The sequence below is a fragment of the uncultured Psychromonas sp. genome, from assembly GCF_947489755.1.
Classification (GTDB): Bacteria; Pseudomonadota; Gammaproteobacteria; order Enterobacterales; family Psychromonadaceae; genus Psychromonas.
The window spans coordinates 1-115,343 of sequence record NZ_CANLFB010000005.1 but is presented as its reverse complement, the minus strand read 5'-3'; the positions used below and the strand labels follow the sequence as shown (position 1 = coordinate 115,343).

At 36.4% G+C, this 115,343-nt stretch carries 109 protein-coding genes and 1 pseudogene (1 of these 110 running past the window's edge); 64 read left to right on the top strand and 46 right to left on the bottom strand.

Going from position 1 to position 115,343, the window contains the following annotated elements:
• Nucleotides 1–98 carry the end of a YacL family protein gene (locus tag Q0794_RS04465; protein WP_298940481.1) on the top strand. It extends 265 nt beyond the left edge of the window, so the window shows 98 of its 363 coding nt (coding positions 266–363); its start codon lies beyond the left edge, outside the window; the stop codon is at nt 96–98.
• A 65-nt stretch (nt 99–163) separates the two neighbouring features.
• Here Q0794_RS04465 and mgtE read toward each other — a convergent pair whose 3' ends face one another.
• From mgtE to kdsC, 9 genes are all read right to left on the bottom strand, one after another.
• On the bottom strand, nt 164–1,525 hold the full coding sequence (mgtE, locus tag Q0794_RS04460) for a magnesium transporter (RefSeq protein ID WP_298940479.1): 1,362 nt from the start codon (nt 1,523–1,525) through the stop codon (nt 164–166).
• Between the two features lie 14 nt (nt 1,526–1,539).
• The gene (locus tag Q0794_RS04455; RefSeq protein ID WP_298940477.1) at nt 1,540–1,815 is read right to left on the bottom strand and encodes an HPr family phosphocarrier protein; all 276 of its coding nucleotides are present in this window, start codon (nt 1,813–1,815) and stop codon (nt 1,540–1,542) included.
• Nucleotides 1,816–1,821: 6 nt separating this feature from the next.
• The gene (gene rapZ / locus Q0794_RS04450; RefSeq protein ID WP_025565166.1) at nt 1,822–2,664 is read right to left on the bottom strand and encodes an RNase adapter RapZ; all 843 of its coding nucleotides are present in this window, start codon (nt 2,662–2,664) and stop codon (nt 1,822–1,824) included.
• 15 nt (nt 2,665–2,679) lie between these two features.
• Nucleotides 2,680–3,123, bottom strand: coding sequence for a PTS IIA-like nitrogen regulatory protein PtsN (gene ptsN / locus Q0794_RS04445; RefSeq protein WP_298940472.1), 444 nt, complete (start codon nt 3,121–3,123; stop codon nt 2,680–2,682).
• Nucleotides 3,124–3,220: 97 nt separating this feature from the next.
• Nucleotides 3,221–4,666: an RNA polymerase factor sigma-54 gene (locus tag Q0794_RS04440; protein ID WP_298940470.1), complete on the bottom strand. Its 1,446-nt coding sequence runs from the start codon at nt 4,664–4,666 to the stop codon at nt 3,221–3,223.
• A gap of 33 nt (nt 4,667–4,699) precedes the next feature.
• Entirely contained in the window at nt 4,700–5,425 is a 726-nt protein-coding gene (gene lptB, locus Q0794_RS04435) for an LPS export ABC transporter ATP-binding protein (RefSeq protein WP_298940468.1), read from the bottom strand.
• A gap of 2 nt (nt 5,426–5,427) precedes the next feature.
• On the bottom strand, nt 5,428–5,982 hold the full coding sequence (gene lptA, locus Q0794_RS04430; RefSeq protein WP_298940466.1) for a lipopolysaccharide transport periplasmic protein LptA: 555 nt from the start codon (nt 5,980–5,982) through the stop codon (nt 5,428–5,430).
• Nucleotides 5,969–6,532: an LPS export ABC transporter periplasmic protein LptC gene (gene lptC / locus Q0794_RS04425; protein ID WP_298940464.1), complete on the bottom strand. Its 564-nt coding sequence runs from the start codon at nt 6,530–6,532 to the stop codon at nt 5,969–5,971. The genes lptA and lptC overlap by 14 nt, the downstream gene beginning before the upstream one ends.
• On the bottom strand, nt 6,533–7,081 hold the full coding sequence (kdsC, locus tag Q0794_RS04420) for a 3-deoxy-manno-octulosonate-8-phosphatase KdsC (RefSeq protein ID WP_298940462.1): 549 nt from the start codon (nt 7,079–7,081) through the stop codon (nt 6,533–6,535).
• A gap of 366 nt (nt 7,082–7,447) precedes the next feature.
• Between kdsC and Q0794_RS04415 the strand changes: the two genes are divergently transcribed.
• From Q0794_RS04415 to murA, 7 genes are read left to right on the top strand one after another with little or no spacing between them, the layout of a single operon-like run.
• The gene (locus Q0794_RS04415) at nt 7,448–8,254 is read left to right on the top strand and encodes an ATP-binding cassette domain-containing protein (protein WP_298940460.1); all 807 of its coding nucleotides are present in this window, start codon (nt 7,448–7,450) and stop codon (nt 8,252–8,254) included.
• On the top strand, nt 8,254–9,042 hold the full coding sequence (gene mlaE, locus Q0794_RS04410) for a lipid asymmetry maintenance ABC transporter permease subunit MlaE (protein WP_298940458.1): 789 nt from the start codon (nt 8,254–8,256) through the stop codon (nt 9,040–9,042). The genes Q0794_RS04415 and mlaE overlap by 1 nt, the downstream gene beginning before the upstream one ends.
• Before the next feature lies 1 nt (nt 9,043).
• Nucleotides 9,044–9,514, top strand: a complete 471-nt coding sequence (gene mlaD, locus Q0794_RS04405) for an outer membrane lipid asymmetry maintenance protein MlaD (protein WP_298940456.1) — start codon at nt 9,044–9,046, stop codon at nt 9,512–9,514.
• Nucleotides 9,514–10,134 (top strand): ABC transporter substrate-binding protein, encoded by a 621-nt coding sequence (locus Q0794_RS04400; protein WP_298940454.1) that lies wholly within the window; start codon nt 9,514–9,516, stop codon nt 10,132–10,134. The genes mlaD and Q0794_RS04400 overlap by 1 nt, the downstream gene beginning before the upstream one ends.
• Complete coding sequence (locus Q0794_RS04395) at nt 10,131–10,382, top strand: hypothetical protein (protein WP_298940453.1); 252 nt, start codon at nt 10,131–10,133, stop codon at nt 10,380–10,382. The genes Q0794_RS04400 and Q0794_RS04395 overlap by 4 nt, the downstream gene beginning before the upstream one ends.
• A 9-nt stretch (nt 10,383–10,391) precedes the next feature.
• Nucleotides 10,392–10,640, top strand: a complete 249-nt coding sequence (locus Q0794_RS04390) for a BolA/IbaG family iron-sulfur metabolism protein (protein ID WP_298940451.1) — start codon at nt 10,392–10,394, stop codon at nt 10,638–10,640.
• A gap of 19 nt (nt 10,641–10,659) precedes the next feature.
• Nucleotides 10,660–11,919 (top strand): UDP-N-acetylglucosamine 1-carboxyvinyltransferase, encoded by a 1,260-nt coding sequence (murA, locus tag Q0794_RS04385; RefSeq protein WP_298940449.1) that lies wholly within the window; start codon nt 10,660–10,662, stop codon nt 11,917–11,919.
• A gap of 272 nt (nt 11,920–12,191) precedes the next feature.
• Here the strand turns inward: murA and degS are convergent, their stop codons facing one another.
• The 3 genes from degS to Q0794_RS04370 form a co-directional block, all read right to left on the bottom strand.
• Nucleotides 12,192–13,256 carry an outer membrane-stress sensor serine endopeptidase DegS gene (gene degS / locus Q0794_RS04380; protein ID WP_298940447.1) on the bottom strand — a complete coding sequence of 355 codons (1,065 nt, stop codon included), beginning with the start codon at nt 13,254–13,256 and terminating at the stop codon, nt 12,192–12,194.
• Nucleotides 13,257–13,454: 198 nt separating this feature from the next.
• Nucleotides 13,455–14,864 carry a pyruvate kinase PykF gene (gene pykF / locus Q0794_RS04375; RefSeq protein WP_298940445.1) on the bottom strand — a complete coding sequence of 470 codons (1,410 nt, stop codon included), beginning with the start codon at nt 14,862–14,864 and terminating at the stop codon, nt 13,455–13,457.
• Nucleotides 14,865–15,048: 184 nt separating this feature from the next.
• Nucleotides 15,049–16,413, bottom strand: coding sequence for a Do family serine endopeptidase (locus tag Q0794_RS04370; RefSeq protein ID WP_298940442.1), 1,365 nt, complete (start codon nt 16,411–16,413; stop codon nt 15,049–15,051).
• Nucleotides 16,414–16,638: 225 nt separating this feature from the next.
• Between Q0794_RS04370 and zapE the strand changes: the two genes are divergently transcribed.
• The 9 genes from zapE to Q0794_RS04325 all read left to right on the top strand — a co-directional run bounded on the left by zapE (nt 16,639) and on the right by Q0794_RS04325 (nt 23,581).
• Nucleotides 16,639–17,748 (top strand): cell division protein ZapE, encoded by a 1,110-nt coding sequence (gene zapE, locus Q0794_RS04365; protein WP_298940440.1) that lies wholly within the window; start codon nt 16,639–16,641, stop codon nt 17,746–17,748.
• Nucleotides 17,749–18,069: 321 nt separating this feature from the next.
• Entirely contained in the window at nt 18,070–18,498 is a 429-nt protein-coding gene (gene rplM / locus Q0794_RS04360; RefSeq protein ID WP_025565146.1) for a 50S ribosomal protein L13, read from the top strand.
• Between the two features lie 15 nt (nt 18,499–18,513).
• Nucleotides 18,514–18,903, top strand: coding sequence for a 30S ribosomal protein S9 (gene rpsI, locus Q0794_RS04355; RefSeq protein WP_025565144.1), 390 nt, complete (start codon nt 18,514–18,516; stop codon nt 18,901–18,903).
• Nucleotides 18,904–19,014: 111 nt separating this feature from the next.
• Nucleotides 19,015–19,539 (top strand): non-heme ferritin, encoded by a 525-nt coding sequence (gene ftnA / locus Q0794_RS04350; protein WP_298940432.1) that lies wholly within the window; start codon nt 19,015–19,017, stop codon nt 19,537–19,539.
• A 248-nt stretch (nt 19,540–19,787) separates the two neighbouring features.
• Entirely contained in the window at nt 19,788–20,378 is a 591-nt protein-coding gene (gene petA, locus Q0794_RS04345) for a ubiquinol-cytochrome c reductase iron-sulfur subunit (protein ID WP_298940430.1), read from the top strand.
• The gene (locus Q0794_RS04340; protein WP_298940429.1) at nt 20,378–21,655 is read left to right on the top strand and encodes a cytochrome bc complex cytochrome b subunit; all 1,278 of its coding nucleotides are present in this window, start codon (nt 20,378–20,380) and stop codon (nt 21,653–21,655) included. Before petA ends, Q0794_RS04340 begins: the two co-directional genes overlap by 1 nt.
• Nucleotides 21,655–22,392, top strand: a complete 738-nt coding sequence (locus Q0794_RS04335) for a cytochrome c1 (RefSeq protein WP_298940427.1) — start codon at nt 21,655–21,657, stop codon at nt 22,390–22,392. The genes Q0794_RS04340 and Q0794_RS04335 overlap by 1 nt, the downstream gene beginning before the upstream one ends.
• A gap of 102 nt (nt 22,393–22,494) precedes the next feature.
• Nucleotides 22,495–23,130 carry a stringent starvation protein SspA gene (gene sspA / locus Q0794_RS04330; protein WP_298940426.1) on the top strand — a complete coding sequence of 212 codons (636 nt, stop codon included), beginning with the start codon at nt 22,495–22,497 and terminating at the stop codon, nt 23,128–23,130.
• Between the two features lie 34 nt (nt 23,131–23,164).
• A complete protein-coding gene (locus tag Q0794_RS04325; RefSeq protein ID WP_298940557.1) occupies nt 23,165–23,581 on the top strand; it encodes a ClpXP protease specificity-enhancing factor in 417 nt (138 codons plus the stop codon).
• A 658-nt stretch (nt 23,582–24,239) separates the two neighbouring features.
• Here the strand turns inward: Q0794_RS04325 and Q0794_RS04320 are convergent.
• The 9 genes from Q0794_RS04320 to miaB all read right to left on the bottom strand — a co-directional run bounded on the left by Q0794_RS04320 (nt 24,240) and on the right by miaB (nt 34,548).
• Nucleotides 24,240–25,211 (bottom strand): alpha-L-glutamate ligase-like protein, encoded by a 972-nt coding sequence (locus Q0794_RS04320; protein ID WP_298940425.1) that lies wholly within the window; start codon nt 25,209–25,211, stop codon nt 24,240–24,242.
• A gap of 3 nt (nt 25,212–25,214) precedes the next feature.
• A complete protein-coding gene (locus Q0794_RS04315) occupies nt 25,215–26,753 on the bottom strand; it encodes an inactive transglutaminase family protein (protein WP_298940424.1) in 1,539 nt (512 codons plus the stop codon).
• A 9-nt stretch (nt 26,754–26,762) separates the two neighbouring features.
• Nucleotides 26,763–27,539 carry an ATP-dependent zinc protease gene (locus Q0794_RS04310; RefSeq protein ID WP_298940422.1) on the bottom strand — a complete coding sequence of 259 codons (777 nt, stop codon included), beginning with the start codon at nt 27,537–27,539 and terminating at the stop codon, nt 26,763–26,765.
• Between the two features lie 113 nt (nt 27,540–27,652).
• Complete coding sequence (locus tag Q0794_RS04305) at nt 27,653–29,023, bottom strand: MATE family efflux transporter (RefSeq protein ID WP_298940420.1); 1,371 nt, start codon at nt 29,021–29,023, stop codon at nt 27,653–27,655.
• 66 nt (nt 29,024–29,089) lie between these two features.
• Nucleotides 29,090–30,691 (bottom strand): apolipoprotein N-acyltransferase, encoded by a 1,602-nt coding sequence (gene lnt / locus Q0794_RS04300; RefSeq protein ID WP_298940418.1) that lies wholly within the window; start codon nt 30,689–30,691, stop codon nt 29,090–29,092.
• Nucleotides 30,688–31,560 carry a CNNM family magnesium/cobalt transport protein CorC gene (gene corC, locus Q0794_RS04295; RefSeq protein ID WP_298940416.1) on the bottom strand — a complete coding sequence of 291 codons (873 nt, stop codon included), beginning with the start codon at nt 31,558–31,560 and terminating at the stop codon, nt 30,688–30,690. Before corC ends, lnt begins: the two co-directional genes overlap by 4 nt.
• A 9-nt stretch (nt 31,561–31,569) precedes the next feature.
• Nucleotides 31,570–32,046 (bottom strand): rRNA maturation RNase YbeY, encoded by a 477-nt coding sequence (gene ybeY / locus Q0794_RS04290; protein WP_298940415.1) that lies wholly within the window; start codon nt 32,044–32,046, stop codon nt 31,570–31,572.
• Complete coding sequence (locus tag Q0794_RS04285; protein ID WP_160060552.1) at nt 32,046–33,080, bottom strand: PhoH family protein; 1,035 nt, start codon at nt 33,078–33,080, stop codon at nt 32,046–32,048. Before Q0794_RS04285 ends, ybeY begins: the two co-directional genes overlap by 1 nt.
• Before the next feature lie 46 nt (nt 33,081–33,126).
• Nucleotides 33,127–34,548 carry a tRNA (N6-isopentenyl adenosine(37)-C2)-methylthiotransferase MiaB gene (miaB, locus tag Q0794_RS04280; protein WP_298940414.1) on the bottom strand — a complete coding sequence of 474 codons (1,422 nt, stop codon included), beginning with the start codon at nt 34,546–34,548 and terminating at the stop codon, nt 33,127–33,129.
• A gap of 238 nt (nt 34,549–34,786) precedes the next feature.
• On the opposite strand from miaB, the gene Q0794_RS04275 reads away from it, so the two are divergent.
• The gene (locus tag Q0794_RS04275) at nt 34,787–35,947 is read left to right on the top strand and encodes an FAD-dependent monooxygenase (RefSeq protein ID WP_298940412.1); all 1,161 of its coding nucleotides are present in this window, start codon (nt 34,787–34,789) and stop codon (nt 35,945–35,947) included.
• Nucleotides 35,948–36,068: 121 nt separating this feature from the next.
• Here Q0794_RS04275 and Q0794_RS04270 read toward each other — a convergent pair whose 3' ends face one another.
• A complete protein-coding gene (locus Q0794_RS04270) occupies nt 36,069–37,754 on the bottom strand; it encodes an NAD-dependent malic enzyme (RefSeq protein ID WP_298940556.1) in 1,686 nt (561 codons plus the stop codon).
• A 206-nt stretch (nt 37,755–37,960) separates the two neighbouring features.
• Nucleotides 37,961–38,869, bottom strand: a complete 909-nt coding sequence (locus tag Q0794_RS04265; RefSeq protein ID WP_298940410.1) for a LysR family transcriptional regulator — start codon at nt 38,867–38,869, stop codon at nt 37,961–37,963.
• 226 nt (nt 38,870–39,095) lie between these two features.
• Here Q0794_RS04265 and Q0794_RS04260 point away from each other — a divergent pair, with 226 nt between their 5' ends.
• Nucleotides 39,096–39,782 carry a type 1 glutamine amidotransferase domain-containing protein gene (locus tag Q0794_RS04260; protein WP_298940408.1) on the top strand — a complete coding sequence of 229 codons (687 nt, stop codon included), beginning with the start codon at nt 39,096–39,098 and terminating at the stop codon, nt 39,780–39,782.
• 162 nt (nt 39,783–39,944) lie between these two features.
• Here Q0794_RS04260 and Q0794_RS04255 read toward each other — a convergent pair whose 3' ends face one another.
• The gene (locus tag Q0794_RS04255) at nt 39,945–40,133 is read right to left on the bottom strand and encodes a CPXCG motif-containing cysteine-rich protein (RefSeq protein WP_298940406.1); all 189 of its coding nucleotides are present in this window, start codon (nt 40,131–40,133) and stop codon (nt 39,945–39,947) included.
• Between the two features lie 478 nt (nt 40,134–40,611).
• On the opposite strand from Q0794_RS04255, the gene Q0794_RS04250 reads away from it, so the two are divergent.
• From Q0794_RS04250 to Q0794_RS04240, 3 genes are all read left to right on the top strand, one after another.
• Complete coding sequence (locus Q0794_RS04250) at nt 40,612–41,199, top strand: DJ-1/PfpI family protein (protein WP_298940404.1); 588 nt, start codon at nt 40,612–40,614, stop codon at nt 41,197–41,199.
• A gap of 48 nt (nt 41,200–41,247) precedes the next feature.
• Nucleotides 41,248–41,883: a LysE family transporter gene (locus tag Q0794_RS04245; RefSeq protein ID WP_298940402.1), complete on the top strand. Its 636-nt coding sequence runs from the start codon at nt 41,248–41,250 to the stop codon at nt 41,881–41,883.
• A 766-nt stretch (nt 41,884–42,649) separates the two neighbouring features.
• Nucleotides 42,650–43,966 (top strand): cellulase family glycosylhydrolase, encoded by a 1,317-nt coding sequence (locus Q0794_RS04240; RefSeq protein ID WP_298940400.1) that lies wholly within the window; start codon nt 42,650–42,652, stop codon nt 43,964–43,966.
• Nucleotides 43,967–44,115: 149 nt separating this feature from the next.
• Here Q0794_RS04240 and Q0794_RS04235 read toward each other — a convergent pair whose 3' ends face one another.
• Nucleotides 44,116–44,748 (bottom strand): antibiotic biosynthesis monooxygenase, encoded by a 633-nt coding sequence (locus Q0794_RS04235; RefSeq protein ID WP_298940398.1) that lies wholly within the window; start codon nt 44,746–44,748, stop codon nt 44,116–44,118.
• Between the two features lie 548 nt (nt 44,749–45,296).
• On the opposite strand from Q0794_RS04235, the gene Q0794_RS04230 reads away from it, so the two are divergent.
• From Q0794_RS04230 to Q0794_RS04170, 13 genes are all read left to right on the top strand, one after another.
• On the top strand, nt 45,297–45,659 hold the full coding sequence (locus tag Q0794_RS04230) for a DUF1304 domain-containing protein (protein WP_298940396.1): 363 nt from the start codon (nt 45,297–45,299) through the stop codon (nt 45,657–45,659).
• Nucleotides 45,660–46,032: 373 nt separating this feature from the next.
• Nucleotides 46,033–46,146, top strand: a complete 114-nt coding sequence (locus Q0794_RS04225; protein WP_298940394.1) for a DUF3465 domain-containing protein — start codon at nt 46,033–46,035, stop codon at nt 46,144–46,146.
• Nucleotides 46,112–46,252, top strand: a complete 141-nt coding sequence (locus tag Q0794_RS18270; RefSeq protein WP_366522502.1) for a DUF3465 domain-containing protein — start codon at nt 46,112–46,114, stop codon at nt 46,250–46,252. The genes Q0794_RS04225 and Q0794_RS18270 overlap by 35 nt, the downstream gene beginning before the upstream one ends.
• A 106-nt stretch (nt 46,253–46,358) precedes the next feature.
• Nucleotides 46,359–46,751 carry a VOC family protein gene (locus Q0794_RS04215; protein WP_298940392.1) on the top strand — a complete coding sequence of 131 codons (393 nt, stop codon included), beginning with the start codon at nt 46,359–46,361 and terminating at the stop codon, nt 46,749–46,751.
• 29 nt (nt 46,752–46,780) lie between these two features.
• Nucleotides 46,781–47,185: a GFA family protein gene (locus Q0794_RS04210; RefSeq protein ID WP_298940388.1), complete on the top strand. Its 405-nt coding sequence runs from the start codon at nt 46,781–46,783 to the stop codon at nt 47,183–47,185.
• Nucleotides 47,186–47,621: 436 nt separating this feature from the next.
• Entirely contained in the window at nt 47,622–48,071 is a 450-nt protein-coding gene (locus Q0794_RS04205; protein ID WP_298940386.1) for a hypothetical protein, read from the top strand.
• Between the two features lie 99 nt (nt 48,072–48,170).
• Nucleotides 48,171–48,389 carry a hypothetical protein gene (locus Q0794_RS04200; protein WP_298940385.1) on the top strand — a complete coding sequence of 73 codons (219 nt, stop codon included), beginning with the start codon at nt 48,171–48,173 and terminating at the stop codon, nt 48,387–48,389.
• 2 nt (nt 48,390–48,391) lie between these two features.
• The gene (gene sodN, locus Q0794_RS04195; protein WP_298940384.1) at nt 48,392–48,895 is read left to right on the top strand and encodes a superoxide dismutase, Ni; all 504 of its coding nucleotides are present in this window, start codon (nt 48,392–48,394) and stop codon (nt 48,893–48,895) included.
• 68 nt (nt 48,896–48,963) lie between these two features.
• Entirely contained in the window at nt 48,964–49,314 is a 351-nt protein-coding gene (gene sodX / locus Q0794_RS04190) for a nickel-type superoxide dismutase maturation protease (RefSeq protein ID WP_298940383.1), read from the top strand.
• Nucleotides 49,315–49,752: 438 nt separating this feature from the next.
• Nucleotides 49,753–50,757 (top strand): thiamine ABC transporter substrate binding subunit, encoded by a 1,005-nt coding sequence (gene thiB / locus Q0794_RS04185; RefSeq protein WP_298940382.1) that lies wholly within the window; start codon nt 49,753–49,755, stop codon nt 50,755–50,757.
• A 30-nt stretch (nt 50,758–50,787) separates the two neighbouring features.
• Nucleotides 50,788–52,398, top strand: coding sequence for a thiamine/thiamine pyrophosphate ABC transporter permease (thiP, locus tag Q0794_RS04180; RefSeq protein ID WP_298940381.1), 1,611 nt, complete (start codon nt 50,788–50,790; stop codon nt 52,396–52,398).
• Nucleotides 52,399–52,401: 3 nt separating this feature from the next.
• A complete protein-coding gene (thiQ, locus tag Q0794_RS04175; RefSeq protein WP_298940379.1) occupies nt 52,402–53,127 on the top strand; it encodes a thiamine ABC transporter ATP-binding protein in 726 nt (241 codons plus the stop codon).
• A gap of 259 nt (nt 53,128–53,386) precedes the next feature.
• The gene (locus Q0794_RS04170; protein ID WP_298940377.1) at nt 53,387–53,998 is read left to right on the top strand and encodes a PEP-CTERM sorting domain-containing protein; all 612 of its coding nucleotides are present in this window, start codon (nt 53,387–53,389) and stop codon (nt 53,996–53,998) included.
• A gap of 103 nt (nt 53,999–54,101) precedes the next feature.
• On the opposite strand, the gene cra is transcribed toward Q0794_RS04170, so the two are convergent.
• Nucleotides 54,102–55,082: a catabolite repressor/activator gene (gene cra / locus Q0794_RS04165; RefSeq protein WP_298940375.1), complete on the bottom strand. Its 981-nt coding sequence runs from the start codon at nt 55,080–55,082 to the stop codon at nt 54,102–54,104.
• A gap of 273 nt (nt 55,083–55,355) precedes the next feature.
• On the opposite strand from cra, the gene fruB reads away from it, so the two are divergent.
• From fruB to fruA, 3 genes are read left to right on the top strand one after another with little or no spacing between them, the layout of a single operon-like run.
• On the top strand, nt 55,356–56,486 hold the full coding sequence (gene fruB / locus Q0794_RS04160; RefSeq protein WP_298940373.1) for a fused PTS fructose transporter subunit IIA/HPr protein: 1,131 nt from the start codon (nt 55,356–55,358) through the stop codon (nt 56,484–56,486).
• Entirely contained in the window at nt 56,487–57,476 is a 990-nt protein-coding gene (gene pfkB, locus Q0794_RS04155; protein ID WP_298940371.1) for a 1-phosphofructokinase, read from the top strand.
• 22 nt (nt 57,477–57,498) lie between these two features.
• Nucleotides 57,499–59,256 (top strand): PTS fructose transporter subunit IIBC, encoded by a 1,758-nt coding sequence (gene fruA, locus Q0794_RS04150; protein ID WP_298940368.1) that lies wholly within the window; start codon nt 57,499–57,501, stop codon nt 59,254–59,256.
• 123 nt (nt 59,257–59,379) lie between these two features.
• Here the strand turns inward: fruA and proB are convergent, their stop codons facing one another.
• Nucleotides 59,380–60,492: a glutamate 5-kinase gene (gene proB, locus Q0794_RS04145; RefSeq protein ID WP_298940366.1), complete on the bottom strand. Its 1,113-nt coding sequence runs from the start codon at nt 60,490–60,492 to the stop codon at nt 59,380–59,382.
• Nucleotides 60,493–61,281: 789 nt separating this feature from the next.
• Here proB and ahpC point away from each other — a divergent pair.
• From ahpC to Q0794_RS04105, 8 genes are all read left to right on the top strand, one after another.
• Nucleotides 61,282–61,839: an alkyl hydroperoxide reductase subunit C gene (ahpC, locus tag Q0794_RS04140; RefSeq protein ID WP_298940364.1), complete on the top strand. Its 558-nt coding sequence runs from the start codon at nt 61,282–61,284 to the stop codon at nt 61,837–61,839.
• Nucleotides 61,840–62,079: 240 nt separating this feature from the next.
• Nucleotides 62,080–63,675: an alkyl hydroperoxide reductase subunit F gene (ahpF, locus tag Q0794_RS04135; RefSeq protein ID WP_298940362.1), complete on the top strand. Its 1,596-nt coding sequence runs from the start codon at nt 62,080–62,082 to the stop codon at nt 63,673–63,675.
• Between the two features lie 195 nt (nt 63,676–63,870).
• Nucleotides 63,871–64,239, top strand: a complete 369-nt coding sequence (locus Q0794_RS04130) for a hypothetical protein (RefSeq protein ID WP_298940360.1) — start codon at nt 63,871–63,873, stop codon at nt 64,237–64,239.
• Nucleotides 64,240–64,277: 38 nt separating this feature from the next.
• Complete coding sequence (locus Q0794_RS04125) at nt 64,278–64,655, top strand: hypothetical protein (RefSeq protein ID WP_298940358.1); 378 nt, start codon at nt 64,278–64,280, stop codon at nt 64,653–64,655.
• 34 nt (nt 64,656–64,689) lie between these two features.
• Complete coding sequence (locus Q0794_RS04120) at nt 64,690–71,706, top strand: RHS repeat-associated core domain-containing protein (RefSeq protein WP_298940356.1); 7,017 nt, start codon at nt 64,690–64,692, stop codon at nt 71,704–71,706.
• Between the two features lies 1 nt (nt 71,707).
• Nucleotides 71,708–72,115, top strand: coding sequence for a hypothetical protein (locus tag Q0794_RS04115; RefSeq protein ID WP_298940354.1), 408 nt, complete (start codon nt 71,708–71,710; stop codon nt 72,113–72,115).
• 36 nt (nt 72,116–72,151) lie between these two features.
• The gene (locus Q0794_RS04110; RefSeq protein WP_298940352.1) at nt 72,152–72,403 is read left to right on the top strand and encodes a hypothetical protein; all 252 of its coding nucleotides are present in this window, start codon (nt 72,152–72,154) and stop codon (nt 72,401–72,403) included.
• A 710-nt stretch (nt 72,404–73,113) separates the two neighbouring features.
• Nucleotides 73,114–73,272, top strand: coding sequence for a YqaE/Pmp3 family membrane protein (locus Q0794_RS04105; protein ID WP_298940350.1), 159 nt, complete (start codon nt 73,114–73,116; stop codon nt 73,270–73,272).
• A 170-nt stretch (nt 73,273–73,442) separates the two neighbouring features.
• Here Q0794_RS04105 and Q0794_RS04100 read toward each other — a convergent pair whose 3' ends face one another.
• The 3 genes from Q0794_RS04100 to Q0794_RS04090 all read right to left on the bottom strand — a co-directional run bounded on the left by Q0794_RS04100 (nt 73,443) and on the right by Q0794_RS04090 (nt 75,908).
• The gene (locus Q0794_RS04100; RefSeq protein ID WP_298940348.1) at nt 73,443–74,666 is read right to left on the bottom strand and encodes an alginate lyase family protein; all 1,224 of its coding nucleotides are present in this window, start codon (nt 74,664–74,666) and stop codon (nt 73,443–73,445) included.
• A 319-nt stretch (nt 74,667–74,985) separates the two neighbouring features.
• Complete coding sequence (locus tag Q0794_RS04095) at nt 74,986–75,399, bottom strand: hypothetical protein (RefSeq protein ID WP_025565830.1); 414 nt, start codon at nt 75,397–75,399, stop codon at nt 74,986–74,988.
• Nucleotides 75,400–75,497: 98 nt separating this feature from the next.
• The gene (locus Q0794_RS04090; RefSeq protein ID WP_298940341.1) at nt 75,498–75,908 is read right to left on the bottom strand and encodes a hypothetical protein; all 411 of its coding nucleotides are present in this window, start codon (nt 75,906–75,908) and stop codon (nt 75,498–75,500) included.
• A gap of 589 nt (nt 75,909–76,497) precedes the next feature.
• On the opposite strand from Q0794_RS04090, the pseudogene Q0794_RS04085 reads away from it, so the two are divergent.
• Nucleotides 76,498–76,641: pseudogene (locus tag Q0794_RS04085) on the top strand (excalibur calcium-binding domain-containing protein); the annotation flags it as partial.
• Between the two features lie 153 nt (nt 76,642–76,794).
• On the opposite strand, the gene Q0794_RS04080 reads toward Q0794_RS04085, so the two are convergent.
• On the bottom strand, nt 76,795–78,006 hold the full coding sequence (locus Q0794_RS04080; RefSeq protein ID WP_298940339.1) for a DEAD/DEAH box helicase: 1,212 nt from the start codon (nt 78,004–78,006) through the stop codon (nt 76,795–76,797).
• Here Q0794_RS04080 and Q0794_RS04075 point away from each other — a divergent pair.
• Nucleotides 78,000–78,158: a hypothetical protein gene (locus Q0794_RS04075; RefSeq protein ID WP_298940338.1), complete on the top strand. Its 159-nt coding sequence runs from the start codon at nt 78,000–78,002 to the stop codon at nt 78,156–78,158. The genes Q0794_RS04080 and Q0794_RS04075 overlap by 7 nt on opposite strands.
• A 142-nt stretch (nt 78,159–78,300) precedes the next feature.
• Here the strand turns inward: Q0794_RS04075 and Q0794_RS04070 are convergent, their stop codons facing one another.
• A complete protein-coding gene (locus Q0794_RS04070) occupies nt 78,301–79,905 on the bottom strand; it encodes an ABC-F family ATPase (RefSeq protein ID WP_298940336.1) in 1,605 nt (534 codons plus the stop codon).
• Between the two features lie 590 nt (nt 79,906–80,495).
• Between Q0794_RS04070 and Q0794_RS04065 the strand changes: the two genes are divergently transcribed.
• Entirely contained in the window at nt 80,496–81,212 is a 717-nt protein-coding gene (locus Q0794_RS04065) for a hypothetical protein (protein WP_298940334.1), read from the top strand.
• A gap of 647 nt (nt 81,213–81,859) precedes the next feature.
• On the opposite strand, the gene Q0794_RS04060 is transcribed toward Q0794_RS04065, so the two are convergent.
• The gene (locus tag Q0794_RS04060; RefSeq protein ID WP_298940332.1) at nt 81,860–84,103 is read right to left on the bottom strand and encodes a peptidase U32 family protein; all 2,244 of its coding nucleotides are present in this window, start codon (nt 84,101–84,103) and stop codon (nt 81,860–81,862) included.
• A gap of 316 nt (nt 84,104–84,419) precedes the next feature.
• Between Q0794_RS04060 and Q0794_RS04055 the strand changes: the two genes are divergently transcribed.
• Entirely contained in the window at nt 84,420–84,893 is a 474-nt protein-coding gene (locus Q0794_RS04055) for a peroxiredoxin (RefSeq protein ID WP_298940329.1), read from the top strand.
• Between the two features lie 295 nt (nt 84,894–85,188).
• Here Q0794_RS04055 and sfsA read toward each other — a convergent pair whose 3' ends face one another.
• Nucleotides 85,189–85,884: a DNA/RNA nuclease SfsA gene (sfsA, locus tag Q0794_RS04050; protein ID WP_298940327.1), complete on the bottom strand. Its 696-nt coding sequence runs from the start codon at nt 85,882–85,884 to the stop codon at nt 85,189–85,191.
• A gap of 243 nt (nt 85,885–86,127) precedes the next feature.
• On the opposite strand from sfsA, the gene Q0794_RS04045 reads away from it, so the two are divergent.
• Both Q0794_RS04045 and Q0794_RS04040 read left to right on the top strand, forming a co-directional pair.
• Nucleotides 86,128–86,325, top strand: a complete 198-nt coding sequence (locus Q0794_RS04045) for a hypothetical protein (RefSeq protein WP_298940325.1) — start codon at nt 86,128–86,130, stop codon at nt 86,323–86,325.
• Nucleotides 86,326–86,607: 282 nt separating this feature from the next.
• Nucleotides 86,608–88,236: an NAD(P)/FAD-dependent oxidoreductase gene (locus tag Q0794_RS04040; protein ID WP_298940323.1), complete on the top strand. Its 1,629-nt coding sequence runs from the start codon at nt 86,608–86,610 to the stop codon at nt 88,234–88,236.
• Nucleotides 88,237–88,343: 107 nt separating this feature from the next.
• Here the strand turns inward: Q0794_RS04040 and Q0794_RS04035 are convergent, their stop codons facing one another.
• Nucleotides 88,344–88,886, bottom strand: a complete 543-nt coding sequence (locus Q0794_RS04035) for a hypothetical protein (protein WP_298940321.1) — start codon at nt 88,884–88,886, stop codon at nt 88,344–88,346.
• A 404-nt stretch (nt 88,887–89,290) separates the two neighbouring features.
• On the opposite strand from Q0794_RS04035, the gene Q0794_RS04030 reads away from it, so the two are divergent.
• Nucleotides 89,291–90,223, top strand: a complete 933-nt coding sequence (locus tag Q0794_RS04030) for a D-2-hydroxyacid dehydrogenase (RefSeq protein ID WP_298940319.1) — start codon at nt 89,291–89,293, stop codon at nt 90,221–90,223.
• Between the two features lie 248 nt (nt 90,224–90,471).
• Here Q0794_RS04030 and Q0794_RS04025 read toward each other — a convergent pair whose 3' ends face one another.
• The 7 genes from Q0794_RS04025 to queF form a co-directional block, all read right to left on the bottom strand.
• Nucleotides 90,472–91,767, bottom strand: coding sequence for an NCS2 family permease (locus Q0794_RS04025; RefSeq protein ID WP_298940317.1), 1,296 nt, complete (start codon nt 91,765–91,767; stop codon nt 90,472–90,474).
• 231 nt (nt 91,768–91,998) lie between these two features.
• Nucleotides 91,999–93,717, bottom strand: coding sequence for a hypothetical protein (locus tag Q0794_RS04020; protein WP_298940315.1), 1,719 nt, complete (start codon nt 93,715–93,717; stop codon nt 91,999–92,001).
• A gap of 422 nt (nt 93,718–94,139) precedes the next feature.
• Nucleotides 94,140–94,925: a flap endonuclease Xni gene (xni, locus tag Q0794_RS04015; RefSeq protein ID WP_298940313.1), complete on the bottom strand. Its 786-nt coding sequence runs from the start codon at nt 94,923–94,925 to the stop codon at nt 94,140–94,142.
• Between the two features lies 1 nt (nt 94,926).
• Nucleotides 94,927–96,279, bottom strand: coding sequence for a nucleotide 5'-monophosphate nucleosidase PpnN (gene ppnN, locus Q0794_RS04010; protein ID WP_298940311.1), 1,353 nt, complete (start codon nt 96,277–96,279; stop codon nt 94,927–94,929).
• Between the two features lie 128 nt (nt 96,280–96,407).
• Nucleotides 96,408–97,871, bottom strand: coding sequence for a diguanylate cyclase (locus tag Q0794_RS04005; RefSeq protein ID WP_298940309.1), 1,464 nt, complete (start codon nt 97,869–97,871; stop codon nt 96,408–96,410).
• Between the two features lie 91 nt (nt 97,872–97,962).
• Entirely contained in the window at nt 97,963–100,164 is a 2,202-nt protein-coding gene (locus Q0794_RS04000; RefSeq protein WP_298940307.1) for a GGDEF domain-containing protein, read from the bottom strand.
• A gap of 85 nt (nt 100,165–100,249) precedes the next feature.
• Nucleotides 100,250–101,107 (bottom strand): NADPH-dependent 7-cyano-7-deazaguanine reductase QueF, encoded by an 858-nt coding sequence (gene queF, locus Q0794_RS03995; RefSeq protein ID WP_298940305.1) that lies wholly within the window; start codon nt 101,105–101,107, stop codon nt 100,250–100,252.
• 106 nt (nt 101,108–101,213) lie between these two features.
• On the opposite strand from queF, the gene syd reads away from it, so the two are divergent.
• Entirely contained in the window at nt 101,214–101,771 is a 558-nt protein-coding gene (syd, locus tag Q0794_RS03990; RefSeq protein ID WP_298940303.1) for a SecY-interacting protein, read from the top strand.
• A gap of 133 nt (nt 101,772–101,904) precedes the next feature.
• Here the strand turns inward: syd and Q0794_RS03985 are convergent, their stop codons facing one another.
• The gene (locus Q0794_RS03985; protein ID WP_298940301.1) at nt 101,905–102,759 is read right to left on the bottom strand and encodes a delta-class carbonic anhydrase; all 855 of its coding nucleotides are present in this window, start codon (nt 102,757–102,759) and stop codon (nt 101,905–101,907) included.
• 216 nt (nt 102,760–102,975) lie between these two features.
• Here Q0794_RS03985 and Q0794_RS03980 point away from each other — a divergent pair, with 216 nt between their 5' ends.
• From Q0794_RS03980 to Q0794_RS03960, 5 genes are all read left to right on the top strand, one after another.
• Nucleotides 102,976–103,857, top strand: coding sequence for a DMT family transporter (locus Q0794_RS03980; protein ID WP_298940299.1), 882 nt, complete (start codon nt 102,976–102,978; stop codon nt 103,855–103,857).
• A 287-nt stretch (nt 103,858–104,144) separates the two neighbouring features.
• Nucleotides 104,145–104,993 (top strand): PA4780 family RIO1-like protein kinase, encoded by an 849-nt coding sequence (locus Q0794_RS03975; protein WP_298940297.1) that lies wholly within the window; start codon nt 104,145–104,147, stop codon nt 104,991–104,993.
• Between the two features lie 63 nt (nt 104,994–105,056).
• Nucleotides 105,057–106,151: a GGDEF domain-containing protein gene (locus Q0794_RS03970; protein ID WP_298940295.1), complete on the top strand. Its 1,095-nt coding sequence runs from the start codon at nt 105,057–105,059 to the stop codon at nt 106,149–106,151.
• Nucleotides 106,152–106,278: 127 nt separating this feature from the next.
• Nucleotides 106,279–106,713, top strand: coding sequence for a TerB family tellurite resistance protein (locus Q0794_RS03965; RefSeq protein WP_298940292.1), 435 nt, complete (start codon nt 106,279–106,281; stop codon nt 106,711–106,713).
• A 185-nt stretch (nt 106,714–106,898) separates the two neighbouring features.
• Nucleotides 106,899–107,261, top strand: a complete 363-nt coding sequence (locus Q0794_RS03960; RefSeq protein ID WP_298940290.1) for a 4a-hydroxytetrahydrobiopterin dehydratase — start codon at nt 106,899–106,901, stop codon at nt 107,259–107,261.
• 52 nt (nt 107,262–107,313) lie between these two features.
• On the opposite strand, the gene Q0794_RS03955 is transcribed toward Q0794_RS03960, so the two are convergent.
• Nucleotides 107,314–107,901 carry a GNAT family N-acetyltransferase gene (locus Q0794_RS03955; RefSeq protein WP_298940287.1) on the bottom strand — a complete coding sequence of 196 codons (588 nt, stop codon included), beginning with the start codon at nt 107,899–107,901 and terminating at the stop codon, nt 107,314–107,316.
• 134 nt (nt 107,902–108,035) lie between these two features.
• Between Q0794_RS03955 and Q0794_RS03950 the strand changes: the two genes are divergently transcribed.
• The gene (locus Q0794_RS03950) at nt 108,036–108,671 is read left to right on the top strand and encodes an alpha/beta family hydrolase (RefSeq protein ID WP_298940285.1); all 636 of its coding nucleotides are present in this window, start codon (nt 108,036–108,038) and stop codon (nt 108,669–108,671) included.
• 203 nt (nt 108,672–108,874) lie between these two features.
• Nucleotides 108,875–109,942 (top strand): branched-chain amino acid aminotransferase, encoded by a 1,068-nt coding sequence (locus Q0794_RS03945; RefSeq protein WP_298940283.1) that lies wholly within the window; start codon nt 108,875–108,877, stop codon nt 109,940–109,942.
• 77 nt (nt 109,943–110,019) lie between these two features.
• Here Q0794_RS03945 and Q0794_RS03940 read toward each other — a convergent pair whose 3' ends face one another.
• Nucleotides 110,020–110,979 carry a LysR family transcriptional regulator gene (locus tag Q0794_RS03940; RefSeq protein WP_298940281.1) on the bottom strand — a complete coding sequence of 320 codons (960 nt, stop codon included), beginning with the start codon at nt 110,977–110,979 and terminating at the stop codon, nt 110,020–110,022.
• A 227-nt stretch (nt 110,980–111,206) separates the two neighbouring features.
• Here Q0794_RS03940 and Q0794_RS03935 point away from each other — a divergent pair, with 227 nt between their 5' ends.
• On the top strand, nt 111,207–112,412 hold the full coding sequence (locus tag Q0794_RS03935) for a multidrug effflux MFS transporter (RefSeq protein ID WP_298940279.1): 1,206 nt from the start codon (nt 111,207–111,209) through the stop codon (nt 112,410–112,412).
• An 89-nt stretch (nt 112,413–112,501) separates the two neighbouring features.
• Complete coding sequence (locus tag Q0794_RS03930) at nt 112,502–113,290, top strand: M48 family metallopeptidase (protein WP_298940277.1); 789 nt, start codon at nt 112,502–112,504, stop codon at nt 113,288–113,290.
• Nucleotides 113,291–113,435: 145 nt separating this feature from the next.
• Here the strand turns inward: Q0794_RS03930 and Q0794_RS03925 are convergent, their stop codons facing one another.
• Complete coding sequence (locus Q0794_RS03925; RefSeq protein WP_298940275.1) at nt 113,436–114,401, bottom strand: nucleoside recognition domain-containing protein; 966 nt, start codon at nt 114,399–114,401, stop codon at nt 113,436–113,438.
• Nucleotides 114,402–114,622: 221 nt separating this feature from the next.
• Between Q0794_RS03925 and Q0794_RS03920 the strand changes: the two genes are divergently transcribed.
• Nucleotides 114,623–115,081, top strand: coding sequence for an Lrp/AsnC family transcriptional regulator (locus Q0794_RS03920; RefSeq protein WP_298940273.1), 459 nt, complete (start codon nt 114,623–114,625; stop codon nt 115,079–115,081).
• Nucleotides 115,082–115,343: the final 262 nt, after the last annotated feature.

Here is a 115,343-nt window from a genome sequence, read left to right as displayed (position 1 = left end):
ATGCGAATGACTTAAATTTTTATGACCAAGAGATTCAAGCTGAATGTGGGTTAGAAGACTTTCTTAATTTAATTGAATCATGGTTAGAATTTATTTAATCATAATGACTAACCCCCTAAATAGTATGAAATAGAAGGTTAGTCATGATGATAATATTAAAGCATTAATGACGTAAGACTAATGTTGCCATTCCTAAGAATGAAAATAAGCCAATAACATCAGTAACGGTTGTTAATGCCATACCGCCCGCTAATGCAGGGTCTATCTTATACTTATGCATTAATAGCGGAATACAAACCCCAGCGATCCCTGCTATGGAAAGATTAATAAACATTGCACCTGCAATGATATAACCCACTTGCATATCTCCTTTCCATAATACAACGGCAGTGGCGACTAACACGGCCCAAATCATACCGTTTAATACGCCAATAGCAGCTTCTTTACCAATTAACCAACGCGTATTGCTGCTGCTAATATGGCCAACTGCGATACCTCGAATAACTAAGGCTAATGTTTGATTGCCAGCAATACCGCCCATACTAGGTACAATAGTCATTAATACAGCAAGTGTTGCTACTTGCTCTAAAGTGGCTTCAAACATATTAGAAACAGAGGCGGCAATAAAAGCGGCAATTAAGTTAACTGATAACCATACCGTACGACGCTTAGCGCTGGGTAAAATTGGTGCGAAGGTATCTTCGTCATCATCCATACCTGCCATACCCATCATTGAATGTTCTGCATTCTCTCGAATTATATCAACGACATCATCGATGGTAATACGACCTAATAACTGTTTATTATCATCAATAACAGGTGCTGAAATCCAATCATGTCGCTCAAATAGCTTTGCTATTTCATTTTCTTCCATCAATACTTGTAGTGGTTCAGTGTCATGATTCATCACATCACTGATAATGGAGGTTGGCTCTACCGTTAATAAAGTAGATAAGGAAACATCGCCAAGTAGCTTATTATCAGTGTCAACAACGTATAAAGCATCGGTAGTATCGGGCAATGAACCTTTTAAACGTAAATAGCGTAAAACAACTTCAATCGAGACATCTGGACGGACGGTGACCGTATCGGTATTCATCATTGAACCGGCAGTGTCTTCAGGGAATGCTAAGGCGAGTTCGACTCGTTGCCTGTCTTGGGTGTCCATTTGCTCTAGAACGGCTCTATATACACTATCTGGGATGCCACGTAATACGTAGGCTAAACCATCTGTTTCCATGCCTTCTGTCGCAGCGACTAGGTTGTCTGTTCCCATTAAATTAATGATGCCATCTTTAGCATCTTCATTTAACTCTTCTAGGATTTCACCGTGTTGATCATGGTCTGTTAAATTCCATAATACTTTACGATCGGCAGGAGGGGAGGATTCTAATAGAAAGGCAACATCACAAGCAGGCATTTTATCTAAAATGCTGCGTGCTAATACAAACATACCGTGTTCAAGCGCTTTTTTTACTTCTTGAAGTCGCAGCTGGGTATTATCAACTTTAGTGTTTTCCAGCATACTTGCTCCTAGCGTTATTCTTCTTCTAAAAATTTATTTTCGATGAGCTCAGTGACAGCGAGCATCGCTTCTTGTGCTTGTGTACCTTGTGCTTCTATTTCAATTTCTTGACCAAAACAGGTTTCCAGTACTAATAAGCCAAGTACGCTACCGGCATCTGCTTTTTTTTCATTATGAGTAATAGTGATTTGCGCATCAAAGGCATTGACTAATTCAACTAACTTTATGGTTGCACGTGTATGCAAGCCGAGCTTGTTTTGTATTGTAATTGTTTGCTTAATTTTATCCAACAGGAATTACTCCTTTAAACATTTGTGTTCAATTTGTATTTGGTATTTATGTTTAAAACGTGCCGCTATTTGCTCTGTTATATAAACAGAACGGTGTCTGCCGCCAGTACAACCAATAGCAATGGTCACATAGTTACGGTTGTTTTGTTCTAAATGAGGAAGCCAAGTTAAGAATAGATTTTCGATATTAGTGATGGTTTCTTTGACTAATGGAAAAGCACTTAAATAGTCTTGAATAAGTTTATCTTTACCTGAATATTCTTTTAAGTTTTTTTCCCAATATGGATTCGGTAAAAAACGCACATCAAAAATATAATCAGCATCTTGTGGGTGTATATGTTTAAAACCAAAAGATTGAAAAATAACTAATAAATTACTCTTGGTTGAGCCTTGCAAGTATATTTTTAAATGTTCATTTAAATTATGAACTGACAGGGCGGTTGTATCAATGGAAAAAGCAGAGAGTGCTTGTAATGGCGCTAGCATTTCTTTTTCTAATTCTAACGCTTGAGATAGTGAAAGTTTTTGTTTGGAGAGAGGATGTAAACGACGTGTTTCACTATAACGACGAATTAGTTCGCTAGTGAGCGCATCTATATAGATGATTTCTAATTCGACTTTTTTCTGTAATGATTCAACAAGCTGCTTAATTTCATCAACTTTAGTTGGCATATTACGTATATCTAAGGTAACTGCTACTTTATTATCTTTTGGGTCAACCGTATCAATTAATTGTTCTAATAATTGATACGGAACGCCATCAATACAGTTGTAACCTAAATCTTCAAGTACATGGAGGGCAATTGTTTTTCCTGATCCTGAACGACCACTAATAACAATTAACTTCATATCTACTCCTGTGATTTATGACGTCAGTAATTCAAATAACTCTTGGTTGTTTTGTGCACTACGTAATTGACGTAAAAATTGTTTATCTAATAGTTTTTGGCTTATCTCTGATAAAGCAGAAAGATATTGTTTACAAAGATCTTCTGGTACGAATATAGCAAACAATATATCGACTTTATTACCGTCATATGAATCATAATCAATACCTGTTTCACATTGTAAAAATACAGCGGTTGCAGGTAATTCACTCGATATTTTAACATGTGGGATAGCAATGCCTGACCCAACGCCAGTCGACCCAATTTTCTCTCGTGCAATTAAGCTTTCAAACAATTCTTGCGCATCTAAGTTTAATTCTTTAGCCGCAATAAGGCTGATTTTTTCTAACGCCCCTTTTTTACTCGTGCAAGCTGTTTGGCAGAATACTGAATCTTGATTTAATAAAGTAGATATTTTCATAATATTTAGTTTAACTGTACTTAATGGACGCGCGAGTTTAGCAGGTTAGCATTAAATAACTATAGTTAATCCCAATTTTATTTGCGTTGCTTACTCATTAAAGTAATTGCTTTCGCTGGTTAGAAGGTGGAATACCTAATGATTCTCGGTACTTAGCAATAGTACGTCTTGCTACTTGAATACCTTTTTCTTCCAGTAACTGTGTTATTTTGTTATCACTTAAAGGTTTCGTTGTTAACTCTGCAGCAACCAGTTTTTTAATTAAAGCTCGAATAGCGGTTGATGAGCATTCGCCACCACCATCAGTTGCAACATGACTTGAAAAGAAAAACTTCAACTCATATATGCCACGAGGAGTATGCATAAATTTCTGTGTTGTCACTCGGGAAATTGTTGATTCATGCATTTCTACTTCAAAGGCTACGTCATTTAAAACCATTGGTTTCATCGACTCATCACCATATTCAAAGAAAGCTTGTTGTTGTTGCACAATACAATTAGATACTTTTAATAATGTATCATTACGATTCTCTAGGCTTTTAATAAACCATTTAGCTTCTTGTAGATGGCCTTTAATAAATTGAGAGTCGGTTTTACTTATATTACCTGAACACATATTAGCGTATTGCTGGTTGATCGATAAGTTAGGATCACAGTCTTGATTTAACGATACTCGCCATTGGCCTTGGATCTTTTTAACGTAGACATCTGGGATAATATATTGTGTTTCACTGGTTTCAATGCCATTACCAGGACGAGGCTCTAAGCTTTGGATTAAACGCATTATTTCTGCAAGTTGTGTTTCTTTAAACTTACTTTTACGTGCAAGTGTTCTGTAATCCCTATTACCAAGAAGATCCATGTATTGCTCAAGTATTTGGATCGCTTCATCTCGCCATGGTGTTGTACTTGGTAATTGACGAAGTTGAATTTGTAAACATTCTTGAGTGGTACGAGCAGCAACACCTAGTGGGTCGAAGTGCTGAATACGTTTTAATACGACTTCCACTTCATCTAATTCTAATTCTTCTAAGTCTGTTTGTAAGCTCTCTAGAATACTTTCACAATCAGTCGTCAAATACCCAGATTCATCGATAGAGTCGATAATAGCCATTGCAATGACTTGATCTGTCTCGGTAAAAGGCGTTAATTGCATTTGCCATAATAAATGGTCTTGTAGGGAAGTCGATGACTCTCCTTGATAGACGGTACTTTCTCCATCATACGCAACTGCGCTAGAGGTGGTACCTGTAATCGGTGTCGAATTGTAAGACTCTTCCCACTCTTTTTCTGCGGGTAAGTCATCTGAAAACTCTTGTTGGGAAATAGCTTCTGACGTATCAACTTCACTGCTATCCGCTTCTTTGATTAACTCTTCTGTACCTGTTTGATCATCTTGTTCTAAAAGAGGATTGGAGTCTAATGCGTTTTGAATCTCCTGTTGAAGATCGAGCGTTGATAGCTGCAATAGTTTTATTGCTTGCTGTAATTGAGGGGTCATTGCTAATTGCTGACCCATTTTCAACTGTAAACCCTGTTTCATCAAAACATATCTTCCTGAACGTATGGTTAAGACCTAAAGTTTAAATTCTTCACCTAGATAAACGCGCTTAACATGATCATTAGCTAATATTTCATCTTGGGTGCCCACCGCTATAATTTCACCGTGGCTCACTATATATGAATGCTCACAAACATCTAATGTTTCGCGTACATTATGGTCTGTAATCAAAACGCCTAGACCACGATCACGTAACTGCTGAATAATATTTTTTATATCAATAACAGATATAGGGTCAACCCCTGCAAAAGGCTCATCGAGTAAAATAAATTTTGGTTCTGTAGCTAAAGCGCGTGCAATTTCAACGCGTCGTCTCTCTCCACCAGATAAACTCATCCCTTTGCTATTACGGATGTGTGTGATGTGGAACTCTTCTAATAAAGTATTAAGTTTCTCATCTCGTTGTGGTTGCGTTAACTCTTTACGGGTTTGTAAAATCCCCATAATATTTTCTGTTACGGTTAAACGACGAAAGATAGAGGCTTCTTGTGGTAAATAGCCAATGCCTTTTTGTGCTCGAATGTGCATTGGATCGCTAGAGATATCTTCATCATCAATCACAATGCTGCCATGGTCTTGTTTAACGAGACCAACAACCATATAAAAAGAAGTTGTTTTTCCTGCGCCATTTGGCCCTAATAAGCCGACGATTTCGCCGGTTTTTACTGTTAGACCAACGCCATTTACAACGGTACGACCTTTATAGCTTTTAACTAATCCTGTAGCTCGTAGTTCAGCCATATTTATTTTTCTCCAGTTGTTTTCGGAGTCGATGACTTAGTCGAATTTGTACTTTTGTCTTTTTCAAATTGAGCGGGTAAAAAGACCGTTTGTACACGTTCTTTTTTATTTTGATCGGTAGTGACGTTCAGTTCTTGGCTTTCTAAGAAATACACTATTTCTCCGCCATTTACATGGCTATCTAATTGCTTTACCTGTGCACTTTTAGATAATGTTATTTTACCTTTTGCTACGTCATAACTTATGTTTTTTGCTTGGGCATCTAGTGGCTTGCCATCATCTTGAGTTTGATGGAAGGTCGCTACATTACCTTCTGCAATCATCATTTCATGATTTGGTTTAGCACCACGAATGACGGTTAGCTTATCTGCCGTAATTTTAATAGAGCCTTGAGTTAATAAAACCTCATCAGTAAAAATGACTGTATTGGTTTTCAAACTTGCATGTTGTTTTATAGACGAAACATGAATAGGTTGATTGAAGTCTGACTCTAATGCAGAAGCATTTACATTAAACAGCGAAATAGTAAGTAAAACTGTTAATTTATTTAGATTCATTAAGGTATACCGCTTTTATATTAGAATTAAGTTTCATTTCTTCTGTGACCATCGATGCCCATAACCCAACACCTTCTTGTTTAACTTGTGGTCCTATCCATGTGACTTTTTGGTCGCTGCTAATTTCTTTACTATCCAACTGCACAGTCGCTTGTGCTGTAGACATTGTCTGTACTAATTGATCTTTACTCAGGTTCTCAACTAAAACATCACCAGATAATAGTAAGTTATATTTTTCTGTCAATGTGCCTTCTGTACTGGTTAATTGCCATGTGGTGACAACCTCTGATTCTTTGTTTTTGATATAAACAATTACTTTAGGGTGTTCAAGCAAAGTCGTGTCAGTTTCAGGATAATTTGTCATTTTCTCGGCAAAAACACGGTAATCATTAAAGCCAAATTCATCATAATGGTTGCTTTGTACATCATCTGCAATGTAACTAGGATGGTGATCAGGAAGAGATGGGAGTTCTACATCTGGCTTTACATATACCCATACCATAAACGCAACTAATAGCGCTATGAAAGGAATGCTCTTACGTTTATTCATTTATTCACTTTTACCTTGGGTCATTGAAAGTTGTCCATGGCATTGTAAAAATAAGTCACACATTTCACGTACTGCTCCAAACCCACCTTTAACCGTTGTTACTAGGTCTGCTTTCTGTAAAACCAAAGGATGCGCATCATTAACGGCTATCCCTAAACCTGAATGTAACATAACAGGTAGATCTACGACATCATCACCTATGTAAGCTGTTTGTTCAGGTGTTAAGTTTAATTTTTCTAATAATGACTTATAAACACTTAATTTATCATCTTTACCTTGGTAAATATGTTTAACACCTAATGCCGTCATTCTGTTTTCAACTATATTAGATTGTCGACCAGTTATTATAGCGACTTCTATGCCTTGTTGCATGATGGCTTTAAGGCCAAATCCATCTTTAGTATGAAACGCCTTTAGTTCTTCACCATCATTACCTAAGTAAATCCGACCATCAGAAAACACACCATCAACATCACAAATAAAGAGTTTTATTTTTTGTGCTTGCTCAAAAATATTACTGCTGACTTTTCCATAAGGTGTATCAATCATTTATTGACTCTTTTTAAGATGCTAGTGATTTATTATGAAAATATCAAAGTACACACATTAAGGCGAGCATTGTTTATTTCAAAATCAAAATATGTGCCAATCATAACAAGACTACTTACCATTAAATAGATTAAACCGTATTAATGTCGTTATTAATGTCATAATTATCGAAACTATCGTAAAGATAGCTTGTCAGAAAAAGGCCATAAGTAACATTTGGTACTTTCTAAATTTAGCTTATTTACCTTTTTATAGGTAAAATTCAATTTAAATTACTATTTTACTACGATTTAGTCCGATTATTAATTGCCTTTCATGGTGGAGTTATTAGACTGAGCGTTCTTTTTCTTAGAGAAAAATGTATTTATGCCAACACAACACATTGTAATTAATCAACTTAGCTTCACGCGCCAACAAAAGAAAATTTTTGATAAGCTCGATATGCAATTTGAGCAAGGTAAAATAACTGCTGTGCTTGGACCAAGTGGCATTGGTAAAACAACCTTATTAAAATTGATTGGTGGTCAAATACCTGTTGATAGTGGAGAAGTTATCTTCAATGGTACTTCAATCCATGCTTGTTCTGAAAAAGAACTTTATCAAGCACGTAAAAAAATGGGGATGCTATTTCAAAGTGGTGCGCTATTTAATGATTTAAGTGTATTTGAAAATGTTGCTTTCCCTTTACGTGAACATACACATTTAGACGAGAAGCTGTTATCAACGTTAGTATTGATGAAACTTAATGCCGTCGGTTTACGTGGTGCAAAAGATTTATTTCCATCTCAATTGTCGGGAGGAATGGCTAGACGTGTTGCGCTAGCTCGTGCGATTGCTTTAGATCCTGAGGTCATTATGTATGACGAACCTTTTACAGGACAAGATCCTATATCAATGAATGTTTTGTTAAAGCTAGTTAAACAACTCAACGATACATTAGGTTTAACGTCTATTATCGTATCGCATGATGTTAATGAGGTTTTATCGATTGCAGATAACGTTTACGTTTTTGCCGATAAACAAATTATTGCTGAAGGCACTGTTGATGAAGTGTTAGCACAAAAAGATAATGCATTATTACAACAATTTTTAGCAGGTGCTGTTCAAGGGCCGGTGCCATTTCATATGCCTGCTAATGATTACCAAGCTGATTTAGAAGAGGTAAACCGATAATGCGTCAATACCTTACACAAGTATTACAAAATATTGGCGCTTATACTTTGCAATCTATACAAAGTATTGGGCAGTCAACAACGATGTTTTACCGTACTTTATTTGCGAAGCCACATCCCAAACTATTTCAGTTATGTATTGCACAAGTTTATCAATTAGGGATTTTATCATTACCTATTATCATTACGGCTGGTCTTTTTATCGGCATGGTGCTGAGCTTACAAGGCTATTATGTTTTGGTAGACTACGCCGCCGAAGAAAGCTTAGGCAGTATGGTTGCTTTATCTCTATTGCGTGAACTTGGGCCGGTCGTTGCAGCCTTACTCTTTGCAGGACGAGCCGGCTCGGCATTAACTGCTGAAATAGGGCTAATGCAAAGTACAGAACAAATTGCCAGTATGGAAATGATGGCGGTTTCTCCCTTAAAACGAGTTATCGCGCCTCGTTTGATTGCAGGTATTCTCACTTTACCGCTATTAACCTTAATATTTAATTTAGTGGCTATCTGGGGAGGATTTTTGGTTGGTGTGAGTTGGATGGGAATCGATGGTGGTTCTTTTTGGTCTGTTATGGAAGGCAGTGTTCATTTCGTTCCAGATGTTGTCAATGGTATGATCAAAAGTCTTATCTTTGCTTTTATTGTTACTTGGGTTGCTCTATACAATGGTTTTCATGTGATTCCTAATGCACAAGGGATCAGCAGAGCAACGACTAAAACCGTGGTACTAGCTTCGTTACTTGTTTTGGCGATGGACTTTTTACTGACTGTTATTATGTTTGGAGGCTAACATGCCACAAAAAAAATTAGAAATTTGGGTTGGGTTATTTGTTGTTGCAGCAATCGCCTCTTTTATTGTTTTAGCGTTTAGTGTTGCAGGGTTATCTTTTAAAGGTGAAGGAAGCAGTTATACGTTACAAGCTAACTTTAGTAACATCGGAGGCTTAAAACCAAGAGCTCCTGTGAAATTAGGCGGTGTGGTGGTTGGCCGTGTTGAATCTATTTCTTTAGATACTAAAACTTATACACCTTTAGTCACGCTCTCTATGTTTGAAAAACAAGGCTTTTACCCTGAAACATCTTCTCTCGCCATTTTGACCTCAGGGTTATTAGGTGAGCAATATGTTGGTATTAAACCTGGTTTTATTCTTGATGATACAGAAATGTTAGGTAATGGCGATATGATCGAAGATACTAAATCTGCATTAGTACTTGAAGATCTAATCGGACAATTTATTTATTCTATTAATAAGGACGACTAATGCGCTTATTTATTTATGTTTTTGCTTTTTTGTACTCTCTTTCATTTTCATTGATGGCAGTTGAAAATGACTTAACTGATCCTAATAAAGTTTTACATACCTTATCGACTAACACGTTTGAACGTTTAAGCAGTGAAAAAAACAAGTTAGCGGAAGAGCCTGAATACATTAAAGTGATCATTAATGAGGAGCTTATTCCTTATTTTGATTATAAATATGCGGCTTATAGTGTAGTTGGTGCAAACTTAAGAGAAACAACCTCTGAGCAGCGCGATAACTTTGTTGAAGCATTTCGTACTTATCTAATTAATGCTTATGGTCATATATTGATTAAATACGATCAACAAACGCTCACAATACTGGATAATAATAATTTTAAGGGTAAGAAAATTGTTAGTGTTCCTGTTAGAATGCGCGACAATAATGGGCAAATCACCCAGTTAGATTTTAAATTACGCAAAAATAAAAAGACAGGTGAATGGAAAGTGTTTGATGTGATTGCAGAAGGTGTGAGCATGTTAGATACCAAACGTTCGGAGTTTGGTTCATTAATTCAGAAAAAAGGAATTGATGAAGTGATTAAATTATTGCTGCAAAAAAATGATGAGTTTACATCATGAGTAACAGTATGTTGCTTGAACGAGATTTATTGCTCGCTAATTTAAGCGAGCAAACTTATCCCGCCGTAAATACTTACCAAGCAATTAAAAACTTAGATTTATCGCAATTAAATAATGTCGACTCTGCGGGAGTAGCCTATTTAGTGCAGGTTAAAGCACAATATCCCGCTTTAAAGTTAGTTAATGCTTCAAAGAAACTTTGCGTATTAGCTGAACTTTATGGTGTAGAAATTTTTTTTGAAAAATAATGGTTTATTATGAATACTGAAATAATTAAAGAAAAATTAGAACAAGCCCTAACATTGGACGTTTGTATTGTTAAAGGTGAAGGTAGCACTTTTCAAGTTATTGTTGTAAGTGATATGTTTATTGAAATGAGCCGCGTTAAAAAACAGCAAACTATCTATGCGATTTTAGCTGATGATATTGCAACTAATGCAATACATGCACTAACAATCAAAGCATTGACACCAGATGAGTGGCAAAAACAAAAACATTTTATTTAGTAAGTTTATAGGGATTTTCATGGGTCAATTTATTATTCAAGGTGGCTGCCAATTAAATGGCGAGGTTACTATTTCTGGTGCAAAGAATGCGGCATTACCAATTTTATTTGCCACTTTGTTATCAGAGGGCGATATTAACTTAAGTAATGTACCGCTTTTAAAAGATATATCTACAACGCTTGAGCTTCTAAAAGAGCTAGGTGCAACTGCTAGTCAAGATCAACACACTGTTCATATTAATGCAAAAGACGTTAAAAACTATACTGCTTCTTATGAATTAGTGAGAAGTATGCGAGCTTCAATTTTAGCGTTAGGTCCTTTAGTTGCACGTTTTGGTGAAGCAGATATCTCATTACCTGGCGGTTGTGCGATCGGTGCTCGCCCTGTGAATTTACATATTCACGGTCTAGAGCAAATGGGCGCTACGATTAAAGTAGAAGACGGCTTTATTAAAGCTCGTGTTGACGGTCGTTTAAAAGGTTGTCATCTATACATGGACCTTGTGAGTGTTACTGGTACAGGTAATTTAATGATGGCTGCATCACTTGCGGAAGGCATTACAACCATTGAGAATGCTGCTAAAGAACCTGAAATTGTCGATCTTGCTAACTTTATTAATGGTATGGGCGGTAAAATTACTGGTGCGGGCACTGACACTATCGTTATTGAAGGTGTTGAAAAGCTAGGTGACTGTGCTTATCAAGTACAACCTGACCGCATCGAAACAGGTACTTTCTTAGTAGCTGGCGTTGTCAGTGGGGGTAAAGTACGTTGTGTTAAAACTGATCCACTACTATTGACTGCTGTATTATCTAAATTAGAAGAAGCTGGCGCATTAGTGACTACTGGTGATGATTGGATTGAAGTCGATATGACTGGCCGTACTTTAAAGTCAGTTAATATTACAACAGCACCACATCCTGCTTTCCCTACCGATATGCAAGCACAATTTACTTTGCTTAATACTGTTGCTCCAGGTACTGGTCGTATTAAAGAGAATATCTTTGAAAATCGCTTTATGCATGTCCCTGAATTAATCCGTATGGGCGCTAACATCGAGTTAGATGGTAACTTAGCTATTTGTGGTGATAACGATAAACTAAGTGGCGCAACGGTCATGGCGACTGATTTACGTGCTTCTGCAAGTTTAGTGATTGCTGGTTTAATCGCACAGGGCGAAACGACAGTTGATGAGATTTATCATATCGACCGTGGTTATGAAGCGATTGAAGATAAACTTATTCCACTTGGTGCTAAAATGCGCCGCGTAGAATCTTAGTTTTAAAAACTTTACTGAATAGATATATCTATTCTATAAATAAAAAGAAAGCTTCGGCTTTCTTTTTTTATATCTAAAATTCAAAGATATCATCTTTATAGAAGGGGTGATAAAAGCAGAGTTATATGAATAGAAACAAGAAGATAAACAGAAAAACGATTAAAAATGTAGGTTAAATTACATGTTGTTTTTTAGTGAAAAGAGTCATTTTTTTGCTCTACCTCACTTTTATGTTGGGATTTTTACTATTGATAGTAGTGCATGAACCATTTTTATTGTTGTAACTCACCAATTTCTACATCAAGTATTTGTTCTTTACCTTGTCTTAATATAGTGATTTTTGTATTGGTTCCAGGTTTTATTTTGGCTATTTTATCCATTGTGACAATAAGATTAATAGCATCTTTGTCGTCAATTTTTAAAATAATGTCATTTTTCTGCATACCCGATCTGTGTGCTGGCCCGCCATCGGTTATTTTTTTAACAATAATACTATTTTTAGCTTCTAAGCCCCATAAGCGAGCGACTAAAGGATCTAGGTTTTCAGCTTCAATGCCTAATGAACCACGAATAACACGACCATTTTTGATGATACTTTTCATTACATGAGAGACTAAACGATAAGGGATAGCAAAACTGATACCATAAGTAACGTTACTGGTGCCTGTGTAGAACTCTGATGTGTTAATGCCCACTAACTCTCCTCGACTGTTAATCAAAGCCCCGCCTGAGTTACCTTCATTAATCGCTGCATCGGTTTGAATAAAGTCTTGGCGACCAGTACTACTCATACCACTTCGACCTAATGCACTGATCACTCCTTGAGTAATTGTTTGACCAAGGTTATAAGGGTTACCTATCGCTAAAACCGCATCCCCTATTTCAGGAGAGTAATCAGGATTTTGTGGCATAACGGGGAGATCTTCACCGTCAACTTGTAAGACGGCTAGGTCAGTAATAGTATCACTACCGATAATAGTGGCTGTAAATAAGCGCCCATCTTGTAAAGCAATTAGAATTTGATCTGCTTTAGCAATAACATGATAGTTGGTTAAAATGTAGCCTTTAGCATCAAGAATAATGCCTGAGCCTAAGCCTGTAGGCTGTAGTTGTTGTTTATTACCGACACTAGAATCAATGTATTGCTGAGAATATATGTTAACGACGGAAGGTGCTGATTTTTTGACAGCATCAGAGTAGCTAATAACCTCTGGTTGATAACTGCTGTTATTGCTTACACTTTTAAATATTATTGGGCTGTAGATAATTATTCCAGCAAGGAATAATCCACCGAGAATAGGTTTTATTAAATAGTTTGAGTAATGCTTCAGCTTCATATATTTTTATTGATACGCAATAGATACAAAAAATTGAAGTTCAGTATATAGAAAAGTAACGGTTGGCGGAAAATTACTTTCTATTTAATTAACATAGCGCAAAAAAAAACATCGCTCTAAAGCGATGTTTTTAAATATAAAAAACAATAAACAATAAACAATAAATAATAAACTTATTGTCACTTATTTAGTCTGGTTTTAAGAGATAACGTGTACAGAAGAGGTATTAGTTGTACCTGAATCTACTAATGCACCTGTTACCATTACTACTTTATCGCCAGCAACCACTAAGCCTTGTTCTTTTGCGATATCCATACCTAGTTTGTAGAAGTCTTCCATTGAAGTTTGTTGTTCTACTACTTTAGCTGAAACACCTTTAGTTAACGCTAATTGTTGGCGTGTTTTAGGATTGCTCGTTAATGCTAGGATAGGCATTGATGGGAAGTACTTACGAAGTGAACGAGCTGATTTACCAGCACCTGTTGCAACGATAAGTAGTTTAGCACCTAATTGCTCAGCATTTTTTACTGCTCCGCTACATACTGCTTCTGTAATGCGAAGGTCAGCTTCTTTCTCATCAGTTACTGAGTGTAGAACACTGTCTGTACGCGCACAGATAGAAGCCATGATTTCAACTGCTTCAGCAGGGTATTTACCTTTAGCTGATTCACCTGACAGCATTACTGCATCAGTACCGTCGATGATAGCATTTGCAACATCACCCGCTTCAGCACGAGTTGGACGAGGGTTTTTGATCATAGAGTCAAGCATTTGTGTTGCTGTAATAACAGGCTTACGCGCTTTGTTTGCTTTTTCAATCATCATTTTCTGTGCAAAGATTACTTCTTCAACAGGAATTTCAACACCTAAGTCACCACGAGCAACCATGATAGCGTCAGAAACCGCTAGGATTTCATCGAAGTTATCAACACCTTCTTGGTTTTCAATTTTAGAGATGATTTGAATCTTTTCGCCGCCGTTTGCTTTTAATAGCTCGCGAATTTCTAGTACGTCTTCTTTCTTACGAATAAATGACGCTGCAATGAAATCTACATCTTGCTCACAACCAAAGATTAAATCGCCTTTATCTTTTTTAGACAAAGCGGGTAGTTGAACTTTAACACCTGGTAGATTAACACCTTTGTTTTCGCCTAATTCACCGGTGTTCATTACAGTACAAACAACGTTTGTATCTGTGATGCTTTTAACTGTCATTTCGATTAGACCATCGTCTAATAATACAGTGTTACCAACCACTAGGTCTTTTGTTAGGTTTTCGTAAGTTACTGCAACGATGGTGTTATCACCAACGATTGTTTGGTCAGTAGAAAGTGTGAATTCTTGACCTGCAGTTAATAATACATCGTCACCGTTTTCTAGCTTAACAGTACGGATTTCTGGACCTTTAGTATCTAATAGTACTGCAACATTTTTGCCTGTTTCTTCACATACTTCGCGGATACGTGTGATACGTGTTCCATGTTCAACGAAGTCACCATGTGAAAAGTTAAGACGCATTACATTCATGCCGTTCTCAACTAGTTTTGCTAACATTTCTTTAGATTCTGATTTTGGGCCTATCGTACATACTATTTTAGTTTTTCTCACCGTCTTTTCTCCAAGAGTGATTGTGCTTTTTTACTTACTTTTACTTACAAGTTTTATTGAAACTGTTATTTTTATAATTTATGTTGTGTATTTTACAAGAAATTATCGAATAAAAAATTATTTATAATCAATAAAGGCTTATTAAGCGCATATTTCTGTAAATTTATTACATTTTTTTGTGATCTCAGTCTAATATTATATAGATTGGTCGGTTATTACGCATGATATTCAAGGCTCTCATGTTTTTAGCTTTCTTAAGTTCAGCTATAAGTTGCTGTTGATTCGTCACTTTAGTGCGGTTTACTGCAATGATCACATCACCTTTAACGATACCTAAACGATCGGCGTCTGAATTTCTTTCAACTTGCGCGACATTAATACCTGGAATAAGTTGTCCTTTTTCTGCGTCTTTTAATATAGCTCCTTCAAATATAATAGTAGGGGACTTAGTCGTTGTTGTTAATGACGTTGAACCTTTACCTCCTAAAATAACGGTGATTGTTTTTTCTTGATCGTCTTGCATGACATTTAGTATTACTTTTTTTCCCGCACTTAACGTACCTATTTTAGCTCGTAATGCAGCAAACGATCTAATATTAGTTCCGTTAACTGAAGTGATTACATCGCCTGCTTTTAATCCTGCTTTATCTGCTGCTGAGTTTGGCGTTACTTGATAAATAAATGCACCATGATTGATGTCTAATTCAAAGCTTTTTGCTAATTCTGGTGTTACTTCTCCACCTTTGATACCAAGTATGCCACGACGAATTTCACCAAACTCTGAAAGTTGTTGAGCTAGATTTTTTACCATGTTAGCTGGAATCGCAAACGCGATACCAATGTTACCTCCATTAGGTCCTAAAATAGCGGTATTAATGCCAATAAGCTCTCCCTTCAAGTTTAATAGTGCACCACCGGAGTTACCGCTATTAATAGCAGCATCGGTTTGGATATAGTTTTCTAAGTTTTGTAGGTTAAGTCCGCTACGGCCAAGTGCGCTGACAATACCGGAAGTGACGGTCTGACCTAAACCAAATGGATTTCCTATGGCAATAGTAAAGTCGCCCACTTGTAATTTGTCGGAGTCAGCAAATGTGATTGCGACCAAAGGGGTCTTACTTTTTATTTGTAGCAATGCAACGTCACTTTGTGGATCTTGTCCCACTACGGTGGCTTCATGTTGACGTCCAGAAATAAGAGTAATGATGATTTTATCTGCATGTTCGATAACATGATAATTAGTGATGATGAAACCTTTTTGCGCATTGATGATAACGCCTGAACCTAATCCTGAAAAAGGTTGGGGGCGAGGTTTAGATTGCGCAGAGGCATTAGGTCTAAAGAAATCTAATAAGTCTTTTGAATCTTGAGGGGAGGTTTTATTCCCGCCTGAAACAGTAATATCAACGACTGCAGGGCTTACCTTTTTTATCAGAGGAGCGAGGCTAGGTAAATTATTACCGTCGATTGCAGTCGGTAAGGCTGCGCTAACATTAATGTTAATTAATAGTAAAATTGAAAACAGCAAGGTTTGTATAAAACCACTCATTTTGATTCCTTATTCGTTTTTACTGAACTTTTTGATGATTGATTCGTAATTATCTATCAGAATAACCTGCTATATAATAATAGTTAAATTTGTTTGAGATGTTTATTTCTCGTCTTTTTCGCGAGATATGCCTCAAAACTTATTTAACATTTTAAATGTCTCTGTATAAAGTACTTCAAAATATGTTATATAAAGGTTAATTTACTGATTTATTAAGACATTAATGTGACACCACTTTCTTTATATCAAGCAGACCTATTAAAACCCAATTTCTTTGCTGACGACGCACAGTTGCAAGCAATTACCATGCTACAACGATTATATGATGAATTGTTAGAAAATCAGACTAAACCAGAGCCAAAAAGTTCTTTATTCCAGCGTTTGTTCAGTTCTGTTCCTAAAGCTAAAAATAATATTAAAGGCCTTTATTTTTATGGTGGTGTTGGACGAGGTAAAACTTATCTTGTTGATTTATTCTTTCATAGTATTCAAGGTAAACGTAAACAGCGTCTGCACTTTCATCACTTTATGTTGCAAGTGCATAAAAAATTAACCTTATTACAAGGGCAAGTCGACCCTTTGAAAGAAATCGCGAAGCAATTTGCCAGTGAAACTGACATCATTTGTTTCGATGAGTTTTTTGTTGAAGATATTACCGATGCGATGATTTTAGCTGGCATGTTTGAAGCTTTATTTGCCGAGGGAGTTGTATTAGTTGCAACGTCTAATATTCACCCTGATCATCTATATAGAAATGGTTTGCAAAGAGCTCGATTTTTACCTGCCATCGATCTTATTAACAAACATTGTGAAATCTTTAACTTAGACGGCGGTAAAGATTATCGTTTAGGTCGTTTAATTGACGCTGAAATTTATCACTATCCTCTTGATCAAGAAGCTGCATTACAGATTAAAAATAGTTTTGAAACTTTTTCCTCTGGTGATAAAGAGTACAATCACACCATTACCATTAATGATAGACCTCTCAATATTATTGCCAATAGCTGCGATACACTTAGTATAGAATTTAGTGAATTGTGTGATGGGCCTCGTAGCGTTCATGACTATATTGAATTAGCCATCTTATATCGCACTGTATTAGTGTCTAACATTCCCCAAATGACAGAACAGCATAATGATTTAAGTAGACGCTTTATTGCGATGGTCGATGAATTTTACGATCGTAACGTAGTGCTTATTATATCTGCTGAAGTCAGCGTATTAGAACTTTATAAAGGCACTCGTCTTGCCTTTGAATTCCAACGTTGTGTTTCTCGTTTGTTAGAAATGCAAAGTAAAGCTTATTTAAGTAAGGCACATCACCTCGATATATAATAACCTCCCATCGTTTATTACTTTACTAATGAAGCAAGTGATTAGATAAGTAATGATGTAGGCAAATAAGTAAATATCGCTGATTGTTAACAACTATTAACGAACTGTGAGAAACTTGTTCATAAAGTTGTAATAAACAGGTGATCTCTGGCTCAATTTTCTATATAATCTGGCCGCCCACGTTATCCACCTCCCCAATTGTTATGGTGGATCTGTTTACGCTAGACGTATTCGAAGGGATACGGAAAGGCGAAAAATACATTTTTGGCTGCAATTTATGTAGTCATATTTTTTTTAAATCATTAATTTGGGTATAACTTAATGAAAACTTTTGTTGCAAAACCAGCTGAAGTAAAACGCGACTGGTTCGTAGTTGACGCTGAAGGTAAAACACTAGGTCGTTTAGCTACTGAAATCGCTTTACGTTTACGCGGTAAACATAAAGCTGAATACACTCCTCATGTTGATACTGGCGATTACATCATCGTTATCAATGCTGAGAAAGTTACTGTAACTGGTAACAAAGCTAAAGGTAAAATTTACTACCACCACACAGGTTTCATCGGTGGCATTAAAGCAATTAGCTTTGAAGACTTGATCGTACGTGCTCCTGAGCGTGTTATTGAAAAAGCTGTAAATGGTATGCTGCCACGTGGTCCTCTAGGCCGCGCAATGTACCGTAAATTGAAAGTTTATGCTGGTACTGAGCATCAACATTCTGCACAGCAACCACAAGTTTTAGACATCTAATAGGAATATAAAACAATGGCAAATCAATACTACGGCACAGGTCGTCGCAAAAGCTCTACAGCTCGTGTGTTTATGAAAGCAGGTAGTGGTCAAATCACTATCAACAAACGTAACCTAGATGAATACTTCGGTCGTGAAACTGCATGTATGGTTGTTCGTCAACCATTAGTGTTAGTAGACTCTGCTGAAAAATTCGACCTAAACATCACTGTTAAAGGTGGTGGTACAACTGGTCAATCTGGCGCAATCCGTTTAGGTATCACTCGTGCATTAATGCAGTTTGATGAGACACTACGTTCTGAATTACGTGGTGCAGGCTTCGTAACACGTGATGCTCGTAAAGTTGAGCGTAAGAAAGTCGGTTTACATAAAGCACGTAAACGTCCACAGTTCTCTAAACGTTAATTTCGTTTTTACGAATTGCAAAAAAGCCCAGTTTATACTGGGCTTTTTTTTACTTGTTTTTTAGTGGATCGCGCTTTAAAGTTAATCAATTAATAATAATAGGAGAAGGTCATGCTAAATAAGACCATGGTTGAAAAGTTGAACGAACAAATTAATTTAGAGTTTTACTCTTCAAACTTGTATTTACAAATGAGCGCTTGGTGTGAAGACAAAGGCTATGAAGGTGCTGCGACTATGTTACGTAAGCATGCTACAGAAGAAATGGAGCATATGAATCGCTTATTTACTTATGTTAGTGAAACGGGTGCCTTACCTATTTTAGGTTCAATTGAAGCTCCACCAGTTGACTTTGAGTCATTAAAAGATGTATTTGAAGCAACTTATGAACATGAATGTTTAATTACTAAAGAAATTAATGAATTAACCCATGTTGCATTCACAACGCATGATTATTCTACTTTTAACTTTTTACAGTGGTATGTCGCAGAGCAACATGAAGAAGAGAAGCTATTTAAAGGTATTTTAGATAAAATCTCTTTAGTGGGTGAAGATGGTAAAGCGCTATATTGGATTGATAAAGATCTTGCTGAAATTGCAAAAACAGGTTCAACATCTATTATGGACGCCGCTGTTTAAACCTTCAATGTTGAGCTGTCTTTTTGATGCAAAGCAGTTCTAATGAGAGCATGGTCAACTAAGCCATGCTTTTTTCGTATTTCCCCGTCAAAAGTAATGGTAATGGCTTGTAAATGAGGGGCGATTTCTTTAAAATTCAGCCAGTTTTTATGTACATTCGTAATTCATGTTTCAACGGATTGATGTAAACCCCCCAGTTTTATATTTTTTGAACTGCTTTTTTAGTAGCTCACAATGGAGATGGTTAAATGAGCAATGTGCCTGTTAATTCTGGTCGTCGCAAGTTTCTAACACTAACAACGGGAGTTGTTGGTGCTGTAGGGGCTGCCGCAGTAGCAGTACCTTTTGTGAAATCTTGGAGTCCAAGTGAAAAAGCTAAAGCTGCTGGTGCGCCAGTTAGCGTGGATATTAGCAAAATTCAGCCAGGTCAATTAATTCGTGTTGAATGGCGAGGCAAACCGGTATGGGTTGTTTCCCGAACACAAAAAGTAATTGAAGAACTCGCGACATTAGATAGTAAATTACGTGACCCTGAATCGAAAGAACCCCAACAACCTGAATATGCGACTAATGCAGGTCGTTCTTTAAAACCTGATTTATTTCTTGCTGTAGGTATCTGTACTCATTTAGGTTGTTCACCAACTTATTTACCTGATTCATTTAATGAGCAAGTTGAAGGCGTCGAATCTGGATTCTTCTGCCCATGTCACGGTTCAAAGTTTGATATGGCAGGGCGTGTATTCCAAAACGTACCTGCACCATTAAATTTAGTGATACCTCCACATTATTATGTGGATGAGACAAATATCCTCATTGGCGTAGACAAAGGAGATGCCTAATGCTTAAAAAATTAGTGATGGGCGGCATCGATTGGATCGATACTCGTATCCCAATGACGGAAACGTGGAATAAACATCTTGCACAATACCCGACTCCCGTTAACTTTAACTTTTGGTACTTTTTTGGTTCTTTAGCAATGTTAGTGCTAGTTAACCAATTATTAACTGGTATCTGGTTAACAATGCATTACAACCCATCTGCAGCAGGCGCATTTGCTTCTGTAGAGTACATCATGCGTGATGTTCCTTATGGTTGGTTATTACGTTACATGCATTCTACCGGGGCTTCAGCATTCTTTGTCGTTGTATACTTGCATATGTTCCGCGGCTTAATTTACGGTTCATACCAAAAGCCACGTGAGCTTATTTGGATCTTCGGTATGTTGATCTTCTTAGTGCTAATGGCCGAAGCATTCATGGGATATTTACTACCTTGGGGACAAATGTCTTTCTGGGGAGCACAAGTAATTATCTCACTATTTGGTGCGATTCCAATTATTGGTGATGACTTAACACTATGGATACGTGGTGATTATGTTATCTCTGGTGCAACACTTAACCGTTTCTTTGCATTACATGTTGTGGCGTTGCCATTAGCATTAGTTGCTTTGGTATTTTTACATATTGTTGCTTTACACGAAGTCGGTTCTAATAATCCAGATGGTGTAGAGATTAAACGTAAAAAAGGTTCTGCGACTGAAGAGGAAAAAGGTCAATTTACTTTCCATAAACAATACAGTGGTAAGAAAGATATTGTCGATGCTATTCCTTTCCATCCGTACTTTACGGTGAAAGATATCATGGGTGTATCGTTCTTCTTAATTTGTTTTTGTGCGGTTCTTTTCTTTATTCCTGAAGGTGGCGGTTATTTACTTGAAGCGCCTAACTTTGAAGCTGCAAATGGCTTGAAAACACCAGATCACATTGCGCCAGTTTGGTATTACACACCTTACTATGCAATTCTACGTGCAATTCCAGATAAACTTATTGGTGTTGTGTTCTTTGGTGGGTCTATTGCAATCTTGTTCTTATTACCTTGGTTAGACCGTTGTAAGGTTAAATCAATTCGTTACCGTAGTTGGAAGCATAAGCTAAATATTACACAATTTATTATTTGTTTCATCGTGTTGGGTGTATTAGGTACGCTAGTTGCGACGCCTTTATATACATTGATTGCTCAGATAGCATCTGTCGGATACTTTGGTTTCTTTATTGCCCTGTTTATTTACAGTAAAAATGAGAAGACTAAGCCACTACCAACGAGGTTGACACACTAATGAAAAAATTATTGATAGCCTTAGTGGCAATTATACCGAGCCTTGTTTTTGCAGCAGGCGGTGGTGTTCCTTTAGATAAAGCAAATTATGACTTGACTGATAAAGCATCATTACAAAATGGCGCTAAATTATTCATGAACTACTGCTCTGCTTGTCACTCTACTGCACATCAACGTTACCAACGTGTTGCAACTGATTTAGGAATACCTGACCAGATGATGCGTGATAGCTTGATCTTCACAGATAGCAAGATTGGTGAGCTAATGATTAACAGTATGGATAAAAAAGATGCTGCTAAGTGGTTTGGTAATCCTCCATTAGATTTAACGTTAGAAGCCCGTTTACGTGGACCTGACTGGATATATACTTACTTACGTTCTTTCTATAAAGACCCTAATCGCCCATTTGGCGTGAATAATGTTGTCTTTAAAGATGTGGGTATGCCGCATGTATTAGAAGAGTTACAAGGCATTCCTACTGCTATTACGGAAACTCATGTTGATGAGCAAGGTGTCGAACATCTTACGGTTGTCGGACTTGAAAGTAGTGGTACAGGTGAGATGTCATCCGATGAGTATGACGAAGCGGTACTAGATCTGGTAAACTTCCTAGTCTATTCAGGAGAGCCGAACAAACTTGAACGTCAAAGCTTAGGTTTTTGGGTAATCGGTTTCTTAATAATCTTATTTATACTGAGTTACTTATTGAAGAAAGAGTACTGGCGCGATATTCACTAAGCACCAATATCATTTCTCTCATTTTTTCGGCAATGGCGTCACTGTGACATCATTGCCGTTTGTGTTTTTTAAGCACACATTTTTAACTACTAGGGGTATTCCATGGCTGTAGCTGCAAATAAACGTTCTGTAATGACGTTGTTCTCAGGACCATCTGATTTATATAGTCACCAAACACGTATCGTGTTAGCTGAAAAAGGCGTTAATGTCGACATCACGACTGTTGATGACGAAAACCCATCTGAGGAGTTAGCTGAATTAACACCAAATAGTGATGTTCCTACATTGGTTGATCGTGAATTAGTCTTATATAATTCACGTATTATTATGGAATATTTAGATGAGCGTTTTCCTCATCCACCACTTATGCCTGTATACCCAGTTGAACGCGCTAAAAGCCGTTTATTAATGCAACGTATAGAAAGCGAATGGTACCCATTAGTTGCTATTGTTATGTCTAATGATGTTGCTAAAGCTGAAGCTGCTCGTATTAAGTTACGTGCTAAAATTCTTGAAGTAGCACCAGTATTTGATCACTTCTCTTACTTTATGTCTGAAGAATTTACGATTGTTGATTGCTACATGGCACCATTATTATGGCGTCTACCAGAATTAAAAATCGATTTAGGTTACGATAATGTAACGGGTCTAAAAAGCTACATGGTTAAAGTATTCGAACGTGAATCATTCCAAGCTTCAATGACTGAAACTGAGCGTGAAATCCGTATCGGCGGTTAATTCTTTAAATTGGTAGGTATTTAAAATGTCGGAAATGTTAGTACAACGTCCTTATCTAATGCGCGCTTTCTACAACTGGATAGTTGATAGTGAATGCACGCCTCATGTAATTGTTGATGCAACAAAACCACATGTTGATGTACCACAACAATTTGTTGAAAATGGTAAGATCGTATTAAATATTGCACCTAGTTCAGTGATTGCTTTTTCTTTAGATGATGAGGCATTATCTTTTAATGCTCGATTCTCTGGTCAACCAATGCAAGTGTACGTTCCTTTATATGCTATCGAAGGAATTTATGCGCGTGAAAATGGTGCTGGTACCATCTTCCCTGAAGAGCCTGCTTATGAAAAGTTTGATATGCCTTTACAGTCTGTCGAAGACAATAAAGAAGCAAATCCAAGCACTAAAGGTTCAGGTAAGAAGCCGACATTAACAGTGGTGAAATAACTGGTTAGCTTAATAATTGACTAGTTTAATAACATATTTAACTGTTATTAATATTTAATTAGAAACCGAGTTTTACTCGGTTTTTTTGTTTTTATACTTTATTAAATGCTTAACTTTGTTGGACGTCAATAAACTCAAGTAACTGTAATATTAACAGTAATATTAACAGTAATATATTGTATCCTGAATTCAACTAATAAGTCCGACCTTCACTATCGCCGTTATCACTTATCCTTTGAACTATTACGCTTAATTAGCTATCTTAACCATTCCTTGCAAAGACTCCTCTCAAGCACATAAAGCAAAAACTATTTACAAATTATTTAAAAAGATGCCATTTCCATTAATTACTTTGAACATGGAGTTTCGATTTCTTCGCTATTTAGTATTAAATCTATTTCTTTAATCTATCAATTAACACTCAATATATTGCTATCCATAGAGGTTAACTTATCGGTATTAGATGAGCTAAGTGAGGTGCTGCAGAAGAGGAAATATGAAGAAAGATAAGGCATGTTCATCATTAATTACCATTATCGAAATGTAGTGGTAAAGAATGAATAATTAAAAATTGAACGAAAAAAAGCCCGTTACCATCATGGTAACAGGCTTATAAATTTAATGACTCATTATGAGGTTATGATTGATTTATGTTCAGTTAAGAAGCTATTTCAACTAATGGGGTTTCTGCAAAATGTTTCTTACAAAAAGCGACACGTTCTTCTACCGTCATTTGCTCTGCATTGGTTAAACTTTCAATAAGCTTTAAACGTGGCAGAATACCTGTCCCATTAGCAATTTGAATCGCTAACCCTGGACGAGCATTAAGCTCTAATAACATCGGCCCCAAATCACGGTCGAGTACCATATCGGTGCCAAGGTAACCCATACCAGACATTTCGTAACAGCTTGCTGCTAGATAGATTAAACGCTCCCATTTTGGTACGTTAAGCAGTTTTAGCTCTTTATCTGTATCTGGGTGGCGTTCAACAGGTAAATCGAACTGAACAGCGTTAACGGCTTTCCCTGTCGCTATATCAATGCCTACACCAACAGCGCCTTGATGTAAATTAGCTTTACCATCGGAAGCGGCGGTTGATAGACGCATCATCGCCATCACAGGGAAGCCTTTAAATACGATCACTCGTACATCAGGCACACCTTCAAAGCTAAAACCATCAAAGGCACTATCAAATTGAATTAAGCCTTCTACAACAGCGAGATCTGCACTTCCGCCTAAACTAAACAATCCAGCTAAAATATCAGTGACATGACGTTTTATCTCAGCAAGTGTTTCTTCATTACCATTAGGTTTGTAATAACGGCCATTTTTTATTTTGGTAATAACCAAAATGCCCTTACCACCACTGCCCTTTGCAGGTTTAATAACAAATCCTGGGGTATCTTTAATAAAATGTTCTACGTCTTCAACTTCAGCTTGCATCGAGATAACACCAAGTAGGGCTGGAGTCGTCACATTTGCTTCTCGTGCAATGATTTTGGTTTTTAGCTTGTTATCCACTAAAGGATATAAGCGACGCGGATTGTAACGACCAATATAACCACTGTTACGTTGGTTCATCCCCATAATGCCTTTCTTTTTTAACTTAAAAGGACTAGAAAAAAACATAGTTTATTCCTTGTCCGCTAGAGGTTTAAAACGACGTAGCTCTAACAAGCGGTAACCTGTGTAACTACCTAACACCAATACAAAAGCCATTACTACAAACTGCAAACCAATAAAGTTAAACATCAGGTGACGAGCAACTTCGTTACTCATGACGAAGTAAGCGAGTACCGCAACAACTAAACTACCGCCGCCTTGGGTAAAGACTTCTTTTGGACCTTCTTCTTCCCACAGAACAGACATACGCTCAATCGTCCAAGATAGGATGATCATTGGGAAGAAGGTGACTTTTAAGCCTTCCGTCAAACCTAATTTGTAAGATAGAACACCAAATAGCGCGATCAATAAAATAACCATGATGATCACGGTCGATATTCGAGAAACCAGGAGTAAGTTAAGATGTGATAAGTATGATCGAATAAACAAGCCAACGGCGACCAGTAAAATGAAACCAACCAGACCAGTGATTAAGCTCGTTTGTATGAAAGCCATTGCAATTAACACTGGCATGAAAGTACCTGAGGTTTTTAATCCTATTAGCACTCGCATGATCACTACAATCAATACACCTAACGGGATCATTAAAATACCTTTAAATAAAGACTGATCTTCAACAGGTAAGCTATGAATCGAAAAGTTAAATAAATGTTCATTATCTGTTTTTTGTAAGATAGCTGCGAGTGCAGGCTGATCTTGTTGGATCATTGAAAAGCTTACTTTTGAGTTAACTCCACCGGTTAATTCTAATAAGGCTTTTCCGCTTTGATCCCATAATAATAGATCACTACGATCCACTTCTTTTACTGATGAAGCATCAAATAAACGAGACTCAATTTTTCCATCTCTCTCTTGAAAAACTTCAATTAACGGTTGCAAATGTTGGCGACGGCGACCGTCTTCTAGTGTTAATGCACCAATTCTTTTTGTTGGAATTTTAGCTTCATTTAACAGCGTAATGAGTATGTCAGTTTTTGATGCTTTACCTGCTAAGACTAAACTAACATTCTGGTTAGGATCGCTTGCATTAAGTTGCTTTAATACTTCTCGTGTGAAGCTAAATGCGTCAGCACTCGTTTTTAAAGCATCTTTTATAATATCTGAACCAGCTGCTAAATCAGCAGCGACGCCAGCTGCTCCGTATTCTACTTCATGTAGTTTAGGCATTTCGGTAATCGATTGATCGGTGCTTCCATTATCAACTAATAATTGAATATTATAATAAAGGGTTTGAGGTCCATTTATTTCACGGATAGTCCACTGTGCTTGCGGGTTATTATCTTCATACAAGAATGATAAACCGTAACCAGGAGATGCTGCATTTTGACTTATTTGTGTATAGCCAGCTTGGCTATTGGGCGTCGTTAATGAAGCAAGAACAGGCTTACCTGTTGCTTCAAATTCAACTTTAGCATCGATGTTCCATACAGAACGAGTTTCACCAGGCATCCATGGAATATCAAATGCTAAATGACGTTGTACAGTCTGAAATATCCCCAGTAAAAATAACCCAGCGACTAAAGTAAAAAAGAAAATACGAGCATTCATAAATATGGCCTATTTTGTATCTTTTGGTTGATATTTCGGGTAGATATAATCTTTACTCACATCGACGACAATGACATCTTGCATAAAGCTACGACCAATTAAAACGGCATATTCCATATGCTGACGGTCGGTTAAGGTAAACTCTGAACGATGTGCAACGCCACCAATTCTGACATGGAGTTCAACAACAGGACGTCGATCGAATTCACCTGGTTCGCTTGACTGTAATATTCTTACATAACGAAGGACACGTGCTTCAATGATTTGATCTTTTTCATCTGCATCATGTGAAATGTTGAATTTAACCCAATCTTTTCCATCACGTTCAAATTCTTGAATATCTAATGCATTGATAGAAGACGTTGCAGCACCGGTATCGATACGTGCTCTAAAATTTTCTTTTGCTTTAGTGACATAAATCCATTCAGTTTGACCTAAAATAGTTTTATCTGAAGTGGTTTTATTGATGTTTGTTTTAGTTACAACGTTATTACTTCTTTTTGTTGATTTTACCGCTGCAGCTTTCTGTTTTAATTTTTCATCAAGTTCCAATTTCTCTTGTTGTGCTTTTTCTAAATCTGTTTTATTTTTTTCTAATGCTTTTTGTTTTTCTTCTATATCTGCTTTGGATTCTGTTAAAGCAGTTTCTAAATCTACAATTTTATTGGCTTGTTCTTGAAGCGTTGTTTGTACTTTTTGCGCTTCTTCGTCTGTTGAAATAGAAATACATCCAACGGTCAAAAATAAGGTTGAAAGTGTAATAATGGCCGTTCTCTTAAAAAGCATGAAGGTTCCTTTGATAGAAGTTAAAATTAAAAAAATATGGTATCAGTTTGCATTATAAATAGCAGTGTTAAATTCTGTTAATGAATGTTTGTTTATATTTAAACTGCCTTTAATTAAGTGGGTAAAACATTTTTCAGCCAATGTTTTTTGTGGACTCGATGTAATACGAGCAATACTTTAATTAATTCTTCTGATAATGCGACAATATAGGCTTCAACTAAAGTGAAGTTATAATAAGTCACTGCCATAAACGTTAAAGGTATTCCGATACACCACATACAAAAAATATCCATGAATGTGCTGTAATTTATATCGCCTCCACTACGTAATACGCCGATAATCCCAATAAAGTTTATTACTCGTATAAATAAAGCACAGGCGAGTACTAATAAAACCTGTGAAGCACTTGCTGTCGCTGATTCTGACAGAGTTGGAAAAAAAGATAATACTGGCTCTCTAAAATAAATAATTAACGGTACAAACACAAACGCCAAGATTGGGACAAATAAAATAAACGTCCAAGCTTGTTGCCATGCTCTATCAAATGCCTTTGCACCTAATTCATGGCCAATCATTGTTCCACTTGCTATTGCTACACCAATAAACAGTGCGAAAATAGTTTGTTCAATAGTCGACACCATACTCATCACTGCGAGTTCTTGTACGCCTATCATTGCAAAGATTAAGGTGTATACAAATACGCCTAATGCCCAGCCGCTATCATGTAATATCATCGGAATCGCTAGTTTCAAATAGCGACGTATATCAAGTATTGATAATGCTGCTTTAACCTCTTCTGTACTGGCAATAACAAAGGTTCGTTTTTTCGCAATAAACAACATTAACAATACCATTTGAATCGCTCGGGCTAAAAAAGTTCCCCAAGCACTGCCTTCTACTCCCATTGCTGGTACACCCCAGTGTCCAAAAATAAGAATGTAATTAAAGAAAGCATTCAGTGGTAATACCAAAAAGCTAATATTCATCGCTGTTTTGGTATCACCAGCGGAGCGTAATGCGGTTTCCAATGGCAATACAACGGCAATAAATAGAAAGCTATAAGCCGTGATTTTTAAATATTGATCTGCATAGTTTAACAACTCAAGATCACTACTTGCTAAACCTGTCACGGTACTGGGTGAAAGTGTATAAAAAAGAACAAAGGGGAGGGTGATTAATAAGCTGATTAAAAGAGAAGTCACTAAACTGCGACGTAACCCTGACAGTTCTTTTGCGCCATAATATTGAGCTGCAAGTACACCGCCTGCATGGCTAACGCCAACCATCATTAAAAGGTTAAAGAAAAAGACTTTATTACCTAATCCTACTGCGGCAATTTCAGCTTCACCTAACTGACTCACCATTAAAATATCGACTAATCCTAAAAACGAATATAGTAATGATTGTAAGGTGATTGGCAGTGCGATAGTCCAAAGCTTTTTCTGAAAGGTTTTGTTTTGAAAAGTGATTATTTTATTTTTCATAAAGCGCCTTAATAAACTTATTTATATAAATAGTCATGAAAATAATGGTTCACTAAGGCGTTACGATTAAGCTGCTTTTCTTTTAACTAAAAACAATGCTGATAGTAATGATAATAGGCAGAAAATAAATAAAGGAGTCTGACCTATTTGTTGATAAGGCGTTTGGCCATAAGCGGGTTGAACTTCTCGTCGTAATACCGCATCAGTATTTGAAGGTAAGCGTCCAAGTTCATTGCCAAAACTGTCATAAATAGCGGTAATACCATTGTTGGTACTGCGTAATAATGGGCGACCAAGTTCAATGGCGCGCATTCTCGCTATTTCTAAATGTTGAGCTGGACCAATTGAATGGCCAAACCAAGCATCGTTACTTAATGTGATGATTAATCCTGTTTTTTCATGGATGTTTTTACGCAATAATTCAGGGAAAGCAATTTCGTAACATAAGGCGGGTGCGAGTGTGCTGTTTGAAAATTTCAAGTTTTCTTGTATTTCGCCGCCACGTTGAAAGCTCGACATTGGCAAATTAAAATAGGGTGCTAAAGGGCGTAGAAGATCTTCAAAAGGAACAAATTCGCCGATCGGTAATAATTGATGTTTAGCATAGCGATTAGGGCTTGTTTGCGAGTAACCTTGGCCAGGAGGTAGTTTACCTAACATAATAATACTGTTGTAATAATCTTTGTTATTCACATCGTAATTAATGATACCTGTCAGTAATGCTTTATTTTCTTCTGTAAACTTCAACGATAAAGATTGTAAGAAACGTTGCATATCCACTTCAAGACCTGCAATGGCAGATTCTGGCCAAATGACAAGTTCGGTTTCTGTCGATTTTTCAGCGGTAATCAGGTCATTTCCGCTGTTATCTTTGATATTGCTAATCCCTGACAATGCTAAATATTTTAATATAGAAGGGTAGAGTTCGTTTGGTTCCCACTTTTTGTTTTGGTCGATATTACCTTGTACCAAAGCGACTTTAATTGCTGGTTGTAATTCAGTAAAAGTGAGTTTTTTCAAGCTATAACCACTCATCACAACGGCCAGTATTAATAATGACGCCAGCTTTTGTGACTTTTTAAGAGTGAGTAGAGTAAGGCAAGCACAAATAAGTAATATCGCTAAGGTGATACCTTGTACGCCGAGAATAGGTGCAAAACCAACTAATACTGTATCTGCATGGCTATAGCCTAAGTAAGCCCAAGGGAAACCAGTTAATACCCAACCTCTCAGCCAGTCAGTTATTAGCCATAAGCTAGGCATTATTAGCAATAATCGAATAACAAGTGATTGTGTTGGTATCTTATAAGTAAGCCATAATGCTAGAGATGGGAATAGGGCTAAATAAGCACACAGTAAGACAATTAATAATGCGCTAATAATCAGTGGCATGCCACCAAAAAGGTCCATGCTGACATAGATCCAATGTAGGGTGGCAACAAACATCGAGAGATTAAAAATAAAGCTGACTAAAAACAGCTTTTTATGTTGCTGTTGAACTTTTTTGAGCAATAAAAACATACCGACAAATGATGGGTATAAAACCCACCATTGCTGAAAAGGAGCAAAAGCAAAAACTTGTATCGCGCCTAAAAATGCCGCCGTTAGTAATTGTACAGGTAAAGAAGAAACCGCTTTATTCAGTAATTTGCTCAGGTATTTTTTCAATCTTTTTTAGGCTCTTTTTTCAATTCTTTTGGCACACGGACTTGCAGTTGTACTAAACGACGATTATCAGCATTAGTGACTTTAAACTTATGCTCATTAATAGTTATCTTTTCGCCACGGCTAGGTAAATGCCCGAGTTCATGCAAAATTAAACCACCAATCGTATCTTGAATATCAATGTTGTAATCAGTTTCGAAGAACTCATTAAAATCAGCGAGTGTGGTTAATGCACTCACGGTATAAGTACGTTTACCTATTTTACGAATTTCATCTTCTTCTTCGTAATCAAATTCATCTTCAATTTCACCCACAATCACTTCTAAAATATCTTCGATGGTGACTAAACCCGATACACCGCCATATTCATCAACAACAATGGCCATATGATAACGTTGGCTACGAAACTCTTTTAATAAAGTATCTAGTCGCTTACTTTCAGGGACGACAACAGCTTCGCGAAGAATGTCTTCTATTTTAAAATCATCAGGATCTGAGCTGAAACCGTATTGTATAAGATCTTTTGCTAATAACAGACCCACAACGTGGTCTTTATCTTCAGTGATAACAGGAAAGCGAGAGTGGGCAGAGTTAATAATTTCAGGTAATAACTCTTCAACTGGTTGGTGTAACCCCAATGTCACCATTTGTGAGCGTGGGATCATAATATCTCGAACACGCATTTTAGATACGTCGATTACACCTTTTATCATTTCTTTGGTTTTTTGATCGATAACTTGACGCTGTTTAGCGCTCTCAATCACATCTAATAATTCATCTTGGCTTTTAGGCTCACCTTGAAATAGGTTACCGATTTTATCGAACAGACCTTCTTTAGGTTGTTCGTTACTAGACTGAGAATCTTCCGACATTAATTTTATTTACTCTTTTTCGCTTAAATAAGGGTCACTATAACCTAACTCAATCATGAGTTTGGTTTCGATACTTTCCATGGCTTCTGCTTCGTCTTCTTCAATATGGTCGAAACCTAAAAGATGCAGTGTGCCGTGGATTGTCATGTGTGCCCAATGTGAAATTAACGGTTTTTGTTGCTCCGTTGCTTCTTTTTCAACCACTGCTTTACAGACTACCAGATCCCCTAACAAAGGCAATGTGATCCCTGGTGGATTCTGAAAAGGAAAAGATAACACATTGGTTGATTTATCTTTTCCTCTATATTGATGGTTTAATTCCTGACTTTCTTCACTATCTACAATACGGATGGTCAATTCAGCTTCATCTCGTATTTGCTCGCTAGCCGCAATAACAGTTGCACTAACCCAAGCCTCAAATTGTGCTTGCTCAGGTAACGCTTGCTGGCTTTCACTAGCAAGCTGTAAATCAACGTACAATTCCATTAAGCGTTTCTCGCTTCACTTTCTGCTATTTCAGCTTTTCTATCAAAGGCATCATAAGCTTTAACAATACGCGCGACTACCGGATGGCGTACAACATCGTCTGCTAAGAAAAAGTTAAAACTGATACCGTCATCGACTTCACCTAATACTTCAATCGCGTGGCGTAAACCAGACTTTTGATGGCGAGGTAAATCAATTTGCGTAATATCACCTGTAATAACCGCTGTAGAGTTAAAACCAATACGAGTTAAGAACATTTTCATTTGTTCTGTCGTGGTATTTTGGCTTTCATCTAAAATAATGAATGCGTCATTTAAAGTACGTCCACGCATATAAGCAAGTGGTGCAATTTCAATGATGTTTTTTTCTATTAACTTTTCAACTTTCTCGAAACCTAACATTTCAAATAAAGCATCGTATAAAGGGCGTAGGTAAGGATCTACTTTTTGCGATAAATCACCCGGTAAAAAACCTAGTTTTTCACCCGCTTCAACAGCAGGACGCGTTAATAGAATACGACGTACTTCTTGACGCTCTAATGCTTCTACAGCACAAGCGACTGCTAAATAGGTTTTACCTGTACCAGCAGGGCCAACGCCAAAGCTGATATCATTACGTAAAATATTACTCACGTATTTTGTTTGGTTTTCACCACGTGGTTTAATCACGCCACGTTTAGTTTTAATTGTTAGGCTCTTAAAACCAACTTCTTCAGACGCGACGCTGACTTCCAATAAACGATGTTCACTGATTACGTTTTGCAACGCTAAATGTACATCTTCATCAGATAAACGTGCTGCTTTGCCTTTTATAGACTGAGTTTCAATGTATAAATCATTGATTAACTCGCTACCGGCTTGAGCGTAACGTTCCTCACCCACTATTTGAAAGTGTGCATCTTTATAAATTACTTCAACACCTAAACGACGTTCTATTTGTTTGATGTTGTCGTCAAAAGAGCCACATAAAACCGCTAGGCGATCTTTATCTGCAGGTTCTAAATCAAGGTGTAATGTAGTTAATTTTGTGGTCAAATTTAAGGCCTTATTTATTTTGGATAAAAGTCATTCTAAGCAAAACTTATGCAGGAATAAACGTTTCAACACCTAATTTTTTTGCTTTGCTTTTCACAATATCACTTGGGCGAATTGATTCACGTAGATTCATTTCTGCTTCACCACGGATAAACTTACCACGAATTGAGTTGGTATGTACTTCAGTAATTTCAACATCAACAAAACCACCAATCGAACGATGGTCTCCTTCAAAGTTTACAATTCGGTTATTCTCAGTACGACCACATAATTCCATGATGTTTTTACGAGAAGGGCCTTCAACTAAAATACGTTGTACAGAACCCACCATACGGCGACCAATTAATTGAGAGTGCTGATGTATTCTATCTTGTAATATCGCTAAGCGTTTTTTCTTCGTCTCTAAGGTTACATCATCCGGCATATCTGCCGCTGGCGTACCAGGACGTTGGCTGTAAATGAAGCTATAACTGGTATCAAAACCAATGAAGTTAATCAGATCCATTGTTTGTTGGAAATCTTCATCCGTTTCATTTGGGAAACCAACGATGAAGTCAGAGCTAATAGTAAGATTAGGGCGAACCAATTTTAATGCGGCAATTTTTTCTTTATATTGCGCCACATTATGGCCACGTTTCATCATGGTTAAAATACGGTCAGCGCCTGCTTGAACTGGTAGGTGTAAAAAGTCCACTAATTCCGGTGTGTCACGGTAAACATCAATAATTTCATCTGTAAAATCAATTGGGTTACTGGTTGTGTAACGTAAACGATCAATGCCATCAATAGAAGCAACGTAACGTAGTAATTCAGAGAAACTACACTCTTCACCGTCGTGCATATCACCAATGTAAGAGTTTACATTTTGACCTAATAAATTGATTTCACGAACGCCTTGCTCTGCAAGTTGTGCCACTTCTAATAGAATATCGTCTAATGGACGACTAACTTCTTCGCCACGCGTGTAAGGCACAACACAGAAAGTACAGTATTTTGAACAACCTTCCATGATAGAAACAAAGGCGGTTGCACCTTCCGCTCTAGGCTCTGGCATCGAGTCAAACTTTTCAATTTCAGGGAAACTGACATCGACCACATTACCTTTATTTTCTTTCACGTCTTGAATCATTTTTGGTAAACGGTGTAACGTTTGTGGTCCAAAAACAATATCTACGTAAGGAGCGCGACGACGAATAGCTTTACCTTCTTGCGAAGCAACGCAACCGCCAACGCCAATAATGATGTTAGGATTTTTTTCTTTTAGTTTTCTCCAACGGCCCAGTTGGTGGAATACTTTTTCCTGTGCTTTCTCTCGAATAGAACAGGTATTTAATAAAATTACGTCAGCATTTTCAGCTTCATCAACGGAAACATAACCGTTACTTGCACTTAAAAGGTCTGCCATTTTTGATGAGTCATACTCATTCATCTGACAACCCCATGTTTTAACGTGTAATTTCATGCTCATATTCACTGCCTACCATTGTTGCTATTAGTTGATACTAATTTGTTTGTTTCTTCAAAAGAGGTCGCATTTTACGCACATCAAAGCAATCATGCTACTTTTTGTTTACTCGCTTTACTTTTATTGACCATGATCTAAATATCTTGGTTTTATGACACTAAAATATTAGGTTAATTTTCCCAACAAGGCATCTTTTACGTACAATCATTCATTCAATATAAGACAAACAGTTGAGGGTGTAATGGCAAACAGAGAAATTATCGTTGTTGGTGGAGGGATGGTTGGGGCATTATCTGCATTATTACTTGCCAAACAAGGTGATACATTACACCTAATTGAAAGGTCTTCTTTTACTATGCCAAAGGATGATGATGCCTTTGATCTCCGTGTTTCAGCATTCAGTGCGCAAAGTAAACACTTACTTGAGCAAGCTGGCGTATGGGAAGATATTCCATTAGACAGACTTTGTGCGTATCAAGGATTACATACTTGGGAGCAAGGTAGTCAGAAGCTGATGTTTTCGAGCGATGATATTGGTGCTGACCAACTGGGTTATATTGCAGAAAATCGTTGGATCCAAGCCGTATTATGGAAACGTTTAAAGCAGTTAAGTAATGTTCATTTTTATGAACACTGCGAAGTGATAGATATTGATCAAAGTGAACAACAGGTCACAGTCACTCTTTCTAATCAGCAAGTGATAACGGCTGAATTATTATTAGCCTGTGATGGTGCTAATTCAGGAGTACGTAATCACTTACAACTGCCGGTGACAAGCTGGGATTATCGCCAACATTGTTTGCTCATTAATATTACGACTGACTGTGCACAGCAAACCGTTACTTGGCAAGAATTTAGAGAAACAGGGCCTTGTGCCTTTTTACCGCTGGCCGGTAATAATGGCAGTTTAGTGTGGTATCACAGCCCACAAAAAATAAAGCATCTACAAAGCTTAACCAATCAACAGTTGAAACAAACGATATTGGCTGAATTTCCTAAATTAGATTTTAATTTTGAAGTCGATGCTAAAGGCGGCTTCCCATTAACACGTCGCCATGCAAAGCATTATTATCAAGGGCGTGTCGTGTTGTTAGGCGATGCTGCACATACTATTAATCCGCTAGCTGGACAGGGCGTTAATTTAGGTTTTAAAGATGTGCAATGTCTTGTTGAGTTACTAACGCAATGTAGTGATTTACCAATACCTGAAATGCTAAAACGTTATCAATGCCAACGCCGACCAGCCAATCTTTTAATGCAAACGGGTATGGATGTGTTTTATAAAGTCAGTAAATCGGATTCTGATCTGATACGTGTATTACGTAAAGGCTTTTTAGGGCTTGCTCAGCAATCAGGGCAAGTTAAAAATCGCGTGATGCGTTATGCGATGGGTATAAATTAACGATCGATAAACTATTTAGCCATCGCAATATAATTTCACGCAATAAAAAAGCCCCGCTGTCACTTGAATCTATTTTATCAAGCGACAGCGGGGCTTTTTATTGTTGTTTATAAGTTGTTTATTAGAAAGAAGTACGACGATAGTGACGGTATTTAGGTAGCCAGAAGTTAGCCTCTAAACGACGTTGCATGTTTTCATCGGTAACCGGTAGCGCTAATTTATCTTCAATTGCTTGATGTGCCACTGCACAGGCAATTTTTTCACTGATCTGTTTAATCACTTTTAATGGAGGTAATAACGCGCCCGGTGCTTTCTCATATTCCATTGATGCATCTGCTAACGCTTGGCTTGCCACCATTAACATATTATCGCTGATACCCGTTGCACGTGCTGCTAATACACCTAAACCAATACCAGGGAAAATGTAACTATTGTTACATTGAGAAATCTCAAAAGATTGACCTTCGTAAAGTGTATTTGGGAAAGGGCTACCCGTTGCAATAATCGCTTTGCCTTTACTCCAATTTGTTATCTCCTGTGGGGTTGCTTCCACGCGAGATGTTGGGTTTGAAAGTGGTAAGACGATTGGGTTTTCAGTATTTTCACATAACGCTTCAATCACCGCCTGTGTGAATAATCCTTTTTGACCACTTACACCGAACAATACGGTAATTTTAGCTTGTTTGGCAACTTGCTCTAACCCTAATTTTTGGCTCTTATCCCAACCTGCAATATCAGTTTCTTTTTGGACAAGCGGTGCTTGGAAGCTTTGTAGCTCGGTCATGTTGTCAGTTAATAAACCGTAACGGTCAACCATAAATACTTGTTTACGCGCTTGTTCTTCAGTCAATCCTTCGCGTTGCATTTGTCTAATAATATGTTCTGCAATACCACAACCTGCAGATCCTGCCCCTAAAAAGGCAATATTTTGTTGGCTAAGTTTCTGCCCTTTATTTAAACAAGCCGCAATTAACGTTCCTACTGATACTGCTGCTGTACCTTGAATATCATCATTAAAACAACATAATTGATCGCGGTATTTATTTAATAGTGGGGTTGCATTAGTTTGCGCGAAATCTTCAAATTGCAATAACACTTCAGGCCAACGACGTTTAACGGCTTGAATAAATAAGTCGACAAATTCATTGTATTCTTCGCCAGTAATACGTGGATTACGCCATCCCATGTACATTGGGTCATTAAGTAGTTGGCTGTTGTTTGTGCCTACATCTAACAAAATAGGAAGACAATGTGCAGGACTGATACCACCACAAGCTGTGTATAACGCTAATTTACCAATTGGGATACCCATACCACCGATACCTTGATCGCCCAATCCTAAAATACGTTCACCATCGGTCACAACAATCACTTTTACATTTTGTTTAGTGGCATTTTGTAACATGTCATCAATTTTGTGGCGCTCAGGGTAAGAGATAAACAAACCACGCTTACGGCGATATATTTTAGAGAATTTCTCACAGGCTTGGCCAACCGTAGGGGTATAAATTAATGGCATGACTTCTTCGATGTGTTGCTCAATCAAATGATGAAATAATGTTTCATTAGTATCTTGAATATTACGTAAGTAAATATGCTTATCTAAGTCGCTAGAGAAAGAGGATAATTGTTGATAAGCACGAAGTGACTGCTCTTCAATAGTTTCAATGTTATGAGGCAGTAAACCCGTTAAATTAAAATTATCACGTTCTTCAGATGAGAAAGCGCTGCCTTTATTTAATAGTGGGGCTTCTAATAACGCAGGCCCAGCAAAGGGAATATATAGAGGACGTTTGTTCGACATAATAAAATTTTCTCAGTAGATAAAGGCATCGGATAAGTTGGTTCAAAACTAATTTTTTTGATCATTTTTTTGATCATATTGTTGAGCATAGCTGTTTGAAAATATAGCCAGCATCTAATAAATTGCTCACAGTTATTCTATTTTAAGTTTTATCTTATAAAAATACTGTTACTTATTCATTAAATAACATTAAAGTTTTTCAATTGCTGTTAGCTTAATGAAAGTTTATTTTTTTTAAAGTAATCTTTTAGATAATCGATTAATAATCGCAATTTTTTAGACTCTGCAGCACCCGGCGGAAATACCGCATAAACATCGATGTCGTTTAATTGATAGTCATCCAACAATTGTACCAAACTACCCGCCTTTATTTTAGGGGCCGCATCATAGGTTGGGATACGACCTAAACCATGACCACCCTCAACAAAGGCCGTTCTAGCTGCTGCATTATTGGTACTCACATTACCCTTAAATTTAACACTATAAGAGCGATTACCTTTTTTAAGCTCTAATACACTAGCAGCTAATTTATAAACTACCCAATCGTGGCTCGCTAATTGTGCTGGTGTATTAGGGCGACCGTATTTTAATAAGTATTCTGGTGAAGCACACAAACAAGTACTTAAGGTCGATAGTTTAGTCGCTTGTAAGGTTGAATCGGCTAAAGCAGCTCCTCGAATGGCAATATCAAATCCCTCTTTAATAATATTCACGACTTCATCGCTGAGGTTTATTTCTAACTGTATATTTGGATAAAGTTGACGAAATGAATTTAATGCAGGGACAATGGTATGTAAGCCGACACTCACAGGACAAGCAATTTTAATTAAGCCGGTAGGGTTATTTTTAAGGTTTTCAATTTGTTGGTTAGCGGCTAGTGCTTGCTCAACAATCACCCTACAACGTTCATAATATTGGCTACCAGCTTCAGTTAATGCAATGCTGCGTGTAGAGCGATTAAGTAATTTAATACCTAACTGTGTTTCAAGCTTTTTAATGTGATAACTGACTACTGCCCGAGATAAGCCAACGTGTTTAGCTGCCGCACTCAAGTTACCTTGCTCAATGACCTGTGCAAAAACAACCATACTTTTTAATTGCTCAAATGATAGTTCCACTGATGCCTCTTTCTGTTGTTTGTTGCTTATTGAAAATAGTCATGTCTATTAACATTAATATAAAGGCTATATTAGCCGTTAGTTTAGTTGTTGTATTTGTTATTGTATCAATATTTTAAACAATGAAGTTCATAAAGTATGCATTGTTCAATTTTTAAGTGAGCCTATACTGTTTACATCAGTCATTCGTTGGCTATCAAACATTCTCAGTATTAAGGGTATTATCATGAGTAAGAAAATATTAATGGTTTTAACATCACACGATAAATTAGGCGATACAGACCATAAAACAGGTTTTTGGGTTGAAGAGTTTGCTGCACCGTATTATGTATTTAAAGATGCGGGTTTTGATATTACATTAGCATCTCCATTAGGTGGCCAACCACCCATTGATCCAACGAGTCAATTATCAGATTTTGAAACAGATGCGACTAAACGCTATGACCAAGATGATGTTGTAAAAAATGAATTAGCTAACACCGTTTTATTATCGTCAGTTAATGAAAGTGATTACGACTCAGTATTCTATCCTGGTGGTCACGGACCATTATGGGATCTCGCATACAACGCAACTTCAATTAAATTGATTGAAAGCTTTTTAGCGGCTAATAAACCTGTTGGCGCAGTATGCCATGCAAGTGCGGTATTATTAGATATTAAAGATGCTAGTGGTGAGTTTATTATTAAAGGTAAAGCGGTTGCTGGTTTCACTAATGGTGAAGAAGAGGCTGTTCAATTAACTGACATCGTTCCTTTCTTAGTAGAAGACGAGCTAATTAAACGCGGTGCAGATTACCAAAAAGTAGATGATTTTGCTGCATTTGCAGTACAAGATGGCTTGATTATTTCTGGTCAAAACCCAGCAAGTTCTGAGCTGGTGGCTGAAAAATTAGTAACACATTTAAACGCTTAATAGCTAACAAGTGATCTTCCGTCACCTTGTATAAGGCAACGTGGTAACTATATCAAAAGCGGCAATGAATCATATTCATTACCGCTTTTTTGTCGATAAACTCAATCACTTTTTCATAGCTGCTATTTAATAACGGTTATCGCGACTCGCTTCACATCTGCATTAACTATCGCTACTGACATTAACGCTTAATTCACCGTTTCCATTATCGCTAACAAAGAAATTAATCGGTTGGCAGCAGACTTGGCAATCCTCGATATAATCTTGGTCAGTATCAGAAGGATCGAGTAAGATCGTTATACTTTCTCCGCAATAAGGGCAGCTGATATTTTCTTCTTGTAGAAATGCCATTTTTATCCTTTTCATTATTTCAATTATACTTAATAACAATTTAACACTTATTTTAATGACCTAGATTCACATAATAAATTGTCAGTTTTCATTAAAGTATTAAATTGAATTAATTCTGTAAGTTTGACTTCCCAATTACTATATCTTATTTACCCATAGAACACGGGCTTTAGCTTAAACCAATCATACTCATTAACGGATCTATTTTACTTGTTTAAATAACTTATTTCTTCGTTGTAAATTTCATAAAGGGAGCAACCATTAATGAATTAACATTTTTTAGTTAATTCACCGACAGACGATTAACGAAGTTAATCTTCGAAAGGCCTTAATTTATGCCTCAAACTAAGTCATTTTTCCTACGTAAAATTTAGAACACTTATTTAATGTAATCGGTATAACTTCTATTATCGCTGCATGCTTAGACATAAAAGAGTAAGCTAATTGAAATGACTTATAGAGTACAGGGAAGGCAATAATGAATATTGGAATTTATCTATATGATAATGCAGAGGTACTCGACTTCGCAGGGCCATTTGAAGTGTTAAGTACCGCTAAGCGTTTATCTGGTCATGATTGGAATATCTTTTTCGTTGCAGAAAATCTTAACCTTGTGCAAGCTCGTGGTGGATTTCCTGTTCAACCGCGTTTCTCTTTTGATGCCCATCCTGATATTGATATACTTTTTGTCGTTGGTGGCGTGCATACTGAAGAGGTTAAAAAAGCGAATGTGATATCGTGGATTACAAATGCCAGTAGTAAATCAAAACGAGTATTATCAGTCTGCACAGGCGCTTTCATTTTAGCTGAAGCTGGTTTATTGGATGGTTTAACAGTCACGACACATTGGGAAGATCTTGACGATTTGAAAGCTGATTATCCATTATTAAATGTTATCAGCGATCAGCGTTGGATTTCTGATGGCAAATATATCACTTCGGGAGGGATCTCAGCTGGCATTGATATGAGTCTGTATTTAGTTTCAGAGTTAACAACATTAGCATTAGCTGAAAAGACGGCAAAGCAAATGGAATATCATTGGCAAAAGCACTTGGTAAAGAAGTAAAAATTATGTATAAATTTAATTAATAAAACTTACCTAAAGGACAAACAAATGGACATTGTAAATTACCTGCCCGAACTACTTTCCGTTACGGTCATTGCTATTTTTATGGCAATTAGCCCTGGTGCTGATTTTGTAGTGATCACCCGTAATAGTATGTTTCATGGGAGACAGAGTGGCTTGTATTCAGCCTTGGGTATAGGGTTAGCAATTTGGATTCATGTGGCTTACTCCATTGCAGGATTAGCTATTATCATTTCTAAATCGATTGTGTTGTTCTCACTAATTAAGTATTTAGGGGCGGCTTACCTTATTTATATTGGATATAAAACCTTTACGTCTAAAGGCAAGTTAAACACTGATGGTGAAAATAAAGACATTAAGCTATCTCGCTTTGGTGCTTTAAAATTAGGTTTTATTACTAATGCATTAAACCCTAAAACAACATTATTTTTTCTTAGTTTATTTACACAAGTTGTTAATCCGTCTACGCCAGTGTGGGTGCAATTGTTATATGGCTTAATTATTTGTTTAGCACACATTGTGTGGTTCTCAATTGTTTCTTTATTCTTTAGTCACCCAGCGCTAGTGAATAAATTTAATATGCATAAACAAAAGATTGAAAAAGTGGTCGGTAGTGTATTGATCGGCTTTGGTGTAAAAGTGGCGATAACCAGCCATAGTTGATTTTGAGCTTCTAAATTATAAACGAGCTTTTGATTAAATAGGGCTTAGTGCTAATGCATTATTCACGTTAATAATGCATTAGCACTAAGCCCTATTTTTTTAGAGTAAATTTGAATGAGGTCGATGAGTAATTAATTTTTGTTAAATTTGTCATTACTTTCTTCGTTTTATTCGCCTTCTAAATAAATTAAAAACTTTTCATTTTATTGATTTTATTACGTATTAATGACTTCAAATGTCTGCAATTACCTTAAGAAAAACTCGCTTATATCTTTTATTTTTGAGTGAATATATTCAATTTTAAAACTTCTTGGTTACCTAAAAATATAAAATACTCTTCTTTGTTATTTCGATATTTTCCTGGTTTTTTATTTATAAAATATCGAGATTAAAAATCATGGGTGAACTTTATTTGATCTTTATAGACTTAATCTTTTATATAGCATTGATAATCGTTATCAAATTTTTGATGTGTAGGCTTTATACATTAGAAAAGTTATATAGAAACTTTGGTGACTGTTAGGCCTTAGTTTTACTTTTATCTCTGAATTTTAAAGGCAGCTATTCAAAGGGAAATTTGCTGTTAAAAGTTTAATTTTACTAATTAGTCTTATTATAAGGCTTTATTGATTAGGTGCTTTTAAATGATGAGTTTTCGGTATTTATTGATGGCAAATATGAGGAGGTTTTGATTAAAAAAGGTGAAAACCAACCTTATATGAGTTCACTTTAAAAATGGATAATAAATTAATTTAAAGGAAATATTATGAATCATGTTTTAAACATCCAAACAAAAGGAGTATTTAAGAAAAGTTGCTTGTCTTTAGCTTTGTTACTAGGAATGACGACGATGGCGAACGCTGCAGTTGACCCATTAACCGTTTCAGGAAACCAAGTGTTAGCTGGGGGTGAAAATACTAGTTTTGCCGGTCTTAGCTTATTTTGGAGTAATACTGGTTGGGGAGGCGAAGATTTTTATACCGCTGATATTGTTAATAATGCCAAGTTAGAATTTGGTGCAAATATAATTCGTGCTGCTATTGGTCACGGTACCGATTACAGCGGTAGTTTGAATTATGATTGGGATGCTAATATGGAGCGTCTCGACACTGTGGTTAATGCTGCAATAGCAGAAGATATGTACGTAATTATTGATTTGCATAGCCATAATGCACATTCAGATCAAGCAACTGCGATTGCTTTCTTCGAGGAAGTCGCTGCTAAGTATGGTGATTACGATAATGTCATTTATGAAATTTACAACGAGCCGTTAAGTGTCTCTTGGTCTAATGATATTAAACCTTATGCAGAAACAGTCATTGATATCATTCGTGAAATAGATCCAGATAATTTGATTATCGTTGGAACCCCAACATGGTCTCAAGATGTAGATGTTGCATCTGAAGATCCAATCGATCGTGATAATATTGCTTATACATTGCATTTCTATGCAGGAACTCATGGCGAGTCATATCGAAATAAAGCACAAACGGCTTTAGATAACGGTATTGCTTTATTTGTGACGGAATGGGGTACGGTAAATTCTGACGGCAATGGCGGTGTAAATGAAACTGAAACAGACTCTTGGATGGACTTCTTACAGTCAAATAATATCAGCCACGCGAACTGGGCTTTGAATGATAAAGATGAAGGTGCATCAATCTTTACCGAAGGCGGTGGATGGGATTCTTTGACTGATTCTGGCAAAAAAGTAAAAGAGATAGTTCAAGGTTGGGACAGTAGTACTAGCACAGCAGACAGTACAGAAACAACAGAGAGTACTGACACTGATGAGGAAGCCTCTGATACGACAGACAGTACAGATGCAACAGATAGTACTGATACTGAAGCAGGCACTACCGACACAGTTGATAGCACTGATACAGTGACGACTGATGTTGATTGCTCTAGTATGAATACTTACCCAGACTGGGTTAGTGCAGATTACTCTGGAGGGGTATATACACACAACGAGGCAGGTGAAGCTATGCAATACAATAGTACTGCCTATACTGCTAACTGGTATACAAATAGCATTCCTGGTAGTGACGCATCATGGACAGTCACAGGGAGCTGTAGTTAGCCTTTATAAAGTAAGTTGATTCTTTATTACGCTTAAGTTTTAAATCGTTAAGTGTAAGCTGACTTTAGGGAAGTAGGTGATGTTTAAGCACTCTGCTTCCCATTAATGTTATTTACAGGGGCGATTTAAAGTATAGATTTGTCCTCATCTCATACTTCAGTAACAAAACTCATATATTGCTTAATTTCTCCGACCACTGCTTTTTCCATTAACTTAGCCGTTTCTATTACGTAAGGTTGGCTAAAGTGAACATCCCATAAGTCAGACTCTTTACGCCAATGTTCATATATTACTAACGTATCTTCTTGGTTTTCTACTTCATATAAATCAAAGAGCAAGTTGCCTTGTTCTTGTTGACGGGTTTGCGTTATATGATCTTTAAATTGAGTTAATAATTCTGCTCTGTAGTCCGTATCTATTTTTAAAATACAGAACATAATAAATAATTCATCTTCAGCATTAGCTGTTTTAGGATTTTTTTCGAAAAGAGGCGCTGGTGTTGTCCCATTTAAGTAAAATATTTCTGGCGCTTTATTGCTGATTGTTGGCAATGCATCAAGTAATGCTTTTGTGTATTGCTGTCCTGCGTGATGGTCTATTGCACTTTGATTATCGAAGCGCTCATAGGCAAAAAATATATTAGGAAAATTCTTATCTTGATATAAGCGCATTTCCAGTAAGCCCGCTTCATTTTTTGACCCTTGTTTATCATCTTCAAGCAGTGCTTCAAATAATGCGATATGGGTTGGTTGTATATCAAACTTAACGACTTGTACGATCATTTTAATTCCTATTTTTGGCGAGAATACTTTGTTTTTATGGCGACTGTTAAAGAGGCTGTAGTAATAAAATGGCCTGTAGTCATTTTTTTGTTGTATTGCTCATTCAATGAATATTGATTTTGCTTTATGTTAATGAATAGGAAAAGAGTGAATAGATCCAATTAATATGGATGATATTATCCATAATCAGCCTCATTTACAGAGAGGGGGGGAGCTAATCTTTAACGTCAAAGTGCTGATAACTTAATTTTAAAAACTAAAATGATGGTTAATTACTAACTAACCTCAATTCTGGTTAACGGAAGCGAAAGGTTATTTGAAATCATATAGTTATAAAAAATTATTATACAATACTGCTAGTTGTGCGTAGTTCAAGGCAAATTGTTGAAGCAATAACTGGTTATTGGGAAATAATTTAACGACGAAATTCGCTCAAATAGTGGTGTTGTATCGCTTTTCTTATCCGGAACTGAGGTTAACTATAGTAAAATAATAAAGAAGCTAGATTCTTATTTTTAAGCTCTATTAACTTATGACAGGATATCACCATGGAAACCTTATCAATCATACTGGTCGCTTTAGTCGCAGTTGAACACCTATACATATTAATATTAGAGATGTTTTTATGGGAAAAACCACGTACCCAAAAAATATTTGGTATTAAAAAAGAAGATATCGAAACGACTAAAGTGATGGCTGCTAATCAAGGCCTTTATAACGGTTTTTTATCTGCGGGTTTATTTTGGGGATTGCTACACCCTGATTCAGTGATGGGCAGTCAAATTCAAATTTTCTTTGTCTTATGCGTTATTGTTGCTGCTTTATACGGTGCATTTACTGTTAAAAAATCTATTCTTTTAGTGCAAGGTTTACCTGCCTTATTAGCTTGCATTGCATTAATGTTAGTTTAATTTTTCGCTGGTGGGTTAACCATAAGCTGTTTTTAACGATCTATTTTTAATGATCTGTTTCTTCAAAATAAAAGTCTAAAATGAAAAATATATTAGTTGTTACTGTTATTGGAATTGCCCATTTATCAGTGGCCATTTAATAACAGTAACGTCTCTGCTTCTACTAATCATTTAAATGTAGCCACTGAAAATTACGTTACTGCTAGTTCAGCTCCTAACAGTGCTGAGGTCGCTTATCAAAATAGGCGTAATGATATTCAAGTCAATGGAATAGGCACTGTTATTAAGTTGTTAAGTTATTAAGTTATTAAATGATAATAAAGGCATTAAGTTATTAAATGATAATAAAGGTGCTCGCCATCAGAAGTTTATTTTGCGTTTAGGCTCAGGGCAAACTATTTTAATTGCACATAATAGTGATTTAGCACCACGTATTAATTCAATTTTACAGGGTGACCAAGTGGAGTTCAGTAGAGTTCTATGGTGAATATGATTGGAATGATCGAGGAGGTGTGGTTCATTGGACACATCGCGACCCTAATGGTTACCCTGTTGATGGCTGGTTAAAACATCAAGGTAGAATTTATCAATAGGGTGAAGTCTGCCATTAATATTGTCTGTTTCAATTGCTTATTACTTATTGGCCAACGGTAACCTCCAATTCAATTGTTTAATGTGACTTCAACAATAAGGTATTAAATGGATACTCAACGTTATGGCATTATTTTAAATGTTGAAAATTACTATGAATGTGTTGCTTTCTATCGTGATGTTTTAGACCTTAAGGTTCTATTTTCAAAAATTGAAGGTGATTTCAAACTGACTTGTGTAGAATTTGGTGCTGGGTATTTGATGATAGAAACAGAGGGCTTTGCTGAGCCTAATGGAAAATCAATCAAAGTTTGCCCATCTAAATTACGGTTTAATGTGGCGGATATTAATGCTGCAATGAAGAGAATGGAACATTTCGGAATACCCACTGAATTGATAGAAAGTGAGTGGGGTTCTACAATTAATATTTACGATCCTGATGGTAACCGTATAGGTATTAGAGATGAAGCTAGTTTCAACCGTCAAATTAACGTTCAATAAATATTAAATATAAAACTTAAGGTATTAATATGTCTACAATCTCAGGTAGTTGTCTATGTGGAAAAGTGTCATTTGAAAGTGAAGATGACTTTAAAAAATTCCACCTTTGTCATTGTATTCAATGCCAAAAAGCCACGGGATCGGCTCATGCATCTAATTTATTTACTGCGCCAAAGAATATTACATGGTTAAGTGGTATAGACTCAGTTAAACGTTTTGATGTGCCTGGTCGTGCCATTTCTAGTGCCTTTTGTAATAACTGCGGTAGTAATGTGCCGTATATCTCACGTACTGGGAAAGCATTGGTTGTGCCTGCTGGGAGTTTAAATGGTTCTCCTAATATAGAACCAGACAGTCATATTTTCTGTTCAGAGAAAGCAAGTTGGTATGACAAAGCTGTTAATGCCAAAACATTCGATAAATTTCCTAAATAAATCATCTGTAAATTCAAAGAAAAAGAATCTTGTAATAAAGGTTCTTTTTATTCATAAATTTCAATACTCAAGCTATCTGTTAATTAATCAATTAACCTTTAAAAAACTATTTAAGCTTTAAAAAGTATCGTTAATGCCGTTATTATTTTTTGGCTGCAATGGTAAATTATTAATCTCCTTATTTATTACTTAAACTCAAGCGACTTTGCTTATCTCTTTAGATCTAAAGTAACTGATATCTATTTAGTGACTCATTTAATTCATAGCCTATTTTATAGCCCAATACATAGCTTAATTCATCGCTTAATTCATCGCTTAATACTTAGCACATTAAAAATTAATGATAATTATTATCAAATAGGGTGGATTTATCTTTCTTATTAAATGATAATGATTCTTATTGCTTTTGTGTTTGACTGAAATGGGAAATGTTATTATGTTGGATCATAATTGGGAATGTTTAACGAAAGAAGCGGTTAACGCTTATTCGAATCATGCTTTTAATGATGCTGTTAATTTAAACAAACAAGCATTATCACTATTAGAAGTTTCATTTTATGACGATTTTAACCATGATGTGGAATCAACCATTGCCGCGGCTAGCGTGAGCTTTTTAAACCTTGCTGAATCTTATACGGTATTAGGTGAGTTTGTATTAGCCAATGCTCAGTATGAAAATGCAATTAATTTTCTTCAAGCAGCGATGATGCGATCAGCTGTGAACGACCACCAATACAGCATTATTATGCGTACTTTGACTCGCATTCGTTGCGAGTGGCAATTGTTTAGCCAAAGTCATTTCTCAGAATTACCTGCGCAAAGTAACCCTTTAATGGAAACATTTTCAAATGTTGTTTCTGCTCCTAAAAAAGCAACTCATCATTAATGCTCCACCCATCGATTTCCAATGTTTTCTAACACTATATAAATCATTTTATCACTGCCTTCAAAGAAGGTGTTTTACGTTAAAACCAAGGAAGAAAATATGAAAAAAATATTCAATCATTCAATTATCTTAAGCTTAATGTTGGCTTTCAGCCAAGTGGCTCAAGCACACCCAGGTCATGATCATGCACATTGGGCAAGTAACTCTATTCACCTCCTAACAGTGGCTTCTATTGCCGCTGTGATCGTCGCTGGATTGGTTTATAAAAAAGTTATTCGTCGTCGTAAAAACCTATCGACTACTTCTGCAGGAGAATAAACATGTTACATAGTTTAATTAAAAGTCTTGATAAAATGCTTAACTTTAAAACAGCACAAGCGCATTGTGATATACCATGTAAAATTTATGACCCCTCAACAGCGCAACTTGCCGCGTTAAGTTGTGTTCGTTTAATGGACTTAATAAAAGAAGTTGAAGATAAAGGCAAATTGAATGTCGCGGACTACGCACAGGTTGCTCGGTTAGTGAATGAGAAAGAATCAGCGAGTACAGAAGTAAAAGAGGCGGTGCGTATTATTTGGGGAGACTATTTTAAAGCGCCACAATTTGAACAGTTGCCTGATGCACATCAACTTACTCATAGCATTATGTTACAAGCATCGAAATGTAAACAAAGCATTGATAGAGAAGAAGGTGAGAAGCTAGTTGGGTTGGTTAATCAATTCGCGGCTGCTTTTTGGCTAACCAAAGGTGTGGCAACTTATAGTGCAGCTTGCCCTTATCCTCCAATGTTAGCAACTGTTTACCCTGACTTAAAAGGTTAAATTAAGAAGGGGTTAGCGGTATGACGGATTACAACGTTTCTTACTTTATCTAGGCCCCTAATTATTTAATGTCATTGGTATTATTTAGGTTTGCTGGAGTTATTATGTTTAGTGTGATTAAAGTGCAAGGAACGAGCATGGTGCCTCGTTTACAACATGGAGATTTTGTTTTTATTAGCCGATGGCAGCGTTCGTTAAAAGTGGGGGACCTCGTTGTTGTTGATCATCCTTTATATCAGTTTATTGTTAAGCGAGTTCTCGAGATCGATGACCATGGGTTGCTTTGGGTTGGCGGTGAAAATGAAAGCAGCCTGAAGCCACAGGAGTTGGGATGGATTGCACCTAATAGATTAGTCGGCAAAGTACTCTTTTGTGTTTGTGCTAATCACACATTTACTATCTCTTTGTTTAATAAGTAATTAATAGTTTAATAAGTAATAAGTAATAAATAGTTTAATAGGTAGTAAAAATTGTTTGATAAGTAGTTACACCGTTTTTATTACAGTCTCAAAAAATACCCACCCCATTAAGAAAAGCCTTAAGCATTATCCCTCATTACTATCATTACTATCATTACTATCATAAATACAGGTTGAGTTATCCAGATGCATCTCATTTATCTATAAGCAACAATGCTTCAAACATCTCCTATCGAGTTATTTTTTACTTACTGGTCAGATCTTTTCTCATAAAAATACCTGATTAGTTAATTCATGGCGACTTAAATAGATCTTTAGATTGCTCATGTAAAAGTAATCTATCACAATGCACACCTGTAACGTTTTAACAAAAATTACCCTATTCTTATCGGCAGAGTGACCGATACTCTTCTCAATAACTATAAAATGGATGACATAGTGAAAAAGAACATAACTGCTTTAATAACATTGGCTACAGCAATCGCAATGCCTGCTTTAGCAGCTTCGCCCACACCAGAAAAATTAACGGTTTATACGTATAGTTCATTTGCTTCAGAATGGGGCCCAGGGCCTAAGATTGAAGCTGCATTTGAGAAATCTTGTCAATGTGACCTTGAATTCATCGCTTTAGATGACGGTGTTACCATATTAAACCGCTTACGCTTAGAAGGTAAAAGTAGTGAAGCCGATATTTTATTAGGGCTTGATGATAGTTTAATGGCAACTGCTGAAAAAACCGGATTACTTGATAAACATAATATCGATTTAAGTACGGTTAATGTGGAAAATGGCTGGAAAGATAAAACATTTGTCCCGTTTGACTATGGCTATTTTGCTTTTATTTATAATAGTGAAAAATTAAAGAACCCACCAAAAAGCCTTAAAGAATTGGTTGAGCAGCGTGATGATCTTAATATTATCTACCAAGATCCGCGTACATCAACACCAGGCTTAGGCTTAATGTTATGGATGAAGACTGTCTATGGTGAGCAAGCTGGAGAAGCTTGGAAACAGTTAGCTGAAAAAACTGTCACGGTAACCAAAGGTTGGTCTGAAGCGTATAGTATGTTCTTAAAAGGTGAAGCGGATATGGTGTTGTCATATACGACGTCACCTGCTTATCACATTATCGCTGAAGACAAAAATCAATATGTAGCGGCAAGCTTTAGCGAAGGGCATTACAGACAAACAGAAGTCGCGGCAATTGTTAAAAGTAGCCAACATAAAAAACTAGCAACACAGTTTATGAATTTTATGTTAAGTGATGGTTTTCAATCTCAAATCGCGACAGGCAACTGGATGTATCCTGTCACAGACGTATTATTGCCAACTGAATTTGACCAATTAACCTTACCAGTTAAAACACTTTCATTCCCAAGTAAAGAAGTGGCTAAAAACCGTAAAGCATGGACGAGAGAGTGGTTAATTTCATTAACTGATTAATTACTATTATTAGTTTGAGAGGCTTTGAGTGTGGTAATAAAACAGATTAAACCAGTCCAATTACCTGGTGTTTTACTGTCTATTGGTATTTTTACCTTTGTCATGATGGCTGTTACTGCATTATTAACACATTCTTCTAGTTTAAATATCACCGATATATGGTCTGATGCTTATTATCGGCATATTACCGTATTTAGTTTTTATCAGGCCTTTTTATCGACGCTATTAAGTGTCGTGTTAGCTATCCCCATTAGTCATGCGTTATCTAGACGTGAATTTTGGGGGAAAACCTTATTACTGAAATTATTTGCTACTACCTTAGTCTTGCCCATTTTAGTTGCTGTATTTGGGTTGCTTGCTATTTATGGTAACAGTGGGTTATTAGCATCTGTTTTTGCTTATTTTGATCTTAAATTACCTTTCTCTATTTTTGGGCTAAACGGCATATTGTTAGCGCATGTCTTTTTTAACTTACCTTTTGCTTGTCGTTTATTTTTACAAGCATTAGGCTCCATTCCAGATAAACAACATCAATTAGCGATCCATTTAGGATTAAAGCATTGGTATAAATTTCGTTTTGTAGAATGGCCTTATATCCGTGGGCAATTACCACATATTGCTGGGTTGATCTTTATGCTGTGCTTTACTAGTTTTGCAACAGTAATGGCATTGGGTGGTGGTCCTAAATCCACCACTATTGAGCTCGCTATCTATCAAGCTATAAAGTTTGATTTTGACCTTCAAGTTGGTGCTTTATTGGCACTTTGGCAAATTTGTTTATGTGCGGTATTAGCTGTATTTATTCAGAAAATATCTGGCACTGCATTGCTAAGTAGTAATTTTCATGGTGCTAAAAACACGTTTATACATGACTCTACATTCTCTCGTTGTTGGGACTTTAGTTGGATAGGTTTAACTGGATTGTTAGTGTTACCCCCTTTATTCATGGTGTTGATATCAGGTATTAATCCCAAATTTTTTGTTGTGTTAGGTGATATTAACTTTTGGTATGCATTTAAAAATTCATTCATCATTGCTTTTTTTGCAGGGCTGATTGCTGTGTGCTGTGCTTTTTTTATTTTATTAGCCAGTCGTCAGTGGCGTTTAATAGGATTGAACGGACGAGCCGATAAAATTGAAATGTTAGCGACTATTATATTAGTGACACCAGGGCTGGTGATCAGCACTGGCTTATTTTTATTATTACGTGAATTTGGTAGCTTATCTGCAATGTCGTTATATATTGTGATTGCTGTTAATGCATTGATGGCATTACCTTTTGCTTTAAAAAGCTTAGCGCAACCTATGTTACAAAATGCTCAAAAATATGAACTATTGTGCGCTAGTTTAGGTATCTTTTCATTAAACCGATTTTACTGGGTTGAATGGAAGTCATTGAGAGAGCCAATATTACAAGCGCTATGTTTAAGCTTTGTGCTTTCAATAGGTGATTTGAGTGCTATTGCTTTATTTGGTAGCCATTCCTTTAGTACTTTACCATTATATCTTTTCCAGCTTTTAGGCAGCTATCAAATGGAATCGGCAGCAGTAGTTGCATTGGTTTTATTGGTATTAAGCGTTGGTGTCTTCATTGTGGTTGAAAGTGTCTTTAAAGAAAAAGTTATTAAGGTAAAAGAGTAAACCATGATTGAATTTTCGAAGGTAAATTATAATTACCAACAGCAACAATTTCATTTTGATTTGCAAATCAAGCAGGGGAGTTTGGTTGCTATTTTAGGACCAAGTGGGACGGGTAAAAGTACCTTATTAAATTTATTAGCGGGATTTATTTCCCCTATTGAAGGAGATATTAAAATAAATGAACAGTCCATTTTAAAGCAAGCTCCTTACCAACGTCCGCTCTCTATTTTATTTCAAGATAATAACTTATTCACTCATCTATCGGCTTACGACAATATTGGTTTAGGGTTACACCCCGGTTTGAAGTTAACAGAGCAACAAAAAGAACATTTACAAACCGTCGCGTTACAAGTTGGAGTTGAGGAGCTACTCACGCGTTTTCCTGCTGAGCTATCTGGTGGTGAACAGCAACGCGTTGCTTTGGCACGATGTTTTGTACAAAATAAACCGATTTTATTACTTGATGAGCCTTTTTCAGCGTTAGACCCGATATTGAGAGTCGCCATGTTAGAACGGGTGCAATCTTTAGCAAAGTCAGAAAATGTAACGGTATTAATGGTGACACATCATATTGAAGATGCATTAGCGGTCGCTTCTGATTTTGTTTTTGTTGATCATGGAAAAGCACTCGCTGCTGAGACAATAGATCAACTTAAAGTGACGCATCCAAACAAGCATTTAGCGCATTTTTTAAGTGCGCAGGTAGGCAATACAAAGACTATTGAATAATATAACCAATTTATAGGGATGATTATTATTAGTTATAAATGCTTATACGTATAAAAGTTAATGGACTATTAACTTTTATTCAAAAGCTTTATTGTCAGGTTATTTTACAAGCGAAGCATCGCTAATTAAATTTATATTTACATGTTGTTGATGTTTATGTGATCTTTGATGTTGGAATAGTTATTGCTCTTTCATATTAGGGCCTATTAAAAAATTGGTTTTTATAGGCACCTTAAAATAAATGTAAAGGAGTACTAATATGAAATGTAAAATAATGAAAAGTGTCTTTTTAGGCAGCGGGCTATCAATAGTGAGCTTATTGAGTGTCGTAAATGCAAGTGTTCTGACTGGGAATTTAACAGTTGATAATGAATATAATGTTTATCTAAGCACCGATGATAATACTCAAGGCATTTTAGTTTCTGCTGATAGTAGTTGGTATGAGTCTGAGATTTTTACTGCGACTTTAGCTGCTGGAACTGATTATTTTTTACATGTTGAAGGCATTGACTTTAGTGGATTTGAAGGTTTTTTAGGTAACTTTAGCTTAGATAGTGCTGACCATTTATTTAGTAATAGTACGGCTCAATTGTTAACTAATACTATTGATTGGACCGTAAGTACAACAGGTTGGAGTAATTATAGTAATCCAAGTTCATACGGAGATAATACTGCTTATCCTTGGTATGCAGATACAAGACCTGCTATCGATGTTATATCTGCTGCGGAATGGATTTGGTCTGTAGATGATACTGCGCAGCATGTTTATTTTTCAACAGCGATCACAGCAGTACCCGCACCATCTACAATGGCTATTTTCGGCTTAGCATTAGCTGGACTTGCTTATCGTCGTTTTAAAAAACAAGCTTAAAGCGTGTTGTAAAATTTTAAAAGCACTAGCTACCTGCATAGTGCTTTTTATTGTTGTATTTTTAGTTGTTTAAGTTTGAGTTGCTTAATCCTCAATGAACACATTACTTCCTAATCACAATCTTCCTTGGTATTAACTCTAATCCCGCTTGATAACGCTTAGCTGAAGCATTTAAGCCTAAAGCCAATGCGCTATCTGCAATCAGTTCAAATTGCTGTGCTAATGAGTTAATTTTAATCGGCAAAAAATCCAATAAACGATTATCACCAAAGGTACCTAGTTTGACGGTTTTCATCAGTTCAGGTTGCTCAATGAGCACATCTAAAATGCCTTCCAGCATGGTATAAGACGTGACGATAATTGCATCGGGCATCTTGTCTTCTTTTAGCCATTGTTTAAACACCGCTTTACCCGATTCGCTATTAAAGTGGTCGCCATAGATGGCAATACAGGTAATTCCCTGCTTTTTCGCTTGAGCTTCAAACCCTGCATGGCGTTGACGGGAAATATTTAATGTAGGTAAAGCACCAATTAGACCAATAGATTTAATATTGTCTGTAATGACCGAAGCCGTTAACTCGTAAGCACCATCAAAGTCCTCACTAATCACACATCCAAAATGTTCATCATCTAACGCACGGTCGAGTGCAATAATAGGTGTGCCTTGTTGTTGTATTTTCAGGTAATAATCACTGCCATCAGGTAAAGCGCTGGCAACAAAAAGTGCATCAATACGACGGCTTAATAATGCTTTTACTAAGTTTTTTTCTGTTTCAGGATCGTCATCAGAGCAACCGATAAGAATTTGATATCCTGCTTTACGAGAATTACATTCCAATAACTTAGCTAGTTTTGTGTAACTGCTATTTTCAAGATCTGGGATGATCAATCCAAAAGATCGGCTGCTACCTGCACGCAAAGCAGAAGCTGCATGGTCAGGACTGTAGTTATGTTCATTAACTACTGCCATTACCTTCAGTTGGGTTTTTTCACTGATTCTATACTGCTTAGCTTTACCATTAATGACATAGCTTGCAGTGGTTTTTGATACGCCTGCTAATGTGGCAATGTTATCTAATGTCACGGTCAAGATCCTTATTTATGTCGACAAGATCAAATTAATGGCAGTCTATTTTTTTTAGTGTTTGCATTGTATGCTGAATCGATTCACTATAAAAGCTGAAACGATTCAGTAACACTTAAAGTTTATAATAATTGAGAGCAATATAACGTATCAATGACCGGTTTATAAACTTAATGAGTACTTGCTGAACTTTTTTTTGAATGCGTTGCTGAATCGATTCAGTAGAGCGCTAAGCAATTGATAACTCATTAATATAGCGAGAGGTTCAGACCGATGCTGACACTAACTAATAACGATATAACCTTACAGCAAAGTGCTGCTGATAAAACCACAGCCATTAAAGCGATTGCTAAGCAATTGACTGATAATGGTTTAGTGGCTGAGCAATATGTCAAAGGCATGCTTAACCGAGAAAAACAAAATTCAACGTTTTTAGGTAATGGTATTGCGATTCCACATGGCACAACAGATACACGAGACTTGGTGAATAAAACGGGTGTTGCAGTACATCACTTTCCTGAAGGAGTGAGTTGGGGTGATGGGAATATAGTTTATATCGCCATCGGTATTGCAGCGAAGTCTGATGAACATCTAGGTATTTTAAAGCAATTAACCAAAGTGCTATCTGCCGATGGTGTAGAGAACAAATTAAAACAAGCTCAAACCAAAGAAGACATCATTAAGTTATTAAATGGCGATGTGCAGTTTGAAGCTGATTTTTCACCAGCATTGATACAATTAAATTTCCCCGCGACGGATATGATTCAAATGAGTGCGGTTGCTGGTGGGCTATTAAAAAATAGCGGTAATGTGGAGAATCAATTTGTTGCTGAATTAGTTACTAAAGAACCAACACACTTAGGTAGTGGCTTATGGTTAGTCAGCGGTGATAAAGGCGTGAAGCGTTCTGCTATGTCTATTTTAACGACGAGTGAAGCCTGTGCATTTAATGGTTTACCTGTAAAAGGATTGATCGCTATTGCTGCTTGTAACGGCACGCATGGTTCATTATTAAATACTATTAGTCAGTTGGTTTTCGATCAACAACAAACAAAAGTATTGACATTAACTGCCCCTGAGTTAGTTGATTTATTTGCTGCTTCTACACCACAAACTGTTGTTGATAGCGACAACTTGGCGACATTCAAAATTCATAATACACATGGTTTACATGCTCGCCCAAGTGCGATGCTAGTGGCGACTGTTAAGAAATATAAAGCAACGATTAAAGTCGCCAATATTGATACTGACCATAAATTTGTTGATGCAAAAAGTTTAATGAAAGTGATTGGTTTGGGCGTTAAACATGGTGACTCATTGCAATTTAGCGCAGATGGCCCTGATGCACAAGACGCCTTAACTGCTATTGGTGAAGCGATTGCTTCTGGCTTGAGTGAGGGGTAAATGATGAACAATGAAAATGCGATAGAAAGCAAAAAAGTAGTCACTATTACACTCAACCCCGCGCTAGATTTAACAGGCAGTTTAGATACCTTAAATATTGGTTCAGTAAGTTTAGCAAATAAAGGCTCACTGCATGCTGCTGGTAAAGGCGTTAACGTTGCAAAAGTCCTTTCTGATTTAGGTGCTGAAGTGACGGTCACCGGTTTTTTAGGGCGCGATAATGAAGCGTTATTTTGCACATTATTTAGTGAAATGAATGCTAAAGATGAGTTTATCCGTGTTGATGGTTCAACGCGTATTAATGTCAAATTAGTCGAACACGATGGGCAAGTCAGCGATATTAATTTTCCTGGCGTGGAAGTTTCTGAACAAGCTATTACTGACTTTGAAAAGTGTTTATTTACGTTAGCTGAAACGCATCAGTTTTTTGTACTTGCCGGGAGTTTGCCTAAAGGGATCTCACCTGAGTTGTGTGCAAGTTGGATAAAAAAACTACATGAAATGGGTAAAAAAGTCATATTTGATAGTAGTCGAGCGGCTTTAGCTGCTGGCTTAGACGCACATCCTTGGTTAATTAAACCGAATGACGAAGAGTTATCTGAATTTGTTGGGCGTGAGCTCAATACGGCTAAGGCTTGCCAGCAAGCTGCTCAGGATCTCGCCAGTAAAGGTATCGAAAATATTGTTGTGTCGTTAGGTGCTAAAGGGGTGATGTGGTTGAGTAAAGGCGACCAAATTGACGCGTTATGGCGTTATGCTCAACCGCCTAAAATGAATGTGGTGAGTACGGTTGGCGCTGGCGATACCTTAGTAGCAGGTTTTTGTTGGGGATACATGCAACAGTGGCAAGCAGAACAGACACTTTCTTTTGCAACAGCACTCTCCGCTTTAGCGGTATCGCAAGTCGGTGTCGGAGTGCCAAGCCTTCAAACGGTAACTGATTTACAAAAACAGATCACTCACAGCAACCCTATTTCAACGAACGTGTGAATAACTTATTTAAGGACTGAATATGAAAAATATAGCGATTGTAACGGCATGTCCTAGTGGCGTAGCAAACAGCATTATTGCGGCTGGTTTATTAAAGCAAGCAAGCGATAAACTTAATATTAATGCTTTAATAGAATGTCAATCAACCGTCTTACCTGTTGAAGTGTTATCTATTGCTGATATAGAAGCTGCTGAAGCGATTATTATTGCATCAAATAGTGATATCGACACAACACGTTTTATAGGTAAAAAAGTGTACCAAGGTGTAATTTCTGATTGCACTGAAAACCCTCAAGCCTGGTTAGAGAACGCTGTTCATCATGCTCAAATACTAACGGCCGATAAAGCAAGCAAAGGTGTTGCTAGCGTCGGTAATACTGATAGTGCAACTAACGAGACTGGCGCTAAGAAAATTGTCGCTATCACAGCTTGTCCTACTGGGGTTGCTCATACTTTCATGGCTGCTGAAGCATTAGAAGTTGAAGCTAAGCGTCAAGGGCATTGCATTAAAGTTGAAACTCGTGGTTCGGTAGGTGCAAAAAATCAATTAACCGATCAAGATATTACAGACGCAGATTTAGTGATTATTGCAGCTGATATTGAAGTGTCATTAGATCGATTTAATGGTAAACGCCTGTATAAAACAAGCACTGGTTTAGCCCTTAAAAAAACCGAACAAGAAGTGACAAAAGCATTGGCAGAAGCGACAGTTTTTCAAGTAACGGGCAATGCAAGTTCTCCTCAAAATGAAGAGAAGAAGGGCGTGTATAAACATCTTATGACAGGTGTTTCACACATGCTACCTGTTGTTATTGCTGGTGGTTTATTGATTGCACTGTCATTTGTATTTGGTATTGAAGCCTTTAAAGAAAAAGGCACCATCGCAGCAACCTTAATGGATATCGGCGGTGGTGCTGCTTTTGCTCTAATGATTCCGGTATTAGCTGGTTTTATTGCTTTCTCGATTGCTGACCGTCCTGGTTTAGCGCCTGGTTTAATTGGCGGTATGTTAGCAAGCCAATTAGGCGCGGGTTTCTTAGGCGGCATTGCTGCTGGTTTTATTGCAGGTTATGCGGCGAAATTCATTGCGGATAAAGTCTCACTTCCACAGTCAATGGAAGCACTTAAACCTATTTTAATTATTCCTTTTGTGGCGAGTTTGTTTACTGGTTTAGTGATGATTTATGTTGTCGGTGGTCCCGTTGCAAGCATTATGGCCGCGTTAACTGAGTTCTTAACCAACATGGGGTCAACCAATGCTGTTCTGTTAGGCATCGTATTGGGTTGTATGATGTGTTTCGACTTAGGTGGACCAGTGAATAAAGCGGCATACACTTTTGGTGTTGGTCTATTAGCTTCTCAATCATATGGTCCAATGGCTGCGATTATGGCCGCGGGTATGGTACCTGCTCTTGGTATGGGGTTAGCCACATTCCTTGCGAAGAAAAAATTTATTGATAGCGAACGTGAAGCGGGTAAAGCCTCTTTTGTATTAGGCTTATGTTTTATTTCTGAAGGTGCTATTCCATTTGCAGCAAAAGATCCAATGCGTGTTATTCCAAGTTGTATGGCAGGAGGGGCATTAACTGGTGGTCTTTCAATGCTGTTTGGAGCTCAATTACTTGCGCCGCACGGTGGTCTGTTTGTTCTGTTGATTCCAAATGCTATTTCACCAGTCTTACTATACTTAGTGGCTATTGCTGCAGGAACGGCAGTGACAGGCTTCACCTATGCTTTCTTGAAGAATAAAGAAGAAGCGAAGCTAGTGGCTACTGCTTAATTGATAATCGATAGATAATAAAAAAGGAGTTTACGATATTAGTCGTAAGCTCCTTTTTTTATTGTAAGACATTAACTTCCAACACTGTTTTCATTGATGAAAATCGATATTAGTGCTTAAAGGTTATTTATCTTCGTGATCTAAAACGGCAATATTTTTATCCGATACTAATGGACCTGTCTGATGTTGGTATTCATTTTCATCATCATTATTATCGTGATCTGAAATAAAGTTAAGTAAACAACTACTATAATTTGCTTCCGCTTTAGCGAGATGCTTACCATCATCACTACGGATTAAAATAGTATCACCCGCTGAGAATTCACCATGTACTTCTAATATTTCATTACTGGTTAACTGGTCACTATTTTCTTCGAGAGGGTATTCAAAGCCATCGCCAATAACCACTTCACCTTGTGCTCTTGAAGTATGTGTCATCCAATGTAAATCTTCTTCCATTGGTTTTGCATAAGGGGCAAATACAGTACCTGGGTTATTACCTAATATCAGCTGCTCAAATGAGCTTTCTTTAAAACCATTGATAATGTAGGTTGTTAGACCGTGAGAAGTGGCTTTCTCTGCCGCTTCTATTTTAGTTTGCATACCGCCAGTACCAACGCTGCTGTGTGCGCCTCCAGCCATATCATAAATACTTTGATCGATAGTATTCACGTTTTTAATCATTACCGCATCGTCATTGGTATGTGGGTTTTTATTATATAAACCGTCGATGTCAGAACAAATGATCAAGGCATCAGCATCTGCTGCCGCAGCTACCATTGCAGATAGGTTGTCGTTGTCGCCTACTTTTAACGCATCGGTTGTTACTACATCATTTTCGTTAACAACTGGTAAAATACCATGGTCAAGTAATGCAAAAATAGTTTCACGAACACTGTCGTATCTTTCTCTATCTTGGAAGTCACCGTGTGTTAATAGAATTTGTGCTGATGGGAAATCAAAGAATCGATCCCATGCGGCCATCATTTCATTTTGTCCGGCTGCTGCCATTGCTTTTTTAATTGGGAGAGAGGGCTTTTCGATATTACCAAAAAAGTGTGCACCTGCGGCAACTGACCCTGAAGAGACAAGAATAACTTCTATTCCCATATCTCTGCACTGTAATATAAATTTGGCGATATGTAATAAGTAGCGTGAACTACAACCTTTTCTTTCTGGTGCAATTAGTGCGCTACCGACTTTAAGTACAATTCGATTCCATTTATTATTTTTCATATTTTCTCTTTTAACTTTACTGCATTACTCTTTTTTTATGCACAACACTAACCGCAAGAGTAAAAAGCGATTTGCTGTATAAATAACTATTTTTATTAATTAAATGTGGGAACTGGTTAATCTAGGAGGGGGAAGGTTTGTTGATATATGATAATTTCTCATGAGAGCCATTACTCTACGTCCTGCCTTACTAAGTTGGTTTAAAGATGGTTAATTTAAAGGTGAATCACATAAATAAATACAATTATTTATCATGCAATTAACATAGTGTAACATAATTACATTTTAATTTTGATTGTTTTTTGCACGAAGAAAATAGACTGCTTTAATTTACAAAAGTTCAGTCATTATTAAAGAGGCGTTAAGTGCTTTATTTTAATGCTATTTATGCTTTATTTTTGCTCTAATTAGTTTGAATAACAACTTATTTAAAGTGATTTCCTCTTGATAGGCAGTGTTTAAGAAATACGGTAATATTAATTTACGTTATTCAATGATCAAAATCATTAACGACTTAAAACAAGTTAACGCCATTTCAAGTTTTAATCATTGGCATAATGAATCGTTATCACTATCTTTATAATGCCTTATCTAAATAGGTACTCGTCTCTCATCGTGATCTCTCTGTCAGCAATTAATCATCTATATACCTCCAACTATAGTATTTAACTATTGATTCAATTGAAACTAACAATTTAATCTATTAAGATATTTAATGCATAATGCTTCTCATGGACTCGAAGAGAGTCTCAATATTAATTATTTAACTCACTTAATAGGAATAACAACATGATCAACTCTAAACTTAAGCCATTCAACGCAACTGCATTTAAATCTGGCGAATTCGTAGAAATTTCTGAAAAAGACGTACTAGGTAAATGGTCTATCTTTTTCTTCTACCCAGCTGACTTTACATTTGTTTGTCCTACTGAATTAGGCGATGTTGCTGACCATTACGAAGAGCTACAAAAACGTGGCGTTGAAGTTTTCTCAGTATCTACTGATACTCACTTCACTCATAAAGCATGGCACGATAGTTCAGACACAATTGGTAAAATCAACTACTTCATGGTTGGTGACCAATCAGGCGCTATCACAAACAACTTCGGTATGATGCGTGAAGGTCAAGGCCTTGCAAACCGTGGTACATTCTTGATGGATCCAGAAGGTGTTGTACAAGCACTAGAAGTAACTGCTGAAGGTGTTGGCCGTGACGCTGAAGACCTAATGCGTAAAGTTAAAGCTGCACAATATGTTGCTGCTCACCCAGGTGAAGTATGTCCAGCTAAATGGAAAGAAGGTGAAGAAACATTAGCACCTTCATTAGACCTAGTAGGTAAAATCTAAGTCTAAAAAATTAAGTCGCTTAATCAGTTAATAACTTAGTCGTTTCATAAACTAGTTATTTAATAAGTTAGCGACTTAATAATAAATAGACCTTAGTGATATTGCTGAGGTCATTTAAAAATAGATTTTTATAAAGCCTTATTGACGAGAGAGTCGATTTTTAAATTAACCCACATTGCTCATTACGTTTTTAACTAAGCGTAAATAAACACAGCCAAAAAATATTATAAAGGTGTCATTATGTTAGACCAAAATATGAAAACGCAATTAAAAGCGTACTTAGAAAACTTAAAAACAGACGTACAATTAGTACTTAGCTTAGACGACAGTGAAACAGCGAAAAAATTACATTCACTAGCAACTGACATCGCTTCATTGCACGATAAAGTGACTGTGATTGAAGACCCATCAGCAAGTGCACGTCAACCGATTATGCAAGTGATTAACCCAACTACAAATACCGCTATCGGTTTTGCTGGTTTACCAATGGGACATGAATTCACATCATTAGTATTAGCGTTATTGCATACTGGTGGGCATCCAATGAAAATTGATGCGGAAGTTATTGAGCAAGTACGTAATCTTGAAGGCGAGTTTAACTTTGAAGTCTTTATTTCTTTAAGTTGTCAGAACTGTCCTGATGTAGTGCAAGCACTAAACATGATGGCGGCAATTAATCCAAACATCAAAGCAACTATGATTGATGGCGGTGCATTCCAAGCTGAAGTAGCTGATCGCAACATCATGGCTGTACCAAGCGTTTACTTAAACGGTGAAGTGTTCACACAAGGTCGTATCACATTAACTGAAATATTAAGTAAAGTAGATACCGGTGCTGCGAAAAAACAAGCTGCAGCATTAAATGAGAAAGAACCGTATGAAGTGTTAGTGGTTGGTGGTGGCCCAGCGGGCGCATCTGCTGCAATCTACGCTGCTCGTAAAGGTATTCGTACAGGTGTGGTTGCTGAACGTTTTGGTGGTCAGGTTATGGACACGATGGCGATTGAAAACTTCATTTCTGTAAAAGAAACACAAGGTCCTAAATTAGCTGCTGCACTTGAAGAACACGTTAAAGAATACGACGTTGATATCATGAATGAACAACGTGCAGGCGCAGTCGTTGCAGCTGAAAAAACAGAAGACGGTTATATTCACGTTGAACTTGAAAGTGGCGCAATACTAAAAAGTCGTAGTGTTATTCTTTCAACGGGTGCACGTTGGAGAAAAATGAACGTACCAGGTGAGCAAGAATACAGTAACAAAGGTGTTGCTTATTGTCCTCATTGTGACGGACCATTATTCAAAGGCAAAAAAGTAGCGGTTATTGGCGGTGGTAACTCAGGTATTGAAGCGGCGATAGACTTAGCGGGCTTAGTTGAGCACGTTACAGTATTAGAGTTTGCAGATACATTACGTGCTGATCAAGTGTTAGTAGATAAAGCAAACAGCCTAGGTAACGTGACTATCATCAAAAGTGCACAAACAACTGAAGTGATTGGTGATGGTACGCGTGTTACTTCGCTTAAATACCTTGACCGTGTCAGTAATGAAGAAAATGAAGTTGAGCTTGCTGGTATTTTTGTTCAAATTGGTTTAGTTCCAAACAGTGACTTCTTAAAAGATAGTGGTGTTGCTTTATCACCTCGTGGTGAGATTGAAGTGAATGCTAAAGGTGAAACGTCATTACCGGGTGTATTCGCTGCGGGTGATGTAACAACAGTGCCTTACAAACAAATCATCATTGCAATGGGTGAAGGTTCAAAAGCAAGTCTAAGTGCCTTTGACCACTTGATTAGAACACCTGCTCCAGTCGCAAAAGTTGCTGAAGTTGCTTAATTTACAATAACAGTTTTTGTTATAGTCACTTAACTAAGTGACTAATTATAACAACAGGCCAAATACCAATGTATTTGGCCTTTTTTGTTTTATTTTTAGTTTTTTCTTCACATTTCTTGCACATTTCTTGCACATTTCTTGCACATTTTGTACTATCAATAAAAATTTAGGAAAAATAACAACAAGGAATTGTTCATGAAATTTAAAGTATTAGCGTTAGTTACAATGACTTTCAGTACATTTAGCTCATTTAGTCACTCTGCAGAAACAGTTGGCCCTATAGATGAAATTATATTGTGCGAACTGGCAGGAGATGAGTGGGTAAAAACATTACAATTTAAAGTGAATAATCAGTGGTTTGGTATTTATGCTGATTATTTTAAAACAGGGAATTCTTATGATAATAATATGGCCACTTCATTGATTTATATGGCTTATTCACAAGAGAGTGTTGTTAAAATTAAAGCTTCGGGAAACTGGGCTAATGCATTTACTGCTTGTGATGTAGCTAGTGGATCAATCATATATCGAACGAAAGGTGACTATATTAGTTTATCTCGATAAAACTTAAAGCTTAAAGATATTAACGTTTTAGGCTCTATATGCAAATAAGTAAACATATACATTATATATTTATTATCACTATTACTGTTTCTTTGGGAGTAATTTATTGTCTATATTCAAATAAAGTTATAAGAGAGGAATTAACATCATTCAATGAAAGTAAAGAAGTTCAACCGGAAAAATTAGAAGAGTTGAGTGATGATGCTAATTATCCGTCACCAGTTATAAAGTTACAGCAGTTAATGGCACAGTCTTTTTCTATCCTAGAGCCTACTGAAGGAAATATACTAAATAAACCCTTCATCCCCTATTCAGAAGAACAGAAATTTATCAATGCAAGTGAAGATGAAAGGTTGCAGCAACTTTTATTTGAAATAAAAAAACTAGAAAAAGATATGTCGAATACTATTTTTTGAGTTTTCCCCAATATCATAAACAACGGATTGTATTATGTTTAATTTTAATAAACAGGATTTACCCTTTAGCTCTAACTATTGGGGTGGTTTTATTGTAAAAATTTTATTCTTAAGTTTCATATTTCCCTGTGCAGTAGTCTTTTTTATTTCAAGTGCGAACGCCGTTAATTATGCTCCTTCTGGAAGTGCTCAGTTTGAACTGTCAGGTGATCTAATGGTAGAAGGGGGAAAGGCAGTATATGAATTACCTATAGAAATAACTCCTGGACGAGCAGGGCACATACCTAATATCAGTTTGCTTTATAATAGTGATAATAATAATGGTTACTTAGGTATGGGGTGGCAGCTACAGGCTAATTCTGTGATTACTCATTGTGGACAAAATTTAGAAAAAGATGGCGTTTGGGGAGGTGTTAACTTTGATGCAGAAGACCGATATTGTTTAGATGGGCAGCGCTTAATTGCAATTACAGGTTACGATGGTGCAGACTCCACAGAATATCGAGTAGAAAAGAATGGCTATTCAAAAATTGTCTCTTATGGGAATTCTGGTAGTGGGCCTAGCTATTTTAAGATATGGCTTAAAACGGGCAATGTTTTAGAGTACGGTGTTACGTCAGATGCTAAAGTAGAGCTTCCTACAACGAAAAATATTTATAAATGGGCACTTAATAAAAGCACCGATATTAGTGGTAATAATCATATTTTTTACCACTATGACGAGAGCTTTAATAATATAACTGTAGGTAAAACTCACCGTTTAACCCTCATCACTTATGAAGGTGGGGAGATTAAGTTTAATTATGAAACACGTGTAGACAAGGTTACTCAATACTTAGCTGGTCAGAAACTAGCTCGCAATAAACGAATCAAAAGTATTGTTACTAGAGATCAAAATAATGAATTAGTTAAAAATTATAATATTAAGTATATCTATTCAGATGCTACCAATCGAAGTTTAATAAATGCTATTGATTTATGTGTTGCTGATGGCTGTAGCTCAAAAATTAGTTTCGATTGGAATACAAAAAAAGTAGGAACTTTCATCAACGAAGAAAAATCGTTTTTCGAACCTCATTTTATTGATAGGAATGGTGATGGCTTTTTCTCAACATACGGAATTATTAAGCGTCAATTAATTCCTGGTAAAGCAATTATGAGTTTAATTGCTCCTAGCAGATCACGAGAAACTACTACTAACAGTTATGCTCTATCAGGAGCAATGAATAACCCTTCTTACAAGATTTTTAAAAGCGGTTGTCAAGCAAAATATTACCGTAAACATAATGATGGTATTTTGACTGCTGTTTGTGACTCGCATGTTTATGCTGACTTTAATGGTAATGGTAAAGAAACAGCAACATCAGATTCAAATACTGTTGTTGATTTTAATAATGACGGGCGAGCTGATATATTAACTATTAAAAATGGTCAAATTAACCTTAAACTCGCTGGTAGTAATGACCTTATAGTTTCCCCAAAAATCAATAAAGATCTCGATTTTGTTGATATTAATAACGACGGCTATCTCGATGTCATTACAAATAACCCTCTCGCAAAAGTTATTTATTTATTTAATGGTAAGCAATTTGTAAAACATCAAAGTTTTGCATTTAAAAATATGAATGCTTCTAAAAAAATTAATTCTTATTTTGCAGATATGAATAATGATGGGTATCCAGAGCTATATTATAACGGCCAGTTTTATCTGAATAAATTCGGTACTATAAACGGAAGCAAGGCTTGGAGTGATTTAAATTACTCAGTAGGTAAAACAGGGGTAATGCAATTTTTAGACATCAATAGTGATGGTTGGTTAGATATTATTCGCTCGTTTAACGGCAAAACAGTATTGCGTAAATCTATTGCAAGTGTGCAAGATAAAATTATTACTATTAGCGAATATGGCAAGCATTACAGTATTAATTACAAATCTTTATTCGACCGATCTGTGCATAAACAAATTAAGTATTATCAGTTTCCTTTTGTGAATAGTACTCCTTCAAAATATGTCGTTGCTAATGTTGTTAAAACGCCAAGAGGTTATAGTGACATTGCTTATGATTATCAATATATAGGGGCAAAAAGTCATTTAAAAGGTGGTGGTTTTCTAGGTTTTTCTAGCATTGTTGAAACTGAAAAAGCTGAAATGACAACGGTGACAACACGTGAATTCGAACAATTAGATTTAGCAAAAATAGGGGAACTATCTAAAGTAAGTGTTAGGCGAAATAATAAGTTAATTTCAAGACAAAACATTAACTACCGAGTTCTTAGAAAAAAAGGTGTTAATGCAAATTATTATCAAGTTTACCCTAATAAAGTTGACACAGAAGTTTTTGGTTTAAATGGAGCTGTTGAAAAAAAAATAACAAAACAAATATTAATGGATATTTTTGGTAATGAAATTGAAAATACTATGACAATAGTGGGCGGTAAATCTGATGCTCCTTATATTAAAAAAACAATTAATACTTTCGAGTCAAAAGGAGAAAACAGATATCATCAAATTCTAAAATTATCACCAGAATCTATAATTAACTTTGCAACTATCCCACAATCTGAAGCAGGAATTGAAAAGTTTTGTTCTGATAGTGGTAATATTTATTTAAAAGCTAAAGATAAAATCCATTTTATACCTGGCATCATCGATATTCCGATAACGGTAAAGCGTTATCCTCAATATTACCAATTTAAAAAAATATCTTCTAATAACGCTTTATCCGAAAACACCATTATTTCAGGCGATTTACAAAAATCTAATCTAAATGATGTCCAAAATGATAATATTTATTCATGCGGTAATTTTAATTTACAGAATGACTCATCAAAACAATTAAAGTCAACTCAAAACTCCTTTAAAACTCAAGAGCTAATTACAGAATCTCCTAATGATTTTTGGAAGTTAGGTGCACTAAAAAGTAATACAGTGACAATTAATAGTGGTGAAGGAAATATTACCTTTAAGAACACTATGAAATATCTAAAAAATGGGCTTTTATCCTCTGTTTATAATCATGGCGGTAGTTATGGAGGGAGTAACGGAAAATATGCTAAAAATAATTATGGCTATGATGAATATGGCAATATTACTTCCGAAACTATTAGTGGTACTGGTTTAACACCTCGGACAATATCTACGCTTTATGATGGATCGAGTGTAACCCCTCGAGCAAGTATTAACGCATTAGGGCATAAAACGTTATTAGAATACGAACAACGAAATGGTCAACTCGCCAAACGAGTCAGTCCTAGCGGTAAAAAAGTAAGTACTTGGAAGTATGATAAATTTGATAGGATCATTGAAGAGAGTAAACATGGTTTTGGTAACACAATTAGATACACTTATAAATTAGGTGCTAATTGCTCTAATGCACATAAACAAACGGTTAGTTGTATCATTGCAAAATCTGCTAGCCAAGGCGATATGGTTACTCAGTTTGATTATGAAGGTAAAGAAATAAGAAATGCCCATCAAGGATTTAATGGTCGTTGGATTTATCAAGATACGCAATGGGATAGAAATGGTCGCAAGTTAAGCACTACAAGGCCTAGCTTCAAAAAAAATAGTAGCGAAGCGACTGTTTATTTTGAATATGATGAACGTAATAGGGAAATAAAAAAAACGGAACCTGCGGCTAATGGCGGGAGTGCAACTTACACAACAAATTACGATAGATTAAAAACCGTAATAACTGATGCTCGTGGTTACAAACATACAACGATTAAAAATGTTCTAGGATATATTTTAACAAAGATTGAGCCACATGGCGCATCTCAAACCTATTCTTATTACCCAGATGGAAAGCTTAAAACAAGTACTGATTCAAGTAACAACAAAACACAGATAAAATACGATAATTTAGGACACCGAAGTCAACTAATTGATCCTGATATGGGGAATTGGACTTATAAATATAGTGCAGCTGGTGAGTTGTTATATAAAAAGGATGCTAACGGTAAAGTCACTAATGTTGTCTATGATAAACTTGGACGTAAAATTGCGCAAAATGAAGACAAGCAAACATCTCATTGGAGTTATGATAAATCTATTCCCGGTACATTAAGTTCGCATAGTGGCCATGGTAATTTAACTAGATATACCTACGGAAAATTTGAACTTGTTAATAAAGTCAGCATGACTAGTTCTAGTGAAACCCTTTCAACGGAATACCAATATGATAACTATGGTCGCCTGAGAAGTGAGCTTCGTCCAAATGGTAATAGTGACGATGACAAACTTAATTTGCAATATACATATAACTCAATGGGGTATATGACACGGGTACGTAGTCCTAAAACAGCCGCCGATAATACGTTTTCCAGTGCAAAATATCGCAATAGTATTAAGCAGCTAATGGATGATGCGTTAATTGTTGCAAAAGAGTATGTGGGTAAAGCAACCTATTATAAAAATGAAGAAAACTTTTTAAAGAATAAAGCGAAAGAATACAACGTTGATAAAATAGAGGTACATAGGTTAGATGAAATAGGCCAACAGCTTTTGGCTAACAATGAACAATATCAAAAGTGGTGTTCGGATGATGGTGTTTGTTACTTAAGGCCATCAGTTTGGCTATCGCTTCATGGGCCTATCACTGTTCCTGTGAAAATGCTGGTTGGTAATGAAGTCTATCGGCTTGAAACCCAATACAATAGTAGTACACCAGATAAACGTTTATACGATGCAGAAATAGATGTCGTTTCTTTAGACATTTTTAATAATGCTAATTTGACGAAAGCCGATGATACACTGTTTATTGATAGTGATAATAATGGACAAAAAGAACTAATATCTAACAATCAGTTATTTGCAGCAAAGGCCGATAAAGCAACTCGAACATCGTTATTATCACTTGCAGCAGAAGTAAATAATGCGACTGCTATTGCTAATGAACGTTATAAATATTACGCCGATTTAGCTGAGCAGATCACTTCGTTATTGATTGAAATAAGCAAGGTTAGTGGCTTATATTGCGATCAAGCTGATCGTCTTGTTGGGGATGAATTGAATTCTTCAGAACAAGAAAAGTGCACAAATAAGAATGAAAATAGTCAATGGCAACATTTGGAGAATCTACTTAATGAATCTAAAAATGCTGAAAAAAACAATGCCGCTTATATCACTTATTGGCAACGCCAAGATACCGATGCTTATGACCACACATTATCCGAAACATTAGGGAACGGGTTAGTAAATACCTACCAACATAACCAAAAAACAGGCCGTCCTGACTATATTGCAACACATAAAGGTAGCCAAGTTTTTGATCAGCGGATTAAACAGACAACAAATAAAGGCAGTAACATTCGCTTATTACAGTATCGTTATGATAACCATAATAATGTAACGTATCGTTATGACAGCGAGTTAGGAATTCAAGATACTTTTTATTATGATGGGCTTGACAGACTTATCAATAATAAAATTGTGTTAGATAGTCCTAATTTACATGGGATTAGCAACCCTGACTTTAATGTTAATAATAAAATTAGTTACGATAAACTAGGTAATATCACGAACAAAAGTAATGTTGGTGCTTACCAGTATCGTGGAACGGCGCCTCATGCAGTTAGTAATGCCAATAACCTAGATTATCATTACGATAAAGTAGGTAACTTATTATCTGCGACAAAGGAAAAGCAAGGTACCGAGTCAATTGCTGATATTGAGCGTGAATTAGAATGGAGTGATTTTAATAAACCGCTAAAAATAACTCGTAATGATAACACGGTTGAATTCAAATACGATGCCAATCACGATCGTTATTATAAAAAGAGTGTGGCAGAAGGTGAAACGATTGAAACTCTCTACTTTAAAAAACTGTATGAGCGTAATACCAATCTCACTAATGGTGAAGTAGAACATAAGCATTTTATTTATGCCGATGGTAAATTAATTGCACTTAATACACAGGTACGTGATAAGGCGAATAAACTTAAAGATAAGCAAGTTCGTTATTTACATTACGATGCACTTGGGTCAGTTGACTTAATCACAGATGGTTATGGTGCCGTAGTAGAGCGGCGTAGCTTTGACCCATGGGGCAAAAAACGTTCAATACGTTGGGATGAAAAAGGAGCATTGGATCTACGTTTAGTTACCAACCGCGGTTTTACAGGCCATGAACACATTGAAGAGGTTGGCTTGATCCACATGAATGGGCGTATTTACGACCAAACTTTAGGGCGGTTCATGAGCGCCGATCCAGAGATCCAAGCACCGTTTATGACGAACAGCTTTAACCGTTATTCTTATGTGATGAACAATCCCTTGAAATATACCGACCCGACAGGGTTTAGTTGGGAATCTTTTTCTAACGCTGTTTCTAACGCTTGGAGTTCTTTCAAAAATAGCTTTGGTGGTTCAAGTACGTCAACAAGTAACAATACAGGCTCAAAAAATAATCGGGCTAATGGTACTGGTGATGCTAATAGTAATTTAGGCGCTAGCGATCAGACTGATAGTGCGAGTATAACTGATGATCTTACAGGTTATTCAAAAGCTTTTTTTAATGACTTTTTGAAAAGTATTTTAGGGGATGACCCGTACGGGAAGTATATAAATGAAAAATATGGTATACCAACCCCAACAGAGTACCCAGGACTATCAATTGCGCCAGGAGAAGAGAGAGGGGCAGCTGTATTTAAAGCTGATCCTTGGTATACTAGTAGTATAGTAACTGTATTCATAGGAAGAAAACCGCCTAAACCAAGTGAATTGTTAGATTTTGGGAATGGGGTTATAAAGGGGCGAATAAGCGTTTATGATGCATTGGATAAAGCTGCTGACTTTATGAAAGATGGCGTACCAATTAGAAGTATAGATGGGAAAACTGGCGTTCAGTTTATCCAAGAATTTACCGAGAATGGTCAAAAGATTACAAAGCGCGTAGGTTTTGACCTGAATCCAAATAGTAGCCACGTTAAACAGCTGGGCCCACACCTTAATTTGCAAACGCAGATAAATGGGAAGATTAAAAAGAAAGGGGCTCTTGCAGATCCTCATATTTCAATAGATCCGAAAACAATAAGGCCTGGAGATTATTAGTATGATACCTCAGATTTATGTTGCATGTGATGGTGACTGGAATGAACCAGAAGTACAAATTTCTGGCTCTGTTAAAGCATTAACGGACTTTGGTGAAACTCTTAACGAGACCGAAGAATACGTTAAATACGATATTGCTGTTCAAAACAACGAATATTATCCAGCAAACATAAAAGCTTTGGTCGTTGAATCTTCGGAATCAGGAGGTGATAGGCTTACAGTTACGATTAATGAGAGCTGCTTTAGTTTGATTGGTACGACTGTAGCTCTAAATAAGTTGGGTGATTCATTACTCAACTTCTTTGACGTTGAAACTTCCATTGGCGAACATTTTCAGTTGGATTATTACGAAAGTAATGAAATCTTAAATGAAACGAAGTGTCATTTGATTTTTATGTGCGATCGTTAATCTAGTAATGTTACAAAGAGTGAATACACAGGAGTAGTGCAAGAAGGGAGTGGTGGCTTAACGTTCCTTGCTAATTATGGTGCTTCATCATTCCGTAAGCAGGCAAAATTAGGTAATAACTATGTTGAGTTTGACGTTCCTATAAATAGTTTGTTGCAGGGAAGGCTAATTGATTTAAAACTCTTGGACCTTAATGCACCAAAATCCCAGTTGCTCACATTAAATAAACAAAATGACACTGTTAATCCGCGATTTCGTAACCTTTTAGATGCAATTGAAGCGAAGTAGGTGCTTATGAGTACAAAACAAACTGGGCTTGAGTGGTTTAATGTAAATATTAAGCTACTAATTAGTAGCTTAATATTTAGAACTTAATATGTTGATGAAAAAGGTGGCTATGTCTATTTCTGGAGTTCTTTTTACGTAGGTTTCCAATTGGTTGACCATGAAAAAGAAGCTGAGCTTGTGAAATACACAACTGAAGAGATTGCATCTAGGTCTTACGATAAGGCCTTTTACGGCTTACTACTTAACCTTGTTTAAATCTCAAAAACCCGTATTCATGGGCTTTTAAATGTGTAATCACAAATCACATCCATCACTGATCCATAATCATTAAAACAACGAATAGTTAAATGATGTTGGTGCTATCAGCTCGACATTTTCCCTGCTAGCTGTTTTAGCCGACACCTTTGTTGTTTATTTTTTTGTCAAAAACGCGTTATTTCACTTTTTTATCGTGAACAAATAGATTTTATAGGATAATTATCGAAATTGGTATGAATGACACTTTTACTCTTCACCTTTGAGTTTGAGCAATAATTCTTATAGGAAACAATATAATTAACTTGTATCTTGAATTTGTATTCTTTAGTTAGACACATTCTTCTAATGAAACCTGATGATTGTTTTCTATTTGATTAAACAACAAAAATTTAGCACATAGTTGAGGTTATGATATTGTAGATGAAATTATTTTTTAAATTCAGGAGGATATTTTGAATCAGCTAATAAATATTATTATTTGTATTTTTTTACCACCATTAGCAGTATTTTTAAAGTTTGGATTAGGAAAGGATTTCCTTATTAACTTAGTATTAAGTATTTTATTTTGGGTGCCTGGGATTATTCATGCGCTATGGGTTACTACTAAATAACACCTTCGCTAACAATCTATAATCTACTAAAAAGCCCACTCACTGTTAAGTGAATGGGCTTTTTTTTGTATTGATGAACTATTTATTGTCACCATCATTAATGAAGCTAATGCTTAGTTATCAATGCTTAGTCAGCAATACTTTAGTTATGGTAACTATTAATACACACATTACATTTCATTATTTTCTAAGATAAACATTTGGTTATAGACTTTCTGCACATCTTTACCTTGAAATTTAGTCGCTATTTGTAGCTCTTCAACATAGTTATTGTCAGGGTTAAATTGGTTATATTTCACTAACGCTGGAATACAATCTTCAAATTTTAACGCTTGGTTTGGATAGTCCCACTCTGCACCATGTATCACAGGTTTTAGGAAATCAAATCCCGCCTTAATGCCTTTACCTTTACTTGGTTGGTATTGCCAAATAGGATCTCCTAGTTTATCGGCAACAATAGCAACACGACCGAGAGCATCTAAGTTGAAGCAGCTATAAAAGAACGCACGTGTTCGAGCTAACTCTTCAGGTTGAGATCCATCTTCAGAAAATTGACTGTTCATACTGTCTTTGGTAGCGTTAATACTTTCTTGAGCTATCGCTTTATCCCCTAAATAATAAGCAATTGAACTCACCTGGAATCGGTACCAGGTACCATGGTTATTTTCTTGCGTTGCACCATCAATACCTATTTTACTTTTTGTTAACCATTCTAAATGAGCAGCTAGCCATTCATCCATTTTTTTGTCGTCATTATTACTCCATGCATTTGACTTTTCAAGCATTTTTACTGCATCAAGTACCATTGTTTGTACAAATCGACCATCCAAAATCCCTGCTCGACGACCTTTACTATTGCCTGGGACACTTTGCGCATAATTTAAATTAGGGTTCATTTTTGTTTCTGGATCTAAGAACCAAGTTTTTATCATACTTGCTGATTTTTCAGCATATTTATCATCACCAGATAGGTAATAAGCAAGAGCAAGCCCATAAACAGCATTACCCATAACACTTATTCTAGGGCGATCGACATCATCAGTTTGCGTTTTAGGATTGGTTTGACCATCTTTACGGATCCAAGGAAGACCATCTTCTTTCGTTGGATCTGGCCACCAGTAACGGCTTAAGCTTAAGTAGTCATGCTTATCTTTACTGGGTGGGATGAAGGTTTTATCCATCACCGTTGGATTCTTCATACTTAAATCAGTGTCTGCTTGTTTTATTACCTGTTGATACTTTTGAGTCGTTTCTTCAGAGGCTTTCTTTTGGCTGAGTTCTGTTTTTAACTGGTCTAACGAGACGGGATCGATTTGCACAAATTCACTGGCGATAACTTGGCTTGATAAAGCGATTGCAACACTAGCAACTAATATCTTAATTTTAACCTTCATGGTGACTGCCTTCTTATTTGAGTAGTTGTGGCTCAATAAGATATAGTCATACAAATGAATTAAAGTTTGTTTAGATCACAAAAAATATATCCAATGGACGTTTTACCTCACAAAATTGTAACCTTATAAAATGATTACTTATAAATTTTGATTTATAAAATAATAGCTTATAAGTTAGTCGTTATAGTAGGAACAATGAAGTCGTGTTAGGTTGAATGGTTAATTTTCATTAAATAGAGAGATAGAAGGTCATAAAAGAGGAGGCTTGAGCGTGGCGAAAGAAGTAAAACCCAGCTTATTATGGCTGGGCTAAATAACACTATTTTATTGTAAATTTAACGTCGGCATCACGTAATAAATAAAGCGCAAAACAAGCCGCCCACATTGGCCATGCAGCAAAAAATAATAGGCTATTAAATGGGTCTGCATATTTTGCAAACGCAGATAATGTTGAACCACCGTGCATTAAAAAGATAAGACCGTAGGTAAAACGTTTTTTAATACCGGCTACAAAAGCAAGTACTAATAATAGCTGTAATGCACCTAGTAGGTAGGTAATCATGTGGCTAGAGCCACCAATACCATAGAATTTATCAAGTACGCCAATTGAATGAGCTGGGTTAACAAACTTGTCCATGGTCCAAATAAACATAACAATAAAAACACCTAGACGAAGTGCGAGTAAACTATTTTGTAGACGATCTGTTAAAGCTGGCGAAATAGACTGAGACATTGAATTTTCCTGTTAGTTTTTTTTATAGAGAGATTAAAAAAATTAGCTTTATTAATACAAATAAAAAACCCAGCTAAAAAGCTGGGTATCATGATTAATTATTTGATAGTGAATTTCACATCTTCATCACGTAATAGATAAAGCGCAAAACATGCTGCTAACATTGGCCAAGCAGCAAAGAATAGTAGATTGTTAAAACCATCCAGATATTGATTGTAAGCGGAGAATGTTGATGCGGCATGCATTAGTAATATAATGCCGTAAGTGATGCGTTTTTTAATGCCTGCCAAAAATGAAAGTACTAGGATTAGCTGTAAAGCGCCAAGAATATAGACAATAGTTGTGCTACTTGCGAACCCATAAAATATTTCAAATACTTTAGCGGTATGGCCTGGATTAACAAATTTATCCATGGTCCACATGAACATAACGATGAAAACACCTAAGCGCAGTGCAGCAAGAGAACACTGAAGACGATTCTTTGTGTCTATTGATAAAGCTTGTGACATGGTTTTTCCTTAAATAAAATATAATGGTTTTAGTGTAGAGATTAAGCAGACCGTCTTATAATTCATTTTATTTCACACTTTTTAAAAATAATTTAATTATTTTTTAAAAAATGTCGATTGATCAATAAACTATGAATCTAAAATTGATAAAGACAAACTTCTTATTAGCTTTTAAAAAGTAATTTCAACACTTTGAATAAGCGCTAATAACGTTAAGAAAAAATTTAATAAAGAGAGCAATAAAGTTTCAATAAGGAATAGGGTGAGTGATGTTCATGGAAAGAGAGTTTAAATGAAAAAAATACTCATAATTTGTATCGTACTTGCTGCTGCCTAATACGGTAATCAATTATAAAAAAAAAGTGAATTACCTTTTATACAATCTGCTTCATCAAGTGTCTCGATTGACGACAAGATTAAATGCATTACTAAAGAAGGACGTATTTTATACGGTAAAGTACCAGATAATGTCGTATGTGAAAGACGAGAATCAGTTAAAGCCTCAATCGTTATACTTTCAAGTGAAAAGAAAACCAGTAATAAAGCATCTAACCAAAAAACAGACAATATTAATTCAGGATTTCAATATTCAGAATTTCAATGTGATGGCCGAACCTATTGCAGTCAAATGACGTCAAGAGCCGAAGCTGAGTTCTTTATTAATAACTGTCCAAATACTAAAATGGATGGCGATTATGATGGTGTCCCCTGTGAAAGTGACTCTCGTTTCTGAGGCTTTTAATATCTGTTTGAAATAACTTTTCAATTTAGCTGTTTGAATTGATAGATGTTGAATTAGAACGGTTGAAAGCTTAAAACGAAAAAAGCCCAGTAAATACTGGGCTTCTTTTATCTATTAAATCATTAAACTAATTAGCTTATTGATTTAACGTTTGTTCGATTGGCGACGGCGGCCTTTTTGTGCGGTTTTAGGCGCATGTGCGGCATTTGAATCAGGTACCACTAATTTAGGTTCAAACCCTTCAACGACATCACGGTTAATGAAGTAACCTAAATGACGCTCGATAGCACATAAGTTTCTAAAGTCATCACGTGAAACTAATGAAATAGCTTCACCCGCTGCACCAGCTCGGCCTGTACGACCAATACGGTGAACATAATCTTCAGCTTCATCAGGTAAGTCATAGTTAACCACGCGTTCTAGATCGTCAATATCAATACCACGTGCAGCAATGCCAGTCGCCACTAAGAACTGAATTTTACCTTCTTTAAAATCAGTCATTAATTGCTCACGCACTGCTTGGCTACGGCCACTATGGAACGATTCTGCTGCGATTTCACGCTTTTCTAACTGGCTGACTAACTTAGCCGCACCACGTTTAGTTTCAATGAAAATCAATGCTTGTTGCCATTTGTTTTCATGGATCAAATGACTTAATAACGCAGATTTAAATTCTTTATCCACCGTGATCAAGTGTTGCTCAATCTTTGGTACCGTTACGTTTTCAGGTGTAATTGAAATCTCAACAGCATCTGTCACTGCCGTTCTTGCTAAAAAGCGCACTTGCTTAGATAAGGTCGCAGAGAATAATAAGTTTTGACGTTCTAACGGCAACTTCTCAACGATTTTATTGATGTCGCTGATAAAACCCATGTCTAACATACGGTCAGCTTCATCAATGACTAAAATAGTTGTTTCATCAAAATGGATAGAGCGGCTCGTGTACATGTCTAACAAGCGGCCCGGTGTTGCTACTAAAATATCAACGCCTTCAATCAAACGTTGTTTTTGTGGTTCAGCATCGATACCGCCATACATTGCCATTGAGGTAATGCTCAGATGCTTTGCATAAAGTTGAATATTTGCTTCAACTTGAATCGCTAGCTCGCGTGTTGGCGTTAAAATCATTGCGTGTACACGTTTAGGGCGAACTAACGGTGCATCAATTAATTTTTGTAAAATAGGTAATACAAAACTTGCTGTTTTACCTGTCCCTGTCTGTGCAGCGGCAATTAGGTTTTTACCTTTTAATACAACAGGAATCGCTTTTTCTTGGATAGGCGTTGGTGTTTTGTAACCTTGTTCAGTTACCGCTTGTACGATTGGATCACTTAATCCAAGAGTTGAAAATGACATGTTATTTGTCTCTACTTATCAAGTTAAAATGGTATAAAACGGCCACATTTTTACATAAGCAAAGTATCAAACGCATCTCACAGTTGTTGAAAGTCAACGGTGATGGGCATGACAAAGATGGAAAAGTGACAGGTTTTATGGGTTTATTGTGACTTATTAAAAGTCAGCTATATAAGCTGTTTATATAACTAGCTCTGCTTTATTTATTATTCTAATTTATATTGTAAATTTTCCTCTATCAACCTATATGATTTATACATTGATAGAGGTGTTCTATAGTCTATTATGGAGAAGTTAAGCTAACTTTTTAGCTTCTGCCTGACTCGCTAGGTATTCGTTATAAGTACCTTGGAAATCAACTACTTTTGTCTCTTTAATATCAACAATACGGGTTGCTAATGAAGATACAAACTCACGGTCATGGCTGACAAAAATAAGCGTACCTTTGAATTCTTTTAATGCATTGTTTAATGCATCAATCGCTTCTAAGTCCATGTGGTTAGTAGGTTCATCCATGACTAATACGTTGATGTCTTGCATCATTAACTTACCAAATAATAGACGGTTTTTCTCACCACCAGAACAGTTGCGTGCTTTTTTGTTTGCATCGTCATCGGTAAACAATAAACGACCTAACATACCACGCACGATTAAATCGCTGTGTTTGCTAGTACGCCATTGACCCATCCAATCCATCAAGGTTAAATCGTTATTAAAATCTTCAGTACTGTCTTGTGGGCAGTAACCGATAGTCGCATTTTCTGACCATTTAACAACACCTTCGTTGTGTTCAAGGTCATTCACTAAACAACGCATGAAAGTAGTTTTACCTACACCATTCTCACCAATAATCGCAAGTTTAGCGCCGGCTTCTAAAATAAGATCACCACCACTAAATAACGGACCTTCTTCAAAACCATGCCCTAGACCTTCTAATACTAACGCTTGACGATGCATTTTTTTGCCTTCATCAAACGCAAGAGAAGGGTGCATGCGACTGGTTGATTTCACATCATCCAGTTTAATTTTATCCATTTTCTTAGCGCGTGAACTTGCTTGTTTCGCTTTCGATGCATTGGCACCAAAACGGTTTACGAAGTCTTGTAGTTCATCGATTTCAGCACTTTTCTTCGCATTTTCTGCTAATAATTGTTCACGAATAAGTGAAGACGCTTCAAGGAAGTATTCGTAGTTACCTGGGTAAATACGTAATTCACCGTAATCGATGTCTGCCATGTGCGTACACACAGAGTTTAAGAAGTGACGGTCATGCGAGATGATAACCATAGTACAACGACGTTTGTTTAGCTCGTCAGATAACCAGTTAATAGTATTTATATCCAAGTTATTGGTTGGCTCATCGAGTAATAATAAATCAGGGTTTGCAAACAGTGCTTGCGCTAATAGAACTCGTAGCTTCCAACCCGGTGCAACTTGTTTCATCAAACCAAAGTGAAACTCTTCTTCGATGCCCGCATCTAATAAGATGTCACCTGCACGACTTTCAGCAGTGTATCCATCCATTTCAGCAAACTCACTTTCAAGTTCACCGACTTTCATACCATCTTCTTCAGTCATTTCAGGTAAACCGTAAATACGGTCACGCTCTTGCTTGATTTCCCATAATGCTTTGTCGCCCATGATCACGGCGTCAATAACGGTGTACTCTTCAAAAGCAAACTGGTCTTGGCTTAACGTACCGACTTTAACGCCAGGATCTAATGATACGTTACCTGAGCTTGGCTCTTGTGCACCGGTCAAAATCTTCATGAACGTTGATTTTCCGCAACCATTAGCACCAATTAACCCGTAGCGGTTAAAGTTACCAAATTTGGCTGAAATATTTTCAAATAACGGCTCTGCGCCAAATTGCATTGTAATGTTTGCGGTAGATATCAAAGTAAAGATTCCATCAGTTTAGAGCAAGCGGTTATTTGCCAATTGGCTATCAATAACATTGCAGAAATAATAAGGTCGCGAAGTATACAGATTAAGCAATTAAAATGTCGAATTATGTGAGGAAAAACAGGTTATTTTTTGTTTTATTTTTAATCACATTGAGATCGCAGTTACAGAGGGAGATATTGGTCCAAGTAAACTAAATATTGAGTGTACTCGCTAGAAGGATTTTCTATTTAATGATTGCTTAAGTACTTTTGTGTTTTTATAGCTAAAAATTCGGCTTTGTAAGTGTTTTTTTGTTTTATAAGTCTACTTATCATTTTGTAAGTAGTTTCTTTCAAAAATATGTGGATAGCGGTTAATAAACTTCTTTGAGTTACTTTATATGTTAATGACTGTTCATTTGTTATCTGTGCTTTGAAATTAGGTTTTACTATATTGCGATATGATTTCTAGACTACTTTTAAACTTTAAGCTTTTGATAAAAAATAAAATTACCGTAATATGAGTTTTGTACAGTTTTTATGTGTCATTTTTGTGAAAAGTGGCTTTTTATTTAATAAGTTGCTACAGCAAAGGATTTTAGTTTGTCGCTAATTACACTCATAATTGAAGAAATGAAATTTGTATTTGATATTGACGGAATAGTGCAAACTATAGCAATTGTATTGACTGCATTGTTCACATTATTTGCTGCTTTAGCAGCGATGCATTCGGCTAGAACTTCAGCAAGACAACTTCAAACAAGTTTAAACAGGGAAGATAAAATTAATTTTCTTGGCCTACTTGATGCGTTAGAGAAAACTTACGATATTCGTTTTCTAACGAGAGGAATTCTTTACGAAAAATTAAAAGATTTCAATATATATATAAAATCATACGAGTCTTACGTTAATTCAACAAATGACACGGTTAAACGAGTATTTTCATTCGATACTGAAATTAAAACAGGAAAAAACTTTAAAGGAGAGGAAGGAGAGTCTCCTGAGTTATTCAAGGCTTACTTGGATTATGTGAAGGATGTAAGTCTTCTATTTGAATTTGAGTTCGTGATTCCTGATGGTAGTGAGTATGTCATTGAATATTCTCATGGCATAGTTATTCCTATCTATTCTATAGATCCAGACAAAATTGTTTATGTTGTAGACACCATTGCTCATGAACTATTAGGGCATAAAGATACAAAAATTCATGAGCAGGATCTTGGGGTAAATAGACAACGAAGCTTTGAGTATTTTGAAGTATTTAGATCTAAATACAAAGACCAAAAATATCTTCTGTATCAATATATCGAAAATAAATAGGGGCGGAACTGAATTACACAGTATTAAGTCTTTGCAACCTAGCTTTTGTATTTTTCTTTGTTTGAAGGATACCCATTTTTAAAATATTAGTATAGCAATGGGGTTATTCTGACTTTTACTTATGCAAAATAAACGATATTACAGAAACCTATTAGCAGATCTCCAGTTAACTAAAAGCTTAAAATATTAACCTATGTGGCTACTTCATTGTCCCGTCAAGTTTCCCCAAGGTAACGATTCATTTTAGCAACAGCAAACAGGACGTTTGCTGTAATGTCAGAATGGCCATGGACGGCCATCCTGAAATGGTGCGTTTAAAATGAATGGTTAGCTTGGATTAGGAAACGTCACGGGTGGCTTTTCTTTTGGTTCTGTTTTCTTTGGCCATTTAAAGAAAATGAACCCGCCGCAAGGGCGGAATACCAAGGTCAGTCGTAATCAAAAAGCCCTAATGAGCGCAGACGAACTACACCAAACTAATCTAATTCAAACTGCTGCACTGAAAGTAGACGAAGCTAGCAAGCTAAGATAATTCACCTGCCCCGATGAGCGCAGACGAATCTATACCAAGCTAATCTAATTCAAATTACTACACTAAACGCTGACGAAGTCGACAAACTAAACACCAAGATTGATAATTATCTAATTTACAACCCTTGTTGATATTGTGCATTGGTCGATACCGTCACCATACCTGTCACCGTTGCAGCGGCTTGTTGGTCGCCCGCTAAGAAATCCTCAAAGTGTTTAATTAATTGCACTTTATCTTGCTTCTCTTTTGAACCTGAACCAATGTCCGTTAGGTCAATGAAAAACTCATCAAATAAATCAGAGAAGTCTCTTACCGCATCAAAGTTTAAGAATTGTTCGTGGTTGTAAATACTTGGGTAACCACCTAACTGTTTATCAACGGCGAAAGAGATCCCTTTCACGTTGGTAATCGTTGTCGCTTTTTGGCACTTCAACATACAGCCATCTTCAATACTTGGTTTGTTACAGCCAACGGTTTGTTGGAAGAAACACTGACGACTAGTCATCATCAGAATAGGGTGGTAAATGCTGTATAACATTTTGAAGTTAGCTGGGCGTTTGATGTTTTTAATTTGGTTACGGTTGATTTCGTTTGAGATAAACGCACCGGCACAATTTAGCTCTTCTTGCATGGTTAATAATGCGTAAGAGTTAGTGGTGTTTAAAAACGGACCTGCAATCCACTCAATACCCATTTCAAAGGCTTTATGTGCAATACCGGTATTATTAGTGACGATACGTGCAGGTTTTAACTCTTCAAGTATACGCACGGCTTCGATGTAATCTTTACCAATTAACACCGCCGGGAACCAAGGTATAAAGCGTGGATTACGCGCTAAAATATCACGTTGCTTGTTACAACGTTTTTTAAAGCTTTCTGGTAACTTGAAGTAGATGTCTGCGTTTGTTACGTCACCTAAGTGTGCATCTTTTTCATCGCTGATTAATATTGATAACGTTGGTGTTTCATTTAATTTAGGGTGTGACGTTAACGGTGGAAGTGTTACCGCTGAAATCACGTCTTTTTCACCATTAAGGTAGTAAGCCACTTTGTTTTTAACGTCTGTTAATTCTTTAAACGGAATCGTTAAGCTATCAGCCAGTTGTGAGAAATCAAATTCAGCAACGTTATAGCGACTGTTTTTAAAGCTTTTAAAACGTTTTGCAATGGCGTCTGATGTCACTGCTGATTGCTCTGAAGCTATCATTTTTGAGTTAGATTCTACTACAAAAGTTTTTTCATCAATCACGATAGTTACGGTGAACGGTTTATCCAACTGCCCTGAGAAGCTTAATGATAAATCGCTTTTATCGATATTTAAGGTCGCTACTTTAGCGGCTACTTCGTCGACTATTTTATTTTTATCGTCACGTAAGTCTTGTTGTACTTCTTGAATTTGTACGACTGAAATTGCATTATTTTTTTCATTGGCATGGGTAAAGCTGTTATCGCGAGGATTGTCGATAAACATGTCTTTAGTTAGGTTGCCTTTCAAAAACGAGTTAGTGAAATCACGGTTAAAGACTTTATATAAAGCAGAGTCATCGGCTAATAGTTTACCGGTATCCACAAAGGTATTGATTTGTTGGCGCCAGCTATCGACGACGGTATGCACGTATTGTGCGCCTTTAATACGACCTTCAATTTTTAATGAGTCAACACCTGCTTCTACTAAATCAGGTAAATCAAACCACGCAGAGTTATCTTTTAAATTAAGAGGGAATTTATTACCTGCAGCAGTCACTTCATATTCATCACGACAAGCTTGGCTACAACGACCACGGTTACCTGAATTACCGACACTCACTGAGCTTGAGTAACATTGCCCTGAAAAGGCGATACATAATGCACCGTGTACAAAGACTTCGGTTAAGACTTCGTTATCGTGTGCTAATGCAGTGAGGATCTTGATTTCAGTTAGGTTTAATTCGCGTGATAAATTAGCGCGTGTTGCCCCAATTTTAGCAAGGAATAAAATTTGACCTTCATTGTGTGTGGTGAGCTGCGTTGATGCATGAATATGTAAGCTTGGGAAAAACTTTTTAACCAGATTAAAAATACCTAAATCCTGCACGATGATGCCATCGATACCGGTATTCACGAGTTGATTTAATAGTTTAGTGAGCGTTGGAATTTCATGCTCTAAAATCACCACGTTTAGTGTGAGAAAAACCTCACATTCATATTCGTGTGCCAGCTTAATGATGCCGACTAAATCATCAAATGAAAGGTTAGCAGCACGGTTACGAGCATTAAAAATATCTAAACCACAATAAATGGCATTAGCGCCAGCAATGATCGCCGCTTTGATTGCGTCAACATCGCCACCAGGGGCTAATAATTCGATTTTTCTACTCATAACTTTTCACCATCTATTTGATTCATTTTTATTTTGAGGCGCGAGTTTACCCTTATCCATGGCGTTTTACTATGCTATCTCGGCTGTAGAATTAATAAGCGTTTATTTTTATCATGATTTTTTCCGTAGCGACCTAATAGCCCTTATTTTATTCTGTGTTTATTAGGTAACTTTAGGGATAAACTAGACTCTATAATGTAATAATTTCATCACCTATTAAATTTATGATCAACATTTCAATTTGATGAACAGTTAAATAGGTATTCTTTACTCTTTTTTCTACTCTAATATTGTTAACACAATGAAAGGATAAAACATGATTGAATTAGGCCAAAAATTACCCGCTGCAACACTAAGCCAACTCACTGCTGATGGCATGGTTAAACATGATGTGACAGAACTTTTTGCTGGAAAAAAAGTTGTCTTATTTGCGGTACCGGGTGCATTTACACCAACGTGTTCTGAAGCGCATTTACCAGGTTATGTTGTCCTTGCTGATAAGTTACAGGCAAAGGGCGTTGATTTAATTGCTTGTGTTGCGGTTAATGATGCCTTTGTTATGAAAGCATGGGGTGAAGTGCATAATGCTTCTGAGTTATTAATGTTAGGCGACGGTGATGCAAGCTTCACTAAAGCATTAGGGTTATCAATGGATACTGAAGGTTTCGGTGGTATTCGTTCACAACGTTATGCAATGGTTATTGAAGACGGTACTGTGACGTTATTAAATGTTGAAGATGCTGGTGAGTTTGAAGCGAGTACTGCTGAAACGGTATTAGCTGCGCTTTAATCGTTTAGTTAACGATGCTATTTAAACTATAGTATTTTAAGTCCACTATCGGCTCTAAAAAAATATCTAAAAACGGAAGCTGAGCTTCCGTTTTTTATTGTTTTTTAAATGGTCTAAAAAGTAAATGTAAAATAATCAGTTGGTAGGGGCTGTTATTCAAATAAGTTTCCAGTTGTTGTTCTTTTAATTGTTTTCATGGCTGTTAGTCACATTGATAACTCACTTTTAAGCGCTGAATAACATCACCCTTTATAGCATCAACCTTTATAACATTGCTCTAAAACATTAATCTAAATTAGGCTAATGGGTTAACAGCATCGCTTAAATCTGGGAAATAACAAATCACTTCCACACCCGCTTCTTTAGCTTGTTCAAACAAGTCTGCATATTTTTTATCAATAAAGTCTGCTGCTTGTACTCGTTTAATACCTGAATGTAACACTGCAAATAAAAGAATACTGCGATGACCTTGCTGTTTCATTTCAATTAATTCACGTAAGTGTTTTTGCCCACGAGTGGTTACTGCATCGGGAAAATATCCATCACCCATTTGATGGCGCTCATCTAATAGTGTGCAACTTTTCACTTCTACATAACAGTTCGCTTTATGGTCATCGGTTAATAGAAAGTCGATACGACTATTTTCTTCACCATACTTCACTTCAGCTTTACAGTGTTGGTAGCCCAGAAGTTCTGGAATTAACGCTTGTTGAATCGCTTCCCCAACTAATGCATTGGCTTTAGCGGTATTCACACATATCCAGTGGCCAGCTTGAGTTAATGTAAATTCCCACGTGTATTGGTATTTACGTTTTTTATTATTAGAAGTGCTGTAAAAAACACTGTCGCCAGGTTCTGCGCAGCCAGTCATTGCACCTGTATTTGCACAGTAAATGGTCGTTTCAGTCCCATCTTCAAGGATGACATCAGCTAAAAATCGCTTATAGCGTTTTATTAATATTGCTGTTTTTAGAGGTGTTTCAAATAGCATTTTCACTTATACCTTTATGGTTTAATTCATTATTTTTAATCAAGTGGTTACTTACTTTTAATAGTTTACCAACAATTTTGTAACAATTTAGTCATATTTTAATTATTCAGCTCTTTACTATTTAAATGATAATGATTACCATTACATTATTTGGTGGTTGTATAGTTACCGAATGATTTTTCAAACGACGATAAGTTTTTTAAAAGGGAGCACCAAAAACACATGGAACTGGAGGAGTCTGATATGACCATTCAAATCGAAATAGACGAAGATAAGCTAATGCATTTATTCGAGCAGGGCGTGTTATGTGCCTCTGATTTTCGTTGTTTAAATAGTGAGTCAAAGCAACAAGTTTCAAAATTATGTCTGACTAGTTGCTCTAAACGTTTAAAAAAGATCACCTGTAACATTCCTATTGCTATGTATAAACAAGCGCACTAACACTTTCCATTTATCAATGATCTCAAAGGATTTTCTCTAAATACTCGGTCGCTTGGTTTGTTTTAACTTATGCCCTGTACAGAGGGCTTAATATCGATGTTAGTCTTTTTTATTGCCGTTGTCAGATATAAGCCAGTAAGCAAGTCGTTGCTGAAAGGTTTCCTTAAGTTTCATTAAATTAATATGCTTAAATCGCTATTTAATATGCTGGCTATTATTACATTTCCTAAACAGATCACGTAAACTACGCGCTTATTTTTTAAGCCACTTTTCAGGTGAATCATGATACGTCTCAACCAAGTTAAATTACCGCTCGACCACAATGAAGATGCGTTGCAGCAGTTTGTATTAACAAAGCTAAATATTACAGCACAGCAATTGGTTAATATTCATGTATTTAAACGTGGTTATGACGCGCGTAAAAAGAATCAGATAACACTGATTTATACACTTGATATCACTTTAACAGATGTTGACGAAGCGACATTATTGAGTGATTTTGAAACAGATCAAAATGTACGTGTTTCTCCAGATACCGATTATAAATATGTTGCGACAGCGCCAGCCGATTTAACTGAGCGCCCACTCGTTATTGGTATGGGACCTTGTGGTTTATTCGTTGCGTTAATGTTGGCACAAATGGGTTTTAAGCCGATTGTATTAGAACGCGGTAAGTCTGTTCATGAACGTGCAAAAGATACGTTCCGTTTTTGGCGTACCAGTGAATTAAATACTGAATCAAACGTGCAGTTTGGTGAAGGCGGGGCAGGAACGTTCTCTGACGGTAAATTGTATAGCCAAGTTAAAGATCCTGGCTTCAAAGGCTTAAAGGTAAAACAAGAGTTTGTTGCTGCGGGCGCACCTGCTGAAATTATCTATGTAAGTAAACCGCATATTGGTACCTATAAGCTTGTGACCATGGTAGAAAAAATGCGTCGTCAAATCATCGAATTAGGTGGTGAGATCCGTTTTGAAACACGTGTTGAAGAAATCAATATGGAAGAAGTTGATGGTCATAAGCAAGTGACGGGTGTGACGTTAAACGGTGGTGAAGTGATTCATTCTCGTTACGTAACGGCTGCTATTGGTCATAGTGCCCGTGATACTTTCCAAATGTTACATGACAAAGGCGTACACATGGACGCACAGTCATTTTCTATTGGTTTCCGTATTGAACATAAGCAAGAGATGATTGACCAGGCGCGATTTGGTCTTAATGCAGGACATCCAATTTTAGGTGCTGCCGATTACAAACTTGTACATCACTGTAAAAATGGCCGAAGTGTATATAGTTTCTGTATGTGTCCGGGTGGTGTTGTTGTTGCGGCAACCTCTGAAGAACATGCCGTAGTAACCAATGGTATGAGCCAGTATTCACGTAGTGAGCGTAATGCCAATAGTGCGATTGTGGTTGGAATTTCACCTGAAGACTTTAATAACGATCCGTTACAAGGGGTTGCGCTACAACGTAAATTAGAGCGCCATGCTTATATTATGGGCGGCAGTAATTATGATGCTCCTGCGCAGATGGTTGGTGATTTCCTTGCTGCGGGTAGCGGTAAACCTTATGAAAACGTTGAACCATCATATAAACCAAACGTGAAAATGACTGATTTGAGTGAAGCATTGCCACAGTTTGCTATTGACGCGATTCGTGAAGCATTACCTGCTTTTGCTAAGAAAATTCGTGGTTTTGATAGTAAAGATGCGATGCTAACAGGGGTTGAAACACGTACTTCATCGCCAATCCAAATTAAACGTGGTGACGATTTCCAAAGTGTTAATACACAAGGTTTATACCCAGGTGGTGAAGGCGCTGGTTATGCTGGTGGTATTTTATCTGCGGGAATTGATGGTATTAAAATTGCTGAAGCAGTCGCGTTAAAAATGTTGGCTGATTTAGACGCTTAGAAGCGACTACTCGACTCTAAATAAAGTAAAACTGAAAAAGGTAATCTTGCATTAAGCATGATTACCTTTTTGTTATTTGAGCGTCATTAAAATATAAGCCTTCAGTTTTAGACTTCAAGAATGGGGATCGGGCTAGTATTTTGTGATGCGGCAAAGTCGATCAGTTCTAGTAACTTGTCTTGAATGATCACTAAGTTTCTAGACTGTACCGCTTCCTCTAACGGTTCATTTAAAGACAAGCCATAACTACGATATCCAGCCTTTGTTGGGATAGACAATGACATCGGAATACCTTGTGCAACACCACCACCAATCAGTTCTATTGCACGATCTCTAATTAAGACAACTTTAGGATCTTGTATCGGTTGAAAGATAATGCCATTTTCATCAGAACGTAACATGATGCCTGACAGATCTGGGCGCCAACTGTCATCCAATTGCCCCATAAAGCGCCATGCACAATACCAATCTTGACAAACAGAAGGACGTTGCAGATAAATTTTACAACCGCCTGCTTCCATTAAATTTTCACAAGCTTGGTTGGCTGGTTTCTTGAAATTTTTGTCATCAATAAGAAGTTCAACACAACAGGCTGTACATTCTCCACATTCTCGATTTTTGACTAAATGTGATTCGTTATCTTCACTCATTCTTACTACTCATTTATTGCGTGTTATGACCATCATGTAACGACTGGTTATGTTAGTGATTGTATTCGCTATTAGCCAAGTTGTTTTGCTTGTTTTAGCTCTTTGTTAACTTGGTTTTAGAAAATATGCGCGAATAGTACAGTAATCGATGTGTTTATTCAGCGTCTGTTTTATTTGTATCGATATAGCCAATAAATAAAGTTTATCTATAAACTTTAAATAAATTTAAGCATGTAACCATACGATTATCTTTGGTTGATTTGTTATGACTACGGTTTATGTTTGATCATTTAACTCACCTCTCTCTTCTTGATTTTTTAACATTGACAATTTGTACTTCTACTTAAAAATCCTGTATATCTAAGACTCTCAATTTATTAGCTTTTTCGGATTAAGGAATAGAAATGAATATTGTTTTATTAGATGCATTAACGTTAGGTGATAGTGATTTATCGGTTTTTGATGGGTTAGGAGAGCTCACTGTTTATCAAACAACAAGCTCAGAAGAAACGTCAGAAAGATTGGCTGGGCAACAAGTCGTTATTACTAATAAGGTGGTGATCACCGCTGAGCATATGGCAAGTCATCCTGAGTTAAAGCTAATTTGTATTTCAGCAACAGGGACTAATAATGTTGATTTAATTGCTGCTGAAAAGGCCGGAATTGAAGTTAAAAATGTATCGGGTTATTCAACTGAAAGCGTTAGCCAATCAACTTTTTCTTTATTATTTCAGTTAATTCATCAAAGCCGTTATTACGATCAATATATCGCGGAAAAACAATGGTGTGACAGCCCAATATTTACGCACATAGCACGCCCTTTTTATGAGTTGAAAGGCAAACGTTGGGGCATTATCGCAATGGGCACTATAGGGCAACGTGTTGCTGAACTTGCGGGTGCTTTTGGATGTGATGTTTGTTATTACTCGACGTCAGGTAAAAATACCCAACAAAGTATTCCACAAGTTAGCTTAGCAACATTATTAAGTGAATGTGATGTTATTTCTATCCATGCGCCATTTAATGCACAAACTGAAAACCTGATTGGTGCTGAACAGCTAAAACAGTTAAAAGCAGGGGCTGTGATCATGAATTTAGGGCGAGGTGGTATTATCGACGAAGCTGCGATGGCTGAGGCGTTAGAAACACAAGATATCTATCATGCAACTGACGTACTAGCGGTTGAGCCGATGTTAGCTAATCACCCTTATCTATCATTAAAAGCATCACATCGTTTAGTGATAACACCGCATACAGCTTGGGCAAGTGTAGAAGCCCGTGAATGCTTAATAGGAAAAGTAATAGATAACATTAATAGCTTTGTAGATAGTCAGTAGAGCCATTAAAAATTCGTAAAAAAGCCCCGCTCTATTGGTATAAAGCGGGGCTTTTTAATATTAATAATTAATACCAATCTAAGTCATTATCTCATCATTTGTGCTTGTTAAAATAAGCGCTAGTTTTGTTGTTAATGTTGTAATGAGAATAACTAGTTACTGCAATCAACACCTTGCTATGATCCATTTTCCCTAACGCCTAAATAGATCATTTATTTATTCAGATTGGTATCATATTACTGCTTAGCTTAACCTGGAAAGAAAATAAGTTTAGCTAAGAATAAAATAGCTAAGAACCAAACACTGAGGGTTAACTCTTTTGATTTACCACTAGCTACTTTAATAGCCGCATAAGCAATAAAACCAATCGAGATACCATTCGCTATTGAGAATGTTAATGGCATCATTAATGCAATAATCACGACTGGAGCTGCTTCTGTGATATCTTCCCAGTTAATGCTTTTTAAGCCACCAACCATTAATACTGCAACATACAATAACGCACCAGCAGTCGCGTAAGCGGGTACCATACCTGCTAATGGCGCAAAGAATAAAGCCAGTAAGAATAAAACACCTACAACGACAGCCGTTAAACCAGTACGACCACCTTCAGCAACACCCGCGACACTTTCTATGTAACTTGTTGTGGTTGATGTACCTAACATTGACCCTGCTATTGATGCGCCACTATCGGCTAATAAAGCACGGTTTAAACGAGGTAAGTTACCGTCTTTATCTAATAATTTAGCTTTATCTGCGACAGCGATTAAGGTACCTGAGGTATCAAATAAATCGACAAATAAGAATGCAAAAACAACACTAACCATGCCAACATTAAACGCACCAGCGATATCCATTTGCATGAAAGTCGGGGCAATACTTGGTGGCATTGAGATGATACCGGTGTATTGAACATCGCCCACTATCAAACCAATAATCGTCACGCCTAAAATAGCGAACATGACGCCACCTTTAACGCGAAAATGCGCTAAGGCGATAGTTGCAATAAACGCTACACAAGCAAGCACTGCTGGAAGTGATGTCATGTCACCTAGCCCAACGAGTGTCGCTGGGTTGGCAACTACAATACCTGCATTTTTAAGTGCGATTAACGCAAGAAATAAACCAATACCGGCTGCAATACCTTTACGCATCGGTAATGGAATTGAGTTGATTATCCATTCACGAATTTTAAATAAACTTAATAAAGTAAAGCAAACACCCGATAGGAATACTGCGCCTAATGCCACTTCCCAAGTGTAACCCATGTGTAAAACAACTACGTATGAGAAGAAAGCATTAAGCCCCATTCCTGGTGCTAGCGCAACAGGGTAGTTAGCATATAATCCCATGATGAAACAACCAACGGCTGCGGCTAAACAGGTTGCAACAAAGACAGCTCCTGAATCCATACCCGTTGCTGATAACATTGATGGATTAACAAAAATGATATAAGCCATGGTTAAGAAAGTCGTAAAACCAGCAACAATTTCTGTTTTAACATTGCTGTTGTTCGCGCTTAGTTTAAATAATTTTTCTAACATAATTTTTCCATTACTAACGGAGGTGGAGGCCTATTCCCTCTAGCCTTTGGGGTTAAATTCTTTGTGTGAATTTTGCGCAATTATAGAATAACTGATTTTATTAGCTAGCGTAAAAACTAAATTAGAATCGATTGAGGTGTCGTTAGGGGAAAAAGCAAGCAGAATGCCTAATAAAAAAACTGGCCGAAGCCAGTTTTAAATTAAAGCGATGTTACAAAAGAAAATGTAAGCTTATTTTTTAGGTGATTTATTATTAACGACTGAATCGAAGCGTATGCCTTGATCGTTAATATCTAAATTAATATTCATCCGCGCATCGTAGTCCATTAAGAACATTGCTTCTTCTGGAATAATTTCACCCGCTAGTTTTGCCGCATCTGAAATTGGCGTTAATATTTTCTTCGCATCAAAAGATAATTGATAAATCCCATTAGCTGATAACTTCTCAAGTGCTAATTTTTCAGCTTCCTGTAAACCTTTGTTACCATTATAAATGATTAAATGATTACCTTTGATCGCCAGTTGTGGATCTAAGTTTAATTCAGCTGGTGTTGGGAACAGGTTCTTTAATGATATCGCTGGGCCATTATTAGTTAAGTCAACTTGTTGTAACTGAGGCACAAACATTTTAACCGAGTTAAAAATAGCGACTGGATTATCAACGTGTATTGCTAATAATGCATCAAAGGTATCCAATTGTGCTTGGTCATTATTTTCAGAAATACTGTAATCAAATATTGCACCGCTAACGCCTTTAACGCCAGCAGCCATATTTGCACCCATTCCTAACATCGATAATGATTGACCACTTACTTCAATTTGATATTGCATATCTGCTAGCGGCGCGCATTGGTAACTTGGCGTTATTAAGTTCGCTAGAATATCTGTAAGAGAGCTAGAAAGTTGACTAACATCTAAACCAATTGATGTTGCAATGACGTTATTATCAAAATTCTGAGTGTAGTTAGGAATGTAACCACGTAATGCTTTCAGGGCATCTAATATGACTTGGTTTTTACTTTCGATGACCGCTGAGAACCCTAATGTTGATTCGTCTTTACTGATGTCCATTTGAGTATAACCAAATACAGTGCGAGGCCAGTTTTTTGCAATGCCATTAAACTCGTTTTTACAGACGTCTGTTTGGAGCATTTCAAATGGGTTTTGACCCTCTTCTTTACTAAGTTCAGTTAACTGTTTAGCAAGCTGATTGTCGCCTTTGCTCGTTAACCCTTTTATGATTTCGATATTGTTGATGAAGCCAACACTAGCATCAGAGAATTCATGTTGTTTAATGATATCGGAAATAGTGTTTGTATCGGCTAATGATTTATTTGGTTTTTCTAAACCCAGTGCCATTGCCAATAGGTCTTCAGATACAAAGTCACCTTCAATTGTGACTGTGAGCATACCGTTTGACTGTGCAACCAGTAGATTGATTGATTTTCCGTTGTTGTTTTCTGTTAACGGGTAAGTTCGGTAAGCTAAGTCTTTCAGTTTACCTTCTTTATGAATGAAACCTGTTTCTTGCTCATTTTTGTCTAATAAATCCCAGATAGCCTGTGGGTTTTGAACTTCAATTTTTAACACGGGTAATAAACCCAAAGTGTAAAAGTAACCACGTACTTGATCTGCTAAACCAAATGTTTTAACCAACAAGTCTGCATCTGATAAACCATCTTGATAAGCTTTCATTAAATTAGCTAAAAAGTGCATTGAAGGTGTATCTTGGTCATATAAAGATTCAATTTGAGCTTGATCTGATGGATCAATTAAATGCGGAGAAGAAGCAATATAATCTTTAATAGGGAAAGGTGTTAATTGTCCAGCAAAGAAGGGCGTATCAGCAGGAACGTAGCTTAATACATTATCATCTGAACCTTGTTGTTGGTATATGTAAGCTGAAGCACCAACGGCAACGACAGCGATAGGGATTAATAATTTCTTCACAGTTAAAACTCCATCATTCATTTCTGAGTATTGTGACCAATCGTTAGCCACGCTTCATTTTTATAAAAACATTGTACCAAATCGGTTAAAAAGTTGACCTATTTTTACTGGTTAACATAATGACATCTGTGTTGTGATGTTAGTAAAAAAGCAGACTTTTTTGTTAACTTACATTTGCTATAAAGCCATTTTCTTTACTAAAATTTAACTCACAAACTTAACTCTATTAGTCTCCATAAAGATGATCCATAAGATGTTATATAGCAGTATTGCATCACGCCTTCGAAGAGCCATTAGTGAATATTGTGCTGGGCTCATATTGCGTATTTAAGGGGTAAGTCTATTGGTCATCTAATTTGATATAATGTTCATTTAAATTACTCGATATTTAACATTTGTAGTGACTATTTAACGTCTAAGTATTATTTTTTTTGATAACGTAAATCTTTTAAATTAAAACCAAGTTCAATTTGGGTTTTTAATGAGACTAATTGCTTTGATAGCAGTGCATCATGATAATTTTCTTGTACCTTTAACAAACGCTTATCAACGGGTTCTGTTTGCGGATGAGCTAACATGGCATCTAAACTTTGATATTGTTGTAATAGAGCTAACGCGCCTTTGTTACCAACACCTTCTACACCTTTGATATGACTGCTACTAATACCTATGATCGCCCAATAGTCAGTTAGCTGATTAATTTTCAATCCCAATTTATGCTCTACATAATAGCTGTCCATATGTAACGATTGAAAGTAATCGTAAATACTGGTGTAAGCATTCAGTAGCTGATAAAACCCTTTGTCTGTTGATACAATAATACAGCGTTGTTGCCTGTATGTTATTTTATAGGCAAGCGTTGCAATTAAGTCATCGGCTTCATCTTGCTCTGTCACTAAAGATTCAATTCCCATTTCATAAAATGCATCTTGGATAGTCGGTAAATAAGCTTTTAATGCTGGGGGGATTGGTTTTCGACCTTGTTTATATTCGGGTAACAGTTGATGGCGCCAGCTTTCTTGATGGCTATCAAAAACACAAATAACATGGGTCGGTTGGTGCGCTCGTAACATTTTTTGTAATGCATTACAGGCAGTGTTGTTCGTTGCACTTAAGGCAAACTCTTGTTTAGCATTCTGTTTTTCTTGAACAGCATAGATACGACGAATTAAATTCATCGCATCTATGATTAATAGTGAAGCACTCATATTAGGTTTTTATCTTATAACAAGGAGTGTAAGCCGTACCGGGTAATTTCATACGACCTTGGTCTATAAAGCTTTTTAATAGTTTATCTACACGCAATATTAAATCTTTTTCACCGGTGAGTTGGAATGGACCATTTTCTTCGATTGATTTAATACCTTCATCTTTAACGTTACCGCCTACAATGCCAGAGAATACACGTCGTAAATTTGATGCTAATTGCTCTTTTGGTTGGTCGCGGTGTAAGACTAAATTAGCCATATTTTCATGGTTTGGGATAAACGGAACTTGAAAGTCTTCAGCAATTTTTAGTGTCCAGTTGAACGAGTAAGCATCACCAATTGCTTTGCGGTACTCTTTCACGCGGTGCATTGATTTTTTAATTAATTTAGCAACCAAAGGCGCATCGTCAATAATGATCTGATAATGTGCTTGTGCCTCTGTGCCTAAAGTATTAACAATAAACTCATCAATCGCTTTGAAATAATCAGCGCTACTTGCGGGGCCTGTTAATACAATCGGTAAAGGCTGACGTTTATTTTCAGGATGCATCATGATCCCAAGAATATATAACAGTTCTTCCGCTGTGCCTGGGCCACCAGGGAAAATAACAATACTGTGTGTGAAACGAACAAAAGCTTCTAAGCGTTTTTCGATATCAGGTAGAATAACCAGTTCATTAACGATTGGGTTTGGTGGCTCGGCCGCAATAATTCCCGGTTCTGTTAAGCCAATATAACGCCCATTACTGACGCGTTGCTTAGCATGACCAACTGCAGCACCTTTCATTGGGCCTTCCATTGCACCTGGCCCACAACCTGTGCAAATATTAAGCTCTCTTAAACCTAATTGGTTACCCACTTCTCGTGTATAAGCAAATTCAATATCGTTAATTGAATGCCCACCCCAACAAACAACAACATTTGGGCTGACACCTGCTTTTAATACATTGGCATTACGTAGAATTGAAAAAACTAAACTGGTGGCTTGTTCACTACTGAACTCTGATGAGAGGGCTGGCTGTAACTGTGTGTTTACATACAATAAATCACGTAATACGGAAAACAAATGATCTTGCATGCCTCTGATCAGAGCACCATCGATATAGGCATCTTCAGGTGGATTTAATAGCTCTAAAATTACGCCGCGCTCTTGATGCAGTACATTAATTTCAAAGTCTTTGTGTCGTTCTAGAATCTCTTTACTGCTATCGGTATGGCTACCTGATTTTAAAACGGCTAAAGAGCATTGTCTGAATAATTGATAAGTTTCGCAAGAGGCACTGTATTTAAGTTGATTTACTTCTAATTGAGAAAGTAGTGCCATACTACCAACGGGACTAATATGTGAAATCATAGCTTCTCCTTATAACTGTCTATTAAGACTAACTTAGTTAGATTGAGAAGCCACCTAAAAGCGCTGATTTATTCTAAATAATTGAAATAAAACTACATTAATATATTCTAATTACTTATAGTTAACACTTACTCACTGTCTTTCTGTAAAAATACAACCTGATCTCTACCTGTATTTTTAGCTTGGTATAAAGCGGTATCAGCACGCTCAAATGCATCATCTGCACTATCTGAAAGTAAAAATGTGGTGAAACCGATAGAAATCGTAATCGATAAATTTTCTTTTTTAAATTGAAAAGGGATCGCTTTAATGCGATCACGTAATTTATTTAACGCCAACTCTGTTTGGACTGGAGATATTTCAGGTAATAACAAAGCAAACTCTTCACCACCGTAACGTGCAATATAATCAGCATTACGAATAGATTTCTGCAACGTTTGTGCAATCACATTAAGTACTTTATCGCCGGCTAAATGCCCAAAACTATCGTTGATTGATTTGAATTTATCAATGTCGATAATGGCAATGTTAAGTGTGTTTTTATAACGTTTAAAACGTGTTACTTCAATTTTTAAACGCTCACTCCAAGCTGCTCGGTTAGGGATTTTAGTTAAGAAATCAATATGTAATTGTTTATTTTGTTGTTTAAGTGTTTTTTGGTAGCTTTGAGTTTCATTTTGCAACTCTTTGATCTGTCTAACCATACCTTGAAATTTACAACGAAATTTTTCTTCTTGTTGTTTTTCTTGTGCGGCCATCGCTTCTTCTACATTAGTCGCATATTGAGCAATCTGTTTACGCAAAGATTCAATCGTTTGTTCTTTTTCACTATTTTCTTTTAATTTTTGGGCATTGTTTTTAATGGTTACAAAAGCTTCTTTTTGCTTCTCAAAGTCGTTTTCAGTTATTTTTAATGTCTGAGCAAAGTTTAAATAAAACTGCGTTAAGCTATCATTTAGCGTGTATAGAAAATGGCGAGAAGATCGTCGCTCCTCACGAGTACTATCAATAATGATAGTGATCACTTCCAAACAATGGTGTGGAAGGCTAAAGGGGTCGCTTTCATTACAGATATTAAGACGAACTTGATCAAGCTTTTTGACGAACGCTTGACCCACATCTAACTCAAGAATAAGTAATTGCAGTTCATCGTTAATAAACTCAACGTCTTCCTTATTATCGATAGTAGGTTTCATGGCCTTTTTACTGAGCTCAATCACCGCTCGCTGATAGATTTTAATCAGTTCTTTTAATTCTGAGTGGTATTCAATAACAGTATAAGGCTCAGAATCATCTCTCATCTCTTCAATTCTGCTCTTAATTGAACCTGAAAGTGATTGTATTTGTTGTAATTGAGCTTGAGATTGGCGAGAAACTAAATGACCTTCTAAAAGCTTATCTTCTAAATTATTTGGAATGGTTTCAAGCTGTTGGCTATATTCATCAAAAAGTTCTATTTCAGCTTCTATTGTTGAAGCTGACTGCAATTTTTTTAAAAACCTAACTTGGTACTTATCAATCGTTTTGTTTTGACGATGATTTCGTTTTAATAATTGCTGCAATAATCGAACTATTGCGATAGATGATGCCATTAGCTGATTCCTTTTAATAATGCGCCGTTAATTATCAATTAGTTAAAGGGTAACTACAAGTGTGATAAGTCAAATTTAACTCTCTTAATTATTAACGATTTAACTCTGGCCAATTAATTGTAGTACCTGGATGACTACTTTTTAATTTTACAATTCCTTTATCGATACCTGCTTGACCCAGTATCCACAAGTCACCATCAAAGAATGCAGGTTGAATTTTTTCAATTGCATATAACTCTAACCAGCTACTTTCATCTACAGCTTCTCTAATTTGGCATGCACCAAATAATGCTAGGCTTGTTAAGTTAAGCATCCTTTCTGGGGCAATGGCCCGTGAAACGTTGTTTAAGAAAGGAAAAGCAACAACACCACTGGCGACTTGTCCATCAAGTGAATAGGATTCTGCAAAAGAATGAAAAAACGCTTCAATGTCTTGTGCAAACTTCTTCGCTTCACCATGGTGAGCTTGCTCTGAAATAAATAATAGCTGGTTATCTCTAACTTGCGTCACTAATGTATGTTGTGAAAAATTAGCTTTTAATTCTTCGCCTAAAGCGACTTCTATTTTCTCTGAGCTAAATAATCCCTTTGAACCATTTAAGTTACTTAAGAAGGGGATATGCACCAACGCATAAAAAAGTGGTTTACCTTGGTATTGAAGATTGTCATCTTGAACTTGTGCTCGGTGTGATGGCAATTTAGTGCGTGGGTGTGATTGTAACCTCTTACGTGCGCTCTGCTCTGAAATAACTAATTTCTTAGTACGACGTAAGAAAACAAAGATAATTAAAAATGAGACTAATAATAATAGAGTCGTAACATATGCAATATTTTTAAAACGATTATTTTTTAATAATAACTCATTATTTTTTGTTTCTAATTGGATCTGTTGTTGAGTTTGCTCAATAAGTTGAAATTGTTCGTTGATTTTTAATTGTTGTAAAGCAAATAACTTCTCTTTGATAGCGTTTTGCAAAGAGTGGAAGTTTTTAAAATGGAAGTTTGCTTGTTGGTGATCACCCGATAGTTCATAACTTAATGCCAGCATTTCAAATGCTTTTACACGTAACTCTGGAAAGTTATCTTTGGCAAGGTTAAGCACATTCTCTAACTGTAAAATAGCGAGGCCTGTATCTTGGCTACGGATATTGAGTTGCGCTAACAATAAGATACTTTCTGTTTGTTGTTCTAATTTATTGAGTTTTTGAAAGTGATGGCGTGCATTTTGTAAGTACTTCTGTGCAAGATCTGTATTTTTTTCAAGGTCAAAAGGGATTGATGCATAAGTACGGCCCAACTCTAAATAAATATAAGCAAGTAAGGTTTTATGTTTTTTTTCTACCAATTCCATCGCATTAAATAAATAAATTAAAGATTGATTAAATTCTTTATTTTGACGCTTTAAAATGGCAAATTTTAATAGGCTATCAGCCTGTTCGACATAGTTTTCTGTCGGTAATAACAACTCTACTCGTTGGCTCGCGAAGTCGATTGCTCGTTTATAGCGATGCTTCTGCTGGTATAGGTTAGATAAACTTTCTTTTACCAAGCTGCTTAATTTAATCAGCTTTAGTTTGTCTGCCATTGAGTTAGCATTTTGAAAGTTAGTTATTGATAGCTGTTGTTGATTTATCTGGTCATAATAGTGGCCATAAAAATAAGCTAACCAAGCTAATAGCTCTGTTTCTTTAGAGTTTTTTAGGCTTTTTTTCACTTTACTGAGTGATTGATTTGCCAACTTATATTGATGTGTTTCTAGTGCCAATTTAGTGATTGATAAATTTAAAATGTCACCTAAATGGTTTTTGTTCTTACGTTTTTCTCCCTCTATTAATTTAAGTGCGTTTCGCATCATATTAATAAGGGTTTCATTACTTAATTGTGGACGCTCTGACTCTGGTATTTCACTGGCGATTAAATTTAACGTTCTAATTTCGTCAGGGGTAACACTCGGGTTTTTCAACAGCGGCATTAACAATGCTAAGCTTTTCTCATAGTCCTCTAATTCAATATAGCAAGACGCTAATAAATGCGTCGGGGCATTATTAGGCACTCTTTTATTGTTAGTTAGTAGGTTTTCACTGCTTCGAGTATTTACCGGTGGGGGCAGTGCTGCGACTTTGTCTATAAATTGAGTGACTGATTTTATGCAGGTTAAAGGCTCAAGTTGACGTGTTTCATAGCTTTTTTTTATTGAAGCAGGGATCATTGTATCCACTAGCCCGATAGCTGATGCGGAATGACTAATAGAAAGTAGTAAGCCACTTAAAAGTGCACGTGAAAAAAAATTCATTATTACTTTAAACCCTATTAAGATATGGAATCTTATCGCTATTTAAATATTGCTTGTCGCAAGTTTAATGATAGCAAAATTAACGTTACTGTCTTATTAAGCGGACATTTTTGATTGACGGTGATCTTGAAGTACTTCGTAAAGGATTGATATCTAGTCCTCCTCGACGAGTATATCGCGCATAAACCGTTAATGATGTTAATGAACCATGAGCTATTAAATCACAAAATATGCGTTCTACACATTGTTCATGAAATTCATTATGTTGGCGGAAAGAGATTAAATATCGAAGTAATTTCTCACGATCTAACTGTTTACCTGTGTAGCTAATTTCAACACTTGCCCAGTCAGGCTGACTGGTGATCAAGCAGTTTGATTTTAACAGATGAGAGTATAACGTTTCCGTTACTGTTTCCTCTAAGCTGATATCTTTTAAAAGCGCAGGAGAAAGTTGGTATTCCGACACTTCAATATCTAATTCGTCTAAATTAACGCCTGTGAATGTGCCTAGCGTATCCGTTATGTTATCTAATGTAGCGTTGAGCGTCACTTCAACGGGTTTAGTTGCACAATGGCTAAGATCTTGACTTAGTACTTCTTGTACGGCCTCTACCGAATCAAAACGACTTTGATTGAAACTATTTAGATATAATTTAAACGATTTTGATTCAATTAAAAATTCACTGTCATAAGGTACTTTAACTACGCCAGTTGCAACAACAGGTTTACCTTTTTTATTTAACCAAGAAAGCTCATAAATATTCCATAAATCAACACCATAAAAAGGCAAAGACGTAGCCTTTAATCCTAATTCATCACGGTTTAAACTGCGAGGAACTGCTTGCAATAGTGAATTATCATAATGGCATTTATATTCCGTGACTTTACCTAATGATAGGTTTTTTAAGGCATCGCTTTGGTTGTATAAATTTGAATCTGACATGGTATTTCTCATTTTAAAAGGCAAGGTTTGTTATAAATACAAGACAACACTGCCTGAATCGTTACAATATGCCGTATTGTAACTAAAAAGAAGAATTATTCGAGCTATGAATACAGATATCCAAATTGAACTATTTGCTTTGCATCAACGTTATCAACAATTATGGCAGTCAACTTATCAGACTTTACCGACTCAAGCATTTGATGAAAAGTGGGTTTCTCCTTGCCAAATTGGCGATGTTGTCGATCAAAATATCACTTGGAAAGCCCTTGTTCGAGATAAAAAAGCAACCTTAAGTAATATTGAGGAAGCGCTTGAGGTGACATTACATCCATCGATAGAGGATTTATTTTGTAGTGCTTATAGTGAACATATTAGTTGTGAATTTGAAGGTCATCCTATTGAGTTAATTCAAGTCTGGAATGAGCAAGATTTTTTAATGTTACAAGAAAATATGATTGCGCATTTTATGATGCAAAAACGTCTTAAAAAACCGGCTTCTATGTTTATTGCGACTTGTAGCGATGAGTTACAAGTCATTTCAATTTTGAATGAAACGGGTCAAGTACAATTAGAGACGTTAGGCAAAAAGCAGGAATCAATATTAGCCGAGTCTTTAAGTGAGTTTTTAAGTAAATTAACACCTGTGTTACCTCAAGATTAAACCATTTATAGTGAATAATATTAACAGCGCTCTAGAAATGAATAGCCGCTTAGTGAGTGCTCACTAGGCGGCTATTCATTTCTATAAAGTGTTAACAATATTTTTAGTTTGCAGGCAATTAGCTTATAGAAAACTAGTTTGCAGACAACAAGTCTGGGTTAATCACCAAGTTCCGAACGCCATGAGCATGATCTTCATTGTATATATTATTTTGTAGCCATGTATCTACTGTATTTATATCAACCTTGAGTACTTCAGGGCGAACATTCCAAGTCACTTGGTAAGGTGAACCTACTTCATTATAACCTGGTCCAGTTGTAGAACCTCTATACTGAACTGCATCTCCTGAGTTATTGGGAATGTGTAACGCTTGTTGATAACCCTCTTTTTCTGCATTTTCGGCCAACTCAGTGAAATTAAGCGCACTGTTATCATTTACCAGCACGTAGACTTGCGTTTCTACACGTAATAAAGGCTGTTTCGTTGTGCCAGTAAGACAAGAAGCTAATGTTGGGCCTGGTTTAACGTTAGCCGATGAGTGAACGTAATGTACTTCAATGGTATCACCTGGTACTAAATGGCTATGATCACTTTTTCCTATCACTTTGTCTGTTGGAGTTAGTTCTGCTTTAGACAATGTGCCTGAATATTTAAAACCGCTATTATTACCTTGGCCGTCTCCATTACCTACATATTGTGTAAATTCACCTCCTTTATGTTCTGCATTTTTATGGAAGTGGATATTGCATAAATTCATTTTTGTATAATCAGGGGCAATGTCGAAGGATTGTGGGTTTGTGCCTGAGATATGATCAATATCTCGAGGAGACTGTGGTCCAATATTTTTATTTTGAGTATTATTTTTAAGGTTAACTCGTTGTGTTTCTATTGTCTTATCTAATACTTGATGAGTTGCTTGTTGAGCATTTACCATTGAAGCAGGCTGTATTACTGCCATGGTGCATAATAGTAATAAACGTTTTTTCATTTTTATATTTCCATTTTTAATGATGCTTGAATTTTGAACCGATAATGTTTGCTAAAATAGTTCGTTTTATGAGGTGCATTTAATGATATTTAAAAAGGTAATTTTGCCCGCAAACAGCAGGCATCATATTGAAATTAAAAGTCCAAATAAATAGCTAGTATCGTTAAGAATACGATAAACTACGCTTCTATTGTTCTTAATCAAATTAGTGTCAGTATGTTTCAAAAATTTTTCTTATCAGTGTCCATTAGTTTACGCTTTATGCTGTTATCAGCACTTTCCTTTGCATTAATGACTGCCAGTGTAAAGTTGGTAAGTACTCACAATATTCCAGTGTTTGAAATTGTTGCTGCACGTGGTTTGGTGTCATTAATTATTAGCTATATCGATATCAAACGGAAAAAAATACCAGTTTGGGGTAATAATAAAATATTATTAATTTCACGTGGTGTTGTGGGGACGCTGGCATTGTTGTGTGTGTACTACGCAGTGACTACCTTGCCTTTAGTTGAAGCTACGTTATTACAGTATCTTTATCCTGTATTTACAGCGATTTTGGCGTTTTTATTTTTAAAAGAAAGAATTCAACGTTCTACATTGATTTGTATTTTATTATGCCTACTTGGTTTATTCGCGATGGTTAAACCGAACCTCTCAGTAACTAGCGATGTGGTATTACCTTGGTTTAGCGTTTTTATTGCTTTACTAGGCGCCTTAGGTAGCGCGACTGCTTATGTCATTGTAAAACGGTTAAGTAAATGTGAAGACAGTTCTGTGATTATCTTTTACTTTCCATTAATTGCCTTGCCGTTATCCATTATTTTATTGGGCGATAATTTTGTGATGCCTGATACTGAAGCGCTAATCTTATTGTTATTTGTTGGTATTTTTACACAAATGGGGCAGGTGGGGTTAACGAAAGCCATGCAAACAGAAGTCGCCGCTAAAGTGAGTGCTTTTTCTTATGTTCAAATTGTATTCTCAACAATCTTAGGGGTGATTATATTTAATGAAATCCCCTCATTTTGGACATTAATTGGTGGTATGTTAATTATTTTAGGGGCGTTAGTTAACGTCTTTGGTAGTAACAAAAAATAGTGAGTCGTTTAAATTTGTCTAGAAGGTGACTTAAACGCCGTAATGCGTCTCTATTGGGTTACAAGTGGAACCTTATCGAGATAAACGAATGATTTAAAATATATTTTTTATATTTTAAATGAACTAAAGCTTATTTTTAATGACTATAATCGAATAAAAAAGAAACAATGCTTATCTATTTACCTAACTATAGTATTATGACCTATTATTGTTTTTATTAGATAAGATTACAAAATTAATTAGCATCCAGCTATCTCAATCAAATATTAGAAAACTTAATTATATAAATGAAAATACCTAAAAGAATACAGCCATTAGTTGACGATGGCATTGTCGATAATGTTTTACGACAATTAATGAGCGGCAAGGAAGCGACGGTTTATGTTGTTCAATGTGGCGATGAAGTGCGTTGTGCAAAAGTTTATAAAGAAGCCAGTAAACGTAGTTTTAAAAATGCTGTTCTATATAACGAAGGGCGAAAAGTCCGTAATGGTCGGAACGCGAGAGCAATGCAAAAAGGCTCTAAATTTGGCCGTGAACAACAAGAAGAAATTTGGCAAAACACCGAGGTTGATGCGCTTTATAAATTCGCAGATGCAGGGATTAGAGTACCAACACCTTATGGTTGTTTTGGTGGTGTGTTAATCATGGAATTAATCACCGACGCCGATGGTTTTGCTGCGCCACGCTTAAACGATGTCACAATGACAGAAGAAAAAGCATTAACAGACCACGCTAAAGTGATGGACTATGTTGTTCGCATGTTAAGTGTTGGAGTTATCCACGGTGATTTATCTGAATTTAATGTACTGGTAGATGAAGAAGGCCCTGTGATCATCGATTTACCACAAGCCGTTGATGCAGCTGGCAATAACAATGCCAAGAAGATGTTATTGCGTGATGTAAATAATATGACTCAATATTATTCTCAGTTTGCTCCTAGCCTTGCTACTACCCGTTATGGCGATGAGATTTGGGCTATATTTGAAACCGGGGAATTAACCCCTAAAACAGTATTAACAGGTCAATTTATTGAGTCAGAAATTAGTGCTGATGTGGATACTGTTTTAAATGAAATAAATGCAGCACGCGAAGAGGAATTAGATCGCCTAGAGCGTATGTCTGATAGTGAATAAATCATTAATTTTTAATGTTTTTCAATGTTTACCTGATTTCTATGCTTAAGATCGCTGAATATTATGTTTGATTTTTTCTCATCTGCACTCGCCATTGGCACTAAAAATGAGCATTCAAGTGCTGTACAAAAGACTCGAATGTTAAATATTTTAGTCTTGTTGACTATCTTCATTGCGTTAGCTTATACCGCTAGTTATATGTATATATTAAATGCACCTACGGTTGCTTTGTATAACCTTGTTCTAACTAGCGGTTACCCCCTGTCATTCTTTTTTAGTTATCGCCGCCACCATAAATCCGCTAAAACATGGTACTTTTGCTTGATTATGCTGCACTTGTTTATTTGTAGTAATATCTTCTTTACTCAAGAAAGTGGTTTTCATTTTTATTATTTTTTAGTGCCCATAGGCGCGTTATTATTATTTGAGTTAAAAGAAAAAAAATTAAAAATAACTTTAAGCTTAGTCGCTGCATCATTATTTTTATATTGTGAAAATTCGATTAACGAAAAACCGTTTCACGTATTTAGTGATGCTGCGAATCATTTATTGTCTCAATCGGCTTTTTTGATCGATATGTTCGCTATTATATTGGCGCTGACTTTATTTAGTAAGCAAATTGAGAAGCATGAATTAGGGCTTATTGAGCAAGCCTCAACAGATATGTTAACGGGCTTAAATAATCGTCGTTTCTTCTTTCAGCAAGGTGAAAAGTTATTAATTAAAAGCAACAAAGGAAAACAATTCTATAGCTTGCTTTTGATAGATTTAGATTACTTTAAAAATATTAATGATAAATATGGTCACGCTGTAGGTGATGAGTGCTTAATTGTAGTCAGTGATGTTTTACAGAAAGTTGGACCTGAAAATAAAATTTGTGCTCGCATTGGTGGTGAGGAATTTGCGATTATATTGCCACATTGTGGACCTAAATCTGCAGAAGTGATCGCTGAGCATATTAGAAGTATTATTGAAGATGTTGATTTGACGACGGCACAAGGCAAAGTAGTCGATTGTACTGCAAGTATTGGAGTGAGTTATAATGTCACTAAGACTGAATCTCTTAAAGTGTTACTCGAACAAGCTGATTTAGCGCTATATCAAGCTAAAGATAACGGTCGGAATCAGGTGCTTTCATTTCATCATTTAGCTAACTAATAATACATATTAATATCATTTTTTTAACAAATCCCTTCCTTCTCTTTTCGTAACAACTTAGCTTTATGGTAGGGTTATTTATCAGAATATTTCACTTTAAACTCTTTTTATTTAGATAGGGCATTAGATGATTACAAAAATTAAGCAGTTATTGAATACGTTCATACCAGAGGAAAACCCTCAATTTGATAGTACATTAGCGATTGTTTGTTTGCTTTGCGAGGTCTGTGTTGCCGATGAAAATGCTTCTAAAGAAGAAGAGGCTGCCATTGTTAATACGCTTGAAAAACTGGTTAATATAGAAAAAGAAAAGGCGTCCGAATTACTCAACGTGGGAATGAAAGAAATAAAGACCAGTAATTCAGTCTTTGATTTTACCTCTCAGTTAGGTGATTTAGATAACGAAGCGCGTATCAACCTAATTAAAGCAATGTGGGAAATCGCATACGCAGATGGTCATTTGGATGAAATGGAGGAGGCATTGATCCGTAAAGTCGCTTCATTAATTTATGTTAATCATAGTGATTTTATTCGAACCAAGCTTGCAGTTCATCCAGAATAGCCACTAGAAAACCTTCTTGATAAACTCTTGAATTCAAGTGTTTTCATTGTTGCATCTCTTGCCGGAGAAAAAGCGTTAAGCAACTATTCAGCTGCTCACTTTTCCTATCTATTCAAGTTATGCACTTATGATCTGAATCCAAGGCTTAGAAAAATAGCAAGCACAAATCAAAATAGGTAAAGGCTATGGCATTATTAACCGAACAAACTTGTAGACCATGCAATACAAGTTCAGCGAAGCAATTATTAACGGCAACTGATATTGCTGAGTTACTGGTACAGCTAAAAGCACAATTTAATGATTGGACCTTTATTGAAGATAATGGAATAGAAAAACTGTCTTGTGAATTTGTCACTAAGCGTTATAGCAACTCAATCAGTTTTACTAATCAAGTCGCAGCGTTAGCTGAATCAGTGAATCACCATCCGCTGATCATGGTTGAATATGGCATGGTGACGGTGCAATGGTGGAGCCATAATATTAAGGGGTTAGATCAAAATGATTTTATTATGGCCGCTAAAACCAGTGCTTTATTCTTAGAGTCCTAACCGACTACTTACATTAGCGGATTTAATATTCTATCGATACCGTATAGATTTTTTATAGAACTCGTTTCAATAATAAATCTTTTTGGATATCGCCACCCATGTTGAAGTCATGTTCACCAAATTGTTCAAATCCCATTTTTTGATAAAAGCGTAATGCAGGGAAGTTATGTTCCCAAACACCTAACCATAAGTATTTTTTATTTTGTTTAATGGCACGATCAACGGCAAATGAGATTAATTTTTTACCTAAACCTTGTGCTAGGAAATCTTTGAGTATATAAATTTTTTCAACTTCTAATGCCTCTGTATCGAATATATCTGTTTGTGCATCATCAACATTTAATTTTAAAAAACCAGCTAGTTTAGCTTCTGTATTTTTAGGAGCGGTTTCTGAAATGTCTTCTGATGTACCTTCTGAAGCATCAGAAGTAGTATAAATAAAATAAAATTCGCTACGGTTGTTTTGAAGTTGTGCAGATAATTTCTCTATACTGAGGGACTCTTTATAATATTGCTGCAGTAAAGCCTCACTATTGCTATCAGAAAAGGTTTCTTGGTAGGTTCTTATCGCTACATCTTGTAATAAATGAACCTGAGATAAATGACATGGTTCTATTATTGACCTTGATTCTTTAAACATTATTTATCAATTCCTATCTTCATTTATTTCATTTTATCGTAACGAATAAGTTATTTTAATTGATCGGCTTCTTTACTTGACGATTTAACGACATACTCGCATTATTAGCCTTTATATATTAGCTTGAGAGTAATATGAAGCTTATTTTTAATGGGCCTGAAGATGGCCCTTTATTTGTTTTTTCCCACGGTGCAGGCGCACCATTAACATCAGACTTTATGGAAACCGTCAGTGTTGGTTTGGCAAAACAAGGTATTCGAGTTGCCCGTTTTAATTTCAATTACATGCAACAGCGTGTAGAAACGGGAAGTCGCCGTCCACCAGAAAGAGCTCCTCATTTATTGAAACAGTTTTTAGAAGTGGTGCAAGAGCTAGATCAACCCATGGTGATTGGTGGTAAGTCTATGGGAGGACGAATGGCTACTTTGTTAGCTGCTGAATCTTCTCCTGAGCAATTAAAACAGGTTAAAGGAATTGCTTGTTTAGGGTATCCTTTCCATCCACAAGGTAAACCTGAGAAATTACGGATAGAACATTTAGCTGCTATTAAGCAACCCGTTGCTATTATTCAAGGCTCACGTGATAAACTTGGCGACCAAAATGAAGTGATCAGTTATTCTTTACCTAATACTTTTCAATGGTGTTGGCTAGAAGATGGTGATCATGACTTTAAACCTCGAGTGAAGAGTGGTTTGACTCATCAGCAGCATATTCAATCTAGTATTACGTATTTAGCCGCTTACATTAAACGTTGCCTCATTGAATCATAACGTGAGCTTAAACAGTAAATAAGGTTATTTTTAGAGACTAAAATCGAAAATGGTCACTGTTTATTCAATAATTTTGAGTAATTGTGGTTTATTTGTAAAAGAATTGTGGATGTATTGTCGATTATTTTTTAAAATCTATAGCTCTCCCATACACACGCAGAATATTTGTGCTTGTTAAAGCATTCAGATACATAAGGATTCACATGTCAATTGATATCAAACCGCTAGCAGTTGCTGACCGCAATGCTTGCCCTGCAGAATTTAGTTTTGGTGAAGTATTTGCCGATCATATGTTTACACAAACCTATGATTCGACTCAAAAGTGGACAAATGCTGAAGTTAAACCTTATCAAATGCTGCAATTAGACCCATCTGCTTCTGTGTTACATTATGGGCAAGAAATATTTGAAGGTTTAAAAGCGTACCGTACTGAAAATGGCGAGATTAACTTATTCCGTCCTCGCGAAAATTTTAAACGTTTTAACCGCTCAGCGGCGCGTATGGTGATGCCTGAAGTTGATGTTGAATTTCACCTTAACGCATTAATGGAATTATTAAAAATAGATAACCAATGGGTACCTGAAAAAAATGGTACCGCGTTATATATTCGCCCGACTATGATCGCAACAGGCGCTAAACTAGGTTTAGGCGCAAGTGATAAGTATTTACACTTCATTATTACAGGCCCTGCCGGTGCTTACTTTAAAGATGGATTTGCACCTGTCTCTGTTTATGTTGCTGATAAATATCGTCGTGCTGTAGTGGGCGGTGTTGGTGAAGCTAAAACTGGCGGTAACTATGCGGCTAGTTTATATATGTCTGAAGATGTGGCTGCGAGAGGATACTCTCAAGTACTTTGGTTAGATGCTATCAATGGTAAATACATTGAAGAAGTGGGCGCGATGAATATCTGTTTTGTTTACGGTGATCATATTGTGACACCTAAACTGAGCGGTAGTATTTTACCGGGTATTACGCGTGACTCAATTTTGCAACTTGCTCCAACATTAGGTTACACAGTATCTGAAGAACAAATAGCAATTGAAGATATTTTAGCTGATATTAAAAGTGGAAAAATTACTGAAGCATTTGGTTGTGGTACTGCTGCCGTTATCTCTCCTGTTGGCCAATTATGCTGGAAAGATGAAGATTACTTTATTAATGATAATAAAGCAGGCACTGTTTCTCGTAACTTATACGATGAATTAACGGGTATTCAATACGGTTTACGTGAAGATAAGTTTGGTTGGATTGAAAAAGTAGACTTCTAATGTTTATTTTTGTCTGAATCTGATAGAAGGCGCTTTTAGCGCCTTTTTTATTGTTTGCCTTTTTTATTGTTTGCCTTTTAATTTCCAAATGTATTTTCAACATTATTACAGATCATTTCTCTTATCCATTTATGCCCTGGCTCATCATTATTTCGTTGGTGCCATATCAATACATAAGCCATCTCAGAAAAAGCAAAAGGTAATGGGATTTGTTTAAGTGGATACAATTTTTGTGCATGGGTAATAAAGCTCGAAGGCAGGGTGAAAATTAAATCACTATGCGCACAAAGACTCACACCTCCATAAAAGTCTGGTAAGGTGCTAATAACGTTACGCTGCTTTCCTTGTTTCTCTAAAAAATAATCTAATGCCCACCATTTATTGCCCTCACATACGATTTGTATATGATTTTGTTGTAGATAAGCGTCCTGATTCCATGACCCATTTTCTACGGCTGTTAAAACTGGATGATCTTGATGGACTAAACAGGTTTGGTGGTCATTAAATAAAATGACATGTTCAATACCATCCGGTAATTTTTGTATCTCTAGGCGGTGATCTTCAGAGAAGTCTAATGCAGTAATACCAAAATCCATTTTACCTTGTTGTAGTGCTTGCATAGACTCTTTTTTCCAGCTTAAAACATCAAGGTGAATATTTTTTGCTTGTTGTAATAATGGACCAATAAAACAAGGTAGTAAGGTTGCATAGGCACTTTCTAACATACTGATAGAAAAGTGTCTGTCACTGCTAGCGGGGTCAAAGCTTGGTGCTTGTGTTAACTGATATAAACCCTGTAATAGATTCGGTAGTTTTTGTTGTAGCAGTAAAGCATGCGTCGTTGGTTTTAAACCATGTGCGGTACGTGTAAATAATGGGTCTTGCAAGCTTGTTCTTAAACGGGTGAGACTTTTACTTAATGCAGATTGACTTAAATTCAAACGAACTGCTGCACGTGTAACACTTTCTTCTTCTAATAAGACTTGTAAAACGACTAATAAATTTAAGTCGATACGCATTAGTTTATCGATGTTCATAGGTATTCCTAGATATTATTAGTTATTGAGAGATATTCCCTTAGGGAAACTAAGATCTGAATTAATGTCACTTCTATTCATATCATAGCTGATTTACACTCGCTTTGTTATTCACTGTCTGTCATTGAGTCTTATTTCATAAAACTTGGCTCAATTAACGTCACTTTATTATCGTCACTTGATTATCGTAATTCAACCAAACTTGTTTTTTCAAAAAAGAGATTGTTATGCCCCGTAAGTTATTACCTATTTTAATGATGATGGTGGTGCTAAGCCCATTAGCCATCGACATCTATTTACCGTCAATGCCTGAAATGGCGTTAGAATTTTCTGTGTCTGACACGCAAGTTCAATCAACGTTAGTACTCTTTATTTTAGCGATGGGTATTGGTCAGATTCTTATTGGCCCATTAGCTGATCGCTTTGGACGTCGACCGATCGCCTTACTGGGTATTTGTTTATATATTGCGAGTAGTTTATTTGCCGCATCGGTTGTGGAGTTTGAATATCTACAATTAGCGCGTGTACTACAAGGCATTGCTGCTTGTGCAACATCCATTGTTGTTTTTAGTGCCGTGCGAGATAGATTTAATGCTCAGCAAAGTGCGCATTATTATAGTTATTTGAATGGTGTTATTTGTGTGATCCCTGCATTAGCTCCTACGTTAGGTGGTTTTCTGGCTCTGCATTTTGGTTGGCGATCAACATTTATATTCATGACTATCTTTGCGATTTTAGTTTTATTTATTGTAGCCTTTAGGTTGCCTGAAACGCGTCCTGAGCATAAAAATAACCATGCTGCGTTATATCGTTGGGCACGTTATCAGCCCATTTTAGTGAATAGCCAATTTGTATTTTATGCATTGGCTTGCATGATTGGGATGGCAAGTATTTTAACCTATGTTTCCTATGCGCCAAGCTGGATAATTAAACATTTAGGGCTCAGTGAATTAACTTTTAGTTATTTATTTGGTTTTAACGCATTAATTAATATTGCTGCCTGTTTTATTGCGCCTAAAATGATTCGACAATTAGGCAATCATCAAACGGTAGTTGTTGCATTATGGCTGTTTATATCGTCAGCGGTGACTCAATTGGTGATGCAACAAATACCCGTTGAAAGTGGGTTTTTAGCAGGAATATATTTTATGTTACCTATGCTATTACTGTGTGTGGGATTTGCTTTGTTATTAGGACCTGCAACGTCGATGGCGTTAAGTGCTTTTGGTGAAAGAGCTGGCACGGCTAGTGCGTTATTAGGTTGTATTCAAATGAGTGGTGCTGCGTTATTAACTGGCTTGTTACAACAAACTTCGCTTTCTGCTCCTTATGCGAGTGTCGTCATGATTGGCGCTGGTGGGGCTATATTGTTAATCACCATGTCATTGCCTCATTATAAACATTGGCATCAAGAACAAGTAAGTTCTCATTAGCACTTATTTTGGATATTTTAAAAGCATTCGCATTATTACTTTTACCCTGAGATAATCGTTTTATTACTTTTTTATAAACAGGACTCATAATGAAGCATTCAATATTTAAATTGTCGTTATTAGGTAGCTCTATTTTACTCACTGCCTGTGTAACATCATCGCCAACAGGACGTAATCAAGTATTATTATTTGATGGGTCTGAAATGGCGACACTAGGTGCGAATTCATTTGAGGAATTAAAAAAACAAGAAACGATTAACCAAGACCCCAAAGTAAATACTTATGTGCAATGTGTCAGTAAACAGATTACTGATACGTTAGGTAAGCAGCCTGATTTTGATGAATGGGAAGTGGTCGTTTTTGATAGTGATCAAATAAATGCTTTTGCATTACCTGGCGGTAAAATTGGGGTTTATACTGGGCTATTAGCCGTTGCTAAAAACCAAGATCAACTTGCAACGGTTATTGGACATGAAATTGCTCACGTACAAGCAAATCATTCTAATGAGCGTTTGTCTTCAAGTGAAATCACAGGCTACGGTACATCTGCAGTACAAACCGTTATTGGTAGTACTGAATATTCAGAAGTCGGAATGGCAGCATTAGGTTTGGGGGTACAGTATGGTATTACGATGCCTTATGGTCGCGCCCAAGAATCTGAAGCAGATATTGTTGGTTTACAGTTAATGAATGATGCAGGTTTTAACCCAGAACAGAGTGTTGAGTTATGGAAAAATATGGCAATAGCTTCTGGTGGAAGTGAGCCAATGGAGTTTTTATCTACTCATCCATCTAACACAACACGTATTAATGACTTAGAAGATGAATTAAAAAACTTAACAAAAAGTACAAGAACTGCACCTAGTTGCACATTGTAATCCGTTTTTTGAAAATGACAGTTTATTATTCCTTCTTTAAAATCTTCTTTAAAAAGCCCCTTAGATTAACGTTAATCTAAGGGGCTTTTTTTACTATCTCTTTACTGCTTTATTTCATTCCGTACTTATAGCCGTTTGTAGCAATTTAGCTGCGCGCAACACTTCGATATAAATAACGTTCACAAAATACTGGCGATAGCTTTCTAACCGTTGCTGCTAATACAGCAATAACAATTACTGAAAATAATAATCTGCCCCAGAAAATTGTATTAAAATCGGCACCAATTAATAAAATCAATAATGTATCTTCAATTAAGCTGTGTAGTAAATTTAATAGCATAATGGAAGTGAAAACATCACGGGCTGCTACATGTCCTTTTTGAGCCTCATGTATCAATAACCCTCCACCAAATGAAAGCCCTAACGTGGCGCCAATAATAGTAATGTTCGTTGCTTCTTGGCTGATCCCTAATAGCCTTAAAAAAGGTTTTAAGAGGATCGCCATTAATTTTTCAATGCCGAGTATTTTTAAAATCTTTAAAGTGAATAGCAACGTCGAAATAACGAGGAACACCATCACTAAATTTTGTAGCTGGCTAGTGACCCAATCAAGATAGCTATTCTCTACACTGACCTCTGGAGACCAAAGCATGTGTGCTGGTTGATTAAGACTACCTGTTAACTGATAGGTTTGATGTAATATCCACGCGAGTAATAAACTACCTCCAATACGAAATACTAATGTTACCCATAAACTAACACCTGCCTTTTTTGCGATAGTCGCTTCAATCGGCAATGAGTGCGCAAGTAACATCATGCTACCGAGGATAGATGCTTGAGCAACGGTTAAAGGGGTATCGATGTTAATGAGTACAATTAAGCCGCCATAGATATTGGTAAGTAGGGTAGTTGCCCATACTAAGCTCATCGTATCTGGTAAGCCGACCGTTTGCATTAAGGGGCCAAGCAATTGACTTAATAAAATAATACCGCCTAATTCTTCAATAATTTTTATGGCAATTAATATTGGGATCATCACTTTAAACAGCGTAAATGTGACATTAAAAATGTCTCTGCCTAGCTCAATGAAAAAATGTTTAATGGGTTGCATCAGACTGACCTTTATTTTTTGTTTTTTAAATTTAATAGGTTATATGATACATAAGAAGATTGAATGAAAATTTCAAATGTGGCTGATTACTTTTTGAATATTTCTTTTTATTGTCTCCAAAAGAAATATTTTGCATGTTAATGTAATTTCAAAGAAATATTTTTTAAAAAAACGATGAGATCGAGTAAGTTTTAAAGCACATCATGGAGTGGGGTAATCTAATGGACATAGATAGAATTGATCGTGCGATATTGATGTCGCTACAAAAAAATAACCGTTTGCCTAATATCGAACTTGCAGCAAAAGTGGGGTTGTCAGCTCCTGCTTGTTTAAAGCGAGTTAAACGTTTGCGAGAAGGTGGCGTCATTATCAGCGATATTTCAATCCTTGATGCGCAGTTAGCTGGCAATAAAATGACCTTAATCGTCTCCATAGAGATGGAACGAGATAGAGCAGATATTTATCAGAAATTTAAGCATTCGATTATTCAAGCGAATGAAGTCATGCAGTGCTATCAAATATCAGGTGCATACGATTTTGTGCTAATTGTTTGTGTTCAAGATATTCAGGCTTATGAAGCTTTTGTCGATCGCGTATTACACACAGATTTGAATATTAGAAAGTTTCATACATCCGTGTCATTACGCACAGTAAAACACAGTACGGCTATTGAACTGTAGTGAGTTAAGAATCAGTTTTAATAAGTTAGTGCTATAACTGTTATTAATTTCTAGTATCGACTATTCACTGGTGAGTCAGCGCTAATAAATAAAAAGAGGGCGTGACAATGAAAGTGAGAATGTGCCAATAAAAAAGCCGAATCAATTGATTCGGCTTTTTGAGTGAATGTTATTACTTATTTACTTAACCTCAATTCTGCTTAAGGAATTGAACTAAATGCCCACCTAGCGATCAGATCTTTCAACCAAGAACGATTTGAAA

What these genes read in the sequence shown, in the direction of transcription:
- Q0794_RS04335 (WP_298940427.1), top strand. Translation starts at nt 21,655, where the DNA reads ATGAAAAAATTATTGATAGCCTTAGTGGCAATTATACCGAGCCTTGTT.
- Q0794_RS03930 (WP_298940277.1), top strand. Translation starts at nt 112,502, where the DNA reads ATGAAGCATTCAATATTTAAATTGTCGTTATTAGGTAGCTCTATTTTA.
- Q0794_RS04240 (WP_298940400.1), top strand. Translation starts at nt 42,650, where the DNA reads ATGAATCATGTTTTAAACATCCAAACAAAAGGAGTATTTAAGAAAAGT.
- Q0794_RS03980 (WP_298940299.1), top strand. Translation starts at nt 102,976, where the DNA reads ATGTTTCAAAAATTTTTCTTATCAGTGTCCATTAGTTTACGCTTTATG.
- Q0794_RS04260 (WP_298940408.1), top strand. Translation starts at nt 39,096, where the DNA reads ATGAGTAAGAAAATATTAATGGTTTTAACATCACACGATAAATTAGGC.
- lptA (WP_298940466.1), bottom strand. Translation starts at nt 5,982, where the DNA reads ATGAATCTAAATAAATTAACAGTTTTACTTACTATTTCGCTGTTTAAT.
- Q0794_RS03920 (WP_298940273.1), top strand. Translation starts at nt 114,623, where the DNA reads ATGGACATAGATAGAATTGATCGTGCGATATTGATGTCGCTACAAAAA.
- ftnA (WP_298940432.1), top strand. Translation starts at nt 19,015, where the DNA reads ATGCTAAATAAGACCATGGTTGAAAAGTTGAACGAACAAATTAATTTA.
- Q0794_RS04005 (WP_298940309.1), bottom strand. Translation starts at nt 97,871, where the DNA reads ATGGCATCATCTATCGCAATAGTTCGATTATTGCAGCAATTATTAAAA.
- Q0794_RS03960 (WP_298940290.1), top strand. Translation starts at nt 106,899, where the DNA reads ATGGCATTATTAACCGAACAAACTTGTAGACCATGCAATACAAGTTCA.
- Q0794_RS04315 (WP_298940424.1), bottom strand. Translation starts at nt 26,753, where the DNA reads ATGAATGCTCGTATTTTCTTTTTTACTTTAGTCGCTGGGTTATTTTTA.
- rapZ (WP_025565166.1), bottom strand. Translation starts at nt 2,664, where the DNA reads ATGAAGTTAATTGTTATTAGTGGTCGTTCAGGATCAGGAAAAACAATT.
- Q0794_RS03945 (WP_298940283.1), top strand. Translation starts at nt 108,875, where the DNA reads ATGTCAATTGATATCAAACCGCTAGCAGTTGCTGACCGCAATGCTTGC.
- Q0794_RS03935 (WP_298940279.1), top strand. Translation starts at nt 111,207, where the DNA reads ATGCCCCGTAAGTTATTACCTATTTTAATGATGATGGTGGTGCTAAGC.
- sfsA (WP_298940327.1), bottom strand. Translation starts at nt 85,884, where the DNA reads ATGCTATTTGAAACACCTCTAAAAACAGCAATATTAATAAAACGCTAT.
- petA (WP_298940430.1), top strand. Translation starts at nt 19,788, where the DNA reads ATGAGCAATGTGCCTGTTAATTCTGGTCGTCGCAAGTTTCTAACACTA.
- Q0794_RS04035 (WP_298940321.1), bottom strand. Translation starts at nt 88,886, where the DNA reads ATGAGTGAAGATAACGAATCACATTTAGTCAAAAATCGAGAATGTGGA.
- rplM (WP_025565146.1), top strand. Translation starts at nt 18,070, where the DNA reads ATGAAAACTTTTGTTGCAAAACCAGCTGAAGTAAAACGCGACTGGTTC.
- Q0794_RS04370 (WP_298940442.1), bottom strand. Translation starts at nt 16,413, where the DNA reads ATGAGTGGTTTTATACAAACCTTGCTGTTTTCAATTTTACTATTAATT.
- kdsC (WP_298940462.1), bottom strand. Translation starts at nt 7,081, where the DNA reads ATGATTGATACACCTTATGGAAAAGTCAGCAGTAATATTTTTGAGCAA.
- Q0794_RS04125 (WP_298940358.1), top strand. Translation starts at nt 64,278, where the DNA reads ATGCAAATAAGTAAACATATACATTATATATTTATTATCACTATTACT.
- Q0794_RS04115 (WP_298940354.1), top strand. Translation starts at nt 71,708, where the DNA reads ATGATACCTCAGATTTATGTTGCATGTGATGGTGACTGGAATGAACCA.
- Q0794_RS04030 (WP_298940319.1), top strand. Translation starts at nt 89,291, where the DNA reads ATGAATATTGTTTTATTAGATGCATTAACGTTAGGTGATAGTGATTTA.
- Q0794_RS04000 (WP_298940307.1), bottom strand. Translation starts at nt 100,164, where the DNA reads ATGAATTTTTTTTCACGTGCACTTTTAAGTGGCTTACTACTTTCTATT.
- ybeY (WP_298940415.1), bottom strand. Translation starts at nt 32,046, where the DNA reads ATGGAATTGTACGTTGATTTACAGCTTGCTAGTGAAAGCCAGCAAGCG.
- Q0794_RS04340 (WP_298940429.1), top strand. Translation starts at nt 20,378, where the DNA reads ATGCTTAAAAAATTAGTGATGGGCGGCATCGATTGGATCGATACTCGT.
- Q0794_RS04245 (WP_298940402.1), top strand. Translation starts at nt 41,248, where the DNA reads ATGGACATTGTAAATTACCTGCCCGAACTACTTTCCGTTACGGTCATT.
- Q0794_RS03950 (WP_298940285.1), top strand. Translation starts at nt 108,036, where the DNA reads ATGAAGCTTATTTTTAATGGGCCTGAAGATGGCCCTTTATTTGTTTTT.
- mlaD (WP_298940456.1), top strand. Translation starts at nt 9,044, where the DNA reads ATGCCACAAAAAAAATTAGAAATTTGGGTTGGGTTATTTGTTGTTGCA.
- Q0794_RS04095 (WP_025565830.1), bottom strand. Translation starts at nt 75,399, where the DNA reads ATGTCTCAGTCTATTTCGCCAGCTTTAACAGATCGTCTACAAAATAGT.
- Q0794_RS04275 (WP_298940412.1), top strand. Translation starts at nt 34,787, where the DNA reads ATGGCAAACAGAGAAATTATCGTTGTTGGTGGAGGGATGGTTGGGGCA.
- sodN (WP_298940384.1), top strand. Translation starts at nt 48,392, where the DNA reads ATGTTACATAGTTTAATTAAAAGTCTTGATAAAATGCTTAACTTTAAA.
- Q0794_RS03965 (WP_298940292.1), top strand. Translation starts at nt 106,279, where the DNA reads ATGATTACAAAAATTAAGCAGTTATTGAATACGTTCATACCAGAGGAA.
- Q0794_RS04395 (WP_298940453.1), top strand. Translation starts at nt 10,131, where the DNA reads ATGAGTAACAGTATGTTGCTTGAACGAGATTTATTGCTCGCTAATTTA.
- Q0794_RS03925 (WP_298940275.1), bottom strand. Translation starts at nt 114,401, where the DNA reads ATGCAACCCATTAAACATTTTTTCATTGAGCTAGGCAGAGACATTTTT.
- Q0794_RS04075 (WP_298940338.1), top strand. Translation starts at nt 78,000, where the DNA reads ATGACATGTTATTTGTCTCTACTTATCAAGTTAAAATGGTATAAAACG.
- Q0794_RS03940 (WP_298940281.1), bottom strand. Translation starts at nt 110,979, where the DNA reads ATGAACATCGATAAACTAATGCGTATCGACTTAAATTTATTAGTCGTT.
- Q0794_RS04025 (WP_298940317.1), bottom strand. Translation starts at nt 91,767, where the DNA reads ATGTTAGAAAAATTATTTAAACTAAGCGCGAACAACAGCAATGTTAAA.
- Q0794_RS03955 (WP_298940287.1), bottom strand. Translation starts at nt 107,901, where the DNA reads ATGTTTAAAGAATCAAGGTCAATAATAGAACCATGTCATTTATCTCAG.
- syd (WP_298940303.1), top strand. Translation starts at nt 101,214, where the DNA reads ATGAATACAGATATCCAAATTGAACTATTTGCTTTGCATCAACGTTAT.
- fruA (WP_298940368.1), top strand. Translation starts at nt 57,499, where the DNA reads ATGAAAAATATAGCGATTGTAACGGCATGTCCTAGTGGCGTAGCAAAC.
- lptC (WP_298940464.1), bottom strand. Translation starts at nt 6,532, where the DNA reads ATGAATAAACGTAAGAGCATTCCTTTCATAGCGCTATTAGTTGCGTTT.
- mlaE (WP_298940458.1), top strand. Translation starts at nt 8,254, where the DNA reads ATGCGTCAATACCTTACACAAGTATTACAAAATATTGGCGCTTATACT.
- Q0794_RS04040 (WP_298940323.1), top strand. Translation starts at nt 86,608, where the DNA reads ATGATACGTCTCAACCAAGTTAAATTACCGCTCGACCACAATGAAGAT.
- Q0794_RS04090 (WP_298940341.1), bottom strand. Translation starts at nt 75,908, where the DNA reads ATGTCACAAGCTTTATCAATAGACACAAAGAATCGTCTTCAGTGTTCT.
- Q0794_RS04400 (WP_298940454.1), top strand. Translation starts at nt 9,514, where the DNA reads ATGCGCTTATTTATTTATGTTTTTGCTTTTTTGTACTCTCTTTCATTT.
- miaB (WP_298940414.1), bottom strand. Translation starts at nt 34,548, where the DNA reads ATGAGCATGAAATTACACGTTAAAACATGGGGTTGTCAGATGAATGAG.
- Q0794_RS04255 (WP_298940406.1), bottom strand. Translation starts at nt 40,133, where the DNA reads ATGGCATTTCTACAAGAAGAAAATATCAGCTGCCCTTATTGCGGAGAA.
- Q0794_RS04325 (WP_298940557.1), top strand. Translation starts at nt 23,165, where the DNA reads ATGTTAGTACAACGTCCTTATCTAATGCGCGCTTTCTACAACTGGATA.
- mgtE (WP_298940479.1), bottom strand. Translation starts at nt 1,525, where the DNA reads ATGCTGGAAAACACTAAAGTTGATAATACCCAGCTGCGACTTCAAGAA.
- Q0794_RS04250 (WP_298940404.1), top strand. Translation starts at nt 40,612, where the DNA reads ATGAATATTGGAATTTATCTATATGATAATGCAGAGGTACTCGACTTC.
- lptB (WP_298940468.1), bottom strand. Translation starts at nt 5,425, where the DNA reads ATGGCTGAACTACGAGCTACAGGATTAGTTAAAAGCTATAAAGGTCGT.
- Q0794_RS04130 (WP_298940360.1), top strand. Translation starts at nt 63,871, where the DNA reads ATGAAATTTAAAGTATTAGCGTTAGTTACAATGACTTTCAGTACATTT.
- ppnN (WP_298940311.1), bottom strand. Translation starts at nt 96,279, where the DNA reads ATGATTTCACATATTAGTCCCGTTGGTAGTATGGCACTACTTTCTCAA.
- Q0794_RS04415 (WP_298940460.1), top strand. Translation starts at nt 7,448, where the DNA reads ATGCCAACACAACACATTGTAATTAATCAACTTAGCTTCACGCGCCAA.
- Q0794_RS04205 (WP_298940386.1), top strand. Translation starts at nt 47,622, where the DNA reads ATGTTGGATCATAATTGGGAATGTTTAACGAAAGAAGCGGTTAACGCT.
- ahpC (WP_298940364.1), top strand. Translation starts at nt 61,282, where the DNA reads ATGATCAACTCTAAACTTAAGCCATTCAACGCAACTGCATTTAAATCT.
- pfkB (WP_298940371.1), top strand. Translation starts at nt 56,487, where the DNA reads ATGATGAACAATGAAAATGCGATAGAAAGCAAAAAAGTAGTCACTATT.
- sodX (WP_298940383.1), top strand. Translation starts at nt 48,964, where the DNA reads ATGTCATTGGTATTATTTAGGTTTGCTGGAGTTATTATGTTTAGTGTG.
- murA (WP_298940449.1), top strand. Translation starts at nt 10,660, where the DNA reads ATGGGTCAATTTATTATTCAAGGTGGCTGCCAATTAAATGGCGAGGTT.
- Q0794_RS04235 (WP_298940398.1), bottom strand. Translation starts at nt 44,748, where the DNA reads ATGATCGTACAAGTCGTTAAGTTTGATATACAACCAACCCATATCGCA.
- Q0794_RS04170 (WP_298940377.1), top strand. Translation starts at nt 53,387, where the DNA reads ATGAAATGTAAAATAATGAAAAGTGTCTTTTTAGGCAGCGGGCTATCA.
- Q0794_RS04310 (WP_298940422.1), bottom strand. Translation starts at nt 27,539, where the DNA reads ATGCTTTTTAAGAGAACGGCCATTATTACACTTTCAACCTTATTTTTG.
- Q0794_RS04215 (WP_298940392.1), top strand. Translation starts at nt 46,359, where the DNA reads ATGGATACTCAACGTTATGGCATTATTTTAAATGTTGAAAATTACTAT.
- Q0794_RS04390 (WP_298940451.1), top strand. Translation starts at nt 10,392, where the DNA reads ATGAATACTGAAATAATTAAAGAAAAATTAGAACAAGCCCTAACATTG.
- Q0794_RS04305 (WP_298940420.1), bottom strand. Translation starts at nt 29,023, where the DNA reads ATGAAAAATAAAATAATCACTTTTCAAAACAAAACCTTTCAGAAAAAG.
- Q0794_RS04120 (WP_298940356.1), top strand. Translation starts at nt 64,690, where the DNA reads ATGTTTAATTTTAATAAACAGGATTTACCCTTTAGCTCTAACTATTGG.
- Q0794_RS04440 (WP_298940470.1), bottom strand. Translation starts at nt 4,666, where the DNA reads ATGAAACAGGGTTTACAGTTGAAAATGGGTCAGCAATTAGCAATGACC.
- rpsI (WP_025565144.1), top strand. Translation starts at nt 18,514, where the DNA reads ATGGCAAATCAATACTACGGCACAGGTCGTCGCAAAAGCTCTACAGCT.
- Q0794_RS04045 (WP_298940325.1), top strand. Translation starts at nt 86,128, where the DNA reads ATGACCATTCAAATCGAAATAGACGAAGATAAGCTAATGCATTTATTC.
- Q0794_RS03970 (WP_298940295.1), top strand. Translation starts at nt 105,057, where the DNA reads ATGTTTGATTTTTTCTCATCTGCACTCGCCATTGGCACTAAAAATGAG.
- fruB (WP_298940373.1), top strand. Translation starts at nt 55,356, where the DNA reads ATGCTGACACTAACTAATAACGATATAACCTTACAGCAAAGTGCTGCT.
- sspA (WP_298940426.1), top strand. Translation starts at nt 22,495, where the DNA reads ATGGCTGTAGCTGCAAATAAACGTTCTGTAATGACGTTGTTCTCAGGA.
- thiQ (WP_298940379.1), top strand. Translation starts at nt 52,402, where the DNA reads ATGATTGAATTTTCGAAGGTAAATTATAATTACCAACAGCAACAATTT.
- Q0794_RS03975 (WP_298940297.1), top strand. Translation starts at nt 104,145, where the DNA reads ATGAAAATACCTAAAAGAATACAGCCATTAGTTGACGATGGCATTGTC.
- Q0794_RS04200 (WP_298940385.1), top strand. Translation starts at nt 48,171, where the DNA reads ATGAAAAAAATATTCAATCATTCAATTATCTTAAGCTTAATGTTGGCT.
- ahpF (WP_298940362.1), top strand. Translation starts at nt 62,080, where the DNA reads ATGTTAGACCAAAATATGAAAACGCAATTAAAAGCGTACTTAGAAAAC.
- Q0794_RS04055 (WP_298940329.1), top strand. Translation starts at nt 84,420, where the DNA reads ATGATTGAATTAGGCCAAAAATTACCCGCTGCAACACTAAGCCAACTC.
- Q0794_RS03985 (WP_298940301.1), bottom strand. Translation starts at nt 102,759, where the DNA reads ATGAAAAAACGTTTATTACTATTATGCACCATGGCAGTAATACAGCCT.
- Q0794_RS04080 (WP_298940339.1), bottom strand. Translation starts at nt 78,006, where the DNA reads ATGTCATTTTCAACTCTTGGATTAAGTGATCCAATCGTACAAGCGGTA.
- ptsN (WP_298940472.1), bottom strand. Translation starts at nt 3,123, where the DNA reads ATGAAAATATCTACTTTATTAAATCAAGATTCAGTATTCTGCCAAACA.
- Q0794_RS04320 (WP_298940425.1), bottom strand. Translation starts at nt 25,211, where the DNA reads ATGTTTTTTTCTAGTCCTTTTAAGTTAAAAAAGAAAGGCATTATGGGG.
- degS (WP_298940447.1), bottom strand. Translation starts at nt 13,256, where the DNA reads ATGAAGCTGAAGCATTACTCAAACTATTTAATAAAACCTATTCTCGGT.
- Q0794_RS04210 (WP_298940388.1), top strand. Translation starts at nt 46,781, where the DNA reads ATGTCTACAATCTCAGGTAGTTGTCTATGTGGAAAAGTGTCATTTGAA.
- Q0794_RS04230 (WP_298940396.1), top strand. Translation starts at nt 45,297, where the DNA reads ATGGAAACCTTATCAATCATACTGGTCGCTTTAGTCGCAGTTGAACAC.
- proB (WP_298940366.1), bottom strand. Translation starts at nt 60,492, where the DNA reads ATGAAAAATAATAAATGGAATCGAATTGTACTTAAAGTCGGTAGCGCA.
- xni (WP_298940313.1), bottom strand. Translation starts at nt 94,925, where the DNA reads ATGAGTGCTTCACTATTAATCATAGATGCGATGAATTTAATTCGTCGT.
- Q0794_RS04060 (WP_298940332.1), bottom strand. Translation starts at nt 84,103, where the DNA reads ATGAGTAGAAAAATCGAATTATTAGCCCCTGGTGGCGATGTTGACGCA.
- Q0794_RS04100 (WP_298940348.1), bottom strand. Translation starts at nt 74,666, where the DNA reads ATGAAGGTTAAAATTAAGATATTAGTTGCTAGTGTTGCAATCGCTTTA.
- corC (WP_298940416.1), bottom strand. Translation starts at nt 31,560, where the DNA reads ATGTCGGAAGATTCTCAGTCTAGTAACGAACAACCTAAAGAAGGTCTG.
- queF (WP_298940305.1), bottom strand. Translation starts at nt 101,107, where the DNA reads ATGTCAGATTCAAATTTATACAACCAAAGCGATGCCTTAAAAAACCTA.